This is a genomic window from Neptunomonas antarctica, assembly GCF_001305295.1.
GTDB classification, from domain to species: domain Bacteria; phylum Pseudomonadota; class Gammaproteobacteria; order Pseudomonadales; family Balneatricaceae; genus Neptunomonas; species Neptunomonas antarctica.
In genome coordinates this window covers 115344-218655 of record NZ_LJSI01000042.1, presented here as the reverse complement: position 1 = coordinate 218655, position 103312 = coordinate 115344, and the positions used below count along the sequence as shown (strand labels likewise).

The window sequence follows — 103312 nt, the reverse complement described above, 5'->3', positions numbered from 1 at the left end:
TCACTTCATTGGCTGCTTTTTTCGTTCCCATTTCATTCTATATGAGAAGTCATTTCACTATTCTGAGACGTCACTTCACCCTAAATGAGATTTGACATCCTTTATTTCCTCTCACAAATTTAATTAAGATCTGCTCCATTACGTTGTAGTAACGGGTATAAGGCGAATAATTGAATTAATACGCTCGTTTAAATAACTCACGAGAACTCACCAAAGCGCTTGATTGATAAAACTGTCGGCCTTTTATAGGTTAAATTGCATCATCAATTAATACAGTAATTATTAGTCTTTCTGTGAACTTGAAGGTCTGCTATTCATTTGATATACACAATAAAAAAACCCGACACTTTAGCGACTAAGGTGTGAGGAGAGTTAGACACAAGACCCTGCATGTGGAGCCTAAGCCGAGCATCCTTGGTTAGGCATAGCGATTGAATTGCCTGCACCCTTAGGCCATTCAATTTTAGCGTGCCTTTGTTGTAATGATTGTATTGTCTGGCGAATCTGTTCCGGCCACGCAGCACTGTGACGGGTTTGCATATCGACACCTACCAGCAAACACTCGATGGCGGCCAGCGTTTCCGTTCCTTCTTCATTGCGGAGTTCGTGCCAGATACGTAAGCGTTTTTTATCACTGGAGAGTAGCTGTGAATGCGCCACCACTTTTTGTCCCTGTCGGACTTCTTTAAGGTAGCGTAAGTTGTTCTGGACAGTGAAAGCACTAAATTTGTGCGCATCCCTGCCTTCCTGATCTAAACCGGCAACATCAAGTACGGTATCTGTCGCATGAGAGAGCATCACAAGATAATAACCTTCATTAAGGTGGCCATTATAATCGCAATAATTTTCAGGTACGGGCGGGTACTGCGTGATCAACATGAGTGAATCCTTCTTATTGTAGAGGATGTGATTCGTCAAGACTGCTGGATTAGCTATGAGATGTAGGCGCTTATTGCTTGTCACGGGCGTATAATGCTATGAACCTGCGATGCTTTCCAGCCCTTACCACTAAAGAATTTAAACATAACCGCCTTTAAATATTACAGAAGTTGAGATGATGACCCCAGCGTATCAAACCGTACCCACTATCTTATATTCATTTCGCCGTTGTCCTTATGCCATGCGGGCGCGGTTAGCCATCATCAACAGCGATATAAAGGTAGAATTACGTGAAGTTGTATTAAAAGAAAAGCCTCAGGCGATGCTGGACATATCCCCTAAGGGCACGGTGCCCGTGTTGTTGTTAAGTGATGCTCGAGTCATCGAAGAGAGTAGTGAAATTATGCGCTGGGCTCTGCAGCACAATGATCCGGATCATTGGTTACCCGCCGCATTGGATAAATCCATACAGTCACTCATTAGTCGTAATGATGATGAGTTTAAGTACTGGCTTGATCGATATAAGTACGCCGACCGATTTCCGGAACATCCGATGGACTATTACCGCCGCCATTGTGAAACCTGGTTCGCCTTCCTTGATCAACAATTGTCGATGAATACTTATTTAAATCAGAGTTTTTTGCTGACAGACCACTACACATTGGCGGATATGGCGCTGCTTCCCTTCGTTCGCCAATGTGCGCATGTGGACCGGGTCTGGTTTGACCAAACCCCTTACACACGGCTTAGGCAATGGCTGGACACCTGGATGGACTCAGAACTGTTTAGGCTTGTTATGGAAAAACATCTGCAGTGGAGAGAGGAGAGTAAAAATCTCGAGTCGTTTTCTTGACTCTCATATCTAAATGAGTATGATTCGTATTATCTTTTATGACGTAGAGTGATCTCATGGAACAGGCAGATGCTTTGCAGCCTAGAGTCGGGGTAATCGATTTACGCCAAATCTCTAGTCAGGAGCTGTTAAACAATAAAAAAGAGTTATTGATTGTACATAATGGACAACTTTACCACTTACGGGAAACACGTAACGGAAAATTGATACTGACGAAGTAACTTTACCTTTGATAGGCCTTTCGCAAGCCACCCTTGTTTAGATACAGGCAGCCAGCTACCGCCGATTGATTTAAATCACGATCATTCAACTGAACAGAATAGTCGTTAATTAACCAATAGCCGAAGTAGACTGATATGAAAAAAACACTCCCGCTCATCATTGCTGCAATGATTGCCGCACAGGCTCAGGCCGAAACTCCCACTTTACTAGATACTGTCGTCATTGCCGCGAAAGCTCCGGTTACCGCTAAGGATTTTGCCGGTTCCGTTAATATCGTAACGTCAGAGGATATTCAACTGAGTGGGGCTAATAACCTGCTGGAAGCAATAGAAGGATTGCCCGGGGTATCTGCCAGCAGTGTAGGTGGAGGTCGTAATGGCATCAGCATGCGTGGTATGGAAACCAATCACACACTGATTCTTGTTGATGGTCGTCGTGTTAGTGATACCGATACCAATGTGCCATTTTCTGATTATCAATTCAATTGGGTGCCGGTACAGATGATACAGCGAATCGAGGTGATTCGTGGTCCGATGTCTAACCTCTATGGTTCATCCGCATTGGGTGGTGTTATCAATATTGTGACTAAAAAATCCGCTGAAAAATGGAGTACATCCGTGACGGCAGAAGGCCGCTCAACGTCTTCCGGTGAAGGTGGCGATGAGCAAGCGGTGGTTATTACGGCGGCAGGACCGTTAGGCGAAATAGCCGATTTTGCATTCAGTCTAGAGCAGCGTGAAGAGGATGCTTTTCGTCAAAACTTTGGTGGTGGAAATTCATCAGCGGCTCAGGAAGGCAAAGAGATGACTAATCTTACAGCCGGCCTGGGTATTGATGTAGGGCAAGACAGTCATGTGAATCTAAGTCTGATTACGGGTCAAGAGGAGCGAAAATCCTACCCGGATACACTTTACTACGATATTGAGCGTTATCAGGCGGCTGTTGATTTTGATACAAAAATAGGCGGGTTCGATGTTAAAACACACGTTTACCGCTCCGACTCTAAGAGCCGTTACGTTGCCAGTAATTACTTTCATAATTTGACTGAGGATGTTGTGTCTGTTGATGTAACAGGAGAATTAGCAGGAGGCCATCAGTTAATTGCCGGTGCAGAGTATTCTTTTGAAGCCTATGAAAAAGACTACGTGGCTAGCGTTAATAATGACTTTGCTGATGACTTCCAAGCATGGTCTTTGTTTGCGCAGGATGCGATTGCACTTCGAGATGATTTGACCCTGACTATCGGTGGTCGGTACGACGATCACGAGCGTTTTGGTAGCGAGTTTAGCCCAAAAGTATATTTGGCCTGGGACGTGTCTGATGGGCTGCGATTGAAAGCCGGGTATGGGGAAGGCTTTAAGGCACCGGCAGTGCGTGAAGCGTCTGATGCCTATAGTTTCACCTATGGTTATCCGACCGGTCCGGGTATGTTCCGCATGAATACGTTTTTGGGGAGTAGCGACTTAGAACCGGAAACCAACAAATCAATAGAGTTGGGCGCCGTGTATAGTCAGGACGCCTTGATCGCAGGGGTGACAGTGTTTCGCAATGCTGTTGATAATCTGATCGAGGCCCAACAGGTGTCCAGTGTCACAGGCGGGGGCATCACCACGGTCACCAGTCGCTATGAGAATGTTGAAAAGGCATTGATTACGGGTGTTGAGACAGAACTGGAGTATAGCTTTGCTAACGGTTTAGGTGTGGGTTTCAACTATACCTTCCTTGATCATGAAGATGAAAATTCTGGTAATTGGCTGACCCATCGCTCGCGTCATGAGGCTGCTCTGAAGTTGACGCAGCACTTAGCTGCTATCGATACCAATAGTCAGCTTGCAATACGTTATGTAGGGAAACAGTTCACCGATGCAGCGAATACTGACGAGAGTCCCGGGCACACGGTTGTCGATGTAACCTTCCGCAAAGAGTTCAATCATTATTTAACAGCGCGCGCCGGTATTTATAACCTGTTTGATGAACTTGCAGCAGAAAATGATGACAACGGCTCCCATGCTGAAGTGGGACGTCAATTTGGCCTGAGTTTCACGGGTACTTTCTAAGCCTGAATTTGCTGGCAATCGTAATGGCGAAAAAGCCAATTCCTGGTGATGCCGCCCGTTGAGTCGCCGCCGCCTGAAAATAGATCAAAAGTGAGAATGTAATGAATAACCTGGATAATCTGTTTCAACAAAATACGCCTGATTCAAAGCTTTACCCGCACTATAAGAGCCTGCTGGCTAGTGATTCTAAACTGCGTCGCCGTGACCAGGCCATTGTGCTGGGTGTAAGTGAAGCAGCGATGGTTGATCAGCAGTGCGGCGTTCAAAGTGTACGTTTGAATAACCAGTTTGCGGCGCTGATCCGTCAGTTACCGGAACTGGGCTACATCATGACCTTGACCCGAAATGAGCACTGCGTGCACGAGCGCAAGGGTATTTATGACAATGTGCGTATCACTGGTCCGATGGGTTTGGTTATGGCTGATGACCGCAAGGTTGATCTGCGTATCATTCTGAGCCGTTGGGCATTGGGTTTTGCTGTGCGCGAAGAAACACCTCGCGGGGGGCGTTTCAGTCTGCAGTTTTTCGATAAAGCCGGTATTGCAATCCAAAAAATATTTTTACAACCGGATAGTAACGCACAGGCCTACGTCATGTTGGTGGATAAATACCGTGCTGAAGATCAGGATACTGCTCTACTCTACGAAGCGCTGACCGACTTACCCGTTTATGTCGATGATAGTGAAGTAGATTGTGAAAAGCTGGTGGCGGAGTGGGTCGCCATGACTGATGTGCACCAGTTTTTCGGCATCTTGCGTCGTCACAACATTAGCCGCGAACAGGCATTTCGTCTCGTAGGTGGGCCGTGGGCTTTGCCATTTGATCCGGTTCAGTTGGAAGTGTTGCTTAACACAGCAGCGCAGTGCAAATTGCCGATCATGTGTTTCGTCGGCAACCATGGAAATATTCAGATTCACACCGGGCCGGTTGAAAATATTAAGGTCATGGGGCCTTGGTTGAATGTGCTGGATCCTGAATTTAACCTGCACCTACAGCGTGAAGGTGTTAGCCGTGGTTGGTTAATCCGTAAGCTGAGCGAAGATGGCGTGGTGACGTCGTTGGAATTTTATGATGACGGCGGTGAAACTATTGTTCAATTCTTTGGTGTGCGGGAAGAGGGGAAGCCCGAGAATCCAGAGTGGCGGAAATTAGCAGAAAGCATGCTAAGCGAAGAGCAAGCAGCCTGATGAAACAAGCTAAGTTACCGTCCGCGCTGAACGCGACCATAACCTCGGCTGTGTTGTGTGGCATTTTTTCTTTTTCCATTGTGCAGGCATCGCCGCAGCGCATTGTGTCCGCAGATGGTGCTCTGACTGAAATCGTCTATGCCTTGGGTGAAGAGCAACGTTTGGTTGGGGTGGATACCACTTCTTCTTATCCGGCGTTAGCGACAAAATTGCCGCAGATCGGCTACAAACGTGCAATTTCTGCGGAGGGAGTGTTGTCCTTGTCGCCAGATGTCATCATAGCCACTGATGATTCTGGCCCGGATAAAGTGGTGGAGCAGTTAAAAGCGGCGGGTGTTGATTTTCGTGTTTACAGCGAAGCGCCTTCACTGGATGCAGTCGAGGAGAAAATCAGACACATCGCTGCAATGCTGGGTAAGCAGGCAGAAGGAGAACAGCTGTGGGCTGAGGTTAAGCGTAAGGTGGATGATGCCAAAACACAGGCAGCTAAAGCTGAACAACCGCTACGTGTGATGTTTGTACTGAGTGCCGGGGAGCGTTCACCGCTGGTGGCGGGTGGTAATACCGGTGCAGACACCATGATTCGTCTGGCGGGTGGTTTAAATGCGGTAGAAGGTTTTGACGGTTACAAGCCTATACCGGCTGAGGCTTTGGTGACAGCGCGTCCTGATGTGATTCTAATGATGAAGCGGGCGGGTCATACCGTGAGTGCTGATCAGCTCTTTTCGCAGCCGGGGTTTTCGATGACACCAGCGGCAGAGAATAAAAGACTCATTACCATGAATGGACTCAAGTTATTGGGTTTTGGTCCGCGTATCGGAGATGCCATCAGCGAACTGACCACGGCGTTGTATGGTAACAGTGAGCAGAGCGCCCAGGTTGTACCATGAATCTGCAGCGTGAAAATCGTGCCCAATGGACGATGGGGCTGCTCGGTATATTCTTGCTCTGTACGCTGGTTGTTTCCGTCGGTGTTGGCCCCATGTCTCTCTCTTTGTCGGATTCCTTGCAGGTTGCTATTTCCCGTATAGGGTTGATTGAGCTGAATGTGCCGCCGCATGTTGTGGTGGTGGTTGAATCGATCCGCATGCCGCGCACTGTCCTTGGAATGTTGGTCGGTGCGGCGTTGGCAGTGAGTGGCGCCGCTATTCAGGGCTTGTTTCGTAACCCGCTGGCAGATCCTGGTTTGATTGGTGTGTCCGGAGGCGCGGCGCTAGCCGCGGTTGCCAGTATTGTATGGGGCGGCACCGTATTAAAGCCTCTGCATGACTTGCTGGGAATTTACAGCTTACCGATGATGGCATTTTTGGGTGGCTTTATAACGACATTGCTGGTGGCCTGGATAGCAACTAGCCGTTTCGGTACATCCATTACGACTATGCTGCTGGCGGGTGTCGCGATTAATATCGTCACCGGTGCCGGTATTGGTATCTTCACTTACATGGCTGATGATGCCATGTTGCGTACCCTTACGTTCTGGCAAATGGGCAGTCTGGGTGGGGCGACCTGGGACGATGTGATGGCCGCCGCAACGATGATAATGGTGGCCGTAGTTTTGATTTTACGATACGCCAAAAGCCTGAATGCATTATTGTTAGGCGAATCGGAAGCGCGCCACCTGGGAGTCGATGTTGGCCGGATAAAGGTGGCTGTGATTTTGTTGTCGGCACTGGCGGTCGGTGCAGCGGTCGCCGTATCCGGAATGATTGGTTTTGTTGGACTGGTAGTGCCGCATATCGTCCGCATGAGTCTAGGCCCTGATCATCGCTACTTATTAGCAGCGTCGGCCTTGCTGGGTGCATTGTTTCTGCTGCTGGCGGACATGTTATCACGTACCGTGATTGCTCCGGCTGAGCTACCTATTGGCCTGATAACAGCGATTATTGGCGGACCCTTTTTTATTGGTCTGATTGTGTTACGCGCACGTCAGGGAGGAGGCTTATGAGTTTTTCGGTCAATCATTTAAGCCTTAGTGTTGGTCGTAAGGTGCTGTTAGATAATCTTAGTTTTAGTATTAATCCCGGTGAGTTAGTGGTCGTGCTGGGGCCTAATGGCGCGGGCAAATCTTCGCTATTAAAAGTGATGTCCGGTGAGCACTCTTTCTCCGAGGGTGATATGCAGATTAATGGCGCAAGTTACCGGCATTGGTCAGTGGGTGACATAGCCCGCATGGTAGGCGTGTTGCCGCAGTCGTCGCAGCTGGTGTTTCCATTTACTGTGTTAGAGGTCGTGATGCTGGGGCGTTTACCGCACAGTTCCGGGCGGGTAAGGGATGCGGAAATCGTGAAGCAGGTAATAGATAGGGTGGATATGACCCACCTTATGCATGCTGCCTATCCGTCTTTGTCGGGTGGTGAAAAACAGCGGGTACAGTTGGCGCGTGTGTTAGCTCAGATCTGGGAAGAATCAGCGCTGGGAGCACGTTATCTGCTATTGGATGAGCCCACGTCGGCGCTTGACGTAGCTCATCAGCAGTTGACCCTGCAGCTGGCACGAGAGTTAGCTGGGAAGGGGATCGGTGTGATGGCAATTTTGCATGATTTGAATCTGGCTGCTCAGTACGGTGACCGCATTGTTATGCTCCGGCAGGGCGCGATTGCAGCACAGGGCTCAGTGGAAGAGATACTTAAACCTGAATTGATTCGGCAGCTGTTTGCTATCGATGTGTCGATTCTGCCGCATCCGGTTTCACAGCGGCCTATGGTTGTAATGCTCTGACAAGTAACTACGTTATTTAAATGAGCTCTGTAGACCAACAATGCAGATCATCGATGAGGCTGATCTGCATTGTTTATTTGTCAGTGACGGGCTTATTGCTTTTGCTGCAGCATCGCTTTTAATTCTTTAATTTGATCAGACAAATCCTGAATTGTCGGTTCTCCATCAGCAATTGCCTGCACCTTCGCTTCCTGAGCATGCTCGTCTTCCATTACGTTCACGACAATTCCGATGACCATATTCAAAAAAGCGAAGGTAGTCAGAAAAATAAAGGAAAGGTAATAGATCCAGCTAAAAGAATAAACGGTCATCGTTTCGTACATCACATCTGTCCAATCCTCGAACGTCATGACACGAAACAGCGTTAGCATCGAAATTGAGATGTCACCCCACAGCACCTTATTAATAGGCGCAAAAAACGAAGCCCCCACAGCTGCATAAATATAGAAGATGATAAACATCAGCATTATTACATAGCCCAGCTGTGGCAGCGCTTTAAACAGAGAGTTAAGTAATAAGCGTAGCTCGGGCACCACGGATACCATTCGCAATACGCGGAAGATACGTATTAAACGGCCAACCAAGGCTAACTCACTGTCTTCAACGGGGATTAGGCTTACGACTACAATCAGCGCATCAAATACGTTCCACGGATCTTTGAAAAAATTACGTTTATCTGGTTCTCCGAGAAATCGTACCGATACCTCTGTGAGGAAGAAAAAAGTGATGCCTGTGTCTAACCAACCGATCACAGTGAGTAAATTGTCAGGAATGTCATAGGTTTTAGCGCCAATGACGACGGCTGAAAACAAAATGACTGAAACAACGAAAAATTCAAAAAAACGATTATGACGCAGGTTATAAAGGCGAGCTTGGAGGCGGTCGCTATTCATGATTCTCGGATATCGGCTAAATAGATAGTTGTTAATAATAATTAAAAAATTACCTGTGGACAGCCTTAATGCCGCTGTTCACAGGCGTGGATCATAAAGGCTGATAACAGCCGCTAACAGATTACTGACTCCACAGTTGTTTCAACAGATCAGTAGTACGAGCGGCGGGGTTGTCACGAATAAGCTTCTCTTCTGCTGCAATCTTCAGGAATAGACCATCTAAGGCCGCCTTAGTTACATGGCTGGATAAATCCCCCGTCACTTGTTGTCCGACGATGGGCAGCTGAGCCGCTTGTGATGCTAAATCATTATAATACCGCGTGGCACCTACTTCACTCAGAGCACTATCGACTTCAGGCTTAAATAAGGCAGCGATCTGTGGGCCGGCTTTTTCACGGAAGTACTGAGTAGCCGCATCATCTGAACCCTCGTAGATTTTACGTGCATCCTCAAAGCTCATACTTCTGATGTTATCCACCAGAATAGCGGTAGCCTGTGGTGCAGCGCGTTCGGCAGCGCGGTTAATCGATTGCTCGAACTGATCCACCTGTTCCCCCATACCAAACTGACGCAGAGGGCCGGCTAGCTTGTCCAGGCCTGCGGGCAGAGGGACGCGTATTTGCGGATCGTTGAGATATCCACCTTCTGCTGAAATCAGTTTGATTGCGCGCTCACTACCTACCGCCAGTGCCTCACGTAAACCATTAATAAGCGTCTCGGACGAAAGAGATGAACTGCTAATATTAGTGCTGCTGTTATTCTTGGCGGGTTGTTGTAATAGTTCGCCACCTGTTTTTTTGACGCTGTCGAGTAAATCGCCCCAGCCTGCATGGCTGGTACTTGCTGCCAGTGTTGCACTGAGCAGTAAAGTTGAAATCGTTAATTTACGCATGATGAGAGTTTCCGTACTTGTCTTCAGATGTTTGTATTGTAACGGATTACTAGCCGTCAGTAGCCACAAATTAACAGGATATTTAAATCATAATTCATAATAAAATAGTCCCTGTACAGCGCTAATTTGCTGTGTTTTACTGAGCGGAATATAACAAAAATTATAGTACTGATACACTCCCTACTTAAAAAATTTACACGCTCTAGAGAATGTCCATGAATCCTGGGTTAAAGAACAGTCCTGAACTTTGTTTAAAGAGCAGCCCTGAGCTTAGTTTAGAAAATAGCCCTGAGCTTGGTTTAAAAAATAGCCCTGAGCTTAGTTTAAAAAACAGACTAAAATCGTATTTAAAGTCTAGAATAAATTTTAATCGAAACCTAATTAGAGATAATAAACTGAAATATTATCTGAGTTATTGTACGTTGAATTGCGTGTTAATTAGTCTATTGGCCGGGCTAACGCTTTCATCTGCTAATGCAGAAAATCAGATCATAACACTGGGTACCGGAGGCGTTCCCGGCTTGTATTCCCCCGCCGGTGGCGCACTGTGCCGGTTGATTAATCAAACGCGTCAGCAACATGGTATTCGCTGTGCTGTACGTAGTACCTTTGGCTCAGTCACTAATGTGGCGCAAGTAAGCAGCGGCGAGCTTGATCTGGGTATTGCAGAAGCAGGACAGCTCTATAAAGTGGCCAAATCAGATGTGCCGTTGCGTACATTGGTCAGCTTATTTCCTGAATATATTTCCGTATTGGTTCGCTCTGACGCCGCTATTAATAGCTTTGATGACCTTAAAAATAAACGTATTAATATCGGTAAAGAGGGCAGTTCCCAACGGATCACGTTAGCGTTGTTAATGGCTGCGCATGGTTGGACGCTGAATGACTTTGCCGAAGTGGTTCAGCTAGAACCGGCAGAGCAAGCCACTGCGCTGTGCGATAATCGTATCGATGCGACACTCTATGTTGTTGGCCACCCCAGTGGCACTATCAAAGAAGCGCTGCGCGATTGCCGTAGTAAACTGATTGGGTTGTCGAAAAAAGACCGTGACACGTTAATCCTGAAAAACCCGTATTACCGACAGGTAAGTATTGCCGGTAGCTTTTATTCACCGGACTTGCCCGATGTGGAAACCGTCGGTGTTAACGCCACACTGTTTACGCGTGCAGATTTACCAGACGAGGTAGCTTATGCCGTTGTAAAATCACTATTTGCACAATTTGATAGTTTTCGTCGTTTACATCCGGCGTTCAGTTCGCTCGATCCCGAACAGATGATGCTCACAAGCGGTTTGCCACTGCCTCTACATCCGGGAGCCGCTAAATACTTTATGGAAGCGAAGCAGGTCGCGCAACAGGTAGCGAAGGCAAAGTCGAAACAGCTTCAATAACGGGAGGGGGGCGTACCGCGAGGGTCATCGGTAGATCTAGCTGAAAGTAGGCGCCCTTAACATCGGTTAAACAACAGATATGACCCTGCAGCAACTGGTTTACCAGATTAAAAGCAATATGCATTCCTAATCCGCTACAACCCTGGCTACGTTTTGTCGTCATAAAGGGTTCAAATACTTTGTGCTGCCAATCTTCCGGAATACCCACGCCGTTATCACGGTAATCGATAATCAGCCGTTCTTGCTGCTGCTTGATATCAATAGTAATAGTGCCACCGGTACGATCTTCAAAGCCATGAATTAATGAATTCAGAATCAGGTTGGTGAAAATTTGATAATAACAGCCCGGATAGCTATTCAGCAGCATATGTGTTGGTCCGTTAATCACAATATCAGGCTTACACTGCTTGAGGCGCGGGTTGAGGGATAAAAGGATTTCGTCCAGATACTGGACTAAATCAAAGCGACGCTGTTGTTCACTGGACTGATCGACAGATACCTGCTTAAACGCGTTAATTAATTGTGCTGCCCGCTCCAGGTTTTGACAAATTAAGCGGCTACTTTCCAACGCTGTATTCGCTAAAGGGTCGTCTGGCATGCGCTGTTGATAGAGACTTGCCTGATCAACCAGAAAAGAGGCTGCCGTAAAACCAATTCCAATAGGTGTGTTGATTTCATGCGCCACGCCCGCGACCAGGCTGCCAAGCGCCGCTAGTTTCTCGGACTCAACCAGCCGTTGCTGGGTTGTCCGTAGTGTCACTAACGTGTCGTGTAGTTCGTGATTACGCTCTTCCAGTTCTTGAGTCCGTTTAACCACACGTTGTTCTAACTCAGTATTCAGTTTGGCTAATGAACGCTCCGCATCTTCACGCTTGCTCATATCGTGCAGCATCGAACGCCGCATGCTGTTCATGGCATTCACTACCTGACTTAGTTCGTCATCCTGATGTTTGGAATGTCGCCTCAAATCCAGCGGGGTATCCAAATGATCTAGTTTAAGACGGCGCGCATAGGCGGCCATGCTGCCCAAGTGTTGGGTAATCAGCCGGTGAAACAGCGTGAGGATAAAGATGGATACCAGAAAGGTTTTAATCCCCTGTGATGCGAGAATCAGCAGGACTTTATCACCCAGCCGTCGATACACTTCGTCCAGGCTCAGAATCAGCGTTAATTCACCCACAGGAACGAGGCCACGACCAATGTCATGATGCTCTAACGCATAATGACGCTCTACAATCGAGCCTGTTGTCGGCTTGCTTCCTGCTACATAAAAATCATGAAAGGGTGAGTTTATTTCCAGATAACGAACGTCGGGCAACTGCAATAAACCATCCAGCTGTACCTGAATCTGTGCCGGGCTAATCTCCCATAAACTGTTCGCCAAACTATTACGTGAACTCGCTTCAATCTGCAGCAAGCGTTCATCAATAGCAGACAGCTCATAGCGATAATCAAACCACAGTTGAGTGCCTGTAGCGATCAAGGTGATGGCAGAACTGTACAGCAAAATAGCCGCCAGCAAGCGTATACCGAGTGGTTTCTGGTGGCGGAGCTGACTTAAATATTGCAACAAGCGCATGATGTGAGTCTTTTAAGCCATTTGAACTACATATCATAACCTGACAGACACAAGACGAAACCCTCTTCCTTAACTTTCTTATTCCTGTTCGTTGGCTACTTATCCTTTGCTTTGCATTGAGAGTATTAAGTCAGTCTTCCATGGAGACAAAAAATTATTAATTTGTGCTTCTTGATGCATATCAAACACTATATATGGTGTTTGTTGCAATAATTAAATCAATATGTAGTTGTTAGTCATTTTTTATATTGATAGTTGTATTAAGAGGAGCGCCGCATGGTCGCCACGTTAGAAATAATCACAGAGCACGCTACAAAAGCGATAGGTGAAATCGTACTGCAAGATACGTCCCTCGATATCTGGGATAGTAAATACTGTTTAAAATCTAAGCAGGGCGAGGTGCTGGATAATTCGATTGATGATTCCTTTATTCGTATCGCTAAAGCGCTGGCGGGAGTAGAGGATGATGAGAAAAAACAATCCTACTGGTACAAGCAATTTTTATGGGCGTTACGTCACGGTGCAGTCCCTGCCGGGCGTGTTATAGCCAATGCGGGCGCACAACAACACAAACCTGCTACATCCACAATCAACTGTACGGTATCAGGCACTATCTATGATTCTATGGATGATATCCTCGGTAAAAACCACGAAGCAGGTCTCACGTTAAAAGCAGGTTGCGGCATCGGCTATGAGTTTTCTACCTTACGGCCTAAAAATGCGTTTGTCTCGGGAGCAGGAGCCTACACTTCAGGGCCGTTATCCTTTATGGATATCTTTGATCGTATGTGTTTTACCGTATCGTCAGCCGGTGGGCGGCGCGGTGCACAGATGGCGACCTTTGATGTGGGGCATCCTGATGTGCTCGAATTTATCAAGGCTAAACGCGAAGATGCCCGTCTGCGACAATTTAATCTATCATTGCTGATTACTGATCAGTTTATGCATGCCGTAACAACGGATAAAGATTGGCCGTTAGCATTCCCTCTCACCGAACAAGCACGGCAGCGCGATGCGATAGATCTTAACGACGCGTCTCTGGTGCTTTGGCGTGAATGGCCGATTCAACAGGGCTATATCTGCAATGATGCAGGATTGGTTGCCTGCAAGATTAGTAAAACGGTGAAGGCAGCGCATCTCTGGAACGCTATTATGAGCGCCACGTATGACTTTGCCGAGCCAGGTTTTATCCTGATCGACAAGGTAAATGAACAGAACAACAATTGGTTCTGTGAAAACATACGTGCAACTAATCCCTGCGGAGAACAACCGTTACCGCCCTATGGCAGTTGTTTACTCGGCTCGATAAACCTTACAAAATTTGTAGTAGACCCTTTTACCCACCGGGCGCGTTTTGATTGGGACGGTTTTAAAACTACCGTAACTATTTTTACCCGTATGCTGGATAACGTCATAGAGATCAACGGATTACCGTTAGAAGAGCAGCGCCACGAAATCACGCATAAACGTCGTCACGGTATGGGATATTTGGGATTGGGTTCGGCTATCACTATGCTACAAATGAAATATGGAGATGCCGCCTCCGTTAATTTTACTGAGCAAGTGAGCAAAGCATTAGCCATTACCGGCTGGCGCGCAGGGCTTGAACTGGCGAAAGAGAAGGGTGCCGCACCGATTATGAACGAGCAGTTTGCGGTTACTGGCGAGATGCTGCGAAAACGGCCCGAGATGCTCGATGATGGCTACAAAGTGGGTGACTCAGTTGCCGGCAAAGTACTTCATGCACGCTATAGTCGTTACATGCAAAAGATCGCTTTATCCGAACCCGAACTAGTTAAGCAGTTGACCGAACATGGCTGTCGCTTTACACACCATAGTTCCATCGCACCGACAGGTACCATTGCGCTGTCCATAGGTAACAATGCCAGCAATGGTATCGAGCCAAGTTTTGCGCATCATTATTCGCGCAACATTATTCGTCAGGGGAAAAAATCTAAAGTGAAAGTCGAAGTGTTTTCTTATGAACTTCTCGCCTATCGACATCTGATTAATGCAGAAGCGATGCCCTATAGCGATGATCCTGCTCAGCAGCTACCCGATTACTTTATCTGTGCAGATGATATACATCCAAAACAGCATGTCGATATACAAGGAGCGGCTCAAAAATGGATCGATTCATCCATCTCTAAAACCGCCAATGTACCTACCGATTATCCTTATGACGATTTCAAGGATATCTATCTTTATGCGTATGAGCAGGGGCTAAAAGGCTGCACTACTTTCCGCTTTAATCCAGAGGCTTTTCAGGGCGTACTGGTTAAAGAGCAGGATCTGGAAAACACCTTGTACCAGTTTACGCTGGCAGATGGCAGTGTGGTCGAGCTAAAAGGTAATGCAGAAGTTGAGTACGATGGTGAGAATCATACTGCCGCTAATTTGTTTGATGCATTGAAAGAAGGTTACTACGGAAAATTTTAATAAAAACATATTAAACAATAGTTTAGTTAACTAAGTTAATACTAAATAATAATTATTTATATAAAAATATTGGCTGTTTAATTAGAAAATTTCGTATAAATAGACAGCAAAGAGGACACCGGTATGCCATTAACAAAACAGAAAAAAACAGAACAGGGAAAAATAGTCTGTATCGATCAAGCCATTATCGCTTACAAAGTAATTGTGGCACCAGAAGTAGCGCTGAAACAGCCAGAACAAAGGTTAGAATTGAGTCTGGAAACCGTACATGAAAACCTCAGCCGTCCGGATTTTTTAATGGGTTCAACCTATAAAATTAAAACACCCATGTCTGAGCATGCGCTGTATATCACTATTAACGATATCATCCTGAATCAGGATACGGAGCATGAACAACGCCACCCATACGAGATCTTTATTAACTCCAAAAACATGGACCACTTCATGTGGGTAGTGGCGCTTACCCGCGTTATCTCGGCGGTATTCCGTAAAGGCGGCGATGTCACCTTTATGGTGGAAGAGCTAAAAGCCGTGTTTGACCCCAAAGGCGGCTATTTTAAAAAAGGCGGTAAATTTATGCCTTCATTGGTGGCTGAAATTGGCGAATCCATTGAAAACCACTTGAAAATGATAGGCCTGATCAAGGAGCAATCCATAGATCCGCATCAGCAACAGATTCTGGATGAAAAAAGAGCAGAATATGATCGTCGCACAGCCACGCAGAATAACGTTGTTGTTAGCTACGCAGTAAATGACGATAACGGTGGTTTTCCCGACAGTGCCCGGTTATGTAACAAATGTCATATCAAGGCCGCCATACTTTTGGATGGATGTTACACCTGTCTTAATTGTGGAGAGAGTAAGTGTTCTTAAGCCCTATGTATTTTAATGTGTTAGTTGTTAACCAGCACTGAGTTCTGCTAGTGGATCTTTAGTATATTTATACCGTTATCTTCGCAGTGTGATTTTTCTGAAATTATAAGGCTAAGGTAGATACGGGTGTCGGTAGATAGAGAACAAGCAGGGGATAACAGGGCTTGTTCGCCCTGTTATTGAGACGTAAATATTAATTCATTAATGAGTTTTTCTTCATTAGCGCTTTATCAACACCTTTTAACTTCATTTCATCCATCACAAAATTAACTGTATTCAGGAATCTCTGCTCACCGACTGGGATAAGGTAACCAAACTGGCTTTTTGTGAATGGGCTCTCGTCACGTACTGCTTGCAAAGTCTTATCAGTAGTCTCGTAATAAAGAGCCTCTGGCGTTTCGGTAACCATTACATCAATTTTACCTTCAGATACCGCTTTAGGTACATCAAGGTTATTTTCAAACTTTACCAGAGTCGCATTAGATAAAAATTCATCGGCAAATTTTTCGTTAGTTCCACCAATGTTTACACCTACCTTAACGCTTGGTAAGTTAACTTCTTCAAGTGTGTCGTATAGTGCTTCTTTGCCATTTGCAACCAAGAACACCTTACCAAATGTCATATAGCCCTGTGATTGTTCAGCCGCTAATTGGCGAGAAATACGGCGCGTAATTCCTCCCATGGCGATATCATATTTACCTTCTTGGAGGTCACCCACTAATCCTTTCCATGTCGTCTTAACAAAACGCACTTCAACACCGAGTTGTGTCGCTATATGATTTGCTACATCGACGTCATAACCTGAATAAGTCTTGCCATCAAAGAAGGTGAATGGCTTGTAATCCCCTGTAGTTCCTACCGTCAAATATCCTTTTTCCTGGACATCCTGGAGTAAATCAGCATAGGAATTAAAACTAAGCGTTACAGCTAATAGGAGTAAGAGTTGAGATAACTTCATAGGTAATTTCATAAAATTCCATCTTCCTTGTTATTTTTAAAATGCATTGCTGTTTTTTTTGGTAAAAAAGTTAATCGAGTGTCACATTAATATTATAAAAAAACCAATAAAAATATAAGCAGCGACATGTAAAAATATATAACTGATAGCTAAGCACTTGCGAGGGGCGCTGCCTTAATTAATTTTTTATACCGTTATCTTTTATGGAGACTTGAATCTGAAGTTAATTATATATGAACGTGAGTAGTTAACGCCGTTATCATTTCAGACCACTAGCTAACCGATTATTAAATCTACGCTATGACAGTACTTTTCACCCGGTACCTTAATGGGTGTAATAGTAAACTCTTAAGTAGCGTACAGATCGACTGGTCGATATTATAAGCCAATAGCTAATCAAGTTAGGCGCAAAAACGGATCACGATGATGAATGAGAAAAATTATGGATACGGAGTAGACGACAACTCCTATAAAGCAGCAGGAGAGTTAGCAGGCATTACACTCCTTGTGGATGAGTTCTACAACAACATGAGTGTATTTACAGAAGCAAAAAAAATTCGCGATATGCACCCAAGCGATTTGACCGAATCACGCACAAAACTCGCCTACTTTTTATCAGGTTGGTTAGGTGGCCCAAGGATATATGCCGCAGCTTTTGGCAGCCTAAGCATCCCTTCAGCTCACCAGCATTTACCCGTAGGCGAAGAAGAAAGCGAAGCATGGCTACACTGCATGCAAAAAGCCCTTGAAAACCAGCCATATGAAGAAACTTTTAAAGTCTATTTAATCAATCAGTTACGAGTGCCGGCAGAAAGGATTAGAGCAGTTTGTGCGAGAAATATTTAAGCTGCCGGCGTAAAAGATAAACTAATAAAGTATTCCTCAGATATAACCACGCTCGTTGAGTGTTAATCTTAAAAAGCGCGCTAAATTAAAATTGAAATCGAGTGATGTTATCACGTAAAGGTTTCATCCAGGCAATATAGTATGAGGTAGTGATGAAAATTGCAGTCACAAGCCAGAATCGAAAAAATATTACAGAACATGCAGGCCGATGTAGAAATTTTTGGGTATTTACTACTAATAACAACATAATCGTTAACAGTGAGCTTCTTGAATTACGAAAGGAACAATCCTTTCATGATAGTTCTCAGGATGAATCGCATCCGCTTGACGACGTTAATATTTTGATAGCTGGAGGGATGGGTCAGGGACTGATGGGACGACTTGAACGTAAAGGTATTTTAAGTTTAATAACGAAAGAGAAAGATCCGGAAGAAGCTGTTTTGCTCTATCTGAAAGGCAAATTAGAATGCGAGCAACCTAACCTGCATCAGCACGGACATAATAAGTAGTCACAGGGGTGGAGGCACTACAAACTAATATGCAACGACACGTTAATTGAGTCGAAATAACACACTGCTATTCTGCAATGGGCAGCCGTGTGTTATATAAACCGGCGCTACCGATCCGGACTCGTCGGGATTCCCTTTATTCACGTCAGACTCCAGTCGACCATCATTAAAACAAAGACACAATGTATCTTCGAGAGGCGTCGAGTAGCATAGTTCGCGCTGCATTCTGTGATAGCTGTCTTATCTTCTGTTGCTCATCAATCTCCAACTTCAACCTTTTAAAAGAGGTTTTCCCTACTCTCAGATGTAAAAACTGAATCGGTCCATTATTCGTGCACTGACAGCTCTTTTATCCAATTATTCACTCCCATTACCTTTACATATTTTGCGTGAACATATATATTAAATAAATATAAGGAAGTAACTATTAGTTATAAGGGTTGTTTATGAAAGTAACACACCGTCTTCCCACTGCCGGGAATGCAGAGAGCCAATCTGCTGAAAATAAGGCACTCATCATAGTGCTCAGTCACTCTTTGCAAACACAAGGCATGGCAATGGTACTGGGCCGCGCTATGCAGGACAAAGGAGTGTGTATTGATGTACTGCTATGTGATCAGGCGGGTGATTTGGCACTTTCGTCTACTATTAGCCAAGCATTGAAGCCACGCAATGTTACCCCTGAGCAGATCATGCTCGAGTTACAGTCAAAAGGTGCCACTATTAGCGTATGTGCGCTGTATCTCCCTAATAGCGAACATAACGTACAAGATCTTCGTGACGGTATTAAGGTGGCAACCCCACTGGAAATGGCCAGCATGATGACCTCTGAGAATGTACGCGTATATAGTTTTTAAGCAGTGAGATAGAAATGTCATTAATGTCATGGAGTTGTCATTAATAGCATAGCAGTCACTAAAAACAACAAATAACAGTTCACTCGGTATCGAAGTTGTATTGATACTGGCGCTTTAATCAATCAATTTTCTGGCGTAATTTTTGCTTTATACGAATAGCGCTGAGTTAAAAATGTATAAAAATTATTTTTAAACCGGATGACATTATCAGTAAAGTTTAAAACAAAATTTATCTTTAAAAGGAGAGAGTGAAATGACTACAAATATTGGCACGATAGATCGCGTGATCCGCCTCGTATTAGGCATCATCTTACTGTCAGTTCCGTTCGTGAGTGGATTTGCGATGTTTGAATCAAACACTGCAACGATTGTTTCGATCGTCCTCGGCGTCGTTATGGTTGCTACGTCGGCCATAAAGTTCTGTCCGCTATATCGTATTTTTGGGCTTCGAACCTGCAAGTTATGATCGTGAATCGAACGCACGTCCAAACTTAACAGTCGAGGAGCTCACATGGCTTATGCCGTCGATATATCAGTCAAACCTGAGGTTTCAGCCCATTTTGACGAAGCAACGAATACGATCACCTACATCGTCAAAGATCCAAGCAGCGATCATTGTGCAATTATCGATAGCGTGATGGATATGGATTATGCTGCGGGCCGGATCACCTATGAAGCAGCCGATGCTCTTATCGAAGAAATCCAAACACGCGGGTTGATCCTTGACTGGATCATTGAAACACACGTGCATGCGGATCATCTCAGCGCTGCGCCCTACATTCAGCAAAAGCTGGGTGGGAAGGTTGGCGTTGGTGAAAAGATCATGGTGATTCAGGAAACCTTCGGCAAGATTTTCAACGAAGGTACCGAATTTCAGCGCGACGGATCGCAATTTGATGCGTTATTCAAAGACGGTGACACCTATATGATTGGGAACATGCAGGCGTTTGCCATGTACACACCCGGCCATACGCCCGCGTGCATGGTGCATGTGGTCGGCAACGCGGCCTTTTCGGGCGACACTATCTTCATGCCTGATGGCGGCTCTGCGCGCTGCGACTTCCCCGGCGGTGACGCGGGTGAGTTGTATGATAGCATCATGAAGGTGCTATCACTGCCTGATGAGATGCGCCTGTTCATGTGCCATGACTATGGCCCAAATGGCCGCGCCATCAAATGGGAAACTACGGTGGGGGAACAAAAAGCCAACAACATTCACGTCGGTGGCGACAAGACCCGCGAAGACTTTGTTAACTTCCGCACGACGCGTGACGCGCAGCTTTCCATGCCGAAACTGATCATCCCATCCTTGCAGGTCAACATGCGTGCCGGAAAAGTACCGACAGACCAGGACGGCAACCCAATGTTAAAAGTGCCTATCAACGGTATCTGATCAGGAAGAGAGATTATGGACATTAAGACACTGACCGCAGGCCTGTCTGTGAGCGCACAGATAGTGCCAGCAGATATTCTGGCCATCAAAGCTGCAGGGTTTCGCGCTATTATCTGCAATCGTCCCGACGGAGAAGGTGCAGACCAGGCAACCTTTGAGGAAATCGCGACAGAGGCGAAGAAAGCCGGCCTTGAGGTCGCTTATTTGCCGATTGTGTCGGGCAAGGTCACAGATAATGACGCCGCCGACTTTGATAAAATGCTGAACGAATTGCCCGGTCCGGCCCTCGCTTATTGCAGAACGGGAACACGCTCGACGACCTTGTGGTGCCTTGCGCAAGCGGGCCAGCGCAGCCTTGCTGATATTCTCGCTGCGACCAAAGCAGCCGGATACGATATGGGCGGCGTGGTGCGCCGTATTGTCAACGGTGGCAAGACCCCAACGGATACCGGCGATGCTAGTTATGATATTGTCATTATAGGCGCAGGTGCAGCAGGCATAGCCGCCGCTGCAAGTCTCAAATCGCGCCAGCCTGATCTGGAAATCGCGATCATCGATCCTGCCGACGTTCACTATTACCAACCTGGTTGGACTATGGTCGGCGGCGGCATTTTTAATGCACAGCAGACGTCCCGCACCATGGGATCATTGATCCCCAGAGGTGTTCAGTGGGTCAAGGCCGCTGTTGCCGCGTTTGAACCTGAAAACAATGCCGTCATCCTGGAAGGCTGCCGCGTCGTAAAATACAAACGCCTGATCGTTTGCCCGGGGATCAAGCTGGATTGGAATAAAATAGAGGGGCTGGTTCACACGCTTGGCCAAAACGGTGTGACCTCCAATTATCGGTATGATCTTGCTCCCTATACCTGGGAGCTCGTTGAAGCGATGAAGCAGGGTCGCGCGATCTTTACTCAGCCACCTATGCCCATAAAATGCGCGGGTGCGCCGCAAAAGGCCATGTATCTGTCTGGCGATGCATGGCACCGACGCGGTGTTCTGAAAAACATAGACATTCAGTTCAACAACGCCGGCGGCGTTCTATTTGGCGTGAAGGACTACGTCCCCGCCTTGATGGAATACGTCAAGAAATACGACGCCAGTCTCAACTTTTTCCACAACCTTGTCGCGGTAGATGGGCCGGCCAAGAAGGCCTGGTTCGATGTAACAAAGCCCGACACACCGGTCGAGCGGATTGAGATGGAGTTTGACATGATGCATGTCTGCCCACCACAAACGGCACCCGACTTCATTCGCGTCTCTGCGCTTGCCGACGCAGCCGGTTGGGTTGACGTAGATCAGGCCACACTTCGGCATAAGACCTACGACAATATATGGTCCTTAGGCGACGTGATGAACGCGCCAAATGCAAAAACAATGGCAGCCGCACGTATTCAGGCGCCCGTCGTGGCCGAGAATATTATCGCAGATATGCAGGGCGAATCGCCCGTAGCTCAGTATAACGGTTACGGATCTTGTCCGCTGACGGTGGAACGCGGCAAAATTGTCCTGGCAGAGTTTGGCTACGGCGGCGTAATGCTACCCAGCTTCCCCAAGGCGATTATAGACGGCACAAAACCAAGCCGTGCGGCGTGGTTTCTCAAAGAAAAGATATTACCCCCACTCTATTGGAAAGGCATGCTAAAGGGCCGCGAATGGCTGGCAAAACCCAAGGAAATTACTGCTAAATAAGCAGAATTTGCGATCCCCATCTTGCGGGGATCGCCATAACTCCTCAGAGACGCAAATGAAGATTGATATGACGCGCTACCTGCCCATTCTTACATGGGGGCGGGATTACAACCGATCTGCTCTCTCTAATGATCTTGTCGCGGCCTTGATCGTGACGATCATGTTGATCCCGCAATCGCTGGCCTACGCACTTCTTGCTGGCTTGCCACCTGAGGCCGGTCTTTACGCGTCCATCGTGCCGATTATTCTCTATGCTGTCTTCGGCACCAGTCGTGCGCTGGCTGTTGGCCCTGTTGCCGTCGTATCGCTGATGACGGCGGCGGCACTCAGTAATATCGTGGAACAAGGCACGATGGGATATGCCCTTGCGGCGCTCTCATTAGCGGGGCTGTCCGGTATCATTTTATTAACCATGGGCCTTTTTCGTCTCGGTTTTGTCGCGAATTTCCTCTCGCACCCCGTAATTGCGGGCTTTATCACGGCCTCTGGCATCATCATCGCCGCCAGTCAGCTCAAACACATCCTCGGGATTGATGCACATGGGCACAACCTGTTAGAGGTGGTGATTTCACTCACGCAACATCTATCAGAAATCAACTGGATCACCGCGATCATTGGCATCCTTGGCACTGGTTTCCTGTTTTGGGTACGCAAGGGGCTGAAACCTTTGCTGCAACGTTTTGGACTGTCCAATGGACTGACAGGGGTTCTCGTGAAAACCGGACCTGTTGCTGTCGTCGTTGCGACAACAGTCGCCGTGTGGGCGTTTGGACTTGCAGATAAAGGCATAAAGATCGTCGGCGAAGTGCCACAAAGCCTTCCACCGTTCACACTTCCGTCCTTCTCTACCGAGCTGCTTGGCCAACTGCTGCTTCCCGCGTTTCTGATCTCCATCATCGGGTTCGTGGAATCGATTTCGGTCGCACAAACCCTTGCTGCAAAGAAGCGTCAGCGTATCGACCCAAATCAAGAACTAATAGGCCTTGGAGCCGCCAACATTGGCGCATCGCTCACCGGCGGTTTTCCGGTCACCGGGGGATTTTCACGCTCGGTCGTCAACTTCGATGCTGGCGCTGAGACTCCTGCCGCCGGTATCTTTACTGCAGTCGGCTTAGCCATCGCAGCGCTGACGCTAACTCCCCTGATCTTTTTCCTGCCAAAAGCGACGCTGGCGGCCACCATTATTGTCGCGGTTCTTAGTCTTGTGGACTTTTCAATCCTCAAGCGTAGCTGGAATTACTCAAAAGCCGACTTCTCAGCAGTTCTTGCCACCATTGTCGTGACCTTGACTATGGGCGTTGAAGTGGGTGTTTCTGCTGGCGTCGGGCTGTCTGTTTTGCTGCATCTGTACAAATCATCCAAACCACATATCGCAGAAGTGGGCCAGGTCCCCGGGACTGAACATTATCGCAACATCCTGCGCCACGACGTGATCACCACGCCCCAAATTGTGACCCTACGCGTAGATGAGAGTCTGTACTTCGCCAATGCCCGCTATTTGGAAGATAAGATTCACAACCGTGTCGCCGGTGATAAAAAAATTCGCCATGTGATCTTGCTTTGCTCTGCCATCAATGAGATTGATCTCAGCGCACTGGAATCCCTCGAAGCGATCAATGAACGACTGAACGAAATGAACGTTAAGCTGCATTTATCCGAGGTTAAAGGTCCGGTGATGGACCGCTTGGAGCGAGAACACTTTTTGTCTCAGCTGTCGGGTCAGGTGTTCCTGTCACAATTCGAAGCCTACGAGGCTCTGAAAGTACTACCAAACGCATGACCAGCCGCTCCTTAAACAATGTTCCACTCAAATGAGGACCATACACAATGGCCTATACTGAAAAATTCCAAGCCCTTGCCGACCACGCCATGTCTCAAGTGCAAAATATTTTGCCGGAGCAGGTTGATGCGCTGCTTGCCGGTGGTGCCATCGCGCTGGACATTAGAGATAAGGAAGAACACGATGCCGGGCACATCGACGGGTCGTTGAACATAAGCCGCGGCAAGCTTGAAATGAATGTGGAAGGGCTGATTATCGACGTAGACGCAGTTATCTTGTGTTACTGCAATGCGAACAATCGAGGTGCATTGTCGGCAGCAACACTGCGTTCAATGGGCTACGCCAACGCAAGATACATCGCCGGTGGAATGAAGGCATACCGTGAACGCAATATCATTACTAACGAAGGGTAAAAAAATGAAACAAACTATTATTGATCTAAAACGTAGAAATATTTTAAAGAAAAGCCTTTTTGGTTTAACCGCTATTGCAGCGGGTACAATCATTACAACTAGCGCGAACGCTGACGAGCTACCTGAATTAACCGAAGATGATCCAATGGCAACTGGCTTAGGTTACAAAAAAGATACAGCCACTGTAGATGCAGCAGAACAGCCCAAGCACACAGCTGAGCAAAAGTGTGCTACTTGTGCTTTATATACGAGTAAATCAGCTACCGCAGGAGCCTGTGCTATCTTTGCAGGAAAGCAAGTTCGCGCGACAGGCTGGTGTTCAGCTTATGCTAAAAAAGCTTAAGTTTATAATATGCTAGTCGCATTACTTCTATGATTTTCGGCAGTAAAGCCGAAAATTAGTATGTAATGGCTCAGACTTGATCTTATTTTCAAAAGGCTAATGCACGGAAAAGAAGACGGCGGGGAGGGCACCTAAAGGGTGCCGTCCCTGGGCTATTAGTTTTCGAAAAATCACGATGAGCAGCTATAATACGACAAGCCGCCGACCTCACAGAACTCAGCTGGCTTCAGTCTATAGTATTTATCCTCCACGTTCTTCGGTTGCTCAGCGTATGGCTGCGTCATCACGTCCTGAAGCTCTCGAACCAGAGAATAGTTGCCCGCCGCCGCTTGCTGATACGCCGGCACAACGAACCACTCTCGCAAACTGTATTTTGGGTTGACGAGTTTCATCTGCCTGGAGATCTCCTTACGGGAGCGGGACTGAGCAGCATTCGCGCCGGTCGTGCTGGGGCTGTCGATAAGTGATGTCCATTTTGCGAGCCATTGTGACCAGCGTTTGTTCATCTCTTCGGGGTCTGCGGCATACGACGACGCCTGATAGAAGCTTTTTTGGAGTGGGCCAATGTCGTCAGGCAAGCTCGAAAGCTCGCGGAAGAAAATAGTGTAATCAACTGGCATTTCCACCATGAGTGTTTCGAGCTCACTGAACAACGCCGGGTGAAAAGTATCCAGCCCAAGTTTGGCTGCCCACATTGCTTCCATTTTCGTTTGCATCACATCCGCAAAGCCGCTTCGAATCTCGTCGAGCTGCTCCAGAGAATCCGGATGCGAGGCCAATAACGGCCGCAACGCCGCCCAAAACATGTGGAAGTTACGTTCCGCTGCCACGGGTTGGTTAAGGAACGAGAAGTGGTGTCCGCCACCCGTCCATGGCTGATATTGCGGGTCGAATACTTCGCAGAATCCAAATGGGCCGTAGTCCAACGTGAAACCACCGGCCGCGCAGTTATCGCCGTTAAAGTTCCCCTGGCAGTAGCCGACGCGGATCCAGTTAGCAACAAGTGACGTAAGACGGCTGCGGAACTCGCGCGCGAGCAACACCACTTTTTCAGCAGTGGTTAGTCTGGTGTCTATAACGTCACCGTATTCACGATCGATCAAGTGCAATACAATCATCTCGAGTTCCTGCATCGCTTTCGGGTGTTCCTGTTTACGGACACGGCGAGCGAAGAGTTCGAGTTGGCCGACCCGAATGAATGACGGTGCGACGCGCGTCGAGATGGCGACGGCCTCCGATATAAGCCTGTCGGGATCTTTCGAGCGCGAGCCCTCCGAGTACCACGGCCGCTTGACCTTCTCCGTTTTAGAAACATACAAACTCAGCGCCCGTGAGGTTGGCACACCGAGCGCGTGCATATGCTCCTGTGCCAGGAACTCGCGGATACTGGAACGCAGGACAGCGCGACCATCCGCGCCGCGGCAGTATGGTGTCCGGCCGCCACCTTTGAGCTGCATTTCCCAGCGTCGATCTTTGATGACGGCTTCAAGTACAGACACCGCGCGACCGTCGCCGTATCCATTGCCGGTTTGGAACGGGCACTGATGGGTGTATTCAGTACCGTAGATGGAAAGTGCGTAGCCACACGCCCAACCGACTTTACGCATCGGCGCAGGAGCCTGTGAGATGTCGCCGGAGAACATCCGCACGAAGTCGTCCGACTGTGCAATGCTGTCGGCCAAACCAAGTTCGCGAAAAAAATCTTTACTATGCGCGACGTACTCGGGGTCTTTGATTGGCGTGGGATTGACGGGGACATAGTGGCCCGTGAAAACTTGTCGCGGCGCGTGGTCGGCGCCGTTTGCTTTTGCGTCAGGGTCGCAGTTGAGCGTATCCATGAGTGAGTAGTTTGCCAGTTTTCCGAGCTCGTCGAGCGTCGTGACGGTTGGGGGTGTTTCCTGGGATGATACGTCAGGCGTATGGTGTTGATTATGCTCAGTAGTTGGCATGGCTAAGTTCCTTGTGTCTGGGAGTGCCTGGGATGGGACGGTTTTTACGCATGGTCTCCTATTTCATGGATTCCATAGCATCAATCCAGCTCTGGATACCGTTATCCGATTTGATCTGCTCAATTCCCTTACGAGTAAAGGTTCCTTCGGTGGCGATGGCGTCGCCGATCTCTTTGTAACTTAATGTCGGGTTTGCTTCGGCAAATGTGATTGAGCTACTGATGGAATGAACGACCATTTGGCGGGCGGTGGTTGGGTCCATGCCTTGCTTGGTACTCCAGTCTATCAAGGCTTGAATCAAAAAATAACTCCAGCCGTGTAAGCAGGCATGGGCCAGAGCTGTGTCAAATAGCGCTTCAGATGTGAGAGTTACCACTTGACCCAGCGAGGCGAATAACTCCTCAGCAAGAGGATTGCTTGGGAAAAGGGGGATTGGGCCGGCATTGACCTCTGCGCTGGTAGATGGAAGTGCTCGTACCAGTTCAGTTTGTTGTAATGCCGGGTACTGCCTGAGTTGTTCCAGACTGATTCCTGCGATGACCGATATGACGGTCTGTCCGGGCCGGAAGTTTATAGTTTGAAGTAAGTCGTCAAGATGCATTGGACGGACTGCAAGTAAAATAATATCGCACTGATCAACCACCTGCTGGTTGCTATCGGCAATGTTGCAATAACATTCTGCAGCCAGGTGACGGGCCATTGCTTCACCTCTGGGGGAGAGCAGTATGGATCGTTGGTCGTCACTGTTACGTAATCCTCTGACACAATAGCCTGCCAGGTGGCCTACACCAAGAATGCCCAAGTCTGTCATTTAAACTCCTTGCAGAAAAATCAATATAACGATCATATATGGTTTGAAATTGGTTAGGAAGGAGCAAAGACCGCCCGGGCAATGTTAAAAAAGCATAAAAAAACACCGGCTGTTGGGCCGGTGTTTTTTAAAAAGCTTTAGTTATAAAATATAATAAATATTATTTAATAAATAGCATTTCACGATACTTAGGCAATGGCCATAAATCATCAGCCACTAATGTTTCTAGCTTATCTGCTGACGCACGAGCATCGAGCATCAATCCGCATACGTCTTTAGCTAAGAAGTTCATATGTTCTTCTATCGTATCAAAATGATCTAATGCTATCGCTTCGCTTAGTTGCTCTACCGAAGCCATCATAGCGCTAGCTGTTTCGGCTACGGCACCGGGGGGTGAGTATTCTAGCGTTAAGCCCGTTGACGCAATACTGGACAAGTAACTGATAGCGGCTGGGAAGATCATGGTTGTTGCCATTTCGATTACGAGTTTGGCTTCAACTTCAATGGATAAAACATATTGTTCAGCATAAACCTCAAAACGACTAGCGAGTTCTAGCGGCGTAAACACACCCGTCCTGGAGAACAGGTCAATAACTTCTTGCGTTTTTAAGACAGGCAAAGCATCAGCGGTAGTCGGGATATTCTGTAAACCGCGTTCTTCCACTGCTGTTTTATGCCATTCTGGCGAATAGCCGTCACCACCAAAAATAACATTGCCGTGCTCTTCCATCAATTCTTTCAGAACGGCAAACACCGCTTCCGTTTCATTACTATTGTTGCTGAGGGCTGCTTCTAACTTACCTGCAATCCATTCCAGCGAATCAGCCAGCATGGTGTTCATAGCGACCAACGGGCCAGAGACAGATTGTGATGAACCTACTGCACGGAACTCGAAGCGGTTACCTGTAAACGCAAAAGGAGATGTACGATTTCGGTCACCAGGATCACGCTCAAATTGCAGGATTTGCGACAAGCCAAGATCCATCAAACCGCCACTGGTAGGAACATGAAGCGCGCCCGTTTTAATATCATCAAATACTTTTTCCAGCTGAGTACCCAAATAAACGGATAGGATTGCTGGAGGCGCTTCGTTTGCACCTAAGCGATGATCGTTTGCGGCAGAAGCGATAACTGCACGCAATAATGGTCCAAACTTGTGCACGCCACGAATTACTGCACCACAAAAGAGCAGGAAGTTAAGGTTTTCATGTGGCGTGTGACCTGGATCGAGCAAGTTACCTTGGGTCGCATTACCTACTGACCAGTTGACGTGTTTTCCAGAACCGTTAATGCCGGCAAATGGTTTTTCGTGTAACAAGCAAAGGAATCCATGTTTTTTGGCGGTGATTTTCATCATCGTCATTAATAACTGCTGATGATCTGCTGCAACGTTTGCGGATTCAAAATACGGTGCGATTTCAAATTGTCCCGGGGCGACTTCGTTGTGATGAGTTTTTGCCGGAATACCTAAACGATATAATTTGTCTTCGAAATCTTGCATAAATACCTGAACGCGTTCAGGTATGGCACCAAAGTAATGGTCATCAAACTGTTGGCCTTTAGAGAGCGGAGCGCCAAACAGAGTTCTCCCCGCCAACAGTAAATCAGGGCGAGCGTTTGCAAAGTTTTCGTCGATCAGGAAGTATTCTTGCTCAGCGCCACAGCTTGAATTTAATGTGGCGATATCTGTTTCACCCATTAATTTCAATACTTTCTGAGCGGCGCTATCCATCGCAGAGTTGGAGCGTAATAAAGGAATTTTCTTATCTAGCGCTTCACCTGTCCATGACATAAACACACTAGGAATCATCAATACAGCGCCATTAGCTGTATGCATCATATAAGGAGGGCTGGTTGGATCCCATGCTGTGTAACCACGGGCAGCATTGGTCATGCGCAAGCTGCCGTTCGGGAATGATGAACCATCTGGTTCACCCTTGATGAGCAAGCTACCCGTAAATTCGGTAATACAGGTGCCATCGGAATTAGTAATAATAAAACCATCATGCTTTTCTGCAGTGGCATTGGTCATAGGGTAGAATATATGAGAGAAGAACTTGGCACCTTTAGACATCGCCCAGTCTTTCATCGCCGCTGCTACGATATCAGCAGTACTCGGCTCTAGCACGGCACCCGATTGCACGGTCTTCTTAATCGCTTTAAAAGCAGATTTTGATAATGACTCTTCCATTTGATGTAAACCAAACACGTCACACGCCCATATTTTTTTGAGCGGTTGTGTCATTTCTGTTTCAAATGGTTTAGCGCTGGTGATTTCCTGAATCGCTTTTAAACGAGATTTATTACCGCTCATATGTATACTTCTCCTAGGCATCCTAGTGTTCATGATGGACAGGGTTAAGAAATTTTATCTATTATATAAAGCAATAACCGTGCCATATTAATGTGATGTGTTTTAAATAAACAGAGATATCTATGGGCACGTTCAATATTCAGGACAGGCGCGATATCAAAACGACTCACAATCAACTATTCCTTCAAACCATATTAATGCACATAACCGCCGCTAGTATAAGTTTTTTTACGTCATCATTTTCTGGTACGAAGCTTGATATTTTTAGAACATAATTATCTGTACTGGTAAACATTTCTTTGCCTAATCCACCGATAGTATCGTTATCGTTTTGAATCCAGTGAGTGCCCGTATGATTCGCACTGCATTAGAATGGCCTTGGAGTTGAAAAGGCACAGGATGACTGCGCTCCACTTGTTCCTATTACCTGACGATTATCGAACTTTACTATTGCGGACGCCTATAAAGTAGCGCATCTCATTCACGAACAACGCCTTGACGAGGGTTGGGTTCCTGTTGGTAGGAAGATAGGGTTTACTAACTTGAATATGTAGCCTATATATGGCGTGTGCGAACCAGTATGGGCCTATTTCTACGACAAATTTATACGACAAAACAGTAACTCAGCTTACTGGATCACTGAGTGAATGTTTTATTGGCGCGTACTCTGAACCCAAAATTGAGGCCGAGATAGTTTTTCACTTTCGTGATACTCCTTCTGTCGGTGCCACATCATCAGAACTGTTGGAGTGTACTGATTGGATTGCTCATCGGAGAACGGCAAACGGTAAGACAGCTTGGGCATAGTACTATTCAAGATTCAGAAAGATTCGAAATAGCACTATCTTGCAACTCAACGTTGTGTGAATTAGGCCATGGAGCAAATGTTCTGGGTAGCCCGCTTAAAGCCGTTATATATTAATATCAGTCCTTTCGAATCAAAGTCATGCGATACCGATTCAAGCAGGTGAGCTAGTTACAACTGGAACATTAACATCAGCATTCGCTATAAATGCAGGACAAGTCTGGTGTGCCAGCTTAAATGGGATTTCGTTACCGGACCTGAATATTTGTTTTTAAATATCGGTTTTAACCTAACAAATCATTGCAGTGGTCAAACCATTGAATGATGCATTATGTCTAAAAAAGAGGGTTTCAATGTTTAAGCTAGTATGCATATTTATCACATTATTTTTGTCGAGCTTTTTTCCTGTATGGGCGAATAATGACTTTTCGGTAGGCTTTAAAAAAATTGAAGTAACCTCAAAAGAAACGAATACAAACTTCCCCATGGCGGTTGTCTATCCAACCCATACTCCATCTAAATTGGTTAGGTTTGGGCCGTTTGAAATGGAGCTTTCGATAGGTGAAGCAATTGCAGAGGGAACGTTTCCGTTGGTGATCATTTCTCATGGGTCAGGAGGCTCTAATTTAGGGCACAGAAGTATCGCGTTTGCACTCGTTAAACAGGGCTTTATTGTAGGGATGCCATTGCACCCAGAGAATAATTATAAAGATAATTCTGCAGAGGGTTCGGTTAGGAATTTCAAGAATAGACCTCTGCATATTAAATCATCTATCGATGCTTTACTGTCAGTTCCAGAGTTTTCTGCGAGTATAGAAATTAACAAAATTGCCGTCGTAGGTCATTCGATAGGTGGTTATACAGCTTTGGCAACCGCCGGTGGTGTAGCTAATACAGGTCACATTATTGAGTTGTGTAAAAGTGGTCTTCAATTGAATGAGCCTTTTTGTGGCGTGGTAAAAGACAATCAAATGATGTTCGTGGAGATTCAAAACAAACGTGACGAACGCGTTAAGGCAATAGTTCTAATGGCTCCGGTAGGTATGTTGTTTAATTCGGAAGACGCCTTAGCTCAGGTTAATATTCCAACGCTTCTTCTCAGGGCTGAAAAGGATAATGAGTTAACTGAGCCTTACGAATCAGAACTCATTGCTCGGAATTTTCAAAACAAGAAATTGCTTACTTATCAGACAATTAAAAATGCAGGGCACTATTCGTTCATAACACCGTTTCCAGATAGTATGAAAAGTGATCTTGGCATTGTTGCGCAAGATCCAGAGGGGTTTGATCGCAATGCGTTTCATGACACGCTAGGAATAAAAATAGGTAGTTATCTGTTGAACGCACTTAATTAAAAAATCGACTGATTAAGTACCTTGGCGATTAATTTATTGTTTATCTCTTGGAGTGATCTGTGAATATTAGGAAAGCTGAAGGGAGAAGACTGCTCTCGGCAGCTTTGAAATATACGAGGAGTGATATTGTTACTGTCAATGTTTCTCTATCCTCTGTGCCTGCCTATAAAAAATATGGCTTTAATTATACGGGTGATGTATCCATATCAGCAGGTTTGGTGTACCAGCCTAATGGAAGTTGAACTTGAAAAAATTAACCAGCAGGCCGCGAATCCCGCGGGTAGGGCGATATCTGAAAGCGCAACAAAGATTAGATTTAATGTTGCAGATATCGACGCTGCTTTACGAAAAGTGAAAGCCTATGGGCTAAAGGCTGAAATCATCAGAAGTAGCTGGGGTTCTACGATAAATATTTTTGATCCTGATGGTAATAGGGTCGGCATCAGGGATGAGATTGGATTTCGTGATCAAAACTTAGCCTAGTAAATGCATCAAGGCTCGTTCACTTTGGGACTGGGAACTATAAAATAAAGTAAGCTGTAGGACAGAACAGGATGTAGAAAAGATCCATTAATGTCGCTTATTGGTTTAATATCTGACTAAATTCATCTGCGATAAAATCAAATACTCGACGAACTCTAAGGCTTGTTCTTAATTCTTGATGGCAAACTAACCAAATGGGCAATTTCATTACTGGCCCCATGTGTTCGAATGCACGAACGAGGCTTGTTTCTTTGTCTCCCATATCTTCAGGGAAAAAGATCACTCCCATTCCTTCCTTGCAGAGCTCAAGCTGTAATAACTGGAATGAAGTAATCAACTGAAAATTATGCTTCGATAGTTGCCAGCCTTGTTGATTGAGTCTATCCGATACCATGTTACTTCGGTCAAAGGCGATGATTTGGATATCGGTGAGTTCTGAAAAATCTTTGAAGGGTGGGAGCTGCTCTAAGTAATCTTTAGTCCCGTAGAGCCATATGACTTCCTCTCCGAGTTTTTTAGCGATCAAGTCGTTTTGCGTCGGGCGAAAGCTCCGAATAGCAATATCGGCCTCGCGCCGTTTAAGATCGCTGGCTGCGTTCGTCACGATCACTTCTATATCAATACCGGGTTCTTCTCGGCGTAACTTCGCGATTATTTTGGGTAGCCTGACCGTAGCATCTAACTCTCCGGCAGAAATAATCACAGAGCCTTCAAGTTGTTGAGATTGACCAGTGGCGGCTAATGAAAACTGCATAGCGGCATCACCCATTACGCGAGCATGCTCTAGTAACTCCATTCCACTGTCAGTCAAAACTAGCCGCTGTCCAACCCGCTCAAATAACGTGATACCAAGATCTGCTTCAAGTGCTGAAACTTGGCGGCTTAAGGTCGGCTGTGTTAAACCTAAAGCCTTGGCTGCTGCAGATAAAGTTCCTTCTTCTGCCGTCACTAAAAATGTACGAGTGTGATTCCAATCGAAATTTACAGCGCTCCAATTCATACGAATATGCATACCTATTATTAAGAAACCACAATATATCTACTATTTTTGTATCGGTATAGTGGTTGCCAATGAAGTGATATGTGGAGAACAGCTTATGACTACTCTTGTAGTGGGTGCCAGTGGGGCAACTGGTCGGTTGCTGGTTAGGCAGTTATTAGCGCAAGGGCAGAAGGTAAAAATTATCGTTCGCTGCGTTGATAGTTTACCGGATACCTTAAAACAAAATGATCATCTCATGATCACTCAAGCCAGCCTCTTGGAAATGACAGATGCCGAGCTACTAGAGCAAGTGAAAGGGTGCAACGCCGTTGTTTCGTGTCTTGGTCACAACTTAACCTTTAAAGGAATGTTTGGTCACCCAAAGCGTTTGGTTACGGGTGCGGTTCAACGTTTATGTAATGCCATTGAGAAGACCGCGCCTGCTGCTCCTGTAAAATTTATCCTAATGAACACCAGCGGCAACCAGAATAAGCGAGCGGGAGAAAAGGTGTCGACGGCACAATTTATCATTGTCAGTCTGATAAGGTTTTTGCTACCCCCTCATGCCGACAACGAGTTAGCAGCAGAGTATTTACAATCAAATTTTGGAGCTAAGCAAAAAGTGATCGAATGGGTTGCGGTGCGTCCCGATAGCCTCATTGATCACGAGTTAGTCACTCAATATGATGCCTATGCATCTCCTGTACGCAGCGCTATTTTTGATGCGGGCAAAACGAGCCGCATCAACGTTGCGCACTTCATGTCTGAGCTGATTATTCACGGCGAAATATGGAATAAATGGAAGCACCAAATGCCTCTGATTTACAACGGGCAGTAATGCAACGGATAAAATAGATGATCAACTGCCCTATATTGGGGCAGAGATCTGGTCTTGTTCTCAGTGGTTACCTATTCCTTCAAAACCATATCAATGCACATAACCGCCGCTAATATAAGTTTTCTTACGTCATCATTTTCTGGTACGGAGCTTGATATTTTTAGAATATAATTATCCGCACTGGTAAACAGTTCTTTGCCTAATCCCGCCCATTTTTTAGAAACATGGGCAAATTCTTCTCCATCATTTTTAAAATGGAAGTCCCAGCCGGTCCATTTGCCTTCTAGCTTGCAAATTGTTTTATCATTTTTATTCAATACATCAAACTTTCCGCCAATTGAAAACAACTTCTGTTCAAACCCACCGATCGTATCGTTATTGTGGTCAGTAACAGTCACTTTCGACAGAAAAATTGAAATACCCCGCTGGATGCGAACAATAGGCTGTCCATCCGGCGTTCTTATTTGAATGTCGAATGGCGTCATTCGTTTATAGTCGGTAAAACGTAAAAATTTAGTGAAAATGCCTAAAGATGGCTCTCTGCATTCCATAATGATTTCTCCCGTTGAAGGGTCATAAATATCAAAATTATTGGCCGCCTTAAATATTCCTGTATGTTCTTTAACCAAAAATAAATTATTATTAATTACATCGTTCATATTTAATTTAGATCCATTAGATAGCACCCCAGAAAAAGGGATAAATGATGTGGGTGGTCAAATTCACTTGCTGCCTGCAGCTATCGCCGCTGCTAAGTCATCTTTCATTTGCATTGAAATCCGTGAACGCTCCAATGCCATCTTAGCGTGATGCTTTGCAGCATCACGCATGGCAGCATCACCGACGGAGGCCAGTGTTTGCAGCGCTTTTTGTAGCCGGACAGACACCTCGACCGTGCTCGCGCCATCGCGGGCGATAGAGGTGAACGCATCATCAAACATGTCGTGAACGGAGAGCTCAGGCATTTCTACACGATCATACTTCGGCATCTGTTCTTCTTTAGCGAGTATCGGTTCATTCCATTGGATAAAAAGCCGAAGCAGCGTTCCGATAATATCAATCGCCGTGCCGGGGTCATTGACTGCAGGGGATAAAGCCCGACCTGCAATCTCGGATAATACGACTAAGCCGAATCGAGGGTCGTCATCGAAAAGGCGGGCGCGCCCTATCTGAAATGATTCGGCGATCTTCTTGCAATCATTCCATGTCTGATCACAGGGGTGGCCACTAATATATGCCAACGCTTTATCAGGTGTTGCAAGCATGCCGGGTAGAGCCGCTACGATTATTTGTACCTGCGCTTGTTCTGCCCATGCTTGCAGTGCAGACACATCGATATGTTGCACATAACCGATGCTTGGTGCGAAAACGGGGCGGGAGCGTCCTTGGAAAGTCACCGGTGCACAGCGTAGCGTTGGATAGGTCTGTCTAAGCTCAAAGGCCCTGGCAGTGGTTCTTTCAACCTTTTCTACGGTCGAACCCAGACGTCCGAGACGGGCGATGCAGTCAACCCAGTAAACAAATGTGATGATCACCATACTGAATACGATCGCCGTCAGGACAAAAAGTATGAAGAGACCGGCGGTATCGAAGTAGTGATTTTTGACGGCTGTTAAAGCGACGATACTAAAAATGAAAGCACCAACAAAGGTAGAAAGGGCATTCTGGGATGTGTCGTCGGCCATGACCAGTGTGAATGACCTCGGAGTGGCGGTGCTGCTGGCTGAAGCATAAGCGGACACCATCGACGATACGGAAAAAGTAGCAATGACCAGCATGCTCGCAGCCATAATAGAGAGAAGCGTTTCGATAGATTCTTCCGCTATCGTAGGTAGTATGTGCGTTAAGAGAGTGCTATCAGCAAGTTTTGCGACGAGTGCTGCCACGACTGAGAGCAGGCAAACGAACATGGGTTTCACCCAAAGCCGTTCACTAAAACGATTCAGCTTAAATCTTAAGCGATCTATTGAAACCAGATAAGACATTTCGATCTCCTTAGCGCCACATTAGGCTGAACTCTCTGATCGTGTAAGACTCGTGTGATTCTTGCGGCTAATCAAGTACTAAATTTAATGGATGCTATTCTTTTGCTTTAAGCAGTGCAGCTACCGCCTTTTTGGCTGTTGTGATCAATCCCAGGTCCTGTTGAACTTGCAATCGGGCCACCAGCCCCTCGTACAATAATTCGATAATCGAGGCGAGGTTAGTATGAGAGCCTTCTATATCAGCATCTTCGATAAAAGCTAAGCGACGCTTTGTCTCAGCAAGTGATGCTACCTTGTGGGCGATAGCCACCTTATGAATAAAGTTATCTTCATCGGGGTACTCGCCACTTGCATTGAGAAATATACAGCCACTGAAATGCTGACTCTTCACCAGCGCTTCTAATTCATCGAAGCGGGCAAGCATCAACTGTTCCGCAGACAGCAGCTGATAATCATCCCGCTGCCATCCAGCCTGCTGGCGCTGACTAAAGACGAGTAAGGCGTCTCTGATTAAGATCTCTTTTGATTCGAAGTGGCGATACAGGGTGGTTTTTGAAATGCCGGAAACCTCCACAATACGGTCAATACCGGTTGCATGAAACCCCTCGTTCATAAATAGATTCAGTGCTATTTCAATCAACTGTTGCTTCTTTTTGGACACAATAAAACTCAATTTAGTAGCCGTAATCTGGCTATGATAACAAAACAGTACAGATTTGTAACTTTGTGTTGACCGGGTGTGTTTAAATCAATAAGGTACAGATCTGTACCGTTTTGGTGTCAAAAAAACCGAGGTGAATATGACCACTCTTTATAGCTTTCCTTTTTCACTACCCTGTTACCGGACTCGCCTGGCTGTCGGCTTGCTGGCGCATCCTGTTAACGTTATCGAAAATATTACGGGTTGGATGTCGCGCTTTGAAAACTTAGCCGGTTACCTCAAACCTGTAAAAATGTCAGGTAACTAGTATGTCTGTCACTATACAAGCTGTATGTTTTTCAGCTGAATCGGAAGATCAGGAAGCGCTTTTGGACAGTGTCCTGACAGAGCAGGTATTCCTCAGTCAGGCTAATCGAAAAATGCTAGCCTGGGCAGCAGCGCTCGCTTGCCGGGACCAGTCTGTGATTGCTTTAGTTAAAAACTGCTTAGGAGCACTCGCTGAAAATGAAAAGCGCGAACTGCTGTTCGCGGTAAACCGCATGTCAGTTACTAACCCTTATTTTGTCAGCCGTGGAGTTATTGATCTGGCAGCGGGGGGCACGTTAGACGCACTCAGCTTACGCTCGTTTGAAGATATCAAGGTAACCAACGAGATTGCTTACCACTATGCCTGTGTTGGCGTTTCTATGGTAAATGGTGGTTATAACTGTTTTCGCAGTCACAGCAGCAGTTTAAGGCAACTCGGCGAGACCGATCAGGCGATTGACCAGGCGCTACGGATTACCGCTGCGCTGATGGCGGCCCGGCAAATTTCCTTTAATCAAACGGTCTTATAAAACCAGTGCAAAACATGGAGCTTAAGCCTAAATTCATGTAGCCGGGTGAGATCTGAGCATTTTTGTATTTATGTTGCGCGGCAGGTCGCTATAATGACGCCACCGCTTATGTGCGAAATGAATGAAGGAAACATAATGTTCGAAGATCTGCATCTGAAAATACGCATCCTTGAAAAATCTGATTATCCGCAGCTTAAAGACTTGATGGATTCGATTTATGACGATATTGGAGGAGCGTGGCCAGAACATACGATCTTTAAGCTGATGGAGGATCTGCCCGAGGGGCAGATCTGCCTGGTTGACCGCGATACTATCGTGGGGGTAGCGTTATCGGTACAGGTAAATTATCTGCGTTTCAGCAACCCGCATACCTATGATGATTTGATCAGCGCCAAAGAAACCATTCTTAATGATTCCGCAGGCGATGCGCTTTATGGCTTAGATGTGCTGATCCATAAGGATTACCGCGGGTTCCGTTTAGGCCGGCGTTTATACGAAGCCCGTAAAGAGTTATGCCGACAGCACAATTTACGGGCGATTTTAGCGGGCGGGCGTATCCCTAACTATTATCAGCATTCCGATGAAATGTCGCCGGCTGAATATATAGAAGCGGTTGATCATAAACGCATCTACGACCCTATCTTAACATTTCAGTTGTCGAATGATTTTCAGGTTACGCGCCTGCTTAAGCAATATCTGCCGGAGGATGAAAAATCCCAGGGCTATGCCACCTTATTGGAATGGCGGAATATTTTCTTCGAACCGGAAAGCAGCGTGCTCGATACACGTAAAACCCTGGTGCGTATTGGTGCGATCCAATGGCAAATGCGCGAAGTAGAATCCGTTGAGGAAATGCTAAAGCAGGTCGAATATTTTATTGATGCGTTGTCCAATTATAAAAGTGACTTTGCGTTATTTCCTGAATTTTTCAATGCGCCGCTGATGGGCTTAAGCCCTAACCAGCGCAACCAGACCGAGGCGATTCGTTTTGTAGCGAGCTTTACTGAGCGTTTTAAAAACGAAATGTCGCAAATGGCGGTGAGTTACAACATCAACGTGATTACCGGTTCCTTACCGCTGGTAGTAGATGATCAGCTCTACAATGTCAGTTACCTGTGCCGTCGGGATGGTACGGTCGAGTCACAAAGCAAAATTCATATTACGCCACATGAGCGTCGTGACTGGGTTATTCAGGGGGGGAATGAGTTACGCGTCTTTGAAACAGACGCGGGCCGTATCGGCATTCTGATCTGCTACGATGTTGAGTTCCCCGAGTTGGGCCGAATACTTGCCGAACAAGACATGGATATCCTCTTTGTGCCTTTCTGGACGGATACCAAAAACGGTTACTTACGTGTTCGCCATTGTGCACACGCACGTGCAATAGAAAACGAGTGCTATGTGGTCATATGCGGGAGCTGTGGCAACTTGCCACAAGTAGAAAACCTGGATGTGCAATACTCGCAAGCGTCAGTATTCTCGCCATCAGATTTCGCTTTCCCACATGATGCAGTCATGGCTGAAACAACACCCAATACAGAAATGATTATGTTCAGTGATTTGGACTTGGATAAATTGAAATCTGTGCGCAGTGAAGGCTCAGTCAATAACTTAAAGGATCGTCGAACGGATCTTTACAGCCTTGACTGGAAAGGCGTTAAATAAAAGTAAAAAGGGAGCCTGTCGATGATATTTGCAAAAGGTTTTACTGAAGCACGGGTGAAAACGGCCTCTGCTGAAATTAATCTGGTGCATGGTGGTTCGGGAGCGCCCCTGCTTCTTTTACATGGTTACCCGCAAACTCATGTTATCTGGCGAGAAGTCGCTAAGCATCTCATGAATCATTTCCATGTTATCTGTCCAGACTTACGCGGTTATGGTGATAGCTCAAAACCGCCGAGCACTGAGGATCATTCTCCTTATTCAAAGCGTGTGATGGCGCAGGATATGGTCGAGGTAATGGCTTCTTTGGGTTATCCGGAATTTTTTGTGGCGGGTCATGATCGTGGCGCCAGAGTGGCACACCGAATGGCGCTCGATCATCAAGAGAAGGTCAAAAAAGTCTGTGTGATGGACATCGCACCGACCTATCATATGTTTCAGAATACCGATCAGGCGTTTGCCACAGGTTACTATCACTGGTTCTTCCTGATTCAACCTAATGGGCTACCTGAGCACATGATTGGCGCCGATCCCGCTTATTATCTTACCGAAAAAATGAAGCGCTGGAGTGCGCCCGGTGCAGTATTCAGCGATGAAGCGATGGCTGAGTATATACGCTGTTTCAGTACGCCAGAATCGATTCATGCCAGCTGCGAAGATTATCGTGCTGCCGCGAGTATCGACCTGCAACATGACGAAGAGGATATCGATAAAAAAGTTAACTGCCCACTGCTTGTCTTATGGGGTACGAAGGGGTTTGTACACCGTAGTTATGATGTCTTGAATGTATGGCGCGAGCGAGCTGAAAAAGTAGAGGGTAGAGGGGTAAACTGCGGACACTTTCTTCCGGAAGAGGCGCCTGATGAAGTCGCCGCTGAATTGCATCGGTTTTTTACTTAGAACCTTTACTTAGAACCGTTACTTAGGTGCTTTGCTTAGGCTCTTTACTTAGATAGTGCCCACGAATGATTAATAGTGGGTCGTATTTATCAGTAATTACGCATTATCGTTCCAGTCCAGGTCGCAGCAGAAAACCCGTATATCGCTTCCCACCCGGAATGCCTGAGACAGGGTGACACACATCTGAGAGTCGGCAACCGACAGGTAAGGCTTGCTGACATAAGTGGTGCCCGGCCGTTCTAGGGCACGGTAGTGATAGGGGCGATGTGACCAGTTGGCATGGTTACCACAAAGTAGCGGAGCGAAGCGAAGTTCGATTTTTGAATGGTGGCGTGGTGCATAAATGCTGTTGGTGATTTGGCAGCCCGCTTCATCCAGTAAGTAACTGCGTGCTGTTCTTGGATCGCTGAAAAGTTGAGCACTACTTTGCTGTAAATCCTTGTGTTGCGTAAACTCACCGACTGCGCGTTGAAACAGCTGTTGTATAAGTCGTGTTTCTTGTTGTCGAGTGTTTCTTTGCTGGGTGTGCAGATGTCTTTGGGTATTTAACAGCAGGTCAATTTTATTTGATTTACCGGTATGGGGCAGCAATTCTGCGGCGGGACGAGCAAAATAGAAGCCTTGCATCATGTCGGCGTTCGCAGCAATAGCCACGTTTGCTTCGCGTTCTGTTTCGATCCCTTCCAGAACCACCAAGCTGCCGGCTTCGTGGAGTAAAGCAATTATCCCGGACAATATACGTTCAACTCTTTTGCTCAGGCCTGCCTGTCGAACCAGGTTACGGTCAATTTTTACTATGTCAGGTTCAAGTTGCCAAATTCGATCAAAGTTAGAGTGGCCGGCACCAAAGTCATCGATAGCGATGAGGCAACCGAGCTGACGGAAGTTGTCAATGAAGTGCTGTAAGCGGGCCAGATCGTTTATTTCGTTTTCTAAAATCTCAATAACTAAGCGGTGTGGTGGAAGTCCGGATGTGTTGATCAGACGCTGAGTGAAGCCGATATCGGGCTGCTCGCTGATCAGTGACTGGCCATTCAGGTTTATGAACAACCATTCATGGCTTGAATGCTGACGGGTAAAGTTCTCTACGTGCAGTGTGCGGCACAGGCGATCCAGCTCAAGCATCTCCTGACCATTATCAGGCAGGGCAAACAATTCAGCGGGCGATTGCGGTGAACCGTTGGGCAGCTTAGCACGCACTAAACCTTCATAACCGATGGCCCGGCGATGTGCGATGCTGTAGATCGGCTGAAAATGACTGGTAAGCATGCTGTCGTGATACGGCCTGAAAATAGCGGAAGAATCGAGTGAGCTATTATTATTCGGGTCGTATAGCGTCGATCTGAAAATTAAATCACTCATATCAATGACGCCTCTGTGTTTGTTCCAAGCCGGTTAGCGCTTTATCTACCAATGCCAAAAGTTCATTGATGGCTAAAGTAGCTTTTTCGAAATACAGTTTGGCCTCTATCTGTGGATGGGCAGAATTAAGGAACTCCTGTTCCAGGCAGACGAGAAAGTCGCTAATGGCTTCTCTGGAGTTATGCAGGTTCATCGGGTTGCTTTTGCTATGCCCCAGTGTGGCAAAAGCGGATGCAGATAGCCGTTGGACTTTTTCATGCAGGAAACGCAGTCGCACCCGCTGAGCCGCGCTGCTGAATCGTTCTGCAGCGATACCTGTTCCCAGTGCCCGCGCTTGGCCTGTCCACTCAGCGGTTTGCACCACCTCCTGCCAGATGCAGCTCAGATAACTCTGTTGCTCCTGGCTCAGCGCCAGTTCGCCGGCAATATCTTCAAACAGGAAAATGGTAGTGCGGATCAGCTCATGGTGGTTCAGTAGGTTTTTAGCGGGATCGCATACTGATCCCTGACCTATCTGATGCCACTGACCCAACAGTGGCTGCCACGCCGTTGTATGGGTTGAGTTGAGCTGTTGCGCCCGATGGATGCTTTTATCGAGTCTGGCTCGAGTCATGGACAACTCGGCTTTCATGCTGATATCCCCGGCTAATAACCCCGTACTTAAGCCTCGATGTCGCTGAAAATCGCCAAGTAGCGTACGTAACAGTTTTAGCTCGCCAATGTTGGCGGTGAGGCGCTTTTGTCGTTGCCATGTCATGTTCCGATACAGCGAGTAGAAAGACAGCATCATACAAGCCAGTAGGATAATAACTAATAGAGGAGACCATTGCAGATCGAAGAGTGTGATCATGATTATTACTCCGTAAGCTGGGCAAGATGGCGGGCGATAGTGCGGGTTTGGTCGGCGGCATGCAAATTATCGATATTGCCCTGAGATACCTGATCGGCGAGCGTAGCGATTTCGGTAACGGCCAGACTTTGCTGCTCTGTACTAACGGCGACCTGTAGTACCTGTTCTGTCAATTCCTGTGTGCGGCTATAAGCTTGATCAAGCCGGGACCCCACGACTTCCGAGCTACGCAGGCTGTGTTCAGCATGCGCAGACAGGTCGGACATCTTGGCGGAGGTCGATGCAATATGTTGCTGAACCGTCTTAATGCTGAGAGTGATCTCAGCCGCTGATTCCTGACTATGGCGGGCCAGGGTACGTACTTCGTCAGCGACTACCGCAAAACCTCTGCCACTTTCACCTGCCCGTGCCGCTTCAATAGCGGCGTTTAGTGATAGCAGGTTAGTCTGGTCTGCAATGCCCTGAATAACACTCGACATCTGACTGATCTGTTGGGAATTGTTACTCAACTCGTTCATCAGCACATTGGTAGCAACCGCCTGTTCGACGATACCTGCGACACTCAGGACCAGTTCGCGCAAATGATAGATGCCATCCTCAAGTTGCTTGCTGGCGTCCACGCTGGTTTGCCGCGAGGCATCGGCCAATCGGGTGACCTCATGGATACTGACGTTAAGCTCTTCGACTGCCGCAGCGGCAGTACCTGCCGCATCGCTTTGTCGCTCAGCACTCTGAGTCACGCTGATGGCGCTTTGTTCAAGCTCCTGAGAAGAGTGGGAAATTTCCTCAAGGCGTTGCTGGAGGAGTAATTGTTGGCGGTTGGACATATTCAATAGTTGTCGAAACTGGCGTGTCAACGGTTGGAGTAGAAGCCATTCTGAGCTACCAGGTAGCTCAGGTGTTGCTCTGGCTGCTCCGACCTGACAGCTTTTGCTAAGCCGTAATATTTCACTCTGTAGAAGCCATAAGCTAGATGCGCCGAGGTATCCGGGGAGTAGTATTAAGGACCATAGCGGTTGAGCAGGGAAGAATCCAGCCAGCAGTACACTGCTAATTGACGTGAGTAGTAGCGCTATAATCACGCCATTAATACCAATGTGATATAGCAGCAGAAACACCGGGTAGCTTAACCACAACATAAGGATTCGCTCCAAAAAGCAAAAAACCTTCGTAGCCGCGGGTAAAAAAGGCTAAGAAGGCATCATTGCCGAAAAGTAGATTAGTTCTACGTGTTAAGTAAGTGTTAAGCAAAAATCAGGCCAGATGTAGCACGAGCTGTGTGCTATGCGTATATTCCAGCCGGCCAGTCCGTTGTTGAGTGCTCTATTGCCCTGTTATCTTTCGTGAGGCGGGAGTAGTGCACCAGAATAGGGCGAGAGGTAACGCGAAAGCGCCACTTGTTAGATACCCGAATCAGAGTGGGTTTTTTACGCAACACTATTTAACCACACTAAAAACATGACATTTCGCATAAATGGGTTATCCATAGCATTACTCTTTCGTTCCCGTTAAAATTCCGCGTTAAACCCGCCTGCCACGTCAGTATCCAGAATTAAGTGAGTTCGCCACATGAGTAGAAAGATTGAATTATTAGCACCCGGTGGGGATGTTGAAGCGATTAAAGCCGCCGTTATTGCCGGTGCCAATGCCGTATATTGTGGCTTAGATACCTTCAATGCCCGTAACCGCGCCACTAACCTTTCTTTTGAAGACTTGACGGGCATCTTACGCTTAGCGCACAAATATGATTGCGAAGTGTTTTTGACCTTAAATGTGGTCATTCTCGAGCATGAAGTCCCGGGAATGATTAAGTTATTGAACAAGCTGGTTAACTCAGGGCTAGACGGCATCATTGTTCAGGATCTGGGTGTGTTCAATTTAGTTAAGAAGCATTTTCCATCGCTCGACATTCACGCCTCAACGCAGATGACAACGGTGAACGAAGGGCAAATTCTGTTCTTAGCAAAAATTGGCGCATCTCGCGTTAACTTGTCGCGCGAGTTAAATATTGGCGAAATCAAAACTATGACGGCGCTGGCACACGAGCATAATGTGCTCACAGAAGTCTTTGTTCATGGCTCTTTGTGTATCGCGTTTTCTGGCCAATGTTATTCCAGCTCAGTGAGTGTTGGTAATTCAGGTAACCGTGGCCGCTGCAGCCAGGCGTGTCGTGATGAATATGAAATTACTGAGGCGGGCAATCGCTTTCCGCTTAACCTGAAAGATAACTCTGCGTATTTCGATTTGCCGCAGTTAGTCGATGCACAAGTAGATTCATTAAAAATAGAAGGGCGCATCAAAGGCGCACACTATGTTTATACCGTGGTAGACACCTGGCGTAAGCAGGTAGACCAGTTTGTTAAAACAGGAAAGCTACTGGCCGACGATTCCAACTTACACCGGGTTTTTAACCGCGACTTTACGAACTCATTTTTACAAGGCAATCTCACTAAGGATATGTTTATCGACAATCCTCGTGACCACAGTGTTAAACACGCCGTTGATAACAGTAACGCAATTTCTGTGGTGCAAGTTCAGGAAGTAAGAGAAGAACTCTACACCCAGAGAAATGATCTTGGCGCTGAACTCGCTGATAAAATCAAATACCTCAGCATCGCTAAACAGCCTTTGGCATTAGCTTTTACGGGCGAGCTCAACGAACCTTTGTGTTTAACCATGACCATTGGGGATGACGACAAAGTTTACACGGTGCAAACCGAATCAGCGCTCAGGGTGGCCACCCAACTAACGATAGATAAGGCAGCATTAGAGAAGCGTTTTAAGAACTTCGCCATCAGCGATTACACGGTCGAATCTTTTGACTGTAGCGGTTTGGCGAGTGACTTAAGTCTGCCGTTTAAAGAACTGACCGTATTAAAAAACCAAGCGGCCTTATTGCTCAATAATTCCGTAGAAATCATTCCACACGTTGACGTAGCGCCGTTAGTCAGCCATAAAAAAGCCACCAGCAAACCGACTTTGTCGATATTGATTGCTGACGAAAAAGATAGGTACTTGTGCGACCTGACAGACGCCGATGTGTATTTCAAGCTGCCAGAAAGCTGGAAAAAAGACTGTGATAAGCACATCGATATTTTCCGGCGCAACCCCCACTTGATCCCATGGTTTCCTGCCGTATTAATTGGCAAAGATTACGACGAGTCTGTGCGACTATTAGAAGAAGTTCGACCAGCCCGTATCGTCAGCAACAATACGGGCATTGCCTACAAAGCATTTGAAATGGGTATCGAGTGGATTGCCGGGCCGTTCTTAAATACGACCAACTCTTACGCCTTGTTAACGTTAAAAGAAGAATTGAACTGTGCCGGTGCCTTTATTTCAAACGAAATTAACCGTATGCAAATTAAAAAAATTGCACGCCCGGAAAACTTCAAAATGCTCTACAGCATTTATCACCCGATTCTGATGATGACCAGTCGCCAGTGCTTCTTCCAGCAAACTGTTGGCTGTAAAAAGCCGAGCATCGAAGATGGTTGTATGCTGAAATGTGAAAAAGCCACCACGATTACCAATGTCAAAGGCGTTTCTTTTGCCATTGATAAACAGAAGGGCGGCTATCCGAGCATCTATAATGACGAGCAGTTCCTGAATTTCGATATCGTTAATGATTTGGCTGATCAGTTTGATGAATTCTTTATCGATTTAACCAATATTGGCGCCGGCTCCAAAGTGGAACAAGACAAAGCACAGTTGGTGACCCACTTTGAAAACTTCCTGAATGGCGATAACCAGGCGCAGCAGCAGTTGAACAATATGATTACGGTGTCTACTAACGCGCAATACAGCCAGGGTCTGTAAGGTGCCTGGTTGTGAGGTAACTGTAAGATGGTAGTGGCCTTGCCAATTTTGTATTCACTACAAAACTGCCCGTATGCAATGCGGGCAAGGCTGGTCATATTATTAGCTCAGCAACCGGTATTGTTGCGGCCTATCACGATGAAGAATAAACCCGCTGAAATGTTGGCAGTTTCTCCAAAAGGTACAGTGCCTGTTTTGATTCTCAGATTGCCCGCCGATATAGATAATAAAATAAAAGAAAAACAACAGGTTATAGATGAAAGCTTAGATATTATGTTGTGGGCATTACAGCGTAACGATCCAGAAAATTTACTCTATTCTGAGCGAGCAGATGCGCTCCCTGAAATGCTCAAAATAATTGAAGAGAATGACAAACAATTTAAGCCCAGTCTGGAAAAATACAAACACGCAAAACGTTTCCATGAAAAGACTGAAGAATCTTTTCGCCTTGCGTGTGAGCCTTTTATTCAACGGCTAGAGCAACGGTTAACGCAACATGAATTTTTAATGGGCGCAGCCCCCAGCTTACTTGATTACGCGTTACTCCCTTTTGTTCGACAGTTTTCCAAAGCCAACCGGCACCTGTTTTTGCAGGGTCCGTATTCTCATCTGCAGCACTGGTTAAATCATCATGTACAAAGCCACTTGTATGCCAGAGCTATGTTTAAATATCCGTTATGGTTAGATAGTCATGAAGAGTTTGTCTTTGGTGAATGAACCACCTCTCCTCAATCTACGCCTCAGCCTACACCTTAGTTAGCTTCTTACCAGAGACTGGTTTTATACTCAATTTCGCGATTAAGCCCTTTTGATTAATGAGTAGTTAACATTCAATTGCTATGAATGGTAAGCTTCCTGAAGCAGTATTCTAGCCCATTGGTCTATAGTTATACTGGACGCACATAATCAACTGTACTCGAACAATTTCACGTTGCCTCTGCATCCTGATGAGTGGGACGTTCTGTTTTCATTTTGCTTTCCGAAGGATCTAATACATGTGGTTACGCACGAGTTGTGATTTGACGTTCGATATTACAGTACCAACACCTTTCATATTAATGTTGCGGCCACGCAGTGGAGCTCAGCAATGGATAGCACGCGAAGAATATAGGATCGTGCCGTCTATGCCTGTATACGAATTCACGGATAATTACGGTAATCTGTGTCAGCGCCTCGTCGCCCCTCCCGGGACTTTCTCTGTGCACATTGTCGCTGATGTGATGACCGCAGACCACGTAGATCAGGCACCTGGAGCACCCTTTGTCGAGATTCAGAATCTACCCGATGCCGTGCTCAGTTATTTATTACCCAGTCGATATTGCGAGTCGGAGCAATTTGGCCAGATGGCTACGGCAATTACAGCAGAACAAACCTTGGGTTACGATCAAGTCGCGGCTATTGAGGCGTGGTTACGCACTAATATTCGTTATGAACCAGGAAGCAGTGACGTGCCTGTATCGGCCGTAGAGATCAACGCAAGACAGTCAGGTGTCTGTCGGGATTTATCACACCTTGGAATTGCTTTGTGTCGCAGCCTGAGTATTCCGGCCCGGTTGGTTGTGGGGTATCTCTACGGGCTTCAGCCTATGGATTTGCACGCATGGTTCGAGGCATTCATTGATGGCCGTTGGTACACTTTCGACGCAACCCAGGCCGAAACTATCGGCGGGTATGTCGCCATTGGCTACGGACGTGATGCAGCAGATGTTGCTGTCTATAATCAGTTTGGCCCTCCGGTATTCCTGGCTGCGCAAAGTGTACATGTTGAGCTTATCGAAAACGAAGAAGCTTAAGCTGCCGTGAAGTCCGCAATAACCAGACCTTTATTCTTAATAAAACGATTAACGCTATGTCGCACTGATTTTACTCTTTATTTACTCTTTATTTGCTCTTTGGCACGTTAGGAGGTTTTATTGGCATGGAAGGCGGTATTGATTTCTGTTATTTCTCGTATGTTGTAGCTATCTCCTAATCTAGGAGCCAGAGGTCATGTTGTCGGGAGTTTTTCTGATAACATCAGTACGTATCACGTACGGCTGAGATGTACTTCACGCAACTCCCTAACGGGAATATAACGATAAGAAGGGTTTACCATGTCTCTTAAAAAGTCTCTTAGAAATCAATTAGCGACTACGTTGCTGTCATCTGCTGTAGGTCTGGCCGCTTCTTTTAGCGTCATGGCAGCAGAGCAAACTTATGTAACGATCGGTACCGGTGGTCAAACAGGCGTTTATTACGTTGTTGGCCAGTCTATCTGTCGTCTGGTTAACCGTGGCACAGAAGAACACGGCGTTAAATGTACAGCGCCTTCTACCGGTGGTTCTGTTGCTAACATTAATGCGATCCGTCAGGGCCAGCAGGATATGGGTCTGGCTCAGTCTGACTGGCAGAACTATGCATTGGAAGGCACAACGCATGAATCTTTTATTGCGCAGGGCCCATTTACTGATTTACGCGCGATGTTTGCGGTTCATAATGAGCCCTTCACTGTAGTGGCGCGTACTGATTCTGGCGTAGAGACGTTCGACGACTTAGTCGGCAAGCGTGTTAATCTGCAAAACCCGGGTTCGGGTACACGCGGCACGATGGAAGTGCTGATGGACTTAAAAGGCTGGACGCGTGACTCGTTCAAACTGGCAGGTGAGCTAAAAGCATCTGAGCAGGCTCAGGCGTTATGTGATAACAAAATTGATGTCATGATTTACTCTGTAGGGCATCCATCCGGAGCAATCAAAGAAGCTACAACTTCATGTGCAGCTAAAGTGATTCCGGTAGAGGGTGAAGTTATCGATAAGCTTATCGCTGAAAATGCTTACTATGCGCCAGCAATCATCAAAGGTGGCATGTATGAAGGCACGGACAAAGACGTAAAAACTTTCGGTAATGCAGCCACGATGGTCACCTCAGCTAACGTAAGTGCTGATACAGTCTACTTAGTTGTTAAATCTGTATTCGATAACTTCGATCGCTTTAAAAAGCTACACCCTGCATTTGAAAACCTGGACCCTAAAGAAATGATCGCTAACGGCTTGTCAGCTCCGTTGCATGAAGGCGCTATCCGTTACTACAAAGAACAAGGTTGGATGTAATTTACTACTAGCCAAAGAAGGGGTGTCAACACCCCTTCTTTCTTATTCCTGATTCCAACGTTGGGAGATGAATATGACAGATTTGAACAAGCAAAATAAAAATACGCAAACAGCCATTAATGAAAAAGAATTGCAGGATATGGTGGCCGCCAGTGATACCGGCGCACGTATCCCGCATGGCTGGCAGGGCAAACTCCTGTTAGGAACAGCATTATGCTGGTCACTTTTTCAACTATGGATAGCATCACCGTTACCTTTTTATGATTGGCCCCTGTTAGGCAGCTTCGGTATTTTTAACGGCACTGAAGTCCGTGCTATCCATTTGGGCTTTGCGGTGTTTCTGGCATTTACGGCCTATCCTGCCTTAGCCCACTCACCACATCACCGTGTACCACTCAACGATATCGTGTTGAGTATTATCGCGGCCTTTTGTGCGTCCTATATTTTTATCTTCTACGATCAGCTCATCACCCGCCCCAGCATGCCTAATACGCAGGATTTAATTGTTTCTGTTGTCGGGTTATTGTTGTTGCTTGAAGCGGCCCGCAGAACACTCGGCCCACCGCTGATGATCGTGGCGATTGTGTTTCTGACCTATTCATTGGCCGGCCCGTATATGCCGGATATAATTGCCCATAAAGGCGTCACACTTAAAGAGCTTGTCAATCATCAGTGGTTAACGACTGAAGGCGTTTTTGGTATTGCGCTTGGCGTGTCTTCCAATTTTGTATTCCTGTTTGTTTTGTTCGGCGCATTGCTGGATAAAGCAGGTGCAGGTAACTATTTTATTCAGGTTGCCTTTTCATTATTAGGGCACATGCGCGGTGGCCCGGCCAAAGCAGCAGTAGTCGCTTCGGGTCTTACGGGGCTGATTTCAGGTTCGTCTATTGCTAATGTGGTAACCACAGGTACGTTCACCATTCCGATGATGAAACGTGTCGGATTTTCTGCCGAAAAAGCGGGTGCGGTTGAAGTAGCCTCTTCTGTTAATGGGCAAATCATGCCACCGGTGATGGGCGCAGCAGCGTTCCTCATGGTCGAGTATGTAGGCATCTCTTACATTGAAGTTATTACACATGCGTTTCTTCCTGCGCTGATTTCTTATATCGCACTGGTTTATATCGTTCATCTTGAAGCCATGAAGTTAGAAATGCAGGGCTTGCCACGTCGCGGGGCTATTAAGCCCTGGCATCTTCGTGTGATCGGTTTACTCAGTGGCTTTATTGTCACCGCTGCTATTGCTGCCATTGTTTACTATGGTATTGGCTGGATTAAACCAACGTTCGGAGAGTCTTCCGGGATCGTCATCGCCGTATTACTGTCGGTGGTTTATGTCTTTTTAGTGCGGTTTGCATCTGCCGTTCCTGATTTGAAATTGGATGCTCCCGATTCACCGATGATTGAGCTTCCTGAAGTTGGCCCAACGGTTAAATCTGGTTTGCACTTCTTACTGCCCGTTGTCGTGCTGGTCTGGTGCTTGATGATCGAGCGGTTGTCTCCGGGGCTTTCTGCCTTCTGGGCGACGGTGCTGATGATCTTTATTTTGGTCACGCAACGTCCATTGATGGCTTACTTTCGTCAACAAGGTCATTTGGGTGTTCAGCTACGAAAAGGTGCTAACGAGCTGGTTGATGGTTTGATTGTGGGTGCCCGCAATATGATTGGTATCGGGATTGCCACAGCAACCGCAGGTATTATTGTGGGTGCGGTATCGCAAACCGGTGTCGGCTCTGTGCTGGCTGATTTGGTTGAAATTCTCTCGATGGGTAACTTGTTACTCATGCTGATACTGACGGCTATATTGAGTCTGATTCTTGGTATGGGACTACCTACCACCGCTAACTATATTGTTGTGTCTTCGTTGTTAGCGCCGGTTGTTGTAACGCTCGGGCAAGAGTCTGGCTTGATCGTTCCGCTGATTGCCGTTCATCTGTTCGTATTTTACTTCGGTATCATGGCGGATGTAACGCCTCCTGTAGGCCTGGCTTCATTTGCTGCCGCTGCGGTTTCTGGTGGTGATCCGATTCGTACCGGGTTTGTTGCCTTTAATTACAGTATGCGTACGGCAATTTTGCCTTTCTTGTTCATTTTCAACACGGATCTTTTACTGATCAATGTGACGTGGTTTCAAGGAATAATGGTCTTTATTGTTGCCACCTGCGCCATACTTATATTTACAGCCTCCACTCAAGGGTTCTTTCTTGTACGTAGCCGTTGGTATGAATCGGCGGCGTTGATGTTGATTGCGTTTTCACTTTTCCGTCCGGGTTTCTGGATGGATCAAATGGTACCGCCTCATCAGCAAATTGCGCCTACAGAGCTTATGCAAGCGGCAGACTCAATGGTCGCTGGAACTGAATTACGCCTATGGGTCGAGGGTGAAGATGCTGTGGGTAACAACCGCTCATTTATGGCCAGTATGGCATTAGGTGAAGGGGCTGATGGTGCTGCGCGCATGGATGCTGCGGGACTTGAGCTGGTGACCAACAACGGCAAAACGATTGTTGATTACGTTGGTTATGACAGTGCAGCAGAAAAAGCTGGTTTGGTCTTTGATCAGGTTATTACTGCAGTGGATGTGCCACAAACACAGCCTGCTAAGGAATGGATCTACATACCAGCATTAGCTTTCTTTGCATTGATTATTTTACTGCAGCGTCGCCGTAAAACGCCTGGAGCGGTGGTGTCCAATCCAGTGAATGCTAGCTAACGTCTAGTCAACCTGACCGATAAATTACCTGATAACCGGCTATCAAAGTCAGGTTATCAGGTTGGTAGGAGGTAAGAGCTATGTTTAAAAAAGTACTCGTCCCCATTGATCTGAATGAACCCGATTTTGCAGAACAGGCGCTGTTGCTGGCACTGCGTGAAGTACAGGAAAACGGATCTGAGTTGCACATGCTAACCGTTGTTCCAGGTTTTACTAACTCATTTGTCGCGGCCTATTTTAGTGAAAAAGACCACATTAAAGCAGTAAAAGAGATCGCCCGTAAATTACAGGATTACTCGCATAAAGTGATGCCGGAAGGCGTTCATCCAACCCTGCGTGTATACGAAGGTTCTCCTGCAGAGACGATTGTCAATTACATCGCCTCTAAAGAGATTAATCTGGTCATTATGCCGGCTCATCATCGTTCTAAAATTGATGAGTTTTTACTGGGTTCAGTGTCTGCCAGAGTGGCCGAACGTTCTAAATGTTCTGTTTTACTACTGAAAGACTGAGCTTGTTAGATGGAGGATTTTAGACTAAGTTTTTCATAAGTAATAAATATTACCGATTCACCATAAAAAATTTCATGTGTTCTGTAACCTCTGTATGAAGCAATTTGTGCATGAAGTAATGTTACAGAACTAAACACATCACCTCACTTGGGTTAAAAATAAATAACCATGGTTAAACGAGCTTCTGACAACAATATATTGCTGGCTCCACTGACAGAGCTTCTTAGCGCTAAACTACCTCCAGATAGCTTCCACGCTATCTCGGATTTTGCGCAACAGTATTATCAAACAACAACGAAGGAAGAGCTCAACGAGCGCTCGTTGGATAATCTGTATGGAGCCACGATGTCTTGTTGGCAGTTCTTACAAAGTTTTAACGCTAAGCAATCCAAAATACATGTATACAATCCTGATTTAGAACAGCATGGCTGGCGCGCGCAACATACGGTTATCGAAATCCTTCAATCGGATATGCCGTTTATGGTGGATTCTATTCGGATGGAATTAAACCGCCGTGGTTTGGTGATTCATACCATCCATAATGAAGTTCTGTTTACGCAGCGTGATGCTGGAGTTCTGCGTGAATTAAGCGATGCCGATGATAAAACGGCCATGCCTGAAGCGCTTATCTATCTGGAAGTAGATCGCACCAGTGATGCGACGGAACTCAAAGCTATACTGACCTCTTTGCAGCAAATACTTAAAAAAGTACATGTCGTGGTGGCCGATTTTCCGCAGATGCAGGCGCGTGCCATCGCATTGCTGGAAGAACTATCGCAGCATAAAGGTGAGCAAGAAAAAGATGCAGAAGCCTTCCTTCGTTGGATGTTAAATGATCGGTTCACTTTTTTAGGCTATGACGAAATCAGTATTGAAGGCGAGAAGGTCAGCCGTGTAGAGGGCTGCGAACTCGGTATGCTGAAACTGAAGAAATCGGCTGGCCAGCTTAATGAGCGCAGCTTAGGTGATATCCGTGAAGCAGAGCAGAATTTTTTGCTAGAGCCAAGCGTCATCATGTTTGCTAAAGATTCTAATTTTTCACTGGTACACCGGCCTGCCTATATGGACAGAGTCATCATCAAACGTTTTGATGAACAGGGTAATGTAACCGGTAAATGCCGTTTTTATGGTCTTTACACCTCTCCGGTCTATTCTGAATCCATTGACACTATTCCAGTGATGCGTCGCAAAGCCGAAACCGTACTACAACGTTCAGGGTTTGAACGTCGCAGCCACAACGGTAAAGAGCTGATGCAGATCATGAACGATTTGCCGCGTGATGAGCTGATGCTGTCAAGTGAACAGGAATTGCTGGATCTTTCGATTGGTATATTCAGTCTGCATGACCGCCGCCGTATCCGTTTATTATTCCGTCAGGATCGCTGTAACCAATTTGTGACTTTTCTTTACTACGTGCCACGCGACATTTTCAACACGGCGCTACGTATACAGGTTCAGGAACTGCTGGTAAAAGCGTGTAATTCAAGCGAAGTAGAATTTACCACTACTTTCAGTGAATCGATACTCGCACGGGTACAGTTTGTACTACGCATTAATCCCGACAATCCTGTGCAGGTGAATCTTGCTGAGCTTGAATCTGAAGTGGTTAATATTTCCCGTGATTGGGGTGATGAGCTGCATAGCGCACTGATGGATTCCTGTGGAGAAGAGCAGGGTAACTACCTGCAAAATAACTACCGTAACGCATTTAACAGCGCGTATCGGGAGCACTTTAAAGTGACCAGCGCTGTATTTGATATTCAGCGTATTGAAGAGCTGAGCGCTACAAACCTGGTAACCATGAGCTTTTATCGCGTACTTGAGCAAAGCCAGGATATATTACGCTTCAAACTATTTAACGCTAATGATCCATTAATACTGTCAGACGTTATTCCTGTACTGGAAAATCTGGGTATGCAGGTCGTCGGGGAGCATCCTTATGCAGTGCAACGCAGTGATGGGCAGAGTTTCTGGATACACGATTTCACCTTGATCTACCAAGGTGCTGAGCCGGTTGTACTGGATGAAGTCAAAGACGTATTCCACAACGCCTTTGCCAGCATTTGGAACGGATGTGCAGAAAACGACGAATTTAACCATCTGGTTATTGGCGCTAATCTTAGCTGGCGTGAAGTTTCAATGCTGCGGGCCTACGCGCGCTATAGCAAACAGATTCGTTTTGGTTTCTCGCAGCCTTATATTGCAGGCACTCTGGCACGCCATATTCAGGTGACGAAGTTGTTAGTCGCGTTATTCCGCGCACGCCTGGAACCTAGCCGACAGAGCAGCGCTAAAGTGGCGGCATTGGCTGAACGTATCGAAAGCAGCATCCTTGATGCGTTAGATAAAGTGGCGAATATTAACGAAGACCAGATCTTACGTCGCTTCCTTGAGTTGATTAAAGCCACTCTGCGTACCAGTTTTTTCAAACGCGATGAACAGGGCGAGCTTAAAGACTATTTCGCCTTTAAACTTAACCCGCGCAAAATTAACGCAATGCCGCTACCGCGTCCGATGTTTGAAGTATTTGTGTACTCCGCACGAGTTGAAGGGGTGCATCTGCGTGGCGGTAAAGTGGCCCGTGGTGGATTACGCTGGTCAGATCGTTTAGAGGATTACCGCACCGAAGTGCTGGGGCTTGTAAAAGCACAGCAGGTTAAAAACTCGGTGATTGTACCGGTGGGTGCGAAAGGCGGTTTTGTTGCCAAAAAATTACCAACAAACGGTGATCGTGAAGCCTTTATGGCAGAAGGGATCGCAAGCTACCAGATCTTTATCAGCGCGTTGCTGGATATTACCGACAACCTGGTCGGTGGTGCGGTTGTACCGCCTATTGATGTCGTACGTCACGATGAAGATGATCCGTATTTCGTAGTAGCAGCCGACAAAGGCACGGCGACGTTTTCGGATATAGCGAACAAAATTGCTGACGAGCGTGGATTCTGGCTGGGTGATGCGTTTGCATCGGGCGGTTCGCAAGGCTATGACCATAAAGGCATGGGGATTACGGCACGCGGTGCATGGGAGTCAGTCAAACTGCATTTCCGTGAATTAGGGTTGGATACGCAAACAGAACCCTTTAGCGTTGTCGCGATTGGTGATATGGCAGGCGATGTATTCGGTAACGGCATGCTGTTATCTGAACAGACCCAGCTATGCGCGGCCTTTAACCACTTACATATCTTTATTGATCCTACACCCGATGCAGCCAGCAGCTTTGTTGAGCGTCAGCGCTTATTCGTGTTGCCGCGTTCAAGCTGGGAAGATTATAACGCTAGCCTGATCTCTGCAGGGGGTGGTCTTTTCTCTCGGGCCTCTAAGTGGATTGATATTTCGCCACAAATGAAAGCCCGATTTGATATTACTGCTGACCGCTTATCACCCAATGATTTGCTGACAGCACTGCTCAAAGCACCTGTTGATCTGATCTGGAATGGTGGCATTGGAACCTACGTAAAAGCGTCTCACGAAACGCATGCAGATGTTGGCGATAAAGCCAATGATAGCCTGCGTATCAATGGTAACCAGTTACGTTGCAAGGTGTTGGGTGAAGGCGGAAATCTTGGCTTTACACAGCTAGGCCGGATGGAATTTTGCCGTAATGGTGGTAAATCAAACACGGACTTTATTGATAATGCCGGGGGTGTTGATTGCTCCGATCACGAAGTTAATATCAAAATTTTGCTGAACGAAGTCGTCGTCAATGGCGACATGACCGTGAAGCAACGTAACGTATTATTACGCGAAATGACTGACGAAGTCGGTAGTCTGGTTCTACAGAACAACTACAAACAAGCACAGGCAATCAGTGTTGCTCACTCTCATGCATGCCGTTCTATGGATGAATACATTCGTCTTATCAATCGCTTAGAAGCGGAAGGTAAACTAAATCGTGAACTTGAATTCATACCCGCTGATGATGAGTTGCAAGCACGTAAAGCGGCAGGCGAAGGGTTAACACGTCCAGAGTTAGCCGTGCTGATTTCCTACATTAAAGGTGAGTTAAAAGAGACACTCAATGTTCCTTCTATCACCCAGGATGCTTATTTGAGCCGTGCTATCTTTACGGCTTTCCCACAGCGCTTGGTGAATGAGTTCAGTGAGCAGATTGAAAACCATCGTCTACGCGGTGAAATTATCGCCACGCAGGTAGCTAACGGCATGGTGAACAGTATGGGCATTACTTTCACCGATCGCTTAAGTCAGATCAGTGGATCAAGCATAGCGGATGTGGCTGCTGCCTTCGTTATCGCCCGTGATGTGTTTGGTATTGATCAGCTCTGGTCCGATATTGAAGCACTCGATAATCAAGTGCCGTCGGCACTACAGCAACAGATGATGGCTGACCTTATCCGCTTAATCCGTCGTGCGACATACTGGTTCCTGCGTCATCAGAAACCGAAAATCGATGCAGCAACGGCGGTTGCCCAATTCCGTCCCGGTAGTATGCAAATCAGCAGTCAGCTTGCTGGCTTGTTAAAAGGTGAGCCTCGTGCGCGTTGGCAGCACAAGCATGATGAATTAGTCACGGCGGGTGTGCCATCTGCATTAGCCGGTGTCGTTGCTGGCGCTGATACTCTGTATTCACTGCTGAGCATTATTCAGGCGGCAGAGCAAACCGGACAGTCTATTGAGCGCGTAGCACAGATTCACTTCAGTCTGGGCGATCGTTTGGAGCTGAATTGGTTTGATCACCAGATTAAAGAGATTGACGTTAACAGCCATTGGGAATCGATGTCCCGTGATGGTTTCCGTGAAGATCTGACCAATCATCAGCAGGCAATTACCGTTAATGTGTTGAAAACTGGCACTGAAGCGGAAGATGATGACTTGCTGGTCAATCAGTGGTTGGAAAACCACGATTTGCTGATGCAGCGCTGGCAGCGTTTACTCAGTGAAATTCGTAACGCCTCGCAGCCGAATTTTGCAATATTCGCAGTGGCTATCAGGGAATTACAGGAGTTGGCCCAAGCTCGCTAAAGAGAGCCTCATTAAAAATGAGGTTCGATAGAAGAGCTTAGATAATACGAGTAAGTAGAAAACAGCGGTGCCAGCACCGCTGTTTTTTTTAGACTAGAACGGCAGTATGCAATGAACCGCGCCGCTCTCATCCCTCTCTAATAATTGCCCCTGAAGTTGATCACTCAAACGTCGTATATGTTGCTGTAGCAGATGTGACCAGTGAGTGGCAGTAAAGATAGGCAACCCACTGTTTTGTTTTATGCTCAACAGCAGATGTCCTGCTTGCTGTGCAGGTTGTAACGTTAGTTTAAGATCATGTCCATCGGCCGACAAAATCACCAACTCTACCGCGCTGATCAATAACTGCTTAAGTCGATTAGCATCAGTTCGCCATTGCGCGGGCAGGGCGCTGTCCAGACGATAATCTAATAGCCAGCCATCACGACGGCTTTGCGGTAAGAAAATTTGGAGCGTGTTATTTAATAAAGTAACGGGATCGATCTGCGTGGGCTGAAAAGGCAATTCTGTTGTGTGCAGCAAACCAATACTGTTTTGTAAGCGTTGATGCTGGGCATGTAGATTAAGGGTAATGTCCTGTGCCACAGGATTCAGTTCAAACTGTTGTAAACGCTGACTCTGTTTCAGGATAGGCGTCATTTGCTGATACAGCTGTTCGGCTGTGATCTGATGATCTGAATACAAGGAATCGTTGTCGCTTATCGGTTGAATACGGGCAGTTTTAATATCACGATACGAGCGTAAACCAACCACAACCGACGTTAGTAAACGCGACGCAGACAACTCAGCTTTACTGAGGTAGTCATTAATATCGTAATTAACAATCACCTGCGCCTCAGGCGCATAACCAGGGTGACCAGTGCGCAGGATAATACGCAGATCATGGTTATTCAGCTCATTACGAATATGCTCAACTAACTGCAATCCTTCATTGTCGGTTTCCATCACCACATCCAGCAGCGCCAGCGCAATATCGGGATGTTGAATTAATAGATCACGTGCCTGCGCGCCACTCATGGCACTAATCAACTCTATTGGGCGCTGTTCAAACTCATAACCTCGGAAAATCATCCGGGTAATACCGTGAATACCTTCTTCGTCATCAACAACCAGTACTTTCCATGGAACCATAACTGAGTAATCACTCTTCATTATTATGAGATTTAATAAACGTGCTATTTTGCCAGCAAAACCTGCCTATGTTCCAGTTGTTTTACTTTTGCACTGGCACCCCAGTGCTGATAAAGCGAGCAGGCCTCATTTAAACAGAATCGAGCCAGACTTAATTGTTTTTTGGTAACCAGATAATCACTATAACGTTCATAGCAAAGCGCTTTGTGATAACCAAAATCGTTTTTTTCTGCTAACTGAATCGCCTCTTCAAAGAGTAAATCAGGAGCCTGATAAGTGCTCTTGATAGCGCGTTGCTCATGTTCGAGTAAGCGTGATTTTTCTGCCTGCAGAAGCACTAATTGTCCCTTGAAATTATCAGGGCAGTGGTGGGCCCACAGCTCCATTCGTGATTCAATTTGATCAATTTCTATTCGTCGAAAACGACCGATGACATGTTGTTGCTGTGCATGAATCAAGCGCATCATAGCCGTACAAAACAGCGCTTCACTGACACAAAAATAACCGGCTAATTCATTCTCCAATAATGCTTCCCACAAATACAGCTCAGGCCAGATAGGCTGCTGATCTAACAAGAGCGCACCAATAATCGTACTGACGGCTTGCCAACCGTTGGAATAATTCACCTGGGTAGGGAATAAATGCTCGCCACGCAATTGCTCAAGTAATATTAATGTTGAGTCCTGTAAACGTTCAGCGTGAAACGGTGTCTGCTCAAGCATCTGCTGGTGATCTTCTCGGCACAGCAATAATTGTTCGCCTAAGGGGGTTGGCGATAAAAATAACAACTGGTGCTTAAGGAGTCGACACTCACTCTGAATAAGCCACTGGCTATGCTCCGTCGCTAACTTATCGACCTGCACTAATTGTTTAACGGCACTATCAAGCGGCGCAAACCAATGCTGCACCTGGCTACTTTGTAATAGCGTTGCACTTATAGCACTATCGCCTTGCGGCGTTTTAGCAGACAGGTTATCAGTATGCGTTATCCCGTCAAGCTGACAAGCTAACTGCATTCCCTGAGCAGAGAACGTTCGCGCCAGCGCATAGTCGGCAGAAAACCAAGAGGACACCCATGCATAGCTTACAAAAGCGAAGGCGGTTAGAGGACTAAGGCCATTCTGCAAACTCAATTCTGTCATTCGTCCAATGGCGCATGCGGCTAACAGAGGTTGGCTCTGCTGTCGTGCTATCAGGCTTATTTGCTCCAGTAGCCGCAATCTTAGTAAATGCTCTGAATCCGTCATCTCTGCCATATTGACTAATGATATGGCGGTAAAGTCTTTGCTGATATCCGTTAACTGCACAAGCAATTGTGATAGTTGTTTTGTCTCATCATCAGGTAGTGGCTGATCAAGCGTCGCCCAACTATCAAGCAGGCAGTCTAATGATTGTGCATACATCCCTCGCTGCTGGTAAACACGCGCCTTCATCAACGCGGTATTAATAGCATCCTGAATGCTCATATCGAATGTTACTAGTTGTTGCAAACACTGATCGGCTGTTTCGATATCCCCCTCGAATAACAGAACACGTACCCGATGCAACAATAAATCAGTTTTCAGGGACAACTCTGAATCATTCAAGTGTCGTCCGGCTTCGGTCAGAAAAACATCTGCGCTTTGGTAGTCATGCTGCTGTTCAGCTTGATCGGCAGCCATCATATTTAATAGGTGTAAGTTAGTTTTAAGGTAAGAGTGGATGCTCAGATTGATAGAGGCAAGAAGCGATGACGCCTCCTCTGCATCCGCTAGTGATAGCGCAAGATTAAGATGGAAAAGGGCAGGTGTGATTTCAGCGAGCGTTGGCTGAGTAAGTATTGTGTGAATAAGCGTTGGCTGAGCAATAGTTGTCTGAACAAGAGGTGCCTTAGAAACCGAAAGCGGATGGGCTAATGTTTTTAGCGGTAAGGTTTTTAATGGTAAAGTTCTTAACATCGCAAGGCCAATCAACGTATGCCGCTGCGTTTTTTCAGCATCACTCATCCGCTGATTAAGCGCATTGAGAACCGCCGTATCTGTAAAGAAATAACCAGCTTGATCATCTTTAATATCGTGGTTTATTGCAGTAACAGTTACGCTTGATTTTTTAATGGCGGTAGCAATCAGCCCAGATTCCTCCGCTGACCAAAGATGAATAGCAACCCGCGCGACGGGATTGTCTGTTACAAGACTCAATTCAGTCAGATCAAACTGATGACCCGATTCACTGCTTACGTGCGTGCTTTTGTTAGAACTTATGTCAGAACTTGTTTTAGAACATAGAAGTGCCGCGCATTCCAGCAATTCAAGACTAAAACTGTTAAGCGAGCCTATTTTTTGTTCGATGAGTTGTGTCGCGTTGTCGCCTGCAAGCCATGCATTGCTGGGTTGTTTGAGGTCGGGAAGCGTAACCGGATCAGAAAAAACAACAGGTTTAATCTGCTGTCGATACGCGCTAGGGGCAACACCCATCCAGCGTTTGAATGCTTTTTGAAAAGCGGATTGATTAGAAAATCCCAGCTGAAAAGCAATTTCTCCAAAACTTAATTGGCCCCTCTGGATAAGCTGTAAGCCTACTTCACGACGGGTATGATCGTACACATCTTGAAAATTGGTACCCAATACGCCCAGTTTTCGCTGAAGAGTACGTAAGCTAAGCCCTAGCGTATCGGCAATCTGTTCACGCCGCACTGTACCTCCGCCTTCGCTCAGCTGACGTCGAATAAGATTGCGTGTTTGAGCCACCAGGGCGCTTTGTTGATTAGATTTACTTAATAATGAATCAGCAAACTCTCGATGCAACTGGTGCATTTCAGGATTCGCGTCGATACAACTTAGTGTGAGATAGTCACTGGCCAGTAGTAATTGATTGCGTGGCGCATCAAATTGAACTTCAGCGGCAAAGAATCGCTGATAAGTCTGTATGTTTTCGGGCTCAGGAAAAGACAAATACACAACACTGGCGGGGATCTGTTGCCCTGTCAGCCATCGTGGCCAGTTGACCAGACAGGCCAGGAAGTACTCGATAGGCTGCAAATTTGGTTCATTAAGTTCTAATGTAAGTAAGGTGCCCTCAACCGTCTGTTCCATTTGTAGAACAGCTCCTTCAAAAAGAAGAGGCAAATAATCAATCAGCGTCTGGTAGGCTTTACCCAACGTTGGCGCTGTAGACATCATAAAACCGATAGAACCCAAGATCCGCGGTTGTGTGGCTTCGCCAAGGTTTAATGCAATACGAGGATTATCAGCCGCCTCAGCTAAGGTATGCAGAACATCGTTAAAATGTGTCGCTGGAAAACGCGCGCCTGGTTTGGTGAAATCAGCGTGCGAAAGGGCGGCGCTATTGAATATCTGTGAGGGCTCCAAACGATAGTGCTGGGCCAGCTGCAAGACAGGCTCTAATAATTTCGCAGACGCGGTTATAACCGACATATAGGCAATACTGACATAAAAAGAGTGTTTGTTTGGGTCGTTATGGGTGGTATGGTCATAAGATTAACATAGAGTTTTAAAAAATATGTCCTTATGTGCCATCACCAATCAATATCGCTGTTCAAAATCTGTATCTAAGCGTTTATTGTCCGGTCTGCGTTGGGTCTTCTTATCAATTATCATGTTAGCTGTCATCAGTATGAGTGGTCCGTGTTTCGCAGATGTTCTGCGTGTAGGTATTCCCATTCCAGGTCAGATTCCATTTTTTTGGCAAGATGAAGCAGGGCAGTACCGGGGCATTTACCCAGACACATTGCGACTCGTAGCGACTGATCTTAATCTGACATTAGAATTTTTACCGTTGTCACAGGCGCGATTACGACGACATTTCGAAACAGGTAAGATAGATATTGAAATGGGTGTGTCTGATAACGTTAACGACAAACCTGAGCTAAAGAAAGTCTCGTTGTTTAGTCGTCCCTTCAGTGTCGTAAATGAAGTTATTATCTATCGACCCGAATTGTCTTTTCCTGTTTTCATTCTTAAAGACCTGGCCGGTCAGCGTGTTGCGACAGTGCGCGGAACCACCGTACCTGATAATCTAACAAGAGAAGACTTTACCAATGAATGGCAAATTGCACAGCGCGTCCATCGGGGCTGGAACAACATCGGATTAATGAAAGAAGCCGTCGCTCTGCATTATCAACGCGAACAAAATCTCAATTATGAAACATCATTACCCTATGCCAGCAATCCCGTATCATTTCGGCTTCATATTCGTAAAAAAGAACTCCTGGTACCTATGAGCGCAAGCATAGCGCGCTTAGAACAAGAGGGTGCTTTAGAAAATCTGGTATGCAAATACCTGTGTGGGCCTGAATAAGCCCCCTACACTTAATTGTCCAAGGCTATAAATCGATATTATGACGAGAAAAATATTAAGTTTGAAAGTAAAAAAAGATAAAGACGCTAAACCTGCAGGTGAGGAAGTTGAAAATATGTTTCCTGATGACCCGCAAAAGCGTTTTTTAAATGGCGTAGCCATCCACCCTGCTCCGTGCATTCGTTTGGAATCCGGATCTGAACAAATTTCCATGCGAGCGATGGATTTGATCACACCAATAGGCAGGGGGCAGAGAGGTTTGATTGTTGCTCCACCGGGCTCGGGCAAAACGACCTTGTTAAAATATATTTGTCAGGCGGTGGGTAAAGCTTATCCCGAGATAAAGCTTTATGCGCTACTCATTGATGAACGACCAGAAGAAGTAACTGATTTTAAGCGTAGCGTGTCGGCAGAAGTACATGCCTCATCCTCGGATGAAAGCTATGCTCAGCACGTACGTGTAGCCGATAAACTGCTTGAAACTGCCCGCAAGGAAGCAGGGGAAGGTCATGATGTGATGATTGTTATCGATTCTCTCACAAGGCTCTCACGAGTACATAATGCAGAGCGAAAAAGTAGCGGTAGAACCATGTCGGGTGGGATTGACGCCAGAGGCTTGGAAATACCACGAAAACTATTTGGTGCTGCCAGAAATATAGAGAACGGTGGGTCGCTTACGATTCTGGCGACCATACTTGTGGATACCGGAAGTCGGATGGATCAGGTGATATTTGAGGAGTTTAAAGGCACCGGTAATATGGAGATCGTTTTATCCCGAGAGGTCGCCAGTCATCGGATTTTTCCTGCGTTGGATATTGCTAAAAGTAGCACGCGCCGTGAAGAGCTACTTCTTGATGCTAAAGATATCGAAAAGATAATAGCGTTGCGAAGGTCACTTACTGATCTTAAGCCGATAGAGGGTACCCAAAAACTGGTTGATCTATTAAAAGAATACCCAACCAATGCCGAGCTGTTGAAGGCTTTTTCACCAACCTAACGCTTAAGCACTGAAATACTACCCATCAATACCGATAATGTTGTTTATCGGTATTGGCTTATAACATATTGTTTTTGCTATACTAACGTAAATTAATTTAGTGTAAAAATGATGCTAAGTCTACCGCCTGCGTTACCTTTATTTGATGCCGTCATTCATATTGAAGATGGAAATCCTACCATTAATCAACACATTGCCAATGTCACAATGAATCAGGTCAGTGACGCTGCACTGATTTATGAGCACGCCGTGGACTGGTTACTTGAACATCGACTTAGCGAAAATAATTACAAAACCTACCGTAGCGAGCTAACCACGTTTCTGTATTGGACCTTTATTGAAGAAGGAGTCTCAGTCTCTGATATCACGCGGCGAGTATTACTGCGTTATATCGATTACTGCATGAAGCCACCGATGCATTTGATTGCCTATCGTAATGTAGCGCAGTTCGTGGTCAATAAAGACATAGATGAACGGGTTCCAAACCCTGATTGGCGACCATTTCTCGGCAAAAAAAAGGAAGGCATCGAGCAGCCCTATAAAATCACAGATAAAGCACTGAAAACCAAGTTAGCTATTTTATCGGCCTTTTTCAGCTACCTGATCAACGAGGAATATACCGAACGCAATCCAGCGATGATGCTAATGAAAAATGGACGTTTCAAATCGATTTCGCAAAATATAGTGATGCATGAGGACGATGAAGAAGTTCGCTCGTTTACCCCATTACAGTGGTCTTATGTTATCTCAACGAGTACAAAACTTGCGCAATCAGATCCTGAAACGCATGAACGAACCTTATTTCTGATGGGTTTAATGTATAGCTGTTACTTACGTATTTCCGAAGCGGCGGCACGTCCGGGGTTTTCACCGGTCATGGGTCAATTCCGTAGAGATTCAAAAACCGCCGTCTGGGGATTTAACATTCCTCGCAGTAAAGGAGGTAAAAAAAGAACCGTCGCCGTATCAAATGATTTACTCAAAGCATTAAAGCGATACAGGCTCTTTTTGGGATTAAGTTCATTGCCGGCACCCAATGAAACTACGCCTCTGTTTGTACGACATCGCGCTGCAGGTCGTGGCCGCGAAGTAGGTTTATTAAATGCTAACTTAGGAATTAGACAGTTACGCGAACAAATCAATTCCGTATTTAGCCTGGCGGCTGATGCTGCTCATAACGAAGGCTTTGATCATGACGCCATTGAAATGAGACAAATGACACCACACAGTATGCGTCATACGGGAATCTCACATGACATCAACATTAATGGTCGTCCGTTATCGCATGTACAAGCAGATGCAGGGCATGACAGTATCGATACCACTTCACAGTATTTACATACCACGCGAGTTGAGCGACACGAATCCGCTGCAACAAAACCAATCGATCATTTAGCGGAATCTTATAAGGAATAATTCTTATCAGGAGTGAGTCCGATTAGCCGGCATTAAAACCGGCCATACGTTTCGCATCAGTGATGCTTAACGAAAGATATAGAAGGGTGGTCTTGTTGAGCGGACTGTTCTGGTTATTGCCGTTCCACTGGCCTCTGCGTTGCTTTCCTTTTTGTGCCTCGCGATACCACTCTCTGTCTTGAATTCCCATTTAATCGCTCCTTGATTAGAAAATTTTATTTTAGATGCTTCCCTGTAAATTGCCATATATTAGATTGCCCATTCAAAGCGGCCGCTTGATCTTATTCCGGGCCCGCAACGGGCGAATAGAGCAGGGCAGGACGATCAGAAAAGTGGCCAGGTTGTTAAAATAAGGGTTAATGGTTTTTTGACAGCTAATAATAGTAAATTATATTATTATCAATAAGTTATAGCTATTTATTAACAACCAACATAAGCACATAACCAAAAGACATAAAATAAACTTCAACAGACAACTTCAAATAGCTGTTAGTCACTCAGGTAGCGCCATTAGCAGTAACCATAAAACACACACCTTAAATAATAGCCATCCTAGTAGATAACATCAGACCGTATACAAGCCCTGTAATGTATTAAAAGTACATTTAATGCGATACAAAATACATATCAATTACTTTGTAACAGATTAAATGCGTGGCTTTATTAAAGAACAAACCAATAATCCATGTATGTGCGTTATATGTAGCGGTACTTTATCCGTGAAAAAGTATTCTTCGAAGCTCTCCTTACGAAAATAATCTGAATATTTTCACCAGCGTTCAGGACTATTATAGCTATGCCGATAAATAGCATTATCGGCAACCCATCATATTTAAGCGTACTCATGATCACTGACCGCAATGCTCAAACACTCCGTTTACAACAATACTAAAACCACATACCAAAATAAAAATCAGCGCCATATTTACAACTCCATCACTGTACAAGCAATGATTATCAATTTTCATGCAGTGATATATTAGCTACAGCTCAGCCAGGATGCTGCTTGGAGCTTCTCCAAACGTTGGCAAAACCGTTTATGCTTGCTGTGGAATTCACAATACGTAATGGCTAACAAGCCAGATGACATAGCATGGACGTTACACCTGGCGGTACTTTATCCGCGAAAAAGTATTCTTCGAAACTCTCCGTACCAAGCACGCAAAAAGAAACGTTCGGTATGTTTTATCGATCTGCGTGACGACGCTGAATCATAGATACCCGGAGATGAATATATATTGAGCCTATGTAAAGACAAAAACCATGGGACACAGAACCTCAGCAAAGATAACCGTGAGAAATGGTGGCGGGTTTCCTGGCTTTCAAAATACCTGCGTGGATTTAGTAAGCATCCTGAACAGAGCGTTTCTAAACCGCGTAAAGCCTAGTTTATGTTCACGTCAGATTTCATAGAACGGTAGATTACCCGCAAAACTTAATTCTTGGCGACTCTCCGTACAAAACCCATATTCAAGAGCACTTTGAAGTAGGCACTTACCGTTGTTGAAACGGCAATTTTACAGCCTATTTTTCATATATAACAAATACGCATAATGTATATTATGTTAAATTGAATGTTATGTTGTTAATATCTGATAACCCGTTTGTGTAGGTTTTGATTTCACCTGCAATTCTTTCCACCGATGTGAAACTCACATTATTGTGTATCCAATCTCCCAGCATCATTAGCGTGCGCCTCATTCCAGGTGAAAAAGCCTACTCGTGCGGAGAACCGCTAAGAATTGTTTTTTGTGGGTATTCTACCGTTCTATAAGATCTGAAGCGTTAATTCCATACCAGTCATTCCTTACGGACAGCCACGAAGAATAGTTTTTCCAGATTAAATGCTGCTGTGTGAAATGCGACATCGTTTGTCTATGCGGCTAGTTTTCCACGACTCGATACACTGGATATAGGCTCATAAGGATTTCTCTTGGCGTCATTCAGTGTCGCTAGGTAAATCTAATAAATATACTATGCGTTCTTAGTACGGATTTTTTCGTACATAGAGCTTCGAAGTATGGTTTTTCGTGGATAAAGCACTGTTAGATGTAACGGGCTAGTCTAGAATGCATTAAAAATCTAATAATATGTATTATGTACTGCTATAAATGTATTTTTAATACGGAATTAGTATATGAACACTTTAAGTGCGTAGTTTACGGTTACTAGCAATGTTTCCAGCTGAGTGCCCTACAGCTTTTATGAGTTGCTATTGAATTTCATCTCGCAGCTATGAGTATTTAGTTATGTTAATTATCGATAATTCATCATAATTAGCTGATATTTAATTAATTTTTAATATTTTCATGAAATACAAAGCCTCACATTAAGAAAGTGGAGGGCTTCTTTGCCCTATCATCGGTCACCCTAGTATTCTCCCCTGCTCTATTAGCGCGTTATGAGCAAATAGGAGAAATCACAAGCCAAGGATGATGTGTTTGATTTTCTATAACCAGAGGGAAAAAACGCAAGCTAATAGAGACAGCTCTTAACTGACTGTCCGTGGAACCGGGTAAAACCAATAATCGTCAATACGGTAGTAGCTAAGCACCTCTGGCAGCGTAGCAACCCTATGCTATCAACCCAGTGAGTGAGAAGATTGTGGCTTGTAAGCAGTTTAGTGGATGCAGCCAAGATAAACCTCGCCAAATATTTTACTCGCTTTCTCTCTGACTAATTCTGAAGTTTGTTTAGAAAGTAAAAAGCCATGGTCAATAGTATTAAAAGTAGCCATTTCAGGCATATCATCACCAAGAACACTGTCAGTCCTATACATTGAATATCTAAGGCTAGCCCACAATTCATACCCTAATTCAGCTTCGATTGGCGGATTATATCCATCCTCATCTCCGTAGGTAAGCATTTTAGGTTCGCCTGTAACTTCCTCTCTTAAACGTACGCCACACAATGCAGCTACTAGATCTGCGAGTTGTATACCGTTTACTTCTGAAGAGTCACAGTTATAGAGCTGTGATACTTTGCTTTTACTGGAAATTAAGTCGGCCTCTGTATCGCTAATAATTCCTTGATCCACGAATATTTTTAACGGCTCATCTAGAGCTAAACTTTCAAGGTGAGATATGAATATCGAAAACTCTTCAAATATTTCATGTCTGAGGCTACTAGGTAGAACAAAAACTCCCCACCTGGTTTGATCGTTTATGTGGCATCTAACCTTTGATCGAATTTCTTGCATTTCAGCATTATTTTTCATTTTTTCACAGGAATGAAATTCTTTCAGGTCATATTCAGATAGAATCTTTTGTAAGCTATCTTGTGGATCATGATTACAAATAACAAACGAGAGCAACATAAATCCATGTTGCTCATGTATCGAGTCATCGATGTATATATTCATACTGGTTATTCCTACAACGAGGGTTGGTACACGCTTTAGTGAAACGCTCTGTGCGGATCCGCATGGGGGCTGAGGGTTAGAGCCCCTCGGCTACCTGATTAGGCATTAACGGGCACATACTCAAACTCAAGAAAGTTCTTGCTTGGCACGGCTTTGACAATCTTAACGTTCTGATGTTCACCTTTCGCAATCCATCTTTCGAGTTTAGGCAACAAGGCCATATTGAATCGTGCTCCCAAGGCTACCTCAACCAATTCACTTTCACGGTACTGTAGCTCAGTGTTTTCTAAAGCGAGTATTCTATATTCTTGCTCATATCCCCAAGAAACAGACTTGAGATAATAAAGGTCATGCGCTCTTGAAGGTTCGAATACAGGTATTTCGTGTTTATAAACTACAGGTTTACCTAAAGCCAATACACTACAATCGGATATTGGCTGATCTTCGTCCGCAGAAAATTTCAATCGAATACCGCGATGCTCATCCCCGTAGTGCGCGAACATCAAATTATCATTTCGTGTCACCATAGCGAGACAAAAAAAACGAGCTGGTTTTAAATAACTCTGCGCCCCCTCCCAATTAGCAATATGACAATCAAGTGGGTCATTGAAGCGATGGGCTTCGTTGAAGTAGAGTATGCGCTCAGCGATCAACTGCTCTCGGTATTCAAGAGAATTATCTTCTTTAAAAGAGAGGTACTTAAATAGCTCGATCATTTTGTCTGCCTAACAACCTGCTTTTGAGGAATGCGTCCTGAGAATAATTATTATCAGGAATCCTTATAATTCTGCGAATGATTTTTCATGAAGTATAATAACCTGATATTTATAAAGAATAATATGCACAGAACTATCTCCAAAAATTAATAGGGAAAGAATAAGCGGAAATTTTCATTCTCTTTATTAATAAAAATTAAACGATGTAAATAAACAGATTTTGAGAAAAGACTGCTCAATGACTCACTCCCAATTCCTTCGGTCTATCCGCGAGTACATGCTGGTTAGGCGCTATAGTCGTAGAACAATAACGGCATATTTATACTGGATCAAGCCCTCTATTTTATAAAATAAAGGGCGCAGAGTACTTTCATACGATTGATTTAACGTTATGCCGGTTAATCAATGATGACAATTTACGGCTAGGGTTAAAGCCCCTCGGCTACCTGATTAAACGTGGTCTTTTTCCAGCTCTTGGATGAGTTCATTTGTAGATTTTTCATAAGCCTCAAAATCACGCACTTTTTTGTGCAGTCGCATCACTCTTGCACATGCTTACAAAGATGAGAATGGAAACTGCCAATGCCGTAAATTGCGCCCCAGTTCTCCCGAGAACACCACCCAAACCATCCCAACCTGAAAGCTCACCTAGAAACGGGAATATTGTTCCATATACAGAGGCCAAAGGGTAATCCTCCCCTTTTTGAACACTGTTTACGAAAAGGTGCCTAGAAAGCCGGCGGGTGTCTTCATTAGCTCTTATTTTATTACATCAGAATCAACAATACTCAGTGGCTATTCTTGATCTATAAAGAATGTAATAAAAGTACTAAAAGTGGCAAAAACTGGAGGGGTATGTTTATATCATCTTCTTTATAAAAAGTGTCAGTATTACGTATGTCAGAGTTTAAAATAGGCGCATTGGTTTACTATAAAAGTAAAGCGGCAAGAGTAAATGCCGTTGGTGATAAAGATGACAAGATTGAAATTTCAATCTTAAAAACAACCAAACGGGTGCGTGATAAAGACATCAAACTGTTACACCCTGGTCCGGTAAGCGATATTTCTACTCTCGATATTGAGTTGCCTGATCCTCCTGAAACCTTAAGTGAAACATTGGAATTACTCGAAGAAGAAGCGGTCTCCCTGAGTGAATTATCTGATTTTCTATACGGGGAATTTTCTCCGCAAAGCGCATGGTCTAGCTGGATGCTGGTGATGGATGGCCTTTATTTTGAACTGCTTGCTGATGAAAACGCGAAAGATGCTGGACAGGATCTTATAAAGGCTCGGCCGCAAGAACTCATCGCTGCTGAGAAAGAAAAACGAGAGTCGCGGATTCAACAGCAAGAAGCCTGGGATGCATTGATCAAGCGCATAAGCAATGGTCGCATTGAAGAAACAGATTACCCCCAGCTTATTGAGGTTGAACAACTAGCCTGTGGTGAGCGGGAAAATAGCCGAATCTTAAAAGCAGCGGGTATTCAAGAGACCAAAGAAGCCGCGCATGCGCTGTTAATTAAACTCGGTTATTGGCCACAAGAATACAACCCTTGGCCGCGTCGCATGGGGGTCACCATGAGTAATCCTGAGATAGCCATTCCTGAGGCAGTTGAAACCAGTCGACGTGATCTGCAACACTTACAGGCGTGGGCGATTGATGATGTCGGCAATCAAGATCCTGATGACGCAATCTCATTGGAAGGAAACCGTTTATGGGTACATATCGCTGATGTTTCCTCACTGGTAATTCCAGATTCTGAGTTGGATATTGAAGCGCGTTCTCGTGGCACCAACGTATATTTGCCTGATCAGACCATTCATATGTTGCCGTCAGGCATCACACAGCAACTTGGACTTGGCTTGCAAGAACAAAGCAATGCTCTCTCGATTGGCTTTACTATTGGAGAAAATGGAGAATTAGAAGATATAGAACTCTGTTTTTCATTACTTCACGTTACCCGAACCACCTACGACGATGCCGACAAGGCGTTGGACAGCACATTTATTGCATTAAAATCAGTGACAGATCGTTTTCATCAACGCCGAATCAATAATAACGCCGCCATGCTGGATTTACCCGAGGTAAACATCCGTGTCGATAATGGAGAAATTTCGATACGTCCTTTTAAGCAAGGTGGAAGTCGTAAGATAGTCACAGAGGCGATGCTGGCGGCGGGTGAAGCCGTGGCATTATTTGCGCATAAAAATAACATCCCGATTCCCTATGCCTATCAACCCGAACCCATAGAAATTCAGCATCCGCAAAAAATGTCCGAGCATTATGCCTACCGGCGTTGTTTTAAGGCATCCCGGCATACCACAGAACCGGCTGCACACTTCGGGCTTGGACTGCCAATTTATACACGGGTAACCAGCCCTATCAGACGCTATCTGGATTTAATCGTGCACCAACAGCTCAGGGCATTTTTAACGCAGCATTCACAACAACCACAACGTCCTCTGCTGGGCCACGAGGAGCTTGTAGAAAGAATCGGTCTGGCGGATGAAGCATCATTTGCAGCACGTAAAGCTGAACGTAATTCTAATCAGCATTGGACCATGCTCTACCTTAATCAATATAAAACGAAGCAAGGCGAAGGCAATGGTAATTGGCAAGGAGAAGCAGTCGTCGTTATGCACGATGAGCGAAAGACTACGCTTATTTTGCCAGACCTTGCTATAGAGCCTAAGTTACAACGTCAGGATAATACTGAATTAGATCAATCGGTAACAGTACAAGTGGAATCTGTGAACATTCCAGAACTACGGGCATTTTTTCGTGTAGTTAATTAACGCATTGAGATAACCGGGGCGAAGCGGCGACGGACTTGCCGACGCCCAACAGCTCGCAAGACGATTACTGGTGAATATTCTCTTGGCGAATGGCGATGCGCACCTTAACTGGAGCTTTCTATACACCGATAAGATCACACCACGGCTTTCTCCTGCTTACGATATCGTAACAACCAACGTCTATATCGAAAACGAAACCCAGTACGCGCTCAATCTCGCTAAAACAAAGGAATTCGATCCTCCTTGTCTGAACTGAAACTATTCTATGAGCGGTGTTACTATAGGCATCTCATCTACAAGAGGTCTAACAACAGGCACTTCTTCTACAAGAGGCCTAACTTCGGGCCTGATTTTTGCGTTAATTGCATTCCTGCTTGCACTTAATCTACTTTTAACATGTTGAAAAAAATCAATCTTATCCCTAATTCGCTCAAGTGCAATTGCTCCTTTAGGCTTTGGCGACAACGCGAGTTCGAGAGATGCTCCCGCAGACACCGAAGCTGCGGAAACACCCAACCCACAACCGGCCACACTGACACACGATGCTTCGGCGCCAAGTAACGAAAGTACGAATCCTACCCCGCCAAGAACCCTGTCGCCCGTTGATGGTGAGTCTGACTCATACCTACTGGATTTGAGGTCTATGATTTTGTCACCTACGGCTTCAATCTGCCCATCGAGGGAGTCTATTTGGGACCTATAGATGTGATTTCTATTGACGTAATAAAAATCGACCTCTGACTCTTCAAACACCATCTCATTGTCGACCAAATTAGGATCAAGCCCCGTAGGGTCCGCAAAGTTTATGGGATCGTTGAAAGCGAATGCATATGGATTTGAAAGCCCGGCCGGCCGCGAAATGATAAGCGGATCCCTTTGCAAAAATCGTCCGGTTTGCAGATCGTAGACCCGCGCCCCCAATAACGCGATACCCAATGAACGAAGCGTCTCTGCTTCGCTCCATTGGTATTCACTGTAACCTATCGTTCCGGGAGCACCGTTGTCGGAAAGGATACCCCCAAATGACTTGTACTCGATTTCCTGCGCAACCTTTCCATTCTGATCGCTAAAAAGTTCATTACCTCCAAATCCAGGGTGCGAATATATTTGCGTTTCTTGGTCGCCAAAGCCACGCAAGGTCACAATCGTGCGGCCCTCGGGCCCTGCAATTTTCCTGTCAAAGACCCAACCAGCACCTCGGTCAACGGCTTCTAGAAGTGGATCAATTTTAATGCTTCTCCGCTGAACTGAATTAAATGCGTCATCGACCGACAATCTGCTGATCTCGCCGAAACCATCGTAAGCGATGGAAAGCGAATTTTGCCCTTTTTGTGCACGAGTCAGTCGACCCTTCGCGTCGTAGTCAAAGGTACGCACGCCAGAACCGTCAGGAAATTCAACGATATTTCCCATTATATCGTAATGAACGTTGCACCCGGGCGACGTGGAAACATTAGCTTCCTGAATGCCACAAATACGATCTGGATCAACGCCTGAATAGTCCAATTGAAGGCCCCCTGCTCCACTCGAGTTGGTATCTTCTATCGAGGTTACGTTCCCAATCGCATCATAGTTAAAGACTTCATTACTTATGTTTGGCGAGGCAGCCAATGACAGTTCAGTTCGATGTGTTTGCGTCAAACGCTCCATAGAGTCATAGGCATAAGTTGTTTGTCTGATCCAAGGAGCACTCGTCCCGGTAACACCCGTGTGGGTTCTGCGGCCCAGCTTGTCCTCGCCATCGTAATCGGCAAATTGAATTACGTCAGACCGAGAAGCGCTACTCAAACTGCGCTGCTCAAGAACTTGTCGCCCACCCTGCGCGAATGTCGCAGTTTCAACAGTTCCATTTCCAAGCCAGATTTGTCGATAATGACCGAAAGGGTCTATTTTTGCCTCAAAGATCATCTTATTGCCAGCCCCTGAATCCACCGTAGCAATTTGCATTCTGCCGGCGCTGTCATAGCCATAATTTACGACTTCAGCTTGCGTATTGGCCCCATCCTGCACATTGAAAAGCAGCGCCGAAAGTTTACCAGAAACGTAGTTCCTGCGATCAATCTGAAATCTCCCATTAATGTCGTCAAGCGTCCGGCTTGTTGAAGACAGGCCACCAAAGACGTCATAACCAAAATAGGTCGAACCTAATGAATCATGCACAGCCGCAAGACGTCCGAGCAGATTATCTGGGTTCACGTGAGCCGGGTTACCAGTGTCTGCGTCCCACTGAAACTTGGTAATAGAAGTATCATCGACGATCCCGTCCACAGACATCAAGATCGATTGATATCTACCAAAACCATCATAGGCATACCGAGTCTCAAGGACAGGAACCGGAGGCGTTGCGTTGTCGCCCCACGATTCCCGAATGACCTGGCCGAAACTGTCGTACTCAATAAAACGCGTCGCGACATCCGGTTGTTCTACGCTTAGCAACTGTCCAAGCGAATCTACTACGAAGGACCAATTCGCAACGGCCCCGGTCGACAGTTGCGGGGTTACAAAGCGCGCCACTCCAATCTGTTGGCCCAGTCGGTCGTAAGAATAACTGGAATGCTCAACCCGCTGCCCATTTGTCCATCTGGAAGCACGCAGGAGCCAATCATTTGCCGATTTCACTTCTTCGTCGAAAGATCCGGATTCATTGTGATTTGGCGTAAGTTCGTTGGGGCCAAACGTTTGAATTAGCAGTTGTCGTTGATCGTATTTAAAGCGTGTGCACGTCGCGAAACGTTCATCTGAAGGCACCGAAACCCATGAGAGTGATTGTGGTCCATTACCTCGAATACTGCACTCAAGTTTGCCATCTGGATAGTAGTGATAAGAGGTGCCATAAGAAAGTACTGGGTTATCGCCCAAAAGATAGGGATCGGCTTCAAACGAACGGCGTCCCAATTCATCAAATTGCAAATATCCTGAAATCAGGGTTTCGTCCTGATAGTCAGCGCCAAGGTGATTTTCAGTAAATCGGTTTCGGCCGAATTCATCAAACCAAGTGGTCTTTTCAATCGGTAGTGGCGTCTCGACAATTATGCCGCCAAGTGGCGCCAACCAATCATAGTCTTTTCGGACGATGCGCCTTCCCGTGGGATCATTGGGGTCGTCTTCGTATGAAATTTCACTAAGCAGGCGTTCTTGTTGGTCAGCGGTGAACGAAAATCCGGACGACGAGAGTCGCCCGAATGAGTCATAGTGGTAGTGTTTCTGGAATCCGTTTGCGTCTTTTACAAGTGTTGGTTTCATCAATACCGGATCAAATCCCGCGCTTGTGGATATTGGGGCAGTTACGTCGCTGGAAGCCTCCGAGATGAGAACAGGGGAAATACCAAACGGACCAAACTGGGTGTTCGTTTCGCGCACGACACCGTCTTCTCTTTCCTTGATAACAGTCGTGATGTTTCCAAATTCGTCGTGTTGTTGCGTTGAAGATATTACTTCATCCAGAAGAGCGCCCGTTTGCGGGTTGTACCTTTGGCGGATATTTGCCGTGCGTAAACCTTTTTGAATTTGCCCCGATGGCAGTCCATCATACAGATATCCAACCCCCGAAACCGCCGGTCCCACTCCTAGCGTTTTGCAAAAGCGAGTATAGGTCGGCGCGATGCTGACCGAAGAACCAGTTGCAGCACATGCATTCGTTGAAGAGGATGATATTTCAGAGAGCATTCTGTTCGCCCCACCCACATCATTGACGCTGTATTCAGTAAGTTGACAGACGTCATCGTCGGCACGATTCGGCGCGACATCATTCAATCGCCATTCCCAAGTCGTCTGGCCGTAATCATTTATCTCACAGATCCGGTTTTGTTTAATGATCGCAGCATCGCCTGGCGGCAACAAAGAACCTTCCCAAACTGTTGAAATCGCAGGGAACACGAACCCAAACCTGGCGCATAGCAAAGGGTCAGGTGAGGACAATGTCGCATCATACGGGGACGCAACGGCGTCACATTCATCGCCAGGCTGCGGAACGTAGTCTGCCTTAGAAGAAACCCCGTACCGAGTATGAATTGCCCCCTGCACCATCTGATTATTGGTCAAATCCAAACCAAGAAGGTCGCGGGGGTCTTCCGGCATCACGCCAGACAGTCGAAATTCATCGCGAAGCATACCAACCAATGCATAGCCTCGGTAACCCACTAGCCCGGCGTTCGAATTCGGGGTAATTCTGTCAAAAATTTTGGCCGACCCCATGCGTCTTTCTTGCGGCGACCCACGATGCGTTCTTAACGTAACTTTGCGCCCATATCCGCGGAAACTGAAACGCGACATCAGGGCGTCATAAAACAGATTTGCGTCACCGTAGGCGTATTGTGTAGCGTTGATGGGATCAGCCAGACCGCGTAACCCAATCGAATGGGTTTCCACAACGACCATTTCTGGATACGGAATTTGGTGGCGTGTATTTGGATCCCTTTTGGCAGATTGCCAAGCGATATTGGTCCGCCCTGCGTACCCGTTATCAACCGCGATCAAGCGCCCGGAATTAGGGGCGCCGGCCTTGCCCTGAAGACCGCCGACGATTTCGTAGACTTTGTAAAAAGTGTCAACGTCTCCCTGCTCATTTTGCGTGGAAGCGCCCAGCACAAATTCCGGCCTTTTGTCGCCGTTAATGTCCAACAAACCTGAAATACTCTGTGTCTGGTTGTCGTCGCAGTAGTGCACGTCGGACTTCATTTGAAAAGTCGCCGGCACTTTCATTGGGATTTCTTTAGCATAGCCGACACCCATGCCAACTCGTAGGCCCCATACTTTTTGATCTACATCACCTGAGACCTGACGCTGCTGCACATAGTCCGGGATTCCATCCCCCGTCAGATCAATCAGCCCTGATGTTTGTTGTGTGGTATAGGCCCCGTCACAGCCCGGAGGACGCGTACCGCGAATGCCAGCCATGGGCCCGGGAAGGTGAAAATCGCCTGGCGCGAAGTCACCGGGGCGACCGTTTCCAAACCAGACCCAAATCGTCTCCTGATCGCCGCCTTCGTCTTCTAGCACGTAATTTCCGCTTTGCAGGTAGTCGGCAAAACCATCGCCGTTGATGTCAGAAAATCCACATATTTGGGTGCGAGAATCCTGCGTTTCAAACCAGGCTTCTACGCCGCAAACGCCACCGCCTGGCTGTGGTACTACAAGCACAGTTGATCGGTCCGAAAACTCCAACAAACCACCCCTGGATACGTTGTAATACACACGGATATTATTGTTATCGGCAGGTTTGAACCTAGCCCAGGCCGTACAATTCTGCACCTCGCTTGTTTCAACCAATTCTCCGTTATCGTCAAAGACCTGATCGAAGATACTGCAATCCTCATCTGCCAATTGGTCATGCAGCGGCTCGGCGTTGAAGATAAAGTCAGGAAGGCCATCGCCGTTGACGTCTTCAAGTTTCCATTGGCCGTGGATCAATCGGTCGTCATCTGCAATGTCGGACGTTGATCTCGATAATGAGAGATTGGCAGCAGGCTCAATTAAGCCTGCCGCCAGAAGCTCAAAGCGAATGCGGGTCACGTCAAATTCATAGTGAGACCAGGAGATGCTTTGCGCCCCTTGCGCCCCTGGAAGGTTCAATTCTACAGACCAGACATCAGAATTATCTTGGAGTGCAGAAATGCGATCCAACCGCCCATCACCATTAAAATCGATCAGCTGAGACCACGAATTGAAATTGACATATAAGGGGCCAGCCGGGCCATCGATCTTGCTGCCGTCCTGCATGGTCAGCTGCGATCCGCCCAGATTCAAATCTGAAATCCGGTCCGGACTGTTCAGCGTGTTCGTCGACGTCCCAATCAGGTTACTTTGTAGTATCCAATCCGACCCGTTAAAGTAAGCCAGATCCGCCAGGCCGTCCCCGGTCATGTCCGCCAAGACCTGGTGCGTCACAAATTCTTCGTCATTCGAATTTTCCGTCGAAAAGCCGATCCCGATATTGTTCCCTGGCAGGTCAGCGGGGACAGGGATATCCGCCTGGGCGCCGAAAACCAGTTCACCATCCAATTCCGTAGACCCATAGCTATAGACGGCGACCGGGCGAATTTCTTCTGAATCCCGTCCCCGAACATCCACGAAAGTCAGGCGCGGCTGATGCGTATCCCGATCCGGCCTATATGCAAATTGATACGTCTTAAGAACCGATGTCGCATCTGCGGACCCCATTGGAAGTACACATTGATTTTCGGTAGAAACATTGACGCTCAGGCTTTTCAAAATACGCATGCGGGCTTGCATGAAGCCTCCGCGTGCGTCTACAGATAGAACCGCCTGCTGCTCGCCCGAACTCGTTTGGCAGCTGGGCCCCTGATTACCGTCCCAGCCCCAAGGTCCGTATTCGAAATCCAGCACATATTTTGGACAATCATCCGCAAAGCTATAGGCAATCTGTGACAAAAGCAGGTCTGGGTGTTTTGGTCTTTCTTCGTCCAGAGCACAGTAGGAATGAGTATCCGGCGAGTGCGTGAATTCGATACTGTTCTCACCTGTTCGATCCGTGACCTTCGTAAGGTGATAAAAGATATCTGGCTCTGTATCGATGAGAGATTTAAATTCGTACTGCCGCCCGTCGGTATCGTTTAGAAGGAAGCCATGGTCGGTCGAGACAAGACGAAGCATGCGTCCGGCCACCATCGCCTGATATTCATGGGGACGTCCGGTTGGATTCATCAGATGAGATTCACCACCCATAAATAGTTGAATACGCTTCGCCGATCCGAAATTATTCCCCTCTGTGATTAATGGTTTTCGTCCGGCCACGGATATTGATTCCCGTATGTGCCAAGTCTCTGCCACAAAACCAACGCCAACATTTCCAACCCTATTTCCACCTGTGTAGCGGATGTCAAACGGCAGTCGAAGATCACCTCTTGGTTCCGGGAACCTGACCGGCACCGAAACGTCATACCCGCCGTTCCCAGAAACAGACCCAAAAGCCACCGACTCCTCGGCGCCATAGACATTTCCATCAACACTTTGAATCATAGAATGGAAAAAATCCGAAGGATCAACCATCGACTCGGAAGCATGCACGAGTGTTGGAAATACTGACAACAAAAGCGAACAAACAAGAAATCGAATTTGCACAAGTATTTCACGCCAATTTGCCGTCAGTTCTTTGGCCGAATATTCCATATGAAAGTCCTCTTCAAATGTTCAATACCAGGAAACCATTACCAGATTATCAGAGTATGGGCGAGTATTCTCGTACAGATAGTCAGATCAATGCAGATGAACAAGGGTCTTAGTGACATCGACACCTAACTCAGGTCGAAATTTCTGGAGGATAATTCCATCCCGCAGCCACGAGAAATTTCGATGCTTGGCTGATACAGATGTCTTTCGTAGAGAATAGAATAATCTAGGGAGTGGGGTAATCCCCCCGAAAATCAACATTACTAAAAAGTAGAATTTTCTCGTAATCTATACGCAGGAGGTTCTGCATGAAAATATCACGTTTTTCCGCTTCATTTTATAAATGGCGTGCCAAATATGGCGGTATGGACGCGTCTTTGATGGCGCGCTTAAAGGCAGAGATCGTTCAAGAAGCTTTACAAAAAAAGTAGAACATCCAGTGCAATTAACGCCCGTAGATGTGTCCCGCTCAACTGTGTACGCAGTGCGTACACAATGTGAGATTCAAATTATCGAACGGAGTCGATATCTACTGACCTATCAGTAAACTCTTTTCTTGTAGACATACAACGCCACACTAATGGCGGCAAAAAATACGAGATGTAACACAAATTTGATATCCAGACTGAAGTTTAAGCCGGGCAATTGGCTCACCTGAAGATGTTGAAAAGAAACAAGCTGTACGATAATTGCATTGGCGGGCGGTGCTATCAGCGTTGTCAGCCATGAGAAGACTAAAGTAGCCAGTGCAATAAGTTCCAATCGCGCCGTACTCAAAATAACGATACCACTTAAAAATCCATAAAATACAGAGACCGCCATATGAGCAGTCCAGGCAATCATTATGGCAGCGACGCTATTCCAGCCACCCAGTTGCTGATACGCTGCAGCATGCCGGCTTGTCAATGTATCCATTCCAAACCAAGGCTGAATGACTATAAAGACAACGCCCATAACTGCACCGAAAAGACAGGCCATGAATAAAATTTGGTTTTTTAAACGCTTCATTATTGATTTCCATAAAGTGATGAGGCCGTCTCTCTGTATAAACGATTGCCGTTTGGGCAATATGCTACTGGCTTGCTAACTTTCGAAGTACATCTTTATAGGTACTCTGCGGGTGAGCTCCGGTCATCGCGCTGCTGCGGTTGAAGATCACTGTTGGCACACCTGAAATCCCCTGCTGCTGCCACTGAGCCTCTTGGTTCAATACGTGGCGGCGACGCTCAGTGTCATCCAAGGCTAACGCGGCAGCCGCAGTATCCAGGCCTACACTCTGAGCTTCTTCCAGCAAGATGGCGCGATTGGATACATCCTTATGCTCCGTAAAGAAGGCGACAAATAAACGCTGTTTTAGCTGATGCTGTAAGCCTTGTTCATGTGCAAAATCCAGCAACAGATGCGCATCGCGGGTGTTAACTATCTTCATCTCTTCAAAGTAATCAAACGTAAATCCATACTCAGCACCAAGGGCACTGATATTAGCGCGGGCTTTTTCACTGTCGTCACGCGTGGCGCCGTATTTACGCAGCACATGGGCGCGCAGCTCCTCGCCTTGCTCGGGCATATCGGGGTTCAGTTCAAACGGTTGCCACTCAATTTCGACCCTATCTTGCAGGCCTAATTCATTGATGGCGGCTTCCAGGTGTTTGTAGCCAATGATGCACCATGGGCACACAACATCGGACACTATATCTAGCTTAATCTTGTCGTTCATCTTATTGCTCAAGGTGCTACTCCTCGTTATGCCCTGCTCACTTCAGCGCTTATCATGGATAACACTATAAACATTATTGAACGACCGCTCAAGCTTAATTTGAACGAATGTTCAACTTCGGATTTCTGGTGTATATAAATGGACATGCTGGTGGTAAAAACCGACATTAAGACAGCTAGAAAATCGCCAAGATGTGTTACGGGCAGGTAGTAGGCTTGAGTAGAATTAGCCCTATAGGGTCTTGCTGATAGATCTGGATCTGACCAGGCGGTGATTAAATTACACTACATTAGAATGAAGAGAATAGTTTTAGAGTAGCTCTTCAAATATATCGTCAATATACTTTTCTACTGCGTCCACATTGTTCGTTACCTGGGCATAAGTCCTTAAACCTATGAGTTGAATTTGGAAGTAACGCGCTAATGCAATTGGACTCTTCGCGGTGCTGACTTCACCATTATTGATGGCTTGTTGGAAAATGTTAGCAAAAGACGCTTCTATACTTTCTAAAATGCTCGTTGCCTTGGCAAGTAACTCTGGGTTATCGTTTTGCGTTAGTTCAGCGACACTTTTAACAATCATACACATGCCACTTGGTGCAGTGCCTTTATTACAAATAGTCACATTACGAAGGAATCGTTTTAACCCTCCCAGCGCGGTTGTTTCTTGCGTCATACAGTCGGCAAGGTTCTCGGCACCTACCTCGGCATAACGATTTAATGTTTCTTTAAATAAATTATCTTTACTACCAAAAGCCGCATAAATACTACCAGGGCGCATATCAACCACGTCTTGTAGATTTCTCATTGACGTTGCGTGATAGCCCTTTTCCCAATAGAGATTCTTTGCTTTTTCGATCACTTCGTCACGATTAAATTTTGCTTGTTTACTCATGCTTGTTTACTCATGTTTGCCACCTTGAAAACTTTTGTCTTAACTTTTTTTAAAACAACAAAAGCCTAATGACAATGATGCCACCAGGCTTTTAATTCAGTCGATTATCTTAACTCGACAGAAGCTACTCTGGATTTAATGCTAACACTTTATCAATATCTTCAGCACAATAACGGTTTTCAAGCTGTTCCCAGTCTTCACCCCAGTTACGGTTGATGATGCGCCCACGTTGTACGGCAGGACGCGCTAAGATGGCTTTCGCCCAACGTTGTACGTGTGTGTAATCTTCCACCTGAAGGAACTCTTTCGCGTCGTAAAGATTGCCCAGGACTAAGTTGCCATACCAAGGCCAGGTTGCAATATCCGCAATACTGAATTCATCGCCTGCGATAAATTCATTTTTTGCCAACTGCTTATCGAGAACATCTAACTGACGCTTAATTTCCATTGTAAAACGATTAATGGAATATTCGAATTTCTCGGGCGCATAAGAATAGAAATGACCGAAACCACCACCTAAATAGGGTGCAGAGCCGTGTAACCAGAACAACCAGTTGAAGACTTGCGTGCGTTTAATGCCTTTTTCAGGCATAAATGCACCAAACTTTTCCGCAAGATAAACCAGAATTGAAGCTGATTCAAATATAGGTTCAGCCTCTTCGCTAGCGTGATCAACTAATGCCGGGATCTTAGAATTAGGGTTAATATCCACAAAACCCGATGAGAACTGATCGCCTTCACCAATCCTGATCATGTGGGCATCGTATTCCGCATGCTTACCGAGTGCTAATAACTCTTCCAACATGATGGTGATTTTTTGGCCATTAGGCGTGCCCATTGAGTACAATTGCAGAGCATGCTCACCCACCGGTAACGCTTTTTCATGGGTCGCGCCCGACACCGGACGATTAACGTTTGCCCATGTACCACCACTCTCTGCATCATGAGTCCAGATCTTTGGGGGGGTGTATTGATTTCCCACGCTTATCCTCCTGCGCTTATGCTGTAAGGCTATTAGGATTTTTTATCAAAATTTTGCGGGTAGAGTGCGCGTGCGGCCTCTTCATCAAAATCAGACTTAAATTGAATGTCTTTATCAATGTTTCGTGCCCGCTCTACTGCAGGACGCGCATTGATGCCTGCAAACCAACGTTTTAAGTTTGGATAGCTTGCTAAACCTTCCCCGCCTAACACGGCCATTGCTTTATCAATCCAACCCCATGCTGCAATATCTGCAATGGAATATTCATCACCCACTATATAGTCACGACCTTCCATGTGTGTTTCCAGCACTTCATAATGACGTTCAGCTTCACGAAGATAGCGATTGATTGCATAAGGCACTTGCTCTGGCGCTTTATGTCTAAAGTGAACTGACTGACCAGAAAAAGGGCCTAAACCTGTCGCTAAAAACATCAACCACGACAGCATTTCACTACGTTCTTCTGCTTTACCCGCTAATAGTCCTGTTTTTTCAGAGAGATACATTAAGATAGCAGTAGAATCAAATACACGTTTGCCATCGTCTTCAATCGCAGGTGTTTTTCCATTTGGGCTGATCGCCCGGAATTCAGCGGTATGTTGTTCACCTTTCATTGTATCTACCGGGATCAATTCATACGGTAAACCGGCCTCTTCAAGGTAAAGAGCAATCTTCATTGGGTTTGGCGTTTGGTGGAAATAAAACTTAAGCATATTATTACCCTATTAAAGTCATTGATGTTTTATTCAATTGGAACCCTTGTCCCTTGAGATTGAAACTACTATAAACACCATTGAACAGTCGTTCAAGTTTATTTTGATCGATCGTTCAACTATTGATTGTAATAAGCTACCTAAGAATGACGTGTTAGGTATCTGTTGCAATTATTTGATCCACAATCTCGTTCATTGTTGAGCCGTAGATCCCGGGCTTTTTAAATAGAGGGTTATAAGGCGCGCCGGAGCGATTGATGTAAGCCGCTTCTAAACCAGCACTCATAGCGCCATGTGTATCCCAATCATGAGTAGCCACCAGTCTAAGCTTGTCCTTAGGTTGACCCAGCTTAGTCGAGGCAAACTGGTATGCCATTGGGCTTGGCTTAAATGTACCCGCCTCCTCCACCGAGATGACCTCATCAAAATACTCATCTAAACCAGCATTGTGGATTTGATTGGTAATTAAGTTACGTGATGAGTTTGAGAATGCTACAACGCGAAAGCCTTCTGCTCGTAACCTTGATAGTGCCGTTTTTATATCAGAATGAGCCGGCAGACTTGAAAAGCCTCCGAGAATATCAGCAATTTCTGCGCTGGATATAAGAACCCCATTTCTGGCAGCAAGAGCCTCAAGCATAATTTTTGATAGAGATGCGAAGTCTGTTTTAACGTCCGTTATCATGGAAACAGTGGACGCATGCAGCAACATGGAAAACCAGGTATCTGTAAAACATTCATCGCCAAAAAATGACTTAAACTTCGGCCTTAACACGCTTAAGTTTAAAACCGTTTCGTTTATATCGAATAAAATCGTTGTTTGTTTCATACGTTACCCCTCGCAAAAATAAAGAGAACTCAGCCTGTAGCGGTCTATTCAAAGCGCCATTCATTGGAAAGACCGGGAATCTTAGCATGAGTTGTATGCCCGCTAGTGCTGGAGTGTTCCGCTTGCTGCTCAACACGTTGCATAAATATCTGCCAGATATTGGCTACCGGAATACTGTTATTCAGTCGATCAAGTAATTCGATTGAATCGCCACGGCGCAGCTGTCCGTTTTCTAATACCCGGTAATACCATCCTGAGATCGCTTCAGACATGAGCACGGAGGCGATATGTGCATTGCCATATTTATGATTTACTTTCCAACAGGGGCGACGTGGCTGAGATACCTGCACGATGGCACTGCCAAGCCGAAAGGTATCTCCGATATGTACGTCGGTATCCAGCAGACCCTGAGTCGATATATTTTCACCAATAGAGCCGGGTTGAAAATGCTCACTCAGATGAGGGAGAGCCTGTTGCAGCAACGCGTAATGTTCTGCCGGGTAATGATAGATCGCTTTTTCCGGGCCACCGTGTACCCGTTTATCCACCTGAATATCGCCACTCAATCCCATCTCATCGATTTGGTGGGTTTTTTCCGAGGGTATTTTAAAAATCCCCGTGGCCGTATTCCCCGGACCTATGGTCGATAGCTCGCCGATATAGAGGCCCTCTATCGAAGCACTGAGCTGCTTTATTTCACTCTCCATGATATACCCCTGCCTTTGACGTCAGATGACCAGTTTAGAGTTGAGTGGCTAAAATAACCAGCTTGAGTAATCATGGGATTTTCATAATAATTAGTATGTAGCGCTAACAATAATGTGTAATCTATAATTTGTTGATTGCTACGACCATCATCTGTCATTACAGGTCATCTATTATGCATTTTGTGAACATATCATCAGAGCTTATTTATACCATTGATTCTGCTGCAAGTTTTGTTTTTAACATTGCAGCGGCCAGTACTAACCATCAAAAAACGCTAGAAGAGAACCTTACACTCTCCCCCGCTATCGATAGTGAGTGGTGCCAGCTTAATGACTTTGGCTGCCGTGGTCTTCGCTTAAAAGTGGAGCCTTGTGAATTGAGCATTAGATACAGCGCTACCGTGCAATTATCGCCAGAAACCGAGTTGGTCCAGTATTTAAATGAGGTTGAGCATAAAAAATTACCGACAGCGGTGCTGCCTTTTTTAAACCCGAGCCGATACTGCGAATCTGACCGTCTGGGACGTTTTGCCTGGAAAGAATTTGGTCAGTTGCAAAGTGGATACTCCCGGGTTGATCAGATTTGCAATTGGGTCAATGCGCATATTGATTACGTTGCGGGCAGTACCGATGCGTCTTCCAGTGCGTGTGATGTGCTCATTCAGCGTGCTGGCGTCTGTCGGGATTTTGCTCATGTCAGCATAGCGTTGTGTCGCGCTCTGGGTATTCCTGCTCGTTATGTTTCCGGCTACGCCGTTGGCTTGGAGCCACCTGACTTTCATGGTTTTTTTGAAGTGTATTTAGAGGATCGCTGGTATCTTTTTGATGCGACTCGTATGGCGCCGATAAGTGGCCTTGTGAGGATTGGTATTGGCCGCGATGCTGCCGACACTTCATTTGCCAATATTGTCGGTCAGGCTACTATGCAGTCTATCAAGGTAGAGGCTACATCGGCTGATGCTAACCTTCTGTACAATAACGGGGATCCCGTATCAACCGCTTAACTCATTAATTGCGCATCACACGCTTGACGAGGGGATGCAATTACTGATGGATGTAACGCCTTAGCTGAGTACGTTAAATATTTGCAAACATCAGCTAAAAATACTACATCTATCTAACTTGCCAGAAGTGGGTGAACAAGGTTGATTTCAGTAATTTTTTTTTGTGAAGCTTTATCTGCAAGTTGTGTATATTCGGTAACGACCTGGATAGGTAAGGCGCCTATTACCTTCTCCAAATCAACCAATTTTATACCTTGGCGTATTAAGAAGTTTATATAACTATAACGAATAGACTCTGCCGAAACGCAACTACTGTCTATAATTTTTGCATCAAAAGCTGCGCAGTTAATGAGTGAGATAGCTTCGCTTTCTGTAATATCAAAATCAATATTGTTATCAATAAGCTCTGCCATTTTTTTTGAAATAGGCAGCTGCCTACTTGGGGAGCCAGGTACATTAAAGTTACTTTCAGTGGTATTTATTTTGACCTTTGATAATTCACTTATTTCACGCACTGACAACCCTTGAAGCAGAGCTGTCATAACAACCTGTCCTTTCGAGCTACTGGCTTTTAGTAGTCTTTCCAACTCATTTAATGTTAACGCTCTAACACCTTCTTGAGCAATCATCTGAGTCGCTGCGCGGCTGTTCCTGTATTCAAGTTTATCGACTGTATCCTGGCGAATATTTAAGCTCGGGTCATTACTGGTAATTCGGGACCACCTTGCAACTGCAGGATTGTCTGCCCTACTATCATTTTTTAAAAACTCAAATAACAGAATAGCAAGTAAGCCAAGCAATAATGCTAGAGCGAGGACAATACCAGAATTTTGATAATAGTCAGGACGTATTGGCGTATTGGGTTGGAACGCTGGCTCTATTACTTTAAACTGCGGGTATTTTTCACGTTGAGTGACGGCTATTTGAGTAAGGCGGCTTTGTATTTCACGATAACTCTCTTCTAGCTGTGTTAAATCCTCAACCAGAGCCTCATGCTCAGAAAAACGCCGTGTAAATTCGGTAGCAATTTTTTTATACTGCTCAATCTCATTCCTTAGCGCAATAGCCGCTTGATGTGCTGCAGCGTAATCTTGCTCAGCATCACTTAATACTAGATTTTGCCCATCAATTTTTTGCTCACGAATTTTTTGTTCTAATTTTTTTAATTGTTCAGGTATCACTCTTAAGCTTGGTTGTAATGACATATATTGGCGTGTGTAACGTCGGTCAAGTTCAGTTAAATTCTCACTTAGTTCCTGGGCTCGTTGTTCCAGGTTAGCCAAACTCCTTTTATCTGTATCTGGTACAACAGGTAGGCCTCTGCTTATGGCTTTTTTTACCGCGGCTAATTTTGCTCTTGTATTTATCTCGGCTTCTTCGGCCGTATTTAAAGAACGGGTTAAGCCATTTAGCCGTGCAGAAACCTGGTTCTCATCCCTGCCAGCCGATAAAATACTATGCTGATTACGAAAGATGTCGATCTGATTACGTTTCAGATCAACTTTTTCGCTTAACAATTCAAATTGTTGCTGCAAAGCATTGGTGGTCTCAGCCGTGTCTGTTTTAATCTGTTGCAGGCGTTGTGTTTGGTATTGATCAATCAAGGTGTTGAGAAGCAGAGCCAAAAATCCGGGGTTTTCACCCTCGGCAACCAATTTAATCAAGTTTGTTTCTGCGACTAAACTCACAGAAAGCATATTACGTAAGGTGATCGGGTCAGGAATGTCATCACTGGCAAGGGAGGAAAGAATCTCTCTCGTTGATTGAATAAGAGACTGCCCTGTTAAAATATTACCTTGAATGGCAACATGCTGAATATTAATTTCTTCAATTTCCTGGTCTATCGGGGTAGGCGCAACCGTTAATAACGTAACATCACTTTGATAAATAGCTGGCTGCAAAAAAACATAAATTAAGCCAATAATGGCAGCTAAAATAAAAGTCGTAATAAAAATCTGAAAACGCCTTGAAGAATACCACGGGCATATAGACTCATCCGCAAATGGTGTTGTAGATCCATGTGTTAACACTTCAATGCAGGGTAGTTTCTGACTGTCCATTAGAATAAAGTTCCCACGATTTGTAGCTTCTTATCTGAAATCCCGAATGCGAATTTGCTCGCCTTCAGTCACTCGAAACAATGCCAACATGAGAGGAACTTCTATCATATCTTTGCATATTTCATATCCCTAAAAAAATAACCTATTTATCTCAGCTAATATTTATGTACATTAACAATCCTACAAGCAATTAAAATGAGTTTTCCTTAACTTTTTTTGAGCAGATTCCCTTCCAAAACACATCCGATCAGGTCGCAGACTGCCCCTCATATTTGGAATGAATAGCTTATATTGATTCACTACCAGTGGAGATTTTAACCGCCAACGAGAAGCAAAAAAGTCGATTCATTGACAAAGTGCAGCAACTCTATATAGTGATGGACTAGCCAAGAAAAAGCGTATTTTAACCACTTGTTATCGTTGTATTACTCGTTAGTAGCCTCGTTTCACCGTTTTAAATTCCAGTCTTATTTTTCGCTAACTCGATAATTTATGTTCTTTTACACCTCCCCTCACACTCGCTTTGTTACTTTACAGTGTTGAGATTTGGCTAATCCAGTCCGATGAAATGTAGAACGATAAATGATCAGAACAATATTCTGCCAGTAATTTTGCGACTACTGCCATGAGTGCTGTTTAAACGCGTCTGTGTAAAATCCAGCGTGCAGACTAATTAACTTTTTTCACTCAACAGATTTGAGTGATGACCGCCTGCGTATTACCCCGTTATCACTGAGCTCTATTTAAATTGAAGCTCGTGTAACTGTTCGAAAAAATACAAGGCTTTCTTTATTTGAGAGATATATGAGCAAAGACTCACAACAGGCAATTAATGCCGCCGATTATGAAAAGTACAGCAGCCCTATTCCCAGCCGGGAATACATTATGGGGCTACTCGATGAACCAGGGAAAACTCTGGATCGAGATCAGCTCAGCGAGCTGTTACAGCTATCCAGCAGTGATGAAAAAGAAGCCCTGAGACGACGTCTTCGTGCGATGGAGCGTGATGGACAATTAGCTTTCGATCATAGAAATGGTTATAGCTTGCTACGCGCAGACGATTTTCTTGAAGGGCTGGTCATCGGGCATCCCGACGGTTTTGGGTTTCTGAAACAGGAAGGTGTGGGTAACGATATCTTCTTACATGATAGCCAGATGCTTAAAGTTTTTCATGGTGACAAGGTACGCATCCTTATGACGGGTGTTAATCGTCGCGGTCGCAAGGAAGGCCAGATTATTGACATTCTGGAGAAAAATACTTCTCAGGTCGTTGGCCGCTTAAAGTACGAAGAGGGTGATTATTTTCTACAGCCCGAAAACAGCCGCATTCGTAATGAGATCGATATTGCAGATGATCAGCTAAACGGTGCACAGACAGGGCAATACGTCAGCGTAGAAATAACCGAATACCCCTGCAATCGCTTTAACGCTGAGGGTCGGGTTACCGAAATTCTGGGTGATTCCATGGCACCGGGTATGGAAATTGATGTTGCTATTCGTAGCCACGACATTCCCCATAAATGGCCGCAGACGGTATTAGATGAAGCAGCGACGATGTCGGATGAGGTTAAAGAAACCGATAAACTCCATCGTTCAGATCTAAGGAACTTACCTTTTGTCACCATCGATGGTGACGATGCACGGGATTTTGATGACGCCGTGTACTGTGAAAAAAGAAAATCCGGTGGCTGGCGTTTATATGTCGCGATCGCCGATGTTTCACATTACGTATTACCCGCTAGCGCCCTGGATCAGGAGGCTGAAGAGCGCGGCACCTCGGTATACTTCCCGGGTCACGTGGTACCTATGCTGCCGGAAGCGCTTTCTAATGGATTGTGTTCGCTAAACCCCCATGTCGACCGACTGGTTATGGTCTGTGAAATGGCGATTAGTCGTTCCGGAAAAATAGCAGCCTATAAATTTTCTGAAGGCGTTATCAACTCGCATGCACGCCTGACCTATCGTCAGGTAGGCGCTTTATTATCGTCTTCGGATCATGGCTTGGGTAAACAGGTCGCTAAGAATCATCATGCTGTAGTGCCACATATCCACGCCTTGCACCAACTGTATGCGACTTTAAGAAAGGCCCGTACCAAGCGCGGGTCGATTGATTTTGAAAAACAGGAAGTTCAATTCAAATTTACCGAAGGTAGAAAAATTGACCAGATAGTGCCTGTTATACGTAACGATGCACATAAGATGATCGAAGAGTTTATGCTTTGTGCCAACGTCGCTACTGCGCAATTTTTGGAAAAATTAAACCTGCCTGCACTCTATCGGGTGCATGAAGGGCCAGCCGAAAAGAAGCTCGCTAATTTACGTGAATTTCTCAGTGAGAGAGGCCTTAATCTGTCGGGTGGTGATAAACCAACGCCAGCACATTATGATCTTTTGCTACGTGGCATTAATGAACGTAAGGATGCTCAGGTTATCCGCACTATGATGTTGCGCTCGCTTAGCCAAGCGGTATATAGCGCTGATAACCAGGGGCACTTTGGTCTTGCTTATTCCGCTTATGCTCATTTTACCTCACCGATTCGGCGCTATCCTGATTTATTGGTTCACCGGGCCATCCGTTCTGTCATCCGCCGGAGTGAAAGTGGCAGTACACTGCACCGGGTACTGAAGAAGGTTACCGGCATGGGTGCCGATCCGGTACATAGGATTAAAAGTGCCGCCCCTATGGAGGCAGGCAAGAGCTACCCCTATGATCTGGATAAAATGAAGACGATGGCGGACCATTGCTCACTGGTATCCCGTCGGGCCGACAAAGCTGGCTGGGACGTAGAAGCCTGGCTGAAGTGCGAATATATGCAAGACCATGTTGGCGATACTTTCAGCGGCGTCATCAGCAGTGTCACCAGCTTCGGTTTGTTTATTGAACTCGACGATACTCTGATTGAAGGCCTGATACATATCACGGCCCTGAATAATGATTATTATCAGTTTGATGCGGCACAACAGCGTTTAGTGGGTGAGCGAACCCGAGCCACCTTTGGCATCGGTGATACCATTAATATCCGTGTTGTACGGGTCGATATGGATCAACGTAAAATTGAATTCGAGCTGGCGGATAAATCTGATGATAATCGACCGCTCAAAACCAAGAGCCGAAAAAGTAAAAAGCATAGTGGCGCGGGTAAATATAAGCGCTAAAAAATGACACCCTGCTGAGCTGGACACTGATTCAGCTCAGCAGACGTTTGTGATCATTTAACGATAGGTAATATCCTGTTCTTTGTGGTCACAACTGGGGCCCTCAGATCTATAATTACTGCACGCCCAAAACTTCCCGTAACGCCCCTCTCTGCTCTTCATTACCCCCTCACACTGCGGGCATAGCGGTATCCACCCACCACATGCATCATTCAGGCAAACGCTAAACCTACCTGATGTTGTCATACCACCCGAACACTGCGGACAAGTGCTCTCGTTATGGTTACATAGTGGGTAATTGGTACAGGCTAAAAAAGAACCATATTGCCCTTTTCTCTTCACCAGTGTTCCTGTTATGCAGGAGGGGCACTCATGCTCTGGAGCGGTTAACTGGGATGCGTCAGTATCGAATTCATTGAGCTCAATGGCGTAGTTATCTTCTAACAGCTCTTTTACAAAATCAGACGTTCTGTTCATATCTGTCAGTAGATAGCATCGATGCCTTGCACGTGTCATGGCCACATAGAATAAACGTCTTTCTTCAGCATCAGGGTATGGCTCGGCTATGGGCAATAAAACATCTAAAAGCGGATCGGTCAGCTTTCGTGAAGGGAATCCATTTTTAGTGTTATCTAATCCCAGGATAACGACGTAATCAGCTTCCTTACCCTTGGATGCGTGGAATGAGTGTTGTTCAATCTTAAGAGCAGGAACCGATCGCTTTAACTGTGCCAGTTCGTTAGATTCTAAAAGCCGGAAGTGATATCTGGCCAGTAGATAGACAGAAGCCCCCTGCTTGGCCATGCCTGCTATTTTCTGCAGTATCTCTACGGTGTGTTTGAATACTTCGTTATTTGAGATGGGCTTCATGACCAGCGAAACCGCAGACTCCTGCACAACGGTATGCGTAGTGATGTGTTTCTTCATCTGGGATGGGTTCTGCATCACAAACTGTGATGCTACATCATTAATGCTGTTGTTAAATCTAAAGGTCTTATCTAACGACGTGGTTTGTGTAGGACCAAACACTGACGCAAAGCCTGTGGTTAGGCCGACATCACTGCCAGCGAAGCGATAAATCGCCTGCCAGTCATCGCCTACGCAAAACACTGATGTATTCTTTCCGGAGTCTCTTAATGCTTTAACCAAACGCGCCCGCGGTGCGGAGATATCCTGAAACTCATCAACAAGAATATAAGACCATGGCGATGTGAAAGATCCATTCTCAATATATCCAATGGCCTTCGCAATCATATCTTCAAAATCGATTTCGTCATTCGCTGTCAGGAAAGCTTCATAACGCTCAATGACAGGCCTCAGTAAATCCATTGCAGCTTTAAGCTGGCCGGTACTTTCTAAATGATCGGCTAGTCGATCTAATTCACCTGAAGCATAACAATTGGCGCGATAACGCTTTACAAGACTCGACAGCAGAACGGAAAATTTTGTAATCGCGCCGAACTCACGCAAGGTATGTAAAACTGAATCAGCAGGCAAAGGCTCGAACTGAACACCCTCGCTCGCCAATTTTGATTCCAGATTGGATAGCAAGCACCCTTCGCGCTGTTCATAGTGATATGTCTCAATCAGTCGTGTGGAGTGCTCACTATGCAGTTGCCGTTTCCACTCAATGCCCGCGTGATAGCCTTCTCTATCGATATAGGGCGCTGTGCTTCCATCTCTATCTATGCCGAGGTGCTCAATATAGATACCGAACTCGGTTAAATAGAAATCAGGTTGATACTGTTTGAAATCAGGCGTTCGGGTATTACTCTCGGAATAATACGGCTTATATTGATACTCAATGCCCATAGCAAACAACCAGTTGGCAATGAGGCACGCTTCAAAACTTTTAACCTCTTCTCCTTTCAGTGTTCTAATTTCATTCGCCCGGATGTATTCGAAGTATTCTCCCTGGGTTTTAAACTCGAAAGGATTAGCTTCAGGAAAAAGGTAGTTTTCAAAATACTTAAGAGTTATTTCTTTGTATTTTGGTATTTCCAGCAAACCAGAAAACCATTGGTCTACATGATTGTTCAGCAGTTTTTCATCACTTGCTAACGGCGAAATAGACGGTTTCTCACCTTCCACCGTTGAAATAACCATTTGGCCTAATACATGAAATGTCCAGGCGCTTACTGAGGTAGTACCCAGCTTATCAGTGATACGATCACGCATTTCAATGGCGGCTTTTTTACCGAAAGCGAGCATTAATACTTCTTGCCCAAGTGCCTGCTTACTTTCTAATAAGTAAGCCACTCTACCCACCATCGTGCTGGTTTTACCCGTCCCTGCGCCGGCTAAAACAAGGTTGTTATCGTCATCGATGATACAGGCTTCACGCTGCCGTTCTGTTAACGGATTCGACTCAATGCTGTCGAAGAGCGTTTGATAATTTTGCTTCTGCTCAAAGACATATCGCGCTCTCATTTCTTCAACAAGTGAGGGATCTAATTCAGCCCAACGTTTAAGTTGAGAGAAAACCTCTTTGATAGCGCCAGGAAGATGCACTTCGTCAGAGGGTATGTGTATCTCCACCAACGCTTTGCTGATGAAGTCACTAATGGCCATACAGTGGCTACTTCTCAGGTAGCCAGTTTTTTGAAGATGGTTAGATATTTTGGTAAGCGTCTTTGCAGCAGATAGTGAATGATAGGTGTAATATTTTTCTGTGAATAATGTCGCCAAAGATAGTGCGCTGGCTTTACTTAACCATCCAACTGAGATGGTCTTGCCGGCGGATTCAAATACAACCTTGTCAAAAATAATGCCTGGGTGATGTTTGCCGACACTGCTCACATCCTTCCAATCGAGGGCTGTCTGCTTTTGATGAGTACTGATCAGCATAAGACCGGAATCTTCTAAGCGGATTTCTTCAAATCGATTACTAAAATACTTTCCTAACCCATTAGATTTATATGACAATTTTTCTACCACTGATCAGTGCCCTTACGATGCATTATCTTTAATTATTCGGGGGATACCATTCTACAAGTTCTGATTCAAGCGGTAAATTACGAATGTAACGTGATGTGGGACATCAGCAGCAAATACAACACTGGCATATGACGTCACCCTACTACAGCTCTTATCTACGATCGACCTCTCTTCACTTCTAATACCTATGTGATTAAAGTAAGCTGTGAAAAATTTTATTATTAAACGGAACTAGAGTCATGCATCGTAAATTAAGTAGTCAGTTCCCAAATCGTAAGCTTCTCTGTGCAGCTATTGCTGCCCTAACGCTTTCAACAGCAGTACAGTCAGCCAATGCTTCAGAAACCTACACCTTTTTGTTTGAAACCGGAGACGCTAGCGCATCAGGCACACTGGTTACAACTTCAGAGTTTAGTACTAATAATGTGAGAGTGGACTATGCTTCTTTAACCTCTTTAGAGGTTTTAGTTTCAGGAGCAGGTTCAGGTAACGGAACTTTTTCATTAGCTGATTTTACGGGCATAGTTTTTTCTGCTGTCGATGGTCTTGATTTCTCCCTAAATCTCTATGGACAAGCTGAAATTTCGGATTTCAACCTGCTCGGAGGCTCTCCAGGTCCTACTGGTCTTAGCACCTATCTCCTAGCTGCAGATGGGGCAACGAGTACCCCAATGCTTCTATCTTGCTTAAAGCTCTCCGCTGCTGGATCCTGCTTTTCAATAGCAAGCGTAATGACAAGCCTGACTGACCTGCAATTAAGTCTTAAGGATGCTAGCCAAGGTATAGACTCGAATATATCGACCACTAACCTTGCTGTTAATGGCGCGCATAGCCGACCTATCTTCCGCCTTGTATCAAAGGGCGAGAAAACATTCTGGGTGGCGGGTGATATTGCTCAGGATAACCATGGTTCTAAAGATGGCAACGGTGCGTTAGCTGAAGTTGGTTTTGGTTACAATTATGGTCCGGCTCAATTAAATATATCCTTAGGCAAAACCTGGTCTGAGCAAAACCTTACTAATAATGGTGGAACAGATACCTACGGCAAGTATGTGATGGTCGAAGGAATTATCCCAATTAAAGGTGTTGAGAATCTTTATGCAACGATAGGTACCTTTGGTCACTGGGGGAGTATCGATGTTAATCGTGGCTACTTAGATGGCACAAATCTTGAGTACTCAGAAGGTTACACTAATTCTACATCATGGGGCGTAAGAGCACGTTTGGATTGGGTCAGTGCTTTTGCAGCAAAATCTATGCAGTTTAGTCCTTATGCCGATATTTGGTATAGCGACACCTCTATAGATAGTTATACCGAATCAGGTGGAAGCTTACCCGCTTCTTTTGCTAAACGTAGTGACAGTGTGACGGACCTGCGTTTAGGTGTTAATGCTAGCAACCCAATTGCAAAGACTAACTTGAATTTAGTCCTGAATGCAGAAGCGGTACATCGCTTTGGTGATAACGGTGCGGTTATTAATGGGCAAGTTGCTGGCTTGGGATCATTCAGTTTCGCAGGCAATGAATATGAACAGAATTGGTTAAAAGGTGGTTTGGGTGTAGAGGGTAAGGTTGGTGCTGGTAAAATATCAGTTATGCTCAATGGCACAACAGAAGGTGAAATGCCTAACACCTGGATCGCAGCTACCTATCAAATAGCTATATAATAGAGTTTTTTTGTAATTACTCAGCTTGATGATTGACTCATGAAGGAAGGCCCGACTTAACCCCGAGCCTTCTTCTCTGAGTACTACCGTTTGTGACGAATTAACTACCGCTTGAATAACGACTATACGATTTAAGGCTATCTTTTTTTGCCTCCGCAGTACAAAACCCGAAATAGTTAAATTAATTTCCACGCAATAATAGTTCCTCCTAGGGAGGATTGGCTTTACCCTTCTTTTTCGTCAAATATAAAAGGATCTTTGTCGGCTTTGATTCGAATCCAGTTTAGGGAAGATCTGACTGCCTTGCGCGAAAGTAGAAACAATTCAAGCCGTCGTTTACCGGGAAACGGTATCAAGCTGAGCCCTACTACCATAGTGATGAGCCCCTGTCCCGGTAAAATAAGCATCGCTATGCCCGCCACTAATAACACCATACCCAGCAATATTTTTACACATTCAACCAGCCACACCCGCTGCTTATGAGGAAATGTTAAGATGTGTTTGTCGTCAACTTTCTCTTGTTCTCTATATTCACGCAGGAAATACGTCTTATCCATACGTGTTATGATCCAGCCCAGGGAAATAAAATAAACGATTGAAGTTATCATCGTCATAGCAATGATCAGGAATATAAAGTTAGCGCCTACGTTACCAATAAGATAATTTGCAGTTTTATTATAAAAATCTATTAACATGACTATTTTTCATTTTTAAGTACATTAGATATTTATTAAATCAGGCTTGAGGTCATCACTAGTAATGCCCGAAGAATTGCTCAATTACATCGTTTTTCATTGGGTTAGCATCATAGGACTGCTGCATGTTAGCGTATCTTTTCCAACCGCGATACATGTGCTGCTGTACAAAGAAAATGAGCGCACATCACTCGCCTGGATTGGGCTTGTAGTCCTATCACCCATGCTGGGAAGTCTGTTTTATTGGCTCTTCGGGATAAACCGAATAAAGCGTTCAGCGCAAAAGCTTTTGCCACTCCCGCACAAAGCAGAACAAAGCTACACAGATAACAATTGTGATCAACAGCATCTCCCGGAAAATTGGCATTCAGCGATGGTAGCGGGGCTTGCGATTCACCCATTTAGTTATTTAGCGGGTAACAGGGTAACGTCACTCGTTAATGGTGAAGAGGCTTACCCGGCGATGATTAATGCTATCCATGACGCCAAACGCCATATTATTTTATCCAGTTATATATTCGACTGCGACTCACTGGGGCAACAATTCGTTGACGCTTTAGCCCAGGCGCATCGGCGCGGAGTGACGGTTCATGTTTTATTCGACGGCGTTGGTGTCGGCTATAGTTGGCGAAAATCGGATAAAGCCTTAAAAAAGCTGGGCGTAAAAACGGCACGATTTCTACCGGCGATTTCGTTTTCGAGTATTCGTTTTATTAATTTAAGAAACCACAGAAAAATACTCTGCGTCGATGGAGAAGTCGCTTATATGGGTGGTATAAATATCAACAAAAATAACTTAGTCAAATCCGCCGTGCATCCCATTGATGATATTCACTTTACGGTGACCGGTCCGGTAATTGATCAAATTAGCCAAGTATTTGTCGAAGACTGGTTTTATGCCACGCATGAAAATATTGATTTCCCTCGCTATGTACCTAAAACAAAAGATACGACAGCCCCCGCCGCTGTTATTGCCAGAGTCATCCAGGACGGACCCGATCAAAACTACGATAAAATCCGCTGGACGTTGATCAATGCGTTAGCGTGCGCACAAAGCACTGTAAGAATTATGACACCCTACTTCATCCCGGATCATACCTTAATGACCGCCCTACATGGTGCGGCTTTACGGGGCGTTTCAATAGAAATCATCGTACCCAAACGTAGTAATATTCCGTTCTTTGACTGGGCAATAGATGCGAATATCCCAAGAATAATGGCGCATGGTATACGCGTTTACCGAAACAAAAGACCTTTTGACCACAGTAAAATTGCACTGATAGATGATATTTGGTCGTTTATAGGCTCCACAAATTGGGACGCCAGAAGTTTGGAGCTTAATTTTGAGATTAATCTTGAATGTTATGATGCGACACTCAACGCTCAATTAACTGAATTCTTTACGTTGAAAAAGAAAAACGCCGTCCTCGTTATTAAAAGTGATATTGAAGGATTACCTACTTACAAAAAAATAAGAAATAATTTTTCCCGATTATTTACACCCTACCTCTAGCCGCCTGTTTATGCCATTTTATGATACATTCCCGGTCAGTCGAACGTCTTCTTAGGATACTTACTTGATGATAAAAAGCCGTTTTAGCCCAATTGAAAAATTAAAAATTATGGGCAATGCATCTGAACGTGCGATGGGGCCGGAAATAGAGGTACTGATATGGAATGTTTTCAAATGCAAAAAAAAGGGGTGGCAGGAAGATTTCGCAAGCTTGTGTCGTAATAAGGATCTGATTCTTTTACAGGAGGCCATTGTAAACTCACCGTTCGACACTTATTTTGAAAAATCGTTAACGTATCAGTGGATTATGGCCCGCAGTTTTCGGGATCTTCGCACCAATCTTGAAACCGGCATTAAAACCGGATCAACAGTGGCCGCCAAAACTAAAGTGCTAATGGCTTCATTACATAGTGAACCCTTCTCAAAAACCAAGAAAATGCTGCTTTCTACTATTTACCCCTTAAACGGACGGCAAGATTCTTTACTCGTAATAAACGCTCACATCATCAACTTTGTCTCCTTTATTAAATTTAAAGCGCATCTGGATACGATTTCCGTAGTACTTGCACAGCATGTCGGCCCCGTGCTTTTGGCTGGCGATTTCAATACGTGGAACCGGAAAAGGCTACGATATTTTCATGAACTTGCCTTGTCTTTTTCATTAATTGAAGCCGACTTGATTCGCAAACCTAAAATGGCCCATTTGTTTCAACACCTTGACCATATTTACTGTAAGGGGTTTGAGATTTTGGATGCCCAAGTACTGACAAACATCCGATCATCGGATCACTACCCGTTACACTTGACGCTACGCATTACTAAATAGACAGGTATAAATAGAAAGGCGTCACTCCCCGCTCCAGTTTATTCATTTCTCTCAATTTGCGTTTGAGAATAAGTAAATACCAGTCCCCCTTCGGGCCTATTCTGCAACTGAATTTCTCCGCCCAGACGCTGCGCAATTTCCTGACTAATGGCAAGCCCCAGTCCATTACCGCTTTGAGTATTACCTTGACTACGGTAAAACGGTTGGAAAACCTGAGTCAGATCTTCGTTCGTTATACCCTTGCCTGTATCTTCCACACGCAACACTGCCTGGTTATTCATGATTGATAAACTGACATCAACCTGTCCGTCGGCAGGTGTATAACGTATGGCATTATCAATAGCATTGCGTACCAATTGTGCCAGCCTTCCGTCCTGATCAAGGACGTATACATCTTCCAGTTTAAGAACGCCAAGATCGACCTTTGCTTGTTCCGCAAGCGGATGAAGATCAGCAATAACCCGCAATATGATCTCCTTAACAGAAACCGGGCTTTTAGGATTTTGCTGATCACTTTGCAAGCGCGCCAGATCAAGTAATTGATTCAGGAGCAAACGTAAGCGCAACAATCCTTTCTGTAGTCGCCCCTGACGTTCCCGTCGGTCATCTTCATTGAGGGCTTTTTCTACATTCTCGGCTTGTAATAAGAGAGCCGTCACCGGCGTTCGGAGTTCGTGTGCGGCATCGGCAATAAAGCGCTGTTGTTTTTTTAGATTTTTTCCAATTCTATCCATTAAATCGTTAATAGATATTACGAAAGGCACTATTTCTGAGGGTAAGTCTTTCTGTGACAACGGCTCTGGTTGTTGAGCATTTTTCTGATGCAGCTGTTTTGCCAGACGATTCAAAGGTTTGAACTGATGCGTTATTTGCCATTTTATGAGCAGCAGCATAATAACCATAAGCACGAGTAAGGGAATAAACACATTAAGACCGCTGGCTAATGCTAAATCATTACGAATTTCTGTTTGTTGGGCGATAACATAGCGCTTGCCACTAGCGGTTTGAGTGACCACATTAACACGCCAGGAGTCGTCCTTAAGCGTTAGCGTCTGTAATCCATCCTCCAATTGGGAGGGGAGCGACAAAGAACCCGCAGCACGACTACGATTAGGTGCAGAGTGCATAGTGCGAGAGTTCATAGCTTGGGAGTTCACAGCCTGGATTAATATAGAAACATCTTTACTCTTTTTATTATCCAGCCCATTAATATTATCAATCACGTAACCTTCGCGTACCAGAATAGAAATTTCGTGTAATAAACCATCCTGTACATCCTTGGCGGCCTCAAAAACAATCACAGAAGACACCAGGCCACCAATGACCATTAATGCGCTAGCTATAAGCAGAACCCAACGAGTTAGCTCCCGCTGTATTGAGCGGTTAACTTTCATTTACTGACCATCCAGCCTAACCCCCGGACATTTTTAATGGCGTCTTTACCGAGTTTCTTACGTAAGCCATGGATGATAAATTCGATGGCATTGCTGGCAACTTCTTCGTTCCAGCCATAGATACGTTCTTCCAGTTCTGCACGAGAAAGGATTGAACCAGGGCGCAGCATCAATGCATGTAATAACGCATATTCACGAGAAGATAACGTATAGACTGTCGAATCACGGCTAACTTCACGGCTGGCAGGGTCTAACGTGAGAATGTCATTACCCAGCAAGGGCGTGGCATTGCCATGATTTCGCCGGATGACCGCACGGATACGCGCCTGTAACTCATCAATAGAAAAGGGTTTTACCAAATAATCATCAGCGCCATAATCCAGGCCTTTTATACGGTCTTCTACCGCATCACGCGCGGTAATAATAATCACTGGAACCGAGTTTTTGTTATGGCGCAGAAGTCTGAGCACTTCAAATCCATCTTTTTCAGGTAACCCCAGATCAAGCAAGAGCAACGCGTATTCTTCAGTGTTAATAGCCGATAAAGCAGTCTCTCCGTCTTGTACCCAATCAACCGTTAATGCGGCATCTTGCAGCGCTTGTTCAATCGCCTGTCCAATTAACGGATCATCTTCAACCAATAAAATTCGCATGGTTTAGTGTTTCACTTGGTCTGGTGCGCTATCCATCACCGTATACTCTGCCTCAATGATACTACTGTCCTGTGCGCCGGCATTTACAAAATCGGAATATTGCGTATTGCTGTCAGCGTATTTTTGTATTTTTCGCTTAAACAACCACAAACGAAAAGCAGCGAAAGGTAGCACCAATAACGAGATAATCATAAGAAACGAGGCGAGAAAAAAGCCGGCAAATATGACCAAAGCTGTACCGATAGCTAACTGTATTTTACTGCGGGTCGACATTGACGGTGATGTTCTGTCAGATGCTTTATTAAACGCTTTAAATTGAGAATATAAAGTAGTCATGTATTGTCCCCTGGTGAAAAAGTCACCCGACTTCATTAATGAATCATATTAGCCTTATCAGCAGCGCGCTTTAATACTTTTCCAGATATTGCATCGATTTCGATATCAGAGACTTGCTGGTTGTTATCAATCATTTCTACGTCCCATACCGCAGCACCATGATCTGTACTTACTTCAACTTTAGCAGGCGTACCCACAACTGTCTTTTGAGCGATGCTAACGGCCTGTTCAAGTGTGATAGAAGAAGCGCTGACTGCTAATACATCGTTAGCAGATAAGCTCTTTGCCGGTACAATCATAGATGCACCCGTCAACGTTAAGCCACCAATAACAGCAGCGACAATAAATTGTTTGAATTTTTTCATAACACCTCCCCCATTGATTTAAGTCTGCTGACAACAGATAGCCTGCTAATGGGTAAATATTACCGGAGCAAACTTAGCTACAACTTAGCTACACTTTAAATAGCAAAAAAATTAACTATTTTTTATTAATCGCTTTATAAAACAGGGGCGCGCGCTGTCTGTGTTTTTCAAGGCGCTTGTCATCAAGAGCCAATAAATCTTGTATTGACGCTAAATTAAACTAATATACTGTATATATAAACAGTATATGGTTTTTTAATGCTTACATTCATCCCCCTCAAAGCTCAAGCTGGCATAACAGGATTTGAATCCCCTGCCGCTGAATACACGGATCTATCGCTAACGCTGGATCAGCTTCTTATCGATCATCCTTCGGCAACCTACCTGGGCATTGTCGAAGGCGAGTCGATGCAAGGCGTTGGAATATTCCCGCACGATATTCTTGTCGTGTCTCGCGCAGAAAAAGTGGTCTCCGGGGATGTGATCGTTGCGACATTAAACGGGACGTTCGTCTGTAAAATAGCGGATACAAAATACATGCGATTACTCTCTTCTTCACCCGATTTTAAAACTTACCAGCTGAATGATGGCGATGAGTTTATCGTTGAAGGCGTGGTAACGCGTTCCATCCGCATGCACCGCCCTTTTAAGCGCAGCCTTATTTGATGTACGCGCTCTGTGATGTGAACTCTATGTATGCCAGTTGCGAGAAGGTTTTTGATCCTTCAATTCGCAATAAGCCTGTGATTGTTCTCACTAACAATGATGGCTGTATTTGTGCGGCCTGTGGAATTGCAAAACGGATGGGTATTGGCAAAAAGTTTGTGCCCTACTTTCAAGTTAAGGATGAACTGGCCGCTGCCGGCGCTATTATCCGTAGCTCTAACTATGAACTCTACGCAGATCTGTCTCAGCGAATGATGGATACCTGTGCACGTTTTGCTCCTCATTTTCATATCTACAGTATCGATGAGTGCTTTTTATATTACGGTGCCAACTATGTCCCGCCTGAAGGATGGAATGCTCATGCCGCCCTGATACGTCGTACCGTGTGGAAAGAAGTAAGATTACCGATTGGCGTTGGCGTCGGTTCAACACCGACATTAGCAAAAGCAGCTAATCATGCATCAAAACGTATTGATGGATATCGTGGCGTCGCCGTCATCGACAATGAGCAAATCCGCCAGCATATCCTGAAGCACATGGACGTCACCGATGTATGGGGCATTGGTCGCCGCTTGGGCAAGCGTCTCAATGATGTGGGTATAAACACAGCGTGGCAACTCTCAAAAGCCAAACCTGGCTTCATACGTAAAGAATTCAGCATACTCGTAGAAAATACCGTACAT

81 protein-coding genes and 3 pseudogenes (1 of these 84 running past the window's edge) are annotated in these 103312 nt (G+C 45.6%); 48 read left to right on the top strand and 36 right to left on the bottom strand.

Annotation, left to right across the window (positions count from 1 at the left end; genetic code table 11):
• Positions 1-399 precede the first annotated feature (399 nt).
• Complete coding sequence (locus Nant_RS10870; protein ID WP_054341666.1) at positions 400-879, bottom strand: thioesterase family protein; 480 nt, start codon at positions 877-879, stop codon at positions 400-402.
• A gap of 175 nt (positions 880-1054) precedes the next feature.
• On the opposite strand from Nant_RS10870, the gene Nant_RS10865 reads away from it, so the two are divergent.
• The 7 genes from Nant_RS10865 (at position 1055) to Nant_RS10840 (ending at position 7916) form a co-directional block, all read left to right on the top strand.
• Positions 1055-1732: a glutathione S-transferase gene (locus tag Nant_RS10865; RefSeq protein ID WP_238377122.1), complete on the top strand. Its 678-nt coding sequence runs from the start codon at positions 1055-1057 to the stop codon at positions 1730-1732.
• Between the two features lie 56 nt (positions 1733-1788).
• Positions 1789-1953, top strand: a complete 165-nt coding sequence (hemP, locus tag Nant_RS21045) for a hemin uptake protein HemP (protein WP_076496001.1) — start codon at positions 1789-1791, stop codon at positions 1951-1953.
• A 135-nt stretch (positions 1954-2088) separates the two neighbouring features.
• Positions 2089-4011 (top strand): TonB-dependent receptor plug domain-containing protein, encoded by a 1923-nt coding sequence (locus Nant_RS10860; RefSeq protein ID WP_054341665.1) that lies wholly within the window; start codon positions 2089-2091, stop codon positions 4009-4011.
• Positions 4012-4112: 101 nt separating this feature from the next.
• Positions 4113-5198: a hemin-degrading factor gene (locus Nant_RS10855; protein WP_054341664.1), complete on the top strand. Its 1086-nt coding sequence runs from the start codon at positions 4113-4115 to the stop codon at positions 5196-5198.
• A complete protein-coding gene (locus Nant_RS10850; protein ID WP_076496002.1) occupies positions 5198-6088 on the top strand; it encodes a heme/hemin ABC transporter substrate-binding protein in 891 nt (296 codons plus the stop codon). The genes Nant_RS10855 and Nant_RS10850 overlap by 1 nt, the downstream gene beginning before the upstream one ends.
• Positions 6085-7143 carry a FecCD family ABC transporter permease gene (locus Nant_RS10845; RefSeq protein ID WP_054341663.1) on the top strand — a complete coding sequence of 353 codons (1059 nt, stop codon included), beginning with the start codon at positions 6085-6087 and terminating at the stop codon, positions 7141-7143. Before Nant_RS10850 ends, Nant_RS10845 begins: the two co-directional genes overlap by 4 nt.
• Complete coding sequence (locus tag Nant_RS10840) at positions 7140-7916, top strand: heme ABC transporter ATP-binding protein (protein WP_054341662.1); 777 nt, start codon at positions 7140-7142, stop codon at positions 7914-7916. Before Nant_RS10845 ends, Nant_RS10840 begins: the two co-directional genes overlap by 4 nt.
• Positions 7917-8008: 92 nt before the next feature.
• On the opposite strand, the gene Nant_RS10835 is transcribed toward Nant_RS10840, so the two are convergent.
• Both Nant_RS10835 and Nant_RS10830 read right to left on the bottom strand, forming a co-directional pair.
• A complete protein-coding gene (locus Nant_RS10835; RefSeq protein WP_054341661.1) occupies positions 8009-8809 on the bottom strand; it encodes an ion transporter in 801 nt (266 codons plus the stop codon).
• Between the two features lie 121 nt (positions 8810-8930).
• Complete coding sequence (locus Nant_RS10830; protein ID WP_054341660.1) at positions 8931-9701, bottom strand: DUF4197 domain-containing protein; 771 nt, start codon at positions 9699-9701, stop codon at positions 8931-8933.
• Positions 9702-10132: 431 nt separating this feature from the next.
• On the opposite strand from Nant_RS10830, the gene Nant_RS10825 reads away from it, so the two are divergent.
• Positions 10133-11092, top strand: coding sequence for a TAXI family TRAP transporter solute-binding subunit (locus Nant_RS10825; protein ID WP_238377121.1), 960 nt, complete (start codon positions 10133-10135; stop codon positions 11090-11092).
• Here Nant_RS10825 and Nant_RS10820 read toward each other — a convergent pair.
• Positions 11031-12671, bottom strand: coding sequence for a sensor histidine kinase (locus Nant_RS10820; RefSeq protein WP_076496003.1), 1641 nt, complete (start codon positions 12669-12671; stop codon positions 11031-11033). The two genes, Nant_RS10825 and Nant_RS10820, sit on opposite strands and share 62 nt — an antisense overlap.
• Positions 12672-12947: 276 nt before the next feature.
• Here Nant_RS10820 and Nant_RS10815 point away from each other — a divergent pair, with 276 nt between their 5' ends.
• Both Nant_RS10815 and Nant_RS10810 read left to right on the top strand, forming a co-directional pair.
• On the top strand, positions 12948-15110 hold the full coding sequence (locus Nant_RS10815) for an adenosylcobalamin-dependent ribonucleoside-diphosphate reductase (protein ID WP_054341659.1): 2163 nt from the start codon (positions 12948-12950) through the stop codon (positions 15108-15110).
• 123 nt (positions 15111-15233) lie between these two features.
• The gene (locus Nant_RS10810; RefSeq protein ID WP_054341658.1) at positions 15234-15983 is read left to right on the top strand and encodes a TSCPD domain-containing protein; all 750 of its coding nucleotides are present in this window, start codon (positions 15234-15236) and stop codon (positions 15981-15983) included.
• A gap of 193 nt (positions 15984-16176) precedes the next feature.
• Here Nant_RS10810 and Nant_RS10805 read toward each other — a convergent pair whose 3' ends face one another.
• A complete protein-coding gene (locus Nant_RS10805) occupies positions 16177-16953 on the bottom strand; it encodes a transporter substrate-binding domain-containing protein (RefSeq protein WP_202904996.1) in 777 nt (258 codons plus the stop codon).
• 411 nt (positions 16954-17364) lie between these two features.
• On the opposite strand from Nant_RS10805, the gene Nant_RS10800 reads away from it, so the two are divergent.
• Together Nant_RS10800 and Nant_RS10795 are read left to right on the top strand one after the other, a co-directional pair.
• Positions 17365-17787: a group II truncated hemoglobin gene (locus tag Nant_RS10800; protein ID WP_338011160.1), complete on the top strand. Its 423-nt coding sequence runs from the start codon at positions 17365-17367 to the stop codon at positions 17785-17787.
• 152 nt (positions 17788-17939) lie between these two features.
• Positions 17940-18296 (top strand): NifB/NifX family molybdenum-iron cluster-binding protein, encoded by a 357-nt coding sequence (locus Nant_RS10795; protein WP_054341656.1) that lies wholly within the window; start codon positions 17940-17942, stop codon positions 18294-18296.
• A 42-nt stretch (positions 18297-18338) separates the two neighbouring features.
• On the opposite strand, the gene Nant_RS21715 is transcribed toward Nant_RS10795, so the two are convergent.
• Positions 18339-18521, bottom strand: a complete 183-nt coding sequence (locus tag Nant_RS21715; protein ID WP_143773524.1) for a hypothetical protein — start codon at positions 18519-18521, stop codon at positions 18339-18341.
• A 221-nt stretch (positions 18522-18742) separates the two neighbouring features.
• Between Nant_RS21715 and Nant_RS10790 the strand changes: the two genes are divergently transcribed.
• The 7 genes from Nant_RS10790 (at position 18743) to Nant_RS10760 (ending at position 24771) form a co-directional block, all read left to right on the top strand.
• Positions 18743-19153 carry a hypothetical protein gene (locus Nant_RS10790; RefSeq protein WP_054341655.1) on the top strand — a complete coding sequence of 137 codons (411 nt, stop codon included), beginning with the start codon at positions 18743-18745 and terminating at the stop codon, positions 19151-19153.
• A 253-nt stretch (positions 19154-19406) separates the two neighbouring features.
• On the top strand, positions 19407-19619 hold the full coding sequence (locus tag Nant_RS21860) for a YgaP family membrane protein (RefSeq protein WP_054341654.1): 213 nt from the start codon (positions 19407-19409) through the stop codon (positions 19617-19619).
• Positions 19620-19664: 45 nt separating this feature from the next.
• Positions 19665-20546 (top strand): MBL fold metallo-hydrolase, encoded by an 882-nt coding sequence (locus Nant_RS10780; RefSeq protein WP_054341653.1) that lies wholly within the window; start codon positions 19665-19667, stop codon positions 20544-20546.
• A 15-nt stretch (positions 20547-20561) separates the two neighbouring features.
• The gene (locus Nant_RS10775; RefSeq protein ID WP_054341652.1) at positions 20562-22235 is read left to right on the top strand and encodes a bifunctional protein tyrosine phosphatase family protein/NAD(P)/FAD-dependent oxidoreductase; all 1674 of its coding nucleotides are present in this window, start codon (positions 20562-20564) and stop codon (positions 22233-22235) included.
• A 55-nt stretch (positions 22236-22290) separates the two neighbouring features.
• Positions 22291-24015: a SulP family inorganic anion transporter gene (locus Nant_RS10770; protein ID WP_054341651.1), complete on the top strand. Its 1725-nt coding sequence runs from the start codon at positions 22291-22293 to the stop codon at positions 24013-24015.
• A gap of 47 nt (positions 24016-24062) precedes the next feature.
• Positions 24063-24428, top strand: a complete 366-nt coding sequence (locus Nant_RS10765; protein WP_054341650.1) for a rhodanese-like domain-containing protein — start codon at positions 24063-24065, stop codon at positions 24426-24428.
• 4 nt (positions 24429-24432) lie between these two features.
• The gene (locus Nant_RS10760; protein WP_082400191.1) at positions 24433-24771 is read left to right on the top strand and encodes a high-potential iron-sulfur protein; all 339 of its coding nucleotides are present in this window, start codon (positions 24433-24435) and stop codon (positions 24769-24771) included.
• A gap of 170 nt (positions 24772-24941) precedes the next feature.
• On the opposite strand, the gene Nant_RS10755 is transcribed toward Nant_RS10760, so the two are convergent.
• The 3 genes from Nant_RS10755 to Nant_RS10745 form a co-directional block, all read right to left on the bottom strand.
• Positions 24942-26720 (bottom strand): protein adenylyltransferase SelO, encoded by a 1779-nt coding sequence (locus Nant_RS10755; protein WP_054341649.1) that lies wholly within the window; start codon positions 26718-26720, stop codon positions 24942-24944.
• Positions 26721-26778: 58 nt separating this feature from the next.
• Positions 26779-27531, bottom strand: a complete 753-nt coding sequence (locus tag Nant_RS10750) for an NAD(P)-binding domain-containing protein (protein ID WP_054341648.1) — start codon at positions 27529-27531, stop codon at positions 26779-26781.
• 160 nt (positions 27532-27691) lie between these two features.
• Positions 27692-29845 carry a glutamine synthetase III family protein gene (locus Nant_RS10745; protein ID WP_054341647.1) on the bottom strand — a complete coding sequence of 718 codons (2154 nt, stop codon included), beginning with the start codon at positions 29843-29845 and terminating at the stop codon, positions 27692-27694.
• Between the two features lie 1158 nt (positions 29846-31003).
• Between Nant_RS10745 and Nant_RS10740 the strand changes: the two genes are divergently transcribed.
• Genes Nant_RS10740 through Nant_RS10735 form a run of 3 tightly spaced genes read left to right on the top strand, consistent with a single transcriptional unit; the run spans position 31004 to position 32488 of the window.
• A complete protein-coding gene (locus Nant_RS10740; RefSeq protein WP_082400189.1) occupies positions 31004-32005 on the top strand; it encodes an alpha/beta hydrolase family protein in 1002 nt (333 codons plus the stop codon).
• A gap of 59 nt (positions 32006-32064) precedes the next feature.
• A complete protein-coding gene (locus Nant_RS21905) occupies positions 32065-32247 on the top strand; it encodes a GNAT family N-acetyltransferase (protein ID WP_076496005.1) in 183 nt (60 codons plus the stop codon).
• Positions 32237-32488, top strand: coding sequence for a VOC family protein (locus Nant_RS10735; protein ID WP_076496006.1), 252 nt, complete (start codon positions 32237-32239; stop codon positions 32486-32488). Before Nant_RS21905 ends, Nant_RS10735 begins: the two co-directional genes overlap by 11 nt.
• A gap of 97 nt (positions 32489-32585) precedes the next feature.
• On the opposite strand, the gene Nant_RS10730 is transcribed toward Nant_RS10735, so the two are convergent.
• Positions 32586-33488 (bottom strand): LysR family transcriptional regulator, encoded by a 903-nt coding sequence (locus Nant_RS10730; protein WP_082400187.1) that lies wholly within the window; start codon positions 33486-33488, stop codon positions 32586-32588.
• A gap of 97 nt (positions 33489-33585) precedes the next feature.
• Between Nant_RS10730 and Nant_RS10725 the strand changes: the two genes are divergently transcribed.
• Complete coding sequence (locus Nant_RS10725) at positions 33586-34308, top strand: NAD(P)-dependent oxidoreductase (RefSeq protein WP_054341644.1); 723 nt, start codon at positions 33586-33588, stop codon at positions 34306-34308.
• A 71-nt stretch (positions 34309-34379) separates the two neighbouring features.
• Here the strand turns inward: Nant_RS10725 and Nant_RS10720 are convergent, their stop codons facing one another.
• The 3 genes from Nant_RS10720 to Nant_RS10710 all read right to left on the bottom strand — a co-directional run bounded on the left by Nant_RS10720 (position 34380) and on the right by Nant_RS10710 (position 36954).
• Positions 34380-34967 carry an LURP-one-related family protein gene (locus Nant_RS10720; protein ID WP_054341643.1) on the bottom strand — a complete coding sequence of 196 codons (588 nt, stop codon included), beginning with the start codon at positions 34965-34967 and terminating at the stop codon, positions 34380-34382.
• Positions 34968-35030: 63 nt separating this feature from the next.
• On the bottom strand, positions 35031-36293 hold the full coding sequence (locus Nant_RS10715; protein WP_054341642.1) for a DUF2254 domain-containing protein: 1263 nt from the start codon (positions 36291-36293) through the stop codon (positions 35031-35033).
• A gap of 94 nt (positions 36294-36387) precedes the next feature.
• Positions 36388-36954 carry a TetR family transcriptional regulator gene (locus tag Nant_RS10710; RefSeq protein ID WP_054341641.1) on the bottom strand — a complete coding sequence of 189 codons (567 nt, stop codon included), beginning with the start codon at positions 36952-36954 and terminating at the stop codon, positions 36388-36390.
• A 139-nt stretch (positions 36955-37093) separates the two neighbouring features.
• Between Nant_RS10710 and Nant_RS21310 the strand changes: the two genes are divergently transcribed.
• The 4 genes from Nant_RS21310 to Nant_RS10695 all read left to right on the top strand — a co-directional run bounded on the left by Nant_RS21310 (position 37094) and on the right by Nant_RS10695 (position 40352).
• Positions 37094-37261: a hypothetical protein gene (locus Nant_RS21310; RefSeq protein WP_156298831.1), complete on the top strand. Its 168-nt coding sequence runs from the start codon at positions 37094-37096 to the stop codon at positions 37259-37261.
• 1 nt (position 37262) lies between these two features.
• Entirely contained in the window at positions 37263-37790 is a 528-nt protein-coding gene (locus Nant_RS10705) for a carboxymuconolactone decarboxylase family protein (protein WP_054341640.1), read from the top strand.
• 132 nt (positions 37791-37922) lie between these two features.
• The gene (locus Nant_RS10700; protein WP_202905000.1) at positions 37923-39455 is read left to right on the top strand and encodes a bifunctional GNAT family N-acetyltransferase/carbon-nitrogen hydrolase family protein; all 1533 of its coding nucleotides are present in this window, start codon (positions 37923-37925) and stop codon (positions 39453-39455) included.
• Positions 39456-39476: 21 nt separating this feature from the next.
• A complete protein-coding gene (locus Nant_RS10695; protein WP_054341638.1) occupies positions 39477-40352 on the top strand; it encodes an alpha/beta fold hydrolase in 876 nt (291 codons plus the stop codon).
• A gap of 96 nt (positions 40353-40448) precedes the next feature.
• On the opposite strand, the gene Nant_RS10690 is transcribed toward Nant_RS10695, so the two are convergent.
• The 3 genes and pseudogenes from Nant_RS10690 to Nant_RS21900 all read right to left on the bottom strand — a co-directional run.
• Complete coding sequence (locus Nant_RS10690; RefSeq protein ID WP_054341637.1) at positions 40449-41714, bottom strand: sensor domain-containing phosphodiesterase; 1266 nt, start codon at positions 41712-41714, stop codon at positions 40449-40451.
• 1 nt (position 41715) lies between these two features.
• A complete protein-coding gene (locus Nant_RS10685) occupies positions 41716-42564 on the bottom strand; it encodes a nitrate- and nitrite sensing domain-containing protein (protein ID WP_054341636.1) in 849 nt (282 codons plus the stop codon).
• A 5-nt stretch (positions 42565-42569) separates the two neighbouring features.
• Positions 42570-43034 (bottom strand): annotated as a pseudogene (locus Nant_RS21900) (methyl-accepting chemotaxis protein); the annotation flags it as partial.
• 1099 nt (positions 43035-44133) lie between these two features.
• Between Nant_RS21900 and Nant_RS10675 the strand changes: the two are divergent.
• From Nant_RS10675 to Nant_RS10645, 7 genes are all read left to right on the top strand, one after another.
• Positions 44134-46383 (top strand): peptidase U32 family protein, encoded by a 2250-nt coding sequence (locus tag Nant_RS10675; RefSeq protein WP_054341634.1) that lies wholly within the window; start codon positions 44134-44136, stop codon positions 46381-46383.
• A gap of 39 nt (positions 46384-46422) precedes the next feature.
• The gene (locus Nant_RS10670) at positions 46423-47100 is read left to right on the top strand and encodes a glutathione S-transferase (RefSeq protein ID WP_238377120.1); all 678 of its coding nucleotides are present in this window, start codon (positions 46423-46425) and stop codon (positions 47098-47100) included.
• Between the two features lie 278 nt (positions 47101-47378).
• The gene (locus Nant_RS10665) at positions 47379-48176 is read left to right on the top strand and encodes a transglutaminase-like domain-containing protein (protein WP_054341633.1); all 798 of its coding nucleotides are present in this window, start codon (positions 47379-47381) and stop codon (positions 48174-48176) included.
• A gap of 300 nt (positions 48177-48476) precedes the next feature.
• Positions 48477-49472, top strand: a complete 996-nt coding sequence (locus Nant_RS10660) for a TAXI family TRAP transporter solute-binding subunit (protein ID WP_054341632.1) — start codon at positions 48477-48479, stop codon at positions 49470-49472.
• A 73-nt stretch (positions 49473-49545) separates the two neighbouring features.
• Complete coding sequence (locus Nant_RS10655) at positions 49546-52182, top strand: TRAP transporter permease (RefSeq protein WP_054341631.1); 2637 nt, start codon at positions 49546-49548, stop codon at positions 52180-52182.
• Between the two features lie 80 nt (positions 52183-52262).
• Complete coding sequence (locus Nant_RS10650; RefSeq protein WP_054341630.1) at positions 52263-52694, top strand: universal stress protein; 432 nt, start codon at positions 52263-52265, stop codon at positions 52692-52694.
• Positions 52695-52862: 168 nt separating this feature from the next.
• Positions 52863-57674, top strand: a complete 4812-nt coding sequence (locus Nant_RS10645) for an NAD-glutamate dehydrogenase (RefSeq protein ID WP_054341629.1) — start codon at positions 52863-52865, stop codon at positions 57672-57674.
• Positions 57675-57767: 93 nt separating this feature from the next.
• Here the strand turns inward: Nant_RS10645 and Nant_RS10640 are convergent, their stop codons facing one another.
• Positions 57768-58805 (bottom strand): response regulator, encoded by a 1038-nt coding sequence (locus Nant_RS10640; protein WP_054341628.1) that lies wholly within the window; start codon positions 58803-58805, stop codon positions 57768-57770.
• A 44-nt stretch (positions 58806-58849) separates the two neighbouring features.
• On the bottom strand, positions 58850-62218 hold the full coding sequence (locus Nant_RS10635) for an AraC family transcriptional regulator (RefSeq protein WP_054341627.1): 3369 nt from the start codon (positions 62216-62218) through the stop codon (positions 58850-58852).
• Between the two features lie 199 nt (positions 62219-62417).
• Here Nant_RS10635 and Nant_RS10630 point away from each other — a divergent pair, with 199 nt between their 5' ends.
• The 3 genes from Nant_RS10630 to Nant_RS10620 all read left to right on the top strand — a co-directional run bounded on the left by Nant_RS10630 (position 62418) and on the right by Nant_RS10620 (position 65514).
• A complete protein-coding gene (locus Nant_RS10630) occupies positions 62418-63101 on the top strand; it encodes a substrate-binding periplasmic protein (RefSeq protein WP_238377119.1) in 684 nt (227 codons plus the stop codon).
• 40 nt (positions 63102-63141) lie between these two features.
• On the top strand, positions 63142-64098 hold the full coding sequence (gene rho / locus Nant_RS10625; protein WP_054341626.1) for a transcription termination factor Rho: 957 nt from the start codon (positions 63142-63144) through the stop codon (positions 64096-64098).
• Positions 64099-64206: 108 nt separating this feature from the next.
• Positions 64207-65514 (top strand): tyrosine-type recombinase/integrase, encoded by a 1308-nt coding sequence (locus Nant_RS10620; RefSeq protein ID WP_238377118.1) that lies wholly within the window; start codon positions 64207-64209, stop codon positions 65512-65514.
• Positions 65515-65536: 22 nt separating this feature from the next.
• On the opposite strand, the gene Nant_RS21305 is transcribed toward Nant_RS10620, so the two are convergent.
• Positions 65537-65704 (bottom strand): hypothetical protein, encoded by a 168-nt coding sequence (locus Nant_RS21305; RefSeq protein ID WP_156298830.1) that lies wholly within the window; start codon positions 65702-65704, stop codon positions 65537-65539.
• An 877-nt stretch (positions 65705-66581) separates the two neighbouring features.
• Between Nant_RS21305 and Nant_RS21300 the strand changes: the two genes are divergently transcribed.
• Positions 66582-66731, top strand: coding sequence for a hypothetical protein (locus Nant_RS21300; protein ID WP_156298829.1), 150 nt, complete (start codon positions 66582-66584; stop codon positions 66729-66731).
• Between the two features lie 1403 nt (positions 66732-68134).
• On the opposite strand, the gene Nant_RS10615 is transcribed toward Nant_RS21300, so the two are convergent.
• Both Nant_RS10615 and Nant_RS10610 read right to left on the bottom strand, forming a co-directional pair.
• Complete coding sequence (locus Nant_RS10615) at positions 68135-68875, bottom strand: DUF3800 domain-containing protein (RefSeq protein WP_054341625.1); 741 nt, start codon at positions 68873-68875, stop codon at positions 68135-68137.
• 98 nt (positions 68876-68973) lie between these two features.
• Entirely contained in the window at positions 68974-69591 is a 618-nt protein-coding gene (locus Nant_RS10610) for a DUF2971 domain-containing protein (protein WP_054341624.1), read from the bottom strand.
• Positions 69592-70488: 897 nt separating this feature from the next.
• Between Nant_RS10610 and Nant_RS10605 the strand changes: the two genes are divergently transcribed.
• Together Nant_RS10605 and Nant_RS21030 are read left to right on the top strand one after the other, a co-directional pair.
• Positions 70489-72387 (top strand): RNB domain-containing ribonuclease, encoded by a 1899-nt coding sequence (locus Nant_RS10605; protein WP_054341623.1) that lies wholly within the window; start codon positions 70489-70491, stop codon positions 72385-72387.
• A 46-nt stretch (positions 72388-72433) separates the two neighbouring features.
• A pseudogene (locus Nant_RS21030) lies at positions 72434-72643 on the top strand (HipA domain-containing protein); the annotation flags it as partial.
• A 2-nt stretch (positions 72644-72645) separates the two neighbouring features.
• On the opposite strand, the gene Nant_RS10600 reads toward Nant_RS21030, so the two are convergent.
• Entirely contained in the window at positions 72646-79515 is a 6870-nt protein-coding gene (locus tag Nant_RS10600; protein ID WP_054341622.1) for an RHS repeat domain-containing protein, read from the bottom strand.
• A 305-nt stretch (positions 79516-79820) separates the two neighbouring features.
• Here Nant_RS10600 and Nant_RS21825 point away from each other — a divergent pair.
• Positions 79821-79943 (top strand): annotated as a pseudogene (locus tag Nant_RS21825) (IS3 family transposase); the annotation flags it as partial.
• A 112-nt stretch (positions 79944-80055) separates the two neighbouring features.
• Here Nant_RS21825 and Nant_RS10595 read toward each other — a convergent pair.
• The 7 genes from Nant_RS10595 to Nant_RS10565 all read right to left on the bottom strand — a co-directional run bounded on the left by Nant_RS10595 (position 80056) and on the right by Nant_RS10565 (position 85357).
• Positions 80056-80523 carry a hypothetical protein gene (locus Nant_RS10595; protein ID WP_054341621.1) on the bottom strand — a complete coding sequence of 156 codons (468 nt, stop codon included), beginning with the start codon at positions 80521-80523 and terminating at the stop codon, positions 80056-80058.
• A gap of 64 nt (positions 80524-80587) precedes the next feature.
• Positions 80588-81244 carry a DsbA family oxidoreductase gene (locus Nant_RS10590; RefSeq protein WP_202904994.1) on the bottom strand — a complete coding sequence of 219 codons (657 nt, stop codon included), beginning with the start codon at positions 81242-81244 and terminating at the stop codon, positions 80588-80590.
• A 297-nt stretch (positions 81245-81541) separates the two neighbouring features.
• Entirely contained in the window at positions 81542-82126 is a 585-nt protein-coding gene (locus Nant_RS10585; RefSeq protein WP_054341619.1) for a TetR/AcrR family transcriptional regulator, read from the bottom strand.
• A gap of 124 nt (positions 82127-82250) precedes the next feature.
• Positions 82251-83114: a glutathione-dependent disulfide-bond oxidoreductase gene (gene yghU / locus Nant_RS10580; protein ID WP_202904998.1), complete on the bottom strand. Its 864-nt coding sequence runs from the start codon at positions 83112-83114 to the stop codon at positions 82251-82253.
• Between the two features lie 26 nt (positions 83115-83140).
• Positions 83141-83821 (bottom strand): glutathione S-transferase family protein, encoded by a 681-nt coding sequence (locus tag Nant_RS10575; protein WP_054341617.1) that lies wholly within the window; start codon positions 83819-83821, stop codon positions 83141-83143.
• Positions 83822-83975: 154 nt separating this feature from the next.
• Entirely contained in the window at positions 83976-84650 is a 675-nt protein-coding gene (locus tag Nant_RS10570) for a haloacid dehalogenase type II (RefSeq protein ID WP_054341616.1), read from the bottom strand.
• Positions 84651-84694: 44 nt separating this feature from the next.
• Positions 84695-85357 carry an MOSC domain-containing protein gene (locus tag Nant_RS10565; protein WP_054341615.1) on the bottom strand — a complete coding sequence of 221 codons (663 nt, stop codon included), beginning with the start codon at positions 85355-85357 and terminating at the stop codon, positions 84695-84697.
• Positions 85358-85530: 173 nt separating this feature from the next.
• Here Nant_RS10565 and Nant_RS10560 point away from each other — a divergent pair, with 173 nt between their 5' ends.
• The gene (locus tag Nant_RS10560) at positions 85531-86361 is read left to right on the top strand and encodes a transglutaminase-like domain-containing protein (RefSeq protein ID WP_054341614.1); all 831 of its coding nucleotides are present in this window, start codon (positions 85531-85533) and stop codon (positions 86359-86361) included.
• Positions 86362-86474: 113 nt separating this feature from the next.
• On the opposite strand, the gene Nant_RS10555 is transcribed toward Nant_RS10560, so the two are convergent.
• Positions 86475-88421, bottom strand: coding sequence for a GumC family protein (locus Nant_RS10555; RefSeq protein WP_054341613.1), 1947 nt, complete (start codon positions 88419-88421; stop codon positions 86475-86477).
• Positions 88422-89225: 804 nt separating this feature from the next.
• Here Nant_RS10555 and rnr point away from each other — a divergent pair.
• A complete protein-coding gene (gene rnr, locus Nant_RS10550; RefSeq protein WP_054341612.1) occupies positions 89226-91577 on the top strand; it encodes a ribonuclease R in 2352 nt (783 codons plus the stop codon).
• Positions 91578-91634: 57 nt separating this feature from the next.
• On the opposite strand, the gene Nant_RS10545 is transcribed toward rnr, so the two are convergent.
• Positions 91635-94502 carry a UvrD-helicase domain-containing protein gene (locus Nant_RS10545; protein ID WP_162224938.1) on the bottom strand — a complete coding sequence of 956 codons (2868 nt, stop codon included), beginning with the start codon at positions 94500-94502 and terminating at the stop codon, positions 91635-91637.
• Positions 94503-94753: 251 nt separating this feature from the next.
• On the opposite strand from Nant_RS10545, the gene Nant_RS10540 reads away from it, so the two are divergent.
• Positions 94754-96181: an autotransporter outer membrane beta-barrel domain-containing protein gene (locus Nant_RS10540; RefSeq protein ID WP_054341610.1), complete on the top strand. Its 1428-nt coding sequence runs from the start codon at positions 94754-94756 to the stop codon at positions 96179-96181.
• Positions 96182-96405: 224 nt separating this feature from the next.
• On the opposite strand, the gene Nant_RS10535 is transcribed toward Nant_RS10540, so the two are convergent.
• Complete coding sequence (locus Nant_RS10535; protein WP_202904993.1) at positions 96406-96738, bottom strand: hypothetical protein; 333 nt, start codon at positions 96736-96738, stop codon at positions 96406-96408.
• Between the two features lie 202 nt (positions 96739-96940).
• Between Nant_RS10535 and Nant_RS10530 the strand changes: the two genes are divergently transcribed.
• Complete coding sequence (locus Nant_RS10530) at positions 96941-98389, top strand: phospholipase D-like domain-containing protein (protein WP_054341608.1); 1449 nt, start codon at positions 96941-96943, stop codon at positions 98387-98389.
• Between the two features lie 67 nt (positions 98390-98456).
• Positions 98457-99215 carry an endonuclease/exonuclease/phosphatase family protein gene (locus Nant_RS10525; protein ID WP_054341607.1) on the top strand — a complete coding sequence of 253 codons (759 nt, stop codon included), beginning with the start codon at positions 98457-98459 and terminating at the stop codon, positions 99213-99215.
• Between the two features lie 38 nt (positions 99216-99253).
• On the opposite strand, the gene Nant_RS10520 is transcribed toward Nant_RS10525, so the two are convergent.
• Genes Nant_RS10520 through Nant_RS10505 form a run of 4 tightly spaced genes read right to left on the bottom strand, consistent with a single transcriptional unit; the run spans position 99254 to position 101963 of the window.
• A complete protein-coding gene (locus Nant_RS10520) occupies positions 99254-100609 on the bottom strand; it encodes an ATP-binding protein (RefSeq protein WP_054341606.1) in 1356 nt (451 codons plus the stop codon).
• Positions 100606-101262, bottom strand: coding sequence for a response regulator (locus Nant_RS10515; protein WP_054341605.1), 657 nt, complete (start codon positions 101260-101262; stop codon positions 100606-100608). The genes Nant_RS10520 and Nant_RS10515 overlap by 4 nt, the downstream gene beginning before the upstream one ends.
• Before the next feature lie 3 nt (positions 101263-101265).
• A complete protein-coding gene (locus tag Nant_RS10510) occupies positions 101266-101598 on the bottom strand; it encodes a hypothetical protein (RefSeq protein WP_054341604.1) in 333 nt (110 codons plus the stop codon).
• Between the two features lie 35 nt (positions 101599-101633).
• Complete coding sequence (locus Nant_RS10505; RefSeq protein WP_054341603.1) at positions 101634-101963, bottom strand: PepSY domain-containing protein; 330 nt, start codon at positions 101961-101963, stop codon at positions 101634-101636.
• 258 nt (positions 101964-102221) lie between these two features.
• Here Nant_RS10505 and Nant_RS10500 point away from each other — a divergent pair, with 258 nt between their 5' ends.
• Positions 102222-102629 carry a LexA family protein gene (locus tag Nant_RS10500; RefSeq protein ID WP_054341602.1) on the top strand — a complete coding sequence of 136 codons (408 nt, stop codon included), beginning with the start codon at positions 102222-102224 and terminating at the stop codon, positions 102627-102629.
• A protein-coding gene (locus Nant_RS10495) for a Y-family DNA polymerase (protein ID WP_054341601.1) crosses the window boundary here: on the top strand, positions 102629-103312 show its 5' portion. 618 nt of this gene lie beyond the right edge of the window; the window shows 684 of its 1302 coding nt (coding positions 1-684); it begins with the start codon at positions 102629-102631; its stop codon lies off the right edge, out of view. Before Nant_RS10500 ends, Nant_RS10495 begins: the two co-directional genes overlap by 1 nt.

Excerpts from the sequence above, each read along its gene's own strand:
- Nant_RS10870 (WP_054341666.1), bottom strand. The coding sequence starts at position 879 with ATGTTGATCACGCAGTACCCGCCCGTACCTGAAAATTATTGCGATTAT.
- rnr (WP_054341612.1), top strand. The coding sequence starts at position 89,226 with ATGAGCAAAGACTCACAACAGGCAATTAATGCCGCCGATTATGAAAAG.
- Nant_RS10675 (WP_054341634.1), top strand. The coding sequence starts at position 44,134 with ATGAGTAGAAAGATTGAATTATTAGCACCCGGTGGGGATGTTGAAGCG.
- Nant_RS10750 (WP_054341648.1), bottom strand. The coding sequence starts at position 27,531 with ATGACAGACTTGGGCATTCTTGGTGTAGGCCACCTGGCAGGCTATTGT.
- Nant_RS10835 (WP_054341661.1), bottom strand. The coding sequence starts at position 8,809 with ATGAATAGCGACCGCCTCCAAGCTCGCCTTTATAACCTGCGTCATAAT.
- Nant_RS10735 (WP_076496006.1), top strand. The coding sequence starts at position 32,237 with ATGGAAGTTGAACTTGAAAAAATTAACCAGCAGGCCGCGAATCCCGCG.
- Nant_RS10820 (WP_076496003.1), bottom strand. The coding sequence starts at position 12,671 with ATGCGCTTGTTGCAATATTTAAGTCAGCTCCGCCACCAGAAACCACTC.
- Nant_RS10660 (WP_054341632.1), top strand. The coding sequence starts at position 48,477 with ATGTCTCTTAAAAAGTCTCTTAGAAATCAATTAGCGACTACGTTGCTG.
- Nant_RS10630 (WP_238377119.1), top strand. The coding sequence starts at position 62,418 with ATGAGTGGTCCGTGTTTCGCAGATGTTCTGCGTGTAGGTATTCCCATT.
- Nant_RS10645 (WP_054341629.1), top strand. The coding sequence starts at position 52,863 with ATGGTTAAACGAGCTTCTGACAACAATATATTGCTGGCTCCACTGACA.
- Nant_RS10860 (WP_054341665.1), top strand. The coding sequence starts at position 2,089 with ATGAAAAAAACACTCCCGCTCATCATTGCTGCAATGATTGCCGCACAG.
- Nant_RS10615 (WP_054341625.1), bottom strand. The coding sequence starts at position 68,875 with ATGAATATATACATCGATGACTCGATACATGAGCAACATGGATTTATG.
- Nant_RS21715 (WP_143773524.1), bottom strand. The coding sequence starts at position 18,521 with ATGCAGCGCGAACTATGCTACTCGACGCCTCTCGAAGATACATTGTGT.
- Nant_RS10845 (WP_054341663.1), top strand. The coding sequence starts at position 6,085 with ATGAATCTGCAGCGTGAAAATCGTGCCCAATGGACGATGGGGCTGCTC.
- Nant_RS10515 (WP_054341605.1), bottom strand. The coding sequence starts at position 101,262 with ATGCGAATTTTATTGGTTGAAGATGATCCGTTAATTGGACAGGCGATT.
- Nant_RS10715 (WP_054341642.1), bottom strand. The coding sequence starts at position 36,293 with ATGTCTTATCTGGTTTCAATAGATCGCTTAAGATTTAAGCTGAATCGT.
- Nant_RS10535 (WP_202904993.1), bottom strand. The coding sequence starts at position 96,738 with ATGGATAAGACGTATTTCCTGCGTGAATATAGAGAACAAGAGAAAGTT.
- Nant_RS10605 (WP_054341623.1), top strand. The coding sequence starts at position 70,489 with ATGTCAGAGTTTAAAATAGGCGCATTGGTTTACTATAAAAGTAAAGCG.
- Nant_RS10740 (WP_082400189.1), top strand. The coding sequence starts at position 31,004 with ATGTTTAAGCTAGTATGCATATTTATCACATTATTTTTGTCGAGCTTT.
- Nant_RS10565 (WP_054341615.1), bottom strand. The coding sequence starts at position 85,357 with ATGGAGAGTGAAATAAAGCAGCTCAGTGCTTCGATAGAGGGCCTCTAT.
- Nant_RS21305 (WP_156298830.1), bottom strand. The coding sequence starts at position 65,704 with ATGGGAATTCAAGACAGAGAGTGGTATCGCGAGGCACAAAAAGGAAAG.
- Nant_RS10840 (WP_054341662.1), top strand. The coding sequence starts at position 7,140 with ATGAGTTTTTCGGTCAATCATTTAAGCCTTAGTGTTGGTCGTAAGGTG.
- Nant_RS10575 (WP_054341617.1), bottom strand. The coding sequence starts at position 83,821 with ATGCTTAAGTTTTATTTCCACCAAACGCCAAACCCAATGAAGATTGCT.
- Nant_RS10665 (WP_054341633.1), top strand. The coding sequence starts at position 47,379 with ATGTGGTTACGCACGAGTTGTGATTTGACGTTCGATATTACAGTACCA.
- Nant_RS10570 (WP_054341616.1), bottom strand. The coding sequence starts at position 84,650 with ATGAAACAAACAACGATTTTATTCGATATAAACGAAACGGTTTTAAAC.
- Nant_RS10510 (WP_054341604.1), bottom strand. The coding sequence starts at position 101,598 with ATGACTACTTTATATTCTCAATTTAAAGCGTTTAATAAAGCATCTGAC.
- Nant_RS10610 (WP_054341624.1), bottom strand. The coding sequence starts at position 69,591 with ATGATCGAGCTATTTAAGTACCTCTCTTTTAAAGAAGATAATTCTCTT.
- Nant_RS10755 (WP_054341649.1), bottom strand. The coding sequence starts at position 26,720 with ATGCCAACTACTGAGCATAATCAACACCATACGCCTGACGTATCATCC.
- Nant_RS10650 (WP_054341630.1), top strand. The coding sequence starts at position 52,263 with ATGTTTAAAAAAGTACTCGTCCCCATTGATCTGAATGAACCCGATTTT.
- Nant_RS10725 (WP_054341644.1), top strand. The coding sequence starts at position 33,586 with ATGACTACTCTTGTAGTGGGTGCCAGTGGGGCAACTGGTCGGTTGCTG.
- Nant_RS10685 (WP_054341636.1), bottom strand. The coding sequence starts at position 42,564 with ATGATCACACTCTTCGATCTGCAATGGTCTCCTCTATTAGTTATTATC.
- Nant_RS10520 (WP_054341606.1), bottom strand. The coding sequence starts at position 100,609 with ATGAAAGTTAACCGCTCAATACAGCGGGAGCTAACTCGTTGGGTTCTG.
- Nant_RS10560 (WP_054341614.1), top strand. The coding sequence starts at position 85,531 with ATGCATTTTGTGAACATATCATCAGAGCTTATTTATACCATTGATTCT.
- Nant_RS10540 (WP_054341610.1), top strand. The coding sequence starts at position 94,754 with ATGCATCGTAAATTAAGTAGTCAGTTCCCAAATCGTAAGCTTCTCTGT.
- Nant_RS10765 (WP_054341650.1), top strand. The coding sequence starts at position 24,063 with ATGGCCTATACTGAAAAATTCCAAGCCCTTGCCGACCACGCCATGTCT.
- Nant_RS10760 (WP_082400191.1), top strand. The coding sequence starts at position 24,433 with ATGAAACAAACTATTATTGATCTAAAACGTAGAAATATTTTAAAGAAA.
- Nant_RS10850 (WP_076496002.1), top strand. The coding sequence starts at position 5,198 with ATGAAACAAGCTAAGTTACCGTCCGCGCTGAACGCGACCATAACCTCG.
- Nant_RS10855 (WP_054341664.1), top strand. The coding sequence starts at position 4,113 with ATGAATAACCTGGATAATCTGTTTCAACAAAATACGCCTGATTCAAAG.
- Nant_RS10745 (WP_054341647.1), bottom strand. The coding sequence starts at position 29,845 with ATGAGCGGTAATAAATCTCGTTTAAAAGCGATTCAGGAAATCACCAGC.
- Nant_RS10720 (WP_054341643.1), bottom strand. The coding sequence starts at position 34,967 with ATGAACGATGTAATTAATAATAATTTATTTTTGGTTAAAGAACATACA.
- Nant_RS10640 (WP_054341628.1), bottom strand. The coding sequence starts at position 58,805 with ATGGTTCCATGGAAAGTACTGGTTGTTGATGACGAAGAAGGTATTCAC.
- Nant_RS10505 (WP_054341603.1), bottom strand. The coding sequence starts at position 101,963 with ATGAAAAAATTCAAACAATTTATTGTCGCTGCTGTTATTGGTGGCTTA.
- Nant_RS10830 (WP_054341660.1), bottom strand. The coding sequence starts at position 9,701 with ATGCGTAAATTAACGATTTCAACTTTACTGCTCAGTGCAACACTGGCA.
- Nant_RS10805 (WP_202904996.1), bottom strand. The coding sequence starts at position 16,953 with ATGAAATTACCTATGAAGTTATCTCAACTCTTACTCCTATTAGCTGTA.
- Nant_RS10815 (WP_054341659.1), top strand. The coding sequence starts at position 12,948 with ATGGTCGCCACGTTAGAAATAATCACAGAGCACGCTACAAAAGCGATA.
- Nant_RS10730 (WP_082400187.1), bottom strand. The coding sequence starts at position 33,488 with ATGAATTGGAGCGCTGTAAATTTCGATTGGAATCACACTCGTACATTT.
- hemP (WP_076496001.1), top strand. The coding sequence starts at position 1,789 with ATGGAACAGGCAGATGCTTTGCAGCCTAGAGTCGGGGTAATCGATTTA.
- Nant_RS10655 (WP_054341631.1), top strand. The coding sequence starts at position 49,546 with ATGACAGATTTGAACAAGCAAAATAAAAATACGCAAACAGCCATTAAT.
- Nant_RS10555 (WP_054341613.1), bottom strand. The coding sequence starts at position 88,421 with ATGGACAGTCAGAAACTACCCTGCATTGAAGTGTTAACACATGGATCT.
- Nant_RS21300 (WP_156298829.1), top strand. The coding sequence starts at position 66,582 with ATGGCTAACAAGCCAGATGACATAGCATGGACGTTACACCTGGCGGTA.
- Nant_RS10810 (WP_054341658.1), top strand. The coding sequence starts at position 15,234 with ATGCCATTAACAAAACAGAAAAAAACAGAACAGGGAAAAATAGTCTGT.
- Nant_RS10530 (WP_054341608.1), top strand. The coding sequence starts at position 96,941 with ATGCCCGAAGAATTGCTCAATTACATCGTTTTTCATTGGGTTAGCATC.
- Nant_RS10705 (WP_054341640.1), top strand. The coding sequence starts at position 37,263 with ATGTCTGTCACTATACAAGCTGTATGTTTTTCAGCTGAATCGGAAGAT.
- Nant_RS10790 (WP_054341655.1), top strand. The coding sequence starts at position 18,743 with ATGAAAGTAACACACCGTCTTCCCACTGCCGGGAATGCAGAGAGCCAA.
- Nant_RS10600 (WP_054341622.1), bottom strand. The coding sequence starts at position 79,515 with ATGGAATATTCGGCCAAAGAACTGACGGCAAATTGGCGTGAAATACTT.
- Nant_RS10865 (WP_238377122.1), top strand. The coding sequence starts at position 1,055 with ATGATGACCCCAGCGTATCAAACCGTACCCACTATCTTATATTCATTT.
- Nant_RS10690 (WP_054341637.1), bottom strand. The coding sequence starts at position 41,714 with ATGAGTGATTTAATTTTCAGATCGACGCTATACGACCCGAATAATAAT.
- Nant_RS10525 (WP_054341607.1), top strand. The coding sequence starts at position 98,457 with ATGATAAAAAGCCGTTTTAGCCCAATTGAAAAATTAAAAATTATGGGC.
- Nant_RS10635 (WP_054341627.1), bottom strand. The coding sequence starts at position 62,218 with ATGTCGGTTATAACCGCGTCTGCGAAATTATTAGAGCCTGTCTTGCAG.
- Nant_RS10800 (WP_338011160.1), top strand. The coding sequence starts at position 17,365 with ATGATGAATGAGAAAAATTATGGATACGGAGTAGACGACAACTCCTAT.
- Nant_RS10770 (WP_054341651.1), top strand. The coding sequence starts at position 22,291 with ATGAAGATTGATATGACGCGCTACCTGCCCATTCTTACATGGGGGCGG.
- Nant_RS10620 (WP_238377118.1), top strand. The coding sequence starts at position 64,207 with ATGATGCTAAGTCTACCGCCTGCGTTACCTTTATTTGATGCCGTCATT.
- rho (WP_054341626.1), top strand. The coding sequence starts at position 63,142 with ATGACGAGAAAAATATTAAGTTTGAAAGTAAAAAAAGATAAAGACGCT.
- Nant_RS10695 (WP_054341638.1), top strand. The coding sequence starts at position 39,477 with ATGATATTTGCAAAAGGTTTTACTGAAGCACGGGTGAAAACGGCCTCT.
- Nant_RS10585 (WP_054341619.1), bottom strand. The coding sequence starts at position 82,126 with ATGAGTAAACAAGCAAAATTTAATCGTGACGAAGTGATCGAAAAAGCA.
- Nant_RS10780 (WP_054341653.1), top strand. The coding sequence starts at position 19,665 with ATGGCTTATGCCGTCGATATATCAGTCAAACCTGAGGTTTCAGCCCAT.
- Nant_RS10795 (WP_054341656.1), top strand. The coding sequence starts at position 17,940 with ATGAAAATTGCAGTCACAAGCCAGAATCGAAAAAATATTACAGAACAT.
- Nant_RS10595 (WP_054341621.1), bottom strand. The coding sequence starts at position 80,523 with ATGAAGCGTTTAAAAAACCAAATTTTATTCATGGCCTGTCTTTTCGGT.
- Nant_RS21860 (WP_054341654.1), top strand. The coding sequence starts at position 19,407 with ATGACTACAAATATTGGCACGATAGATCGCGTGATCCGCCTCGTATTA.
- Nant_RS10500 (WP_054341602.1), top strand. The coding sequence starts at position 102,222 with ATGCTTACATTCATCCCCCTCAAAGCTCAAGCTGGCATAACAGGATTT.
- Nant_RS10775 (WP_054341652.1), top strand. The coding sequence starts at position 20,562 with ATGGACATTAAGACACTGACCGCAGGCCTGTCTGTGAGCGCACAGATA.
- Nant_RS21310 (WP_156298831.1), top strand. The coding sequence starts at position 37,094 with ATGACCACTCTTTATAGCTTTCCTTTTTCACTACCCTGTTACCGGACT.